The organism is Ruegeria sp. CG4 (assembly GCF_056537185.1).
On record NZ_JBQFRB010000002.1, the window covers coordinates 510,297 to 619,554 of the forward strand.

The window sequence follows — 109,258 nt, forward strand, 5'->3', positions numbered from 1 at the left end:
ACGGCATGGGCGATAATCTGAGCCTGTTCTTCCAAGGGCATGCCACCGCAATACTGCACATGGGCCTCGTCGATCACATAGGTCACGGCATTCACCACTGTACCGCAGTCCAGATGCACATCCAGCATCTTCTCGACATAGGCCGAGGAAATCAGCTCGCGCTCGCGCAGTTCGTGCAGGGTGCGTTCCTCGTGCCCCGTTTCGACCGCCAGTGCCAGACCCTTGCAATGGGCGTCGGTCTGCTCGTCCAGCGCCAGCACCAGACCCGGGTTGTCCTCGGTGCCGCGGTGGTGGATGGAACTCATGCAGAAAGAGCGTGCATATCCCTGCAAGGTTGCGCGTTCGCTGCGCGCCACCGGAAACCCAGGATTCCACAGCAGCGATCCATATCCGAAAACCCACATCGTCATTACTCTGGTCCTTGCCCGTTTGCGCCTATAAACATCAAATCCGACGCAGGAAAAAGGGCCATTTGTCATGCGCCGTCTGATACGAGTACTCATATTTGTTGCCGTTGCCTGGAGTGCCTATTGGTTCATCGCCGGTTACGGGCTGCGCAGCGCGATAACCGCCTGGTTCGACAAGCAACAGGAACTGGGCTGGCAGGCCGAATTTTCCGAGGTCGCGACAGCTGGTTATCCGACGCATCACGTGACCCGGCTGAACAACCCGGGGCTGGCCGATCCGGTTAACGGCACCGCCTGGAGCGCCGACTGGATCGAGTTCGAAAGCCCTGCGATCTGGCCCGGTCGGCAGGTGCTGCGTTTTGCGGATACGCCCCAGCGGCTGTCCTATTTCGACCAGACGGCGACCGTTCAGGCAACGGATTTGCAGGCAGAGTTGCAATTGCAGCCGGGTGTCGCACTTGTTCTGGAAAAGATGGCCCTGACTGCAGACAAGTGGATTGTCGCAGGCGAAGCTGCTGCGGTGGCCGGTGGTGAAACCCTTGATCTGGTTATGGAACAGTCCGGCCAGCCCGAAGCATACAAGGTCAGCGCCCGGATCGACGGCTTTCGGCCAGGCATGGACCTGCGCGACCTCATGCGGTCGGCCACATCGCTGCCGCAGGCATTTGAAACGCTGGCGATGGACATGACCGTCACTTTTGACAAGCCCTGGGATCGTTCTGCGCTTGAGGAAAGCAGACCCCAGCCGGTAGCCATCGATCTGAGGCTCGCAGAAATCAGATGGGGTGAGTTGCGCCTGTTTGCTGCTGGCGAGCTGGATGTTGACGCGCAGGGCATTCCAACCGGCGAAATCGCCATCAAAGCGGAAAACTGGCGCGACATGATCGCCATGGCCAACGCCGCCGGTGCCTTGCCGGATCAGGCGGTTGACCCGGTCACGCGGGCGCTGAACTTTATGGCCGGTTTGGGCGGAAATCCGAATGCGCTGGACCTACAGCTCAATTTCCGCGACGGTTTCGTGGCACTGGGCCCCTTGCCCCTGGGACCTGCACCCCGGTTGATATTGCGGTGATGCCCGGCGATACCTTGGGCAGACACGAAACAGAATTCAGCGCTTAAGGGAACGGTCAATGGGACTAAGAACACTCATTTCCAATCGGATTTCGAACTGGGCGCTGGGACACAAGAAGATCAGGCGCGAACTGCTGCGGCAGTTGTGGACAGATGACGTTCTGTTCTTTCGCAATTTCGACGATCACAGCCTGGTCTATTACCCTCATGATGTCATTGGAGAACACCTGACGAAATTCGGTGAGTTCAGTCGCGAACCGGTGCGTGAACTGGCCGAATATCTGACCCGTTCGGGCCAGCCCCCGGAAGGCGGTTCCGTGCTGGAGGTCGGTGCAAATATCGGTACACACACAGTTTATTTCTTCAGGGATCTGCACTGCAACTCGGTCGTTGCAATCGAACCCGACCCCGAAAACCACGAATTGCTGTGCCGGAACGTTCAGATCAACGACCTGAACGATAAAGTGACCATTCTGCGCGTTGGCGCATCTGACAAAAGCGGGCAGTTGCCCTTCGTCACAAGTGAACTGAACCGGGGCGGTTCGAAAATCGGAGAGGCGCAGGATAATGCGATCATGGTGGATGTGACCACCGTTGATTCACTTCTCGAGACCCAAGCCCAATCGCTTCAGGATCTTCGTTTAATCTGGATCGACGTCGAAGGGCATGAATTGCAGGTCCTGCAAGGCGCACTGCGAACCCTGGGCGAAGTCAAACCCCCGGTCTATTTGGAATACACCCCCAAAAAGGATGCCTCCGAAAACGAAAAGCTGCGGGATATTCTGTTTGAGGCCTATGATCACGTCGTTGATTTTGCGAACGGTCAAAAGGTTCTGACCCGTGAGAGTTTCAATCACATCCACGCACAGACCGATCTGCTGGCAATGAACCTGAAATCGCAAGCGCGCCGGAACTAGCGGCAGAACGTACCGCTGCGGTACCGCGCCGTGTCCAGGTGGAAATGATCGCGGTGATACCTGTCCGAGTTTGGTCCCAGCACGGTTCCGAACGGGCCACAGGCACCGCGCCAAACCTTGATCAGCTGCTTTTGCGAGGGGTTTTTGCGCCAACCGTTCAAAACCGTCACAACCTCACCATCGGCCATTGTGAAACCCGAGATGTCGATGGCACGCCCCTTGCCGTGTTCCGAAATCCGGGCACCTTTTTGGCTGTTGCGCGTGCGGCAGGCGTAATGGGCCGCCACCTGCAACTCGACTACCGGACCACGTCTTTTGAAGGTGGGAATGACGGCTTTGTCGACCCATTTGTTGAGCGCGATCGCCGTGCCGCAATCCATCGTCGACGGGCGGCTGAGCGCGACACCCGAAACTGATGTGATCTGGACCGCATCCTTGATCCCGCAGGCCTTGATCTTGCCCGACACCCTGCCCACCGCTTTGCCCTGAATGGCGATGTCACCGCAAACAGACCCCTTGCGCAGTTTGCGTTTCTTCAGAAAAGCCTGTTGCTCCAACTCTTTGGGCCGCAGGTACGGCATCAGTGACGTGTCCGGTCCCAGCAGCGGCAGATCCGAAGGTCGCGCAGCAGCGGCCAAAACCTGAGGCGATTCCGGACGTGTTTGGGGCCGCATCTCTGACAGCGCCGCAACGGTTGCTGCCGCTTTGGAAATCACTGCGCCCCCTGAAAAAGCCGCCGGGCGTGTCAATGGAAACAGCGATTGTTCCGGTGGCGCAGCCGTGGTTGCGGTGGCGATCAACACCGCAGTTCCGACCAGTATGCGCCCCCAGATCTTTGTCATGAATGGGCCTTGCCACGTCCAAAGTCGGGCGCGTCCGTATCCTGACCCGCGTCGATGATGCCGCGTCGGATCGCGCGGGTGCGGGTGAAGTAATCGAACAGATGCTCGCCATCCCCGGTGCGGATCGCACGTTGCAGGGCAAAAAGTTCTTCGGTAAAGCGCCCGAGAATTTCCAGCGTCGCGTCTTTGTTGGTCAGAAACACATCGCGCCACATAGTCGGATCAGACGCTGCAATCCGGGTGAAATCCCGGAAACCGGCTGCCGAGTACTTGATCACCTCGCTATCTGTGACCCGCCGCAGATCGTCCGCGACGCCCACCATCGTATAGGCAATCAGGTGCGGCGCATGAGAGGTCACGGCCAGAACCAGATCGTGATGGTCGGCATCCATTTCATCAACGTTCGAGCCCATCCCCTCCCACAGGGCACGCAGCCGGGTAACGGCTTCAGGGTCAGCGTCTTCCACCGGCACCAATAGGCACCAGCGATTGTCGAACAGTTCCGCAAACCCGGCTTCGGGGCCGGAATGCTCGGTTCCGGCCAATGGGTGGGCGGGAATGAAATGCACGCCATCGGGAACGTGCGGTGACACGGCCTGAATAACGTGGCGCTTGACCGAACCGACATCCGTCACGGTGGCGCCGGGTTTCAGGACCGGTGCGATGTCCTGCGCAACAGCTTCCATCGCACCAACGGGAACGCACAGCACCACCAGATCGGCCCCTTCAACGGCCTCGCGCGCCGTGTCGCACACGCGGTCGCACAACCCGATGCGCCGCGCCGTATCACGGGTGGCTTCGGACCGTGCATAGCCCGTGACTTCGCCGGCCAGACCGGCGCGTTTGATGGCCCAGAACATCGAGGAAGCGATCAGACCCAGCCCGATCAGCGCCACACGGTCATATATCTGGCTCATGCTGCGCCCCCTTTGAACGCGGTGATTGCTGCCACGACACGGCGGCAGGCCTCTTCATCGCCAACGGTGATCCGCAGCGCGTTCGGCAGGTTGTAGCCTGCAACCCGCCGAACAATCAAACCCTGGGTTTTCAGGTAGTCGTCGCAGGCCTCGGCCTCGGCTTGATCAGCAAAGCGCGCCAGGATGAAATTGGTGCAAGACCGGTCTGACGGAACGCCGATCTTCGCCAGCTCATCCGACAACCAAACGCGCAGGCGGGCGTTCTCGGTCTGGCAAAACGTCATGTAATCGGTGTCCCGCACCGCCGCTTCTGCTGCGGCCAGCGCAGTCTGCGACAGGTTGAAGGGCTGGCGGACCCGGTTGAGCACATCGATGATCGGCTGCTGCGCGTACCCCCAGCCGACACGCAGCCCGCCCAGACCGTAGATCTTGGAAAAAGTCCGCGTCATGATCACATTTTCAAAACGGTCCACCAATGCCGCGCCGCCATCAAACCCATCGACAAACTCGGCGTAGGCGCCATCAACCACCATCAGGCAGCTTTCGGGCAGGTTTTCCGCCAATCTCGTCAGTTCGGCCTCGGAAATCATGGTCGAAGTCGGATTGCCGGGATTGGTGACAAAAACGATCCGTGTGCGTTCGGTGACGGCAGCCAGAATGGCATCCACATCGACCGTGCGATCTGTTTCGGCCACCATGATGGGGTCCGCGCCGACCATACGGGCGATGATCGGGTACATGGAAAATCCATGCTCGGTATGGATCACCTCATCGCCCGGTCCCGCATAGGCCTGCGCCACGAACTGAAGAACTTCGTCGCTGCCGACGCCACAGATGATCCGCGCCGCATCCAGCCCGTTCTGCTCGCCAATTGCACTGCGCAGGCTGGCATGATCCGTGCTGGGATAGCGATGCAGCATGGCAGCAGTTTCCCGAACGGCCTCAATCGCCTTTGGGCCCGGACCAAAGGGGTTTTCGTTGGAACTCAGCTTGATGACATCCGCCACGCCTTTGATATGCGACTGGCCGCCCTGATACAGCGCGATGTCCATGATGCCGGGTTGCGGGGTAATCTTGGTCATGAGGGGCTCCGTTATCCGAGCCCCTCATACCTGTCTCAACGGATTGAGAAAAGCGGCAATTCCCTTAGGCCGCCCGGAAGCGGGCCGTTGCCGGATCAGCGTCGTAGAATGGCGCGAATTCTTCGGTCCGGTGCGACAGGTCATTAACACTGTCGATGATGAACTGAACCGTCTCTTCGGTCATCAGGTACGAGAAGTTCAGCCGCACCCAGCCGGGTTTCTTCATCTCTTTCCCTGCGGACAATTCGGCATGCAACACCTCGGATGTCGCGCGGTCTATGCCCAGCAATCGGTGCGCATAAGGCCCGGCGCAGGCACATCCGCCGCGAGCCTGAATGCCATAGACATCACTCAGCATGCGAGTGAACAACTGCTGGTGCACCGGCTGGCCAGAATTGTCGCGGACGAGAAACGAAAAGATGGGCAGGCGGTGCGAGTTGTCCACGCCCAGCAATGTCAGGTTTGGATTGCCACGCCAGCCGTCCAGCGCCATTTGATTGTAAAGCGCCTCGCGCTTTGCGATCTCCTCGGCGCCAACGACATCCTTGACGATGAAGGCCAGCGCGGCGCGGATATCTCCGATGACGTTTGGCGTTCCGGCCTCTTCCCGGGTGGCAAGATCTTCGCTGTAATCATGGTGCCAGGGCGACACGAAACTGACCGTTCCGCCACCGGGCCAGCTGGGGCAGCTGCGCTGAACCGCATGACTGTTCACGATCAGAACGCCCGACCCCCCCGGCCCGCCCGGAAATTTGTGTGGTGACACGACTATCGCATCCTTGCGCGCGTCCGCCGGCCCCATATCCATCGGCAGATAAGGTCCGCCACCGGCATAGTCCCAGACCGACACAGCGCCATGCTTCTTCAGCAAACGTGTGACCGGATCGGGATTGGTGATGATGCCCGTCACGTTTGATGCCGCCGAAAACGAACCAATCAGCAGATCCGCATCCTGGTTTGCAACCAGCGCCTCTTTCAGTGCATCCAGATCAAGGCCACCCTCTGGGGCTTCGGGAATTTCGATCACACGCGCCTTGCTTTCCCGCCACGGCAGAATATTCGAATGATGTTCATACGGCCCGATCAGGACAACCGGCTGGTCAGCTTGCTCTATCCCCAGCAAACTGACCAGCCGGTTGAGACCCGCAGTGGCACCCGACCCGGTAAAAATCACCGCGTCTTCTCCCCTTGCGCCAACAATGCGGGCGATCTCTGCGCGTGCTTCGCGGCGCAAACGCGTCATATAGGATCCGCAAAAAGAGGCCTCAGTATGGCTGTTGGCATAGAACGGCAACACATGCCCGGCCACAAAGTTTTCGACCTGCCGCAACGCACGGCCGGAGGCCACGTAATCCGCATAAACAAGCGGTACGTCCCGATGCAGACCAGGGATCAGCACGTTCTCTCCGATCAGCCCTTCACGCAGCGATGAATCTTGAGCGGCGGTCTGAAGGTTTGCTCGAAATTCGGACAAGGTCATTGCATCTGCTCCATTCCTTTGGAAGCAATGTGATTGAACCTTGTTCTAAAAACTTCACCTATTTTTGCTTCATTTTCTCCTTTTTTGTGTCATATGATCAGGAATGGCCTCAAAATTAGATCAAATAGACACACGCATTCTGAAAGAGCTGCAACGGGATGCTTCGTTGTCGCAACGCGAGTTGGCCGACCGGGTCGGCCTGTCGCAGAATGCGTGCTGGCGCCGCCTCAAGGCGTTGACCGACGATGGCGTGCTGCGAGGTTCCAGTGCCCGGATCGCGCGTGAAAAGCTGGGGCTCAGCCTAGTTGTCTTTGTCATGCTGCGCACCCGGCACCATTCGACGGAATGGCTGCAGGCTTTTCGCAGCCACGTCCTGACCATCCCTGAAGTGGTGGATTTCCACCGGATCGGCGGCGACTATGACTATCAGCTCAAGGTGGTGACCCAGGACATGGCATCTTACGACAAGGTCTATCAGCGCCTGATCGAAAAGGTGGAACTGGACAGCGTGACTTCGTATTTCGCCATGGAAGCGATTGCCGAGGGGCGTCCGCTACCGCTCTGATCCGCACTTCATCTGGCCAAAAATATCCCGGGGGAAGCGCGGCCTGCCGCGATGGGGGCAGAGCCCCCAACAAAAAAAGGCCGCGCAGAACAGCGCGGCCTTTGAAACTTGGGATCGGCGAAGATCAGTTTTTCGCGTAGAATTCGACGACCAGGTTCGGCTCCATGACGACCGGGTAAGGCACATCGCTCAGGCCCGGCGCGCGCACGAAGGTCGCGGTCATTTTCGAATGGTCGGCGTCGATGTAGTCAGGCACATCACGCTCGGCCAGAGCAGCGGCTTCCAGAACAACGGCCAGTTGCTTGGACTTGTCACGCACTTCGATCACGTCGCCTTCCTTGACACGGTAGGACGGGATGTTGACGCGCTGGCCGTTCACCTTGACGTGGCCGTGGTTCACGAACTGACGTGCAGCAAACACGGTCGCCACGAACTTGGCGCGATAGACAACAGCGTCCAGGCGACGCTCCAGCAGGCCGATCAGGTTTTCACCGGTATCGCCTTTGACACGCTCGGCTTCGGCGTAGATGCGGCGGAACTGCTTCTCGGTCAGGTCGCCATAGTAGCCTTTCAGCTTCTGCTTGGCGCGCAGCTGCAGACCGAAGTCCGACAGTTTGCCCTTGCGGCGCTGGCCGTGCTGGCCGGGGCCGTATTCACGACGGTTGACCGGGGATTTCGGACGACCCCAGATGTTTTCGCCCATCCGGCGGTCGATTTTGTACTTGGCAGACGTGCGTTTGGTCACGGCTGATCTCCTTCGTTCAGGTCGAGGCCCATTCAGGCCACTATGAAGGGCGTTGTCCTCTTGAGGTTTCCCCCATGACAGGCATCCCCTTGCGGGGGCCACCAACACCAATGAAGCCGCGCTTATATCCGTGAATTTCGGAGAGTCAACAGGTCTCGGGGCTTTGATTTTTCAACCCGCAGGGAAACGGCCGGCCCGTTGCACCAATTGTGGGGAATATTACCGTATACCGTTCCGTGCCGGAAATGCGATCACTGTGCTGTTGCTGTGATCGATGGTGTCCAGTGGCAGGCCGATTTCCCGGATTTCGCTGACCCAGTAATCCTGATCCCGCTCGGGGAAATCCTGTTCAAAAACCAGCGTCGGCGCGTCTTCACCTTCGTGGACAATCAACTCCGCAAGGAATTGCCGTGCGCCGTTGGTCAGAACAACGGAGCCGAAGGCATCACCGGTTATGTCCGAAGTGGAATACACATTTTCAGCAACAACTCTGCTGCCGACGCTTTCTGCCTTGCCCAGCATCATCTCGGCAGCCACGTCCAGTCGACGTGCCACGCCGCGCCAGGACCATGCCGCACCTACCGTCAACGATTCCAGAGGCGCAGCCTCAAGCCCGTCGATTTCAGTTTGTGTCCACAAGATAGCTTTGCGACCGTTTTGTCCGGTTCTCATTTGCCCGCCCGACCTTTCAACAAACTACACGTTACCGATGCGTATTTATCTATTAAGAATTGGTCGGAAAAAAGACCGAATTGCAGCATTCACAGGAATGTTGTGCTTTTGCCATTTCAAATCGATACTCCCGGGCTTTTCACAGGGTTTCAGCACACGGTCCATTGACATCTAAGAACGCGATCACCCCCCCCCCCATTTTGGCCGTCTCATCCGGGCGATTGTGACCAGAAAGTCGCAGAAAGCAGCAATGAAGCAATTCACTTTGAGGTTGCTCGAAAATGCAGGTACTCAGCTTGGAGAATACTGGTCGGAATCGACCTCCCAAGAGTGAATAAGTTTGTAAAATGAAAAAGTTATTGTTTGGTGCATTGCTTGTTCTGAGTGCTTGTGCCGCCAATCCCGGACCGTCCATCCCCGTAAAGCCCGGCCACGATCTTGCCTTTGCCCGCAGGGCAGTTCAGAGTTGCTCGGCCAATGCCGAGGCCGGCGGCACCAGCGCCGTTGTCGGTGGCTATGCAACCGGTGTCATTCTGGTTGGCGTGGTTCTGGGCCCGGCGATTGTCGGGATGAATCAGGACACCATTTATGAAAACGGCAAGATCGACGGCGTCGACCGCTGCCTGGCCAAGCACGGCTTTGAACGCCGTGACCTGACGGATGGTGAAGTCTTCTGGCTGGGCGACAGTTACGGCACGGAACGCGAGAACCGGTTAAGCCACCTTATCGGCGGCGGCACCGTTGAAAGCTACAAACCGACTTTGAATTGATGGGTGCACTTGCCTGACGGCATCCATGGCGGGGAACGTCTCCGCCTCGGCATGCGCGTGGCAAGTCATTGCAAGTACGGATATCCTGCCCGATCGGTACACGATATCTGACCGGATTACAAAAGTTGTCATTGCGAAATCATTGCCCGCCAGACGGTTGGTCTCTTAGCGTTTGAACAGGGTCGCAGACCCAACAATTTCAAGCAGGAGATTACAATGAAAACTGGAATGATACTTGGAATTATCGGCGGTGTTATAGCCTTATTGGTCGGTGCGGTGGGCTACAGCGCCTCATCCGCCCTCGGTTCGTTGTCCAGCGGCATCGGGTATGAACAAGGCGCGTCATCCGCGCAGTTCTACAGCATCATGTCGCTGGTGTTGCCGGTCGCCGGCCTTCTGGGCGGAGGCATCGCCGGCAGGAACGCGCAGGTTGGAGCTGGCCTGATGGGCCTGTCCGCTGTCGGAATTTTATGGGCCTTCGGCCTGAGCTTTTTGTCAATTGTTCCCGCCGTCCTACTTGGGCTCGGCGCTTTTCTGGTGCTTTCAGAAGGCGAAAGCAGTTCGCCCGAAAATAGCTAAGACAGCTACCAAAACAGGCCTGCCCAAATGGGCAAGCCTGACCGGATCATCCGTGCTTTTGCTGTTACCCGGAATTCGGAAAAGCAAACGTCCGGATCTCACCCCCCAAGAAAACTCAGTTGCCTCCAGCCTTCCAGCGGGCCCAGATTTCCGGCTCTCCGTTGAATGTGTTGATATCAACCTTGCCCTGGACCCCCGGGACCAGCCCGGTGCCAGTGTATTGCCAGAAACGCCAGATCGTATTCGGATAAACGTCGCGAGGGTGCCCGGCAACCGAACGCAACCAGAACTCGGTTTTGGGCAGGCGACTGATATTGGTGTCCTGATAAAAATCCACGGTGGTGTAGACGATCGGTCTGCGCCCGTAGTGACGCTCGAGAATATTCAGGAATTTCTCGGCCTCGGCCCGCACTGTTTTGCCATCGGGCCGCAAAGTGCAGGTCTTGGAATGTGGCGTCCATTCCATGTCGAGAACATGGGGCAGATCGGCACCCTTGGGCACGTTGCGGATAAACCAGCGGGCCTGTTCGGCAGCAGGACGGCAAAAGTAATAATAGTGGTACGCGCCCCACGGCACACCCGCTGCCTGCGCGCCCTGCCTGTGTTCGTTGAAGCGCGGGTCTGCGAAATCGCCCCCTTCAGTGGCCTTGATGAACACAAAGCTGACCCCGGCAGAGCGGGCAGTGCGCCAATCGATCGAGTCCTGCCAGCGCGACACGTCCAGCCCATGGACCGGGTAGCTTCCGGGTTGCCGCCCCTCCCATTCATGAGGGTCCGCATCGCCAAAGCGAGGGTGAATAACCAATGGCGGTTTCGGGTCCGTTACCTCGAAGTGCTCGACCACCTGTGGTGGCGGAGGACGCCGCCCGCATGATACAAGTGTCAGCCCGATGAGTGCCAGTAAGACCACTAAGCGCATTATTCTAACCTGCCTGAAATATCTGCTCGTATTGTTGGGTTCAGAATGACAAATCTGCGTGATAAGACAACGCTACAATTGCGTGACGGCGGAAACTTACCGCTTGCACACCGGGCACCTTCAGAAATTGACAATTCATGCTTGATCCCGGGCACCAAAACGCCTAAAGCAGCGCAATCTGGTGCCGCGTCATGCGACTCCGGTGTTTTGGTTTGTTTCAAAGCGTGACGTCCCGCTTTCTTCGGCCCGGACGCGATGCGGCAAGCCAGACCAAAGGAACATTCGATCTGACCTCTGGCGGGCTGTGCGCAGGACCCGGTGAAGACCAAGAGCTCTCAGGCCGTGCCCAAACTTCGTGGACCAACCACGAGCAGATAGGAGTACCTGCGATGGACCTGATCGCACAGCTTGAGGCGGAACAGATTGCCGCCCTGGGGAAAGACATCCCCGATTTCAAAGCCGGAGACACCATCCGTGTCGGCTTTAAAGTGACCGAAGGGTCGCGTACCCGTGTGCAGAACTACGAAGGCGTCTGCATCGCGCGCAAAGGTGGCAGCGGCATCGCCGGTTCGTTCACCGTTCGCAAAATCTCGTTTGGCGAAGGCGTGGAGCGTGTTTTCCCGCTGCATTCGACCAACATCGACAGCATCACCGTTGTCCGCCGTGGCCGCGTCCGTCGCGCCAAACTGTACTATCTGCGCTCGCGCCGTGGTAAGTCCGCGCGTATCGCAGAAGTCACCAACTACAAGCCCAAGGCTGGCGCCGAGGCGTAAGGAGCGGAAAGATGAAAAAAGACATCCATCCCGATTATCACGTCATCAACGTCAAAATGACCGATGGCACCGTGGTTCAGATGAAATCCACCTGGGGCGCCGAAGGCGACCAGCTGGCGCTGGAAATCGACCCCTCCTCGCACCCCGCGTGGACCGGTGGCTCGTCGCGTCTGATGGACGCCGGCGGCCGCGTGTCGAAGTTCAAGAAAAAATACGAAGGTCTGGGCTTCTAAGCCTGACCGGTTCCGAATGCAGAAGGCCGCCCATTGGGCGGCCTTTTTTTGGAGCGTGTTGGGATTATCCGAACACGTAAAAGCACAGCTTGTTGCCGTCCAGGTCCCGCACATATGCGCCGTAGAAACGGTCAGGCACACGCTGGCCCGGCTCGCCCTCGTCCGTCGCGCCAAGGCTGATGGCCCTGTCATACATGGTGGTGACCGCATCTTTGGATTCGGCGACAAAGGCCAGCATGTTGCCATTTCCTGACGCGCAGGTTTCGCCGTCATAGGGTTCGCAAACCGCCAGCATGGGTGCAGTCGGATCGTTGCCGATGAACGCAATCCGACCGGCATCGATCAGAACCTGCGCGCCTTTGTCCGCGAAAAGCGCAGTATAGAACTCCTTGGCCTTGTCCATGTTGGAAACACCAATGGTAACATATCCGATCATTCAGGATGTCCTTTGCTGATTGCTTAGCTGTTTGCGACGCACTGTCCGTCAGGTGCCACAGGTATACAAGTCACGAAACCGGCATCGACTGACCTTGAAAGCCCAATGGGAAAATGCAGGTCACGGCCTTCGCAAACACGCGCTGTTTTTTGCCTGTCTGGCCCATCGTTTCTTTGGCAAACCTGAGAAACGGCGCAAGCCGCCCGTCATGTTGCACGGTGTAACCCGCCCGCTCCGCGCTGTTTTCCGGTTTCCTCGCCAATAATAGGCCAATACACCGCTTGAGGTTCTTTCCTTCCCACCAAACACAACATATAGTGGCCACAAACAACGTGTGGGCAAACACGGCGGGACTTGGGAATACAAGCATGGCACATATCATTGTGGTCGGGAACGAAAAGGGCGGCGCAGGCAAATCGACCGTTTCGATGCATGTGGCGACGGCGTTGGCGCGGCTGGGGCACAAGGTCAGCACACTGGATCTGGACCTGCGGCAGCGCAGCCTTGGGCGTTACTTCGAAAACCGCCTGAACTTTCTCAGAAGTTCGGACCTGAGCCTGCCCAGCCCGCGTCATCACGACCTGCCCGAAATCGATGCGGCCACGCTGAAGCCGGGCGAGAATATCTATGACCACCGCCTGTCCGCCGCCGTTGCTGAACTGGAAAGCGACAGCGATTTCATCCTGATCGACTGCCCCGGCTCGCACACGCGCCTCAGCCAGGTGGCGCATTCGTTGGCCGACACGTTGATCACACCGCTGAACGACAGCTTCATCGACTTCGACTTGTTGGCACGGATCGACTCGAAGGGTGAAAAGATCCTCGGGCCGTCGGTCTATTCGGAAATGGTGTGGAATGCGCGTCAGCTGCGGGCGCAGGCAGGGCTGAAACCCATCGACTGGGTTGTGGTCCGCAACCGGGTCGGCACACAGCGCATGGTAAACAAAGAAAAGATGCAGCGCGCGATCGAGATGCTTTCTCAGAGGATCGGTTTCAGGGTTGCATCCGGCTTTTCCGAACGGGTGATTTTCCGCGAGCTGTTTCCGCGCGGCCTGACCCTGCTGGACCTCAAGGATATCGGGGTCAAACAGCTGAACATCTCGAACATAGCCGCGCGACAAGAGCTGCGCGACATGATGAAAGAACTGAACCTGCCGGGGGTCGAGATCGACTTCTGACGGGGCACATCTTCACCGCTGCCTTGAACATCCTGATCATTTTGCCAGGGCGATCGCCTTGTTGACTTCGATGCCACGATTGATGGCAAGGTAGGTCGGAAAGGGCGATCGGCCTGAGACATCGATGTCGCGCCTAAGCCAGTCATGCGTTTCCAAAAGATAGAGCGACTTCGACAGCGCGCGGTCGGTGATCGTGGACAGATCTGATTTTATGACAGAAAAGCGCTGGGGTTTTTGCGTCACGGCCAGAATCGGCACGGTCCAGCTTCGCCTCAGAAGGGCAAAGTCGTCTTCGTCGGGCACGGCCTTAACAATTCTGCTTGCAACCTCGGCCATTTCTTTACCGCTCTGCGTTAGCCGGAATTCGGGGCGCAGTGGATGACCGTGGCCGGGGTTTTTCTCAAGAAGCCTTAACTCGATCAGGTGCCCAAGGCTCTGGGTAAACGAACTGCGACTTGCCCCCGTCGCCGCAATCAACGGTGCCTGCCGCCCCGGAACGCCCGCGTGCAGCTTTGCCAGAATGCTCAGCGACCATGCCCGCGACGTAAGCTTGACAAGTGACTTTGTGTCCATAAAGTATAGTTACTTTATTATTAGATAGTAGGAAAGACCGATGCTGCCAGTTTCTTTGGAAAACACGATCACGCTTGCGATCTCAGTCCGCGACCGTCACGCCAGCGCCAAATGGTACAGCGACATGCTTGGGTTTGAGCTGATCCATCACATTGACGAGGCCGGCTGGAGCGAAATGCAGACAAAGACCGACGGCGTAACCTTGGGGCTGGGCGAGCAGACCGAACCCGCGCCCGGTAACACCGTCCCTGTATTTGGAGTAAGCGACATCAAAACGGCAAGGGGCGCGCTGGAAACGGCCGGGGTCAAATTCGACGGCGACACAGAAACCATCGAGGGGATGGTCAGCACCGCCACATTCTACGACTTGGACGGCAACGCCATGATGTTGGCGCAGGACCTGACCGGACAAGGATGACATCTTACGACCGGCGCAATCCCACGGGCCGCCGTTATTCGGCGGCCCTGTAGACAGTAAACAGCTCTTTCGGCTCGGTCACACCGCGCAGCATGTAGCGGCCCAACGATACAAGCTCGTGACTGCAAGGCTCGGCGGCCCGGGCGACGTCGTCTGATATCAGGATTCGCTGCCCCAGAGACCGGTGCATGCCGGAGATGCGGGCGGCCTGATTGACCGCAGGTCCGATCACGGTGAAATCCAGCCGGTTTTCCGCTCCGATATTGCCATAGAGGATCTCACCTGCGTGCAGCGCCAGGGTGTAACCAACAACGCGCAGACCCTCTGCCTGCCGCTGCGCGTTCCTTGCGGCCATTCGATCCTGCAACAGCGCTACGGCAGCCAGCGCGGCGCGCGCGTCTTCGTCGATTTCCCCGACATCGAACATGGCCATCAGCCCGTCGCCCATGAATTTCAGGATATTGCCACCGCATTCGTGCACGACCGCCACCACAACCGCCAGATAGTCATTCAGCATTTCGATGATTTCCGGGCCGGGCAATTGCTCGGACAGGCTGGTGAAATCTTCAAGATCGAAGTTCCAGATCACCGCGTCGATCTGCTGTAGCGAGCCGCGGCGAATTTCCCCTGACAGCACCCGGCGCCCCGCGTCCCGGCCCAGATAGACGCGCATCAGATCCCTGGCCATCCGGCTGTTGGACGCCGATTTGAGCGCAAGTCCCAGATGGGGCAAGACGGAATTAATCAGGTTCAGATCATGATCGCGGAACCCCTCGGGCGCGTCGCTGGTCCAGGACATCAGCACTCCGTCAACCGAAGTGTCCGGCTCTTTCAGGGCCTCGCGCATGGGACGCTCGAAGGATACACCTGTTGCGTAGTAATCCGTGGCGCCCTGCTCGCGCAGTTCATTGAGCAACGGAAAACGGCTGGGCGTGTTCTGATCAACCAGCCGTTCACGCAGGTTCTGCATGTCCTCTGTCATCAGTGCATAAAGCGGGCTTTGCTGCCATTGCGGGCTGGGTTCTTCGGAATACTCGAACTTCTGATAGTCTCCGCCATGCCCGTGATACCAGCTGTATCCTGTGCCGCCATACACCGGGTGCAGGGCAGATTGCGCCGCGTGAAACCGCATGAGGGGCACGCCCAGATCAACCAGTCGCGCGCAGTACCCGTCCAGCAACTCTTCTTTTCCGGCCCCTTCCAGCCCCCGGTCGACCAGCCATTCGATCAGAGAGTCCGCTTTTGCCGTTTCGGTGTCGGGGGCCGTCATATTCAAGTCCTGTATCAAGTCTGTTGATCATCTGGGGTAAGGGACGGCAAATTACCAGTGCTCAGACCATTCCCGCCAGCTTCCGAAGCATTTGCCGCAGCAGGATAACCTCGTCATCGGAAAACGCATTGGCAAGCTTTGCGTCATATTGCTCGGCGATGTCGCGCAGTTCGCGATATACGCGTGTGCCGGCGTCCGTCAGCCTGAGATGCTCGACCCGGCGGTCCGTATCGCTTTGGGTACGCGCCAGGTAACGGCGCTGTTCCAGCCGCTGAACCGCCCGGCTGATCTTGGTCTTGTGCACCTTGGCCCTTTGGCCGATCTCCTTAGCGGTCATTTCCCCGAAATTGCCAAGATGGAACAGCACGCGCCATTCGGTGCGCAGCATGCCGTGCCGCCCTTTGTAAATGCGCTGGAACTCAAGCGAAACCTCTTCCGCTGCCATGTTCAGAAGAAACGGCAGGAATTCCTGCAGATCAAAGTCATCTTTTTTGTGTGAATCGGGCTTTGCCATACTTGTTAGTTACAAAATCAACTATTACCCGACAAGCAGCAAATGGAGGAACACAGGATGAACCGTCCGACTGATCCACACAAACTGACCCAGGCCAGCACTCCGGTCGGGACCCACGCGGGCTACATGCCCGGCTTTGGCAACGACTTCGAAACCGAGGCTTTGCCGGGTGCGCTGCCGCAGGGCATGAACAGCCCACAGAAATGCAACTATGGCCTTTATGGCGAGCAGTTAAGCGGCACTGCCTTTACCGCCAACCCGCCCGAGCGGACCTGGTGTTATCGCATCCGCCCTTCGGTCAAGCATTCACACCGTTACGAAAAGATCGACCTGCCGCACTGGAAATCTGCGCCCTGTGTTGATCCGGATGTGATCAGCCTGGGCCAGTATCGCTGGGACGCGGTCCCGCATTCTCAGGAAAAGCTGACCTGGCTGACCGGAATGCGCACCATGACGACAGCAGGCGACGTAAACACGCAAGTCGGAATGGCGAGCCATATCTATCTGGTCACCGAGTCCATGGTGGATGACTATTTCTATTCCGCCGATTCCGAATTGCTGGTCGTGCCGCAGGAAGGCCGCCTGCGCTTTGCGACCGAGTTGGGCATCATCGACCTGGAGCCGAAAGAGATCGCCATCCTGCCGCGCGGTCTGGTTTATCGGGTCGAAGTGCTGGAAGGCCCGGCGCGCGGCTTTGTCTGCGAAAATTACGGGCAGAAGTTCGAACTTCCCGGCCGCGGCCCCATCGGCGCGAACTGCATGGCCAATCCCCGCGATTTCAAGGCACCCGTTGCGGCTTTTGAAGATCGCGAGACGGCATCGACGGTGACCATCAAATGGTGCGGACAGTTCCACACGACAAAGATCGGGCACAGCCCGCTGGACGTCGTGGCCTGGCATGGAAACTACGCGCCCTACAAATACGATCTGCGCAATTACTGCCCTGTCGGCGCAATCCTGTTCGACCATCCCGATCCGTCGATCTTTACCGTCCTGACCGCCCCGTCCGGGCAACCCGGCACGGCCAATATCGACTTTGTTCTGTTCCGCGAACGCTGGATGGTGATGGAGGATACGTTCCGCCCGCCCTGGTATCACAAGAACATCATGTCCGAACTGATGGGCAATATCTACGGTCAGTACGACGCCAAACCGCAGGGCTTTGTTCCGGGCGGCATGAGCTTGCACAACATGATGCTGCCACATGGACCCGACAAGGATGCCTTTGAAAAAGCATCGAATTCCAACCTGGGTCCGGACAAGCTGGACAACACCATGTCCTTCATGTTCGAAACGCGGTTCCCGCAGCATCTGACACCCTTCGCAGCCAACAAGGCGCCCTTGCAGGATGACTACATCGATTGCTGGACTTCGCTTGAGAAAAAGTTCGATGGAACGCCTGGAAAGAAGTAGTCAGCCATGAGCCTGGACATCTGGATCACCTATGTCGGAACCGTCCTGCTGTTGATGAGCACTCCGGGGCCGAGCCAGTTGCTGATGCTGTCAAACTCGGCGGCCAACGGCTTTTCCCGGGGTCTGTTCACGGCAGCGGGGGATCTGACGGCAAATCTGCTGCAAATGCTGGCGGCGGGTCTTGGGCTGGCGACGCTGATTGCCACATCGGGCATTGCACTGACCGTGATCAAATGGCTCGGCGTGGCGTATCTGGTTTTTCTTGGCGCACGATCCATCCTGCGGGCTGAACGCAAGACGCTTCAGAAAGCCGTCAGAACAAGCCGAAAATCACTTTGGGCGCAAGGGTTTATCACGTCTGCGGCAAACCCGAAGGCCGTGGTGTTCTTTGCCGCCCTTTTCCCGTTGTTCATCGACGGCGCCTACCCGTTCTGGCCGCAGTTTGCCGTTTTGTCGGCGACCTATCTGGTCATGGACGGCCTGTTCCTTTCGGCCTATGGCGGCAGCGCAAGCTGGCTGGCCAGACGGCTCAGTGGACAGGCGCGGCTTTGGCTTGACCGGGCGGGCGGCATTTTCATGATACTGGCGGCAATCCTGCTTGGGTTGAAATCCCTCCGCCCGACAGCATAACGGCGGCATCACGCCACAAGACACAAAAAGGACAGACCATGCCTTTGAAAAAATCCTGGGTGGCTTCGGCCAATGACGCGACGCACCCGTTTCCGCTGAACAACCTGCCCTATGGGGTCTTTTCGACCGAGGGTGAAGAACCCCGTTGCGGCGTCGCCATCGGAGACATGATCCTGGACGTCACCTCTGCCGAGGCCGAAGGTCTGATCAACTTGGGTGACGAGCCGCTTTTCGATTTGCCCTTTTGGAACCCGGTGATGGAGGAAGGCCCGGCCGTCTGGGGCGCATTGCGCGATCGGCTGACCGCCCTGCTGGCCGACGGGTCGGACGAACAGGCAAAGGTCCAGCCACTGTTGGTGCGACAGGATGAGGCCGAGTTGCACATGCCCTTTGCGGTCAGCGAATACACCGATTTCTACGCGGGCCGGAATCACGCCTTCAACGTCGGGACAATGTTCCGTGGCCCCGAAAATGCGTTGCCGCCGAACTGGCTGCATATCCCGATCGGTTATAACGGGCGCGCCTCATCCGTGGTGGTTTCGGGCACCGATATTCGCCGCCCTTGGGGGCAGCTCAAATCGCCCGATCAGGATCTGCCGACATTTTTGCCCAGCCGCCGGTTCGATATCGAGCTTGAAATGGGGGCAATTGTCGGCACTCCGTCCGATGGTCCGATCTCGGTTCAGACGGCAGATGACCATATTTTCGGCTATGTCCTGCTGAATGACTGGTCCGCGCGCGATATTCAGGCATGGGAATACCAGCCGCTGGGCCCGTTTCAGGCCAAGGCCACCGCGACTTCGATCAGCCCGTGGATCGTCACCAAGGCAGCGCTTGAACCCTTCCGGTGTGACACACCGGAGCGTGAGTTCGAATTGTTGGATCACCTCAAGGATTGCGGCCCGATGCTCTATGACATCGAGCTGGAGGTCACGATGGCGCCCGAAGGCAAGGCAGCCACCACCATCGCGCGAACGAACTACAACGAGATGTACTATTCCGCTGCGCAACAGTTGGCCCATCACTCCACATCGGGTTGTCCGATGAATGCAGGTGATCTGCTTGGGTCAGGGACGATTTCGGGCGAGACAAAAGCCGAACGTGGATCCTTGCTGGAACTCAGCTGGGGTGGGAAGGAACCACTTACGCTGGACGGCGGAGAGACACGCAGTTTCATCGAGGACGGTGACACACTGACTCTGAAAGGTGCGGCCAAAGGGGATGGGTATGTCATCGGGTTCGGTGATTGCGTCGGAACCGTTCTGCCGGCACTGTCTGACCCCTATAAGTCCTGAGTTTTATTGGAGACTTCCGCCGGTCCTGCAGGCAGGCATCGGCGGGGGTCTCCATTGCAAGACTGTGGTGCGTTTGTAGTCACCATGTCTTCCGCGTCATCATTGCCCGCCTCCCAGATCAAGGCCCTGAATGAAGGCACTGATCTCATCAGTCATGTCCTGAAACCGTGACCGTTCGCTGACATAAAGATAGACCTGCCTTTTGTCTGCAAGGTCCGAAATGGGCCGGAAGGCCGTCGCCTCGGGGATGAACCGGGCAACGGTTTGCGGAAGAACCGTCACCCATCTGCCTGTGCGCACCATCGTTACAAGCGAGTGTGTGTTGTGGATGGTGACATCCGCACTTTCGATGGCCTGCACAAATCGCGGCGAGCGGATCAGGCCGCACAATGCGTTCCGGATAAACGGAGCCGATGCGACGTCATCAATTGTCGGTGCGGCTTCAGCTTTGATCAACGGATGATCCGACGCGCAAACCAATCCGAACAGGTCTTCAAACAGGGCAATCGCCCGGAACCCGTTCAGTGCGTGGTGGCCCGAGGCAATTCCGATATCAGCCTTGCCCTCGACCAGCGCATCAAGCACCTGCTGAGTATCCGTATCGCGCAGTTCGATCTTTAAGCCGGGAAACCGCTGCGTCATATGCGCCAGCGCCGCCGGGAAAACCAGCGCCGCAACCGACGGGACCGAAACGATCCGCAACAGGCCGTGTTCGGCATCCGCTGCCGCTTCGATGTTCTGCACGGTTTGATCGAATTGACGAACCTGTTTCAGTGCAAGCTCGAATACCTGCTGCCCCAAAGGTGAAAGACGGTTCTTGCGCTCGCCCTCGAACAGTTTTTTGCCGAGGTGTTCCTCAAATTGCTTCAATGTCATCGACACGGCGGATTGCGTCCGCCCAAGCCTGTCGGCGGCTTCATTCAGCTGACCGGTTTGGGCAACGGTGCAAAAACACCGCAAAGTTTCGATCTTGACTGCCATGGTTCAAGATTCCTGAAGTTTTCTTAACTTATTTGAGTTTGACTGATGTTGCTGCAAAAAGCCATCCTGTCAGAAATCCTGTTTTTCGACTCTGGGGCGCATTGTGACCAAACTGAACCTGATCGCCGGCGAATGGCTGGCGGGCGAAAGCGAAATTGAAAACCGCAACCCTTCGGACCTGAGCGATCTGGTCGGCATGTTCGCGCAGGCCAGCCCGGACCAGCTGGACGCGACACTGGATCAGGCGCGCGTTGCGCAGGCCGAATGGAAGGCCTATCTGCCCGAGCGCAAGCAAGCCGTTCTGATGAATATCGGGAATGAGCTGATGTCGCGCGCCGAAGAGTTGGGCACGCTGCTATCACGAGAGGAAGGCAAACCGCTTGCCGAGGGCAAGGGCGAGGTCTATCGCGCAGGCCAGTTCTTTACCTATTACGCCGCAGAATGCCTGCGTCAGATCGGTGAAAATGCAGACAGTGTCCGGCCGGGTGTCGAGATTGACGTACGCCGCGAAGCGGTTGGCGTCGTGGCGATCATCAGCCCGTGGAATTTTCCCACCGCGACCGCTTCGTGGAAGATCGCCCCGGCGCTGTGTTATGGCAACGCGGTTGTCTGGAAGCCCGCGAACATCACACCGGCCTCGGCTGTGGCCCTGACCGAAATCATCGAACGGCAGGACATCCCCAAGGGTCTGTTCAGCCTTGTCATGGGTTCAGGCCGATCCATTGGCCAACGACTGGTGGAAAGCCCAAAGGTCAACGCTATCTCGTTCACCGGTTCGGTTCCGGTCGGCAAGGGCATCGCTGCTGCCGCCATCCAGAACCTGACCAAGGTACAGATGGAGATGGGGTCCAAGAACGCTCTGGCGGTGATGGATGACGCTGATCTGGATCTGGCCGTCACACTGGCGCTTGGCGGCGCTTTTGGGGGCACCGGTCAGAAATGCACTGCGTCTTCGCGTCTGGTCGTTCATGCCGGTGTGCATGATGCGTTTGTCGAAAAGCTCGTGGCCGGTGCGAAGGCCATGAAGGTCGGCCATGCCCTGCAGGATGGGGTGCAGATGGGGCCGGTTGTCAGTCAGCAGCAGCTCAAGGAAAACCTGAGCTATGTGGAGCTTGGCAAATCCGAAGGCGCCGAGCTTGCCTGTGGCGGCCAGTTGCTCGATATGCCGCATGACGGGTTCTACATGTCCCCCGGCGTGTTCCTGAACACGACCAACGACTTACGCATCAACCGAGAGGAAATGTTCGCGCCCCTGACCAGCGTCATCAAAGTTGGCAGCTATGACGAAGCGCTTAGCGTGGTGAACGACACCAATTTTGGCCTGACCTCGGGCATTGTCACCAAGTCGCTGGCCCGCGCCACGCACTTCCGCCGCAATGCACGTACCGGTGTTGTCACGGTCAACCTGCCCACCGCCGGAACCGACTATCACGTGCCTTTTGGCGGGCGCGGCGACAGCTCGTATGGCCCGCGTGAACAGGGCAAGGCGGCGGCCGAATTCTACACCACCGTCAAAACAGCCTATATCAGCGCGGGTCCCGTCTGATGCGGATTGACGGGCTGCAATACGCCAACTGGTCGGAAAAGATTTTTCGCCAACTGCGCGAAGGTGGTGTGGACGCGATCCACGTCACCATTTCGTATCACGAGAACTTTCGCGAAACGGTTCTGAACTTTGAAAAGTGGAACCGCTGGTTCGAGCAGTATCCGGACCTGATCATGAAAGGCCGTTGGGCCAGCGACATCGACACAGCCCGCGATACCGGCCGGACGGCAGTGTTCTTCGGATTTCAGAACCCCAGCCCCATCGAGGACGATATCGGGCTGGTGGAAATCCTGCATGACCTTGGGGCGCGGTTCATGCAACTGACGTACAACAACCAGTCCCTTCTGGCGACCGGCTGTTACGAGGCCGAAGACACCGGCATTACCCGCATGGGCAAACAGGTCATCAAAGAGATGAACCGCGTTGGCCTTGTGGTCGACATGAGCCATTCGGCAGACCGGTCGACCATCGAGGCCGCCGAACTGTCCGAGCGTCCCATTGCCATCACTCACGCCAATCCGCACGAATGGTCTCCGGCCCTGCGCAACAAGCGCGCGGAGGTTATTCGTGCGGTGACGGAAAATGGTGGGATGCTCGGCTTTTCGGTCTACCCTCATCACCTGAAAGACAAATCCGCATGCACGATTGAAAGTTTCTGTGAGATGATCGCGCGTACCGCCGACACATACGGCGTTCAGCATCTGGGGATCGGCACCGATCTGTGCCAGGACCAGCCCGACAGTGTGGTCGAATGGATGCGTGTAGGGCGCTGGACGAAAGAGATCGATTACGGCGAAGGCTCGGCCAGCAATCCCGGCTTTCCGCCGATGCCGGACTGGTTCCGCGACAATCGCGATTTCGGCAGCATCGAGACCGGATTGCGTACCGTCGGCATGAGCGAAGACGAAATTGCCGGTATCATGGGCGGCAACTGGTATCGGTTCTTTGATGAAAACTTCGGACCCCAACGCGCATGACACCCCCGGCCCCTCATATCGCGCGACGTGATCCTGCGAAGGTGATGCGCCTTTCCCGCCTGGGCTCGCTGCATCAATGTCGCCTCAGCTTCATGCGGCAACTGACGCGGCGCATGGCGGAGGAGGCCTGGGTTTTCTCTCGCCCGGTCTTTGAGATTGATGACAACGGTGTCGGCCATGCGGTTTATACCGCTTGCGGTCCCGAGCGCGCGTATTCTCTGGTCGCGTTTGCCCATGACCTGCCGCCCGAACAACGCTCGGACCGGGTAATTGCCGAGGCGTGGGATGCCACTTTCACACTGTTTGACGGGGTTCCGACGTCCGAGGATATCGCGCGACTGTCAAGGAATGTCCCGCTGCAAGAGGCGGGGCGCGTCAGCGAAAGCGAATTGTCCTTGTCCCGGGCCAACCGGTCCGTTCGCTTGTGGGCCCATGTTGTCGACAGTCTTGCCGCCGGACAACAGCCCGAGCTGGAGCAGATTTACAAGGTCGGCTATCTGATGCGGACCACGGCGGTTTACGGTTCCGGTAAGTTCGGCGCGGCGGATCGCGAGATAACGGCAGATCGTTCCGAAGTCAGCGGTCCGTTCCAGATCGAGATGCTGTCAGTCTACCTGACCCGGGTTTTTGTGCGCGATCTGGTACAGCATATGGCGAATGTCAAAGGTAATGGACAGGCTGCGGTGCTTGACCCGCAAATCGCACGCTGGCTGGGTATCGGCAATTCCACAGGGTTGGGAATGGCGCCGTTTATCGTCAACCATCCGATCCTGTTCAACAATTGGATCATGGCACGGGAAGAGGCCATCGCCCGCGTGCGCGGCATCGAAACTGCATCCAGCGACGAAGTTCGAAAATTCCTGAACATCTTTGACCGCAGCAAGCTGTCGACTTCATGGTGGCGGTCGGATCACCCGATACAGATTGAAAAACTGGCGACTCTGAACGCTGATCTGAAGGCCATCTCGGACTATCTGGAACAGGATGACCTGACGCAGAACCATCCTTGGGACCGGCTTGTGCGCTGGTCCGAGAACACGCTCAGCGAAGAAGGTCAGGAACTGGTCGTCTCGCTGATCATGGAACCCTACCCCGAGCTTGTGGATGGATTGGCAAGCTGCATGGCCGACGGCAATACGCAGGCGCATCTGATCGACGGCGCGATGACGGTCAAACAGGTCCGTTCGCTGATCCGTAAAAGCTTTGACTGGGCACTGGATGTTGATTGGGACAACCCGCAGAATTGCGCCCGGGCCTGGTATGTTTCGGAAGAAAAGCTGGAACCCAGATTGGGTGAGCGGTTCGAGGAGCCGATCTCGGACTATGAACAACCGCTGGCACCAGCACGTGATGCGGCACTTGCCTGCCAGCAGCTTGCCAGTTGGCAGGACAACGCACCCATCGCTGAGTTTCTGCTGCAACACCCGGAACACCGGCATACGGTTCGACGGGCTCAGATGTCATGCGTCGCGCCCTACGGCGAAATCCGTGACAATACGATCAGTGCAGATGTTCTGCCCATCGACATGTTGCGTGCCAAACTCTCGTTTTTCGGAGCAACCCATTTCGATCCGCGGTCAGACCGATGGGTTCGCATCTGCATGTATTCAGGCGCGCCCTACCCCGAGGAATTGACCCCTCAAACGGCGGATCTGTGGGTTTACCCGGAGGCTGTGGAATGAGCTATTCCCTGAACGAGGTTGAGGCCACGGCCAAACGGGCCGCACGCGGCGCGGGCTACAGTTGGGGACTGGCCGAGGAAGCCGGCAAGGCAACACGCTGGCTTTGCACGCAGGGGTTGGACGGTATCGGAGCGCTGGTGCGGCTGCTGGAACAAGAAACGATCCGGTCAAGTGAACGCGGTCCGTGTCCCCTTTCAAACGGCGCATACCTGTCCGACAGCGCGCATATTCTGAAGTCGGACCCTATAGTATTGCGGCAAGTCGAGTGCCCACTGCTTCTGGTGCCGTTTGCGGCCTATGCCGCACGTCGACTGGATTCTTGTATTGCAATCACCTGCGATGGCGCTGAGATTGTTACTGACGGAGCCGTTGTTTCAACCTCCGATGCGCTGCCCAATCGTGCCGATCGCGTTGAAATCCGTCCAAGCGGTGATTTGACCAGCATCGCGCCACAGCAATCCCGCGCCACCCCCAACCCAGGGGATTGGGAGACCCTGAACAGGTTTGCCCACCGCACCTACGCCCCCGCCACCGAAGCCTCCCGCCTATTGGGTGCTGGTGCCGGGCTTTCCGACAATGACTGAAGAGAAACCCATGATCGAGACCCGCACCCTGACCCTCGCAGAAATCGAAGATCTGGCCTTTCGCGCGCTTGTCGCTGCAGGCACCACTGAGGCCAACGCCCGCCCGCTGGCAGTGGCCACCGCTGCAACCGAAGCGGATGGCGTTGCCAGCCACGGCCTCGCCTATATCCCGATTTATTGTGAGCATGTGCAGTGCGGCAAGGTGGATGGTCGGGCCGAGCCCGTACTGACCCGCCCGCGCCCCGGTGTCATCAACGTCGACGCGGCGACGGGTTTTGCACATTCCGCCATCGATCTCGGGTTCGAGGCGCTGACAAAGGCTGCGCGCGAGCAGGGCGTGGCAGTGCTTGCAATCCGCAACAGCTATAACTGCGGTGTTCTGGGATATCATACATATCGGCTGGCGCAGGCCGGTCTGGTGGGTCTGGGCTTTACCAACGCCCCCGCTTCGATCGCACCATCCGGAGGATCGAAACCTGTGGTTGGCACCAACCCGTTCTCGGTTGCGGTTCCCGGCCCGGACGGGCAGCCATCGCTGCTGATTGATCAAAGCGCCAGCACCATCGCCAAAAGCGAAGTGATGAAACACGCGCGCGAAGGCAAGGCCATTCCTGTCGGCTGGGCGCTGGATCCCGATGGCAACCCGACAACCGACCCCAATGTCGGCCTCAAAGGCTCGATGGCGCCGTCCGGCGGCTACAAGGGCGTGGGCGTTGCATTGCTGACCGAGGTCATGGCCGCCGCGCTGACCGGAGCCACACTGGGCATCCATGCATCGCCGTTTTCGGGTACCGCCGGTGGCCCACCCAAGACCGGCCAGTTCTTTATTGCAATCGATCCCGCCGCCACATCCGGCGACAGTTTCGCCACTGGGATAGGCGCGCTGGTAGATTCAATCAGGGCGCAGTCGGGCGCCCATCTTCCGGGGGACGGTCGCGGCGCGAAGCGCGCTGCGTCACAGACCGATGGGGTGGCTGTCAATGTTGCCACCCTGGACAAAATCGAAACCTTCTTGAACTGAATCTGGCGGAACATGATCCACAGGTAATCGCACGGAATTGTTTGAGCTTTGCGAAAGGGTCAAATAAAGAACGTTCGTTTTGTATATGACGGACCGCAAATATGCTGACCCTGATCAGGAATGCCAATCTTTTTACCCCCGAGCCCTTTGGGATCGGTCATCTTTTGGTCGCTGCCGGACAGATCGTTTATCTGGGCCGGGACCTGCCTGATCTGGGCGGGCCATTGCAGTTTGACGTCTTGGATGCCGAAGGCGCGCCGGTTGTGCCCGGTCTGATCGACGGCCATGCCCACATCACGGGTGGGGGCGGCGAAACCGGACCTGCCAGCCGGGTGCCGCCGATGGTATTGTCCTCGTTCACGCGGGCGGGCGTCACCTCGGTCGTTGGGGTTTTGGGGACCGACGATCTGACCCGCAATACGCAGACACTGGTGCAGCAGGCCTACGGTCTTCGCGCAGAAGGACTTTCGGCCTGGTGCCACACGGGCGGTTATCACGTCCCGCTGACCACGCTGACCGGGTCCGCCCGTGGCGACATCGTGTTCCTTGACCCTGTCATCGGTGTCGGTGAACTGGCGATCAGCGATCATCGCTCCAGCCAGCCGACACTGGACGAGTTCCTGCGCATTGCCAGCGAGGCGCATGTTGCAGGGTTGATGACAGGCAAGGCCGGGATCGTTCATTGCCATATGGGGGATGGCGGGCGCGGACTTTCGATGCTGGAACAGGCGATCGAGACCAGCGAAATTCCGGCCCGGGTCTTCAATCCGACCCACGTCAACCGCAACAAGCCGCTGTTCGAACAGGCCGTCGCCCTTGCCCGTCATGGCTGTTTCATTGATGCCACGGCCTTTCCCTGCGCGCATGTCGATCCGGGCATTTCCGCTGCCGAAGCCTATGTTCAGTTTCGTGATGCCGGCGGGCGGACAGACCGCTTCACCATCAGCTCCGATGGTGGCGGCTGCCTGCCCGCATTCGACCACGATGGCAATCTGACCCGTTTTGGCGTTGGCCTGTCTGACACATTGCCCGAAACGCTGGCCGAGATGGTGGGCATGGGCGTACCTCTGGATGAGGCTCTGCGCCCGTTGACATCAAATGTCGCCGACCTGCTGAAATTGCATGGAAAAGGCCGGTTGAGCGCCGGAAAAGACGCCGATCTGGTGGTTCTTGACGAAAACCTTGGCATACGGCATGTGATGGCGCGGGGGGAATGGCATGTCCGCAGCGCCCAAATAGCCCGGCGCGGCATGTATGAACAGACATAAGCGCCTGTGCGGCCCCGGCGGCTGCACCGCATCAGGACGAAGAAGGTAATCTTGACATGTGCCCTGCACCCGTTGATGCAGACACCCCTCGCGGGTTCATCATTCCGATTGGTGGCGGCGAAGACCGCGTGAAGGAAATGCAGATCCACCGCAAGTTCGTGGAGCTGTCAGGCGGCGCGGATGCCGACATCGTTGTGATCCCGACCGCCTCGATGCTGGAAGAAACGGGGCCGGACTATAACCGCATCTTTTCCGAGCTTGGCGCGGGGCAGGTCGAATTCCTGCCCATCTCGCGCCGCGCCGACTGTGACAACCCCGATTACGCCGGAATGCTGGACCGGGCGACCGGCATTTTCATGACTGGTGGCAACCAGTTGCGCCTGTCGGCGATTCTCGGCGGAACGCTGGTAGCGCAGAAAATCCGCCGCCGGAATGCGGCGGGCGTGCCGGTTGCCGGAACCTCTGCCGGGGCGTCGATCATGTCCGAACATATGGTCGCCGGAGGCAGCAGCAACTCGGCCCCCGCCGAAGGCAACATCACGCTTGCACCGGGCATGGGCCTGACCAACGCGGTGATCATCGACCAGCATTTTACCCAGCGCAACCGGCTGGGGCGCCTTCTAACCGCCTCATCTTTCAACCCTTTTCTGATCGGCCTTGGAATTGACGAGGACACCGCCGCCTTTATCGGCCCCGACAACGTCCTTGAGGTTGTTGGCAGCGGCACGGTCACGGTCGTGGATGCCAGCCATCTGACGCACTCCTCAATGTGGGATGCACGCCGGGGCGAAGCACTGAGCCTTTTGGGTCTTCGGCTTGACGTTCTGGGCGAAGGGTGCCGTTATGACCTGATGGCTCGCCAGGCTTTTCCGCCAGATGAGCATATGGCGTTCTGCACCTTGCCCGATTTGTCCGGCGATGAGGACGCTTCCGGGGGGGAAATGAACAATTAACAAACGAGGAGCCTTATGAAAATAATCTCTACCAATGTCTTCGTCGGTCCCAACGTCTGGGCAAGTTTTCCGGTTATTCGACACGTCATTGATCTGGGATTGTTGGAAGATTGGCCCTCGGCCCGAATAGGCCCCGAATTCATCGACGCATTGGTCGCGGCCCTCCCTGGCCTTGCCGAGCATGGCTGTTCCTACCGCGAGCCCGGCGGCTTTATCCGCCGTCTGCGCGAGGATGAAGGCACCTGGCTGGGTCACGTGCTGGAACATTGCGCCATCGAGGTTCAGAACGTGGCCGGCACGGATGTGACATTTGGCCGGACGCGGGGCACGGGCGAACCCGGCCAGTACAATATGGTCTACGAATACCGCCAGCGCGACGTGGGACTTGATGCCGGGAAACTGGCGATGCGCCTGCTGATGCACCTGCTGCCGCAAAACCTCAAGGAAGCCCTGGACTATGATTTCGATCCCGATTTCGATTGGGACGACGAGATGCGCAGCTTTGTTCTGCGTGCCCAACGCAAGGAATTCGGTCCCTCGACCGGGTCGTTGGTCAAGGCCGCCGAAGAACGTGACATTCCATGGATCCGCCTGAACGAAGGATCGCTGGTTCAGTTCGGGCATGGCAAGTATCAGCGCCGTATTCAGGCGACCATCACGTCCGAGACCAAACATATCTCGGTCGAGATTTCCTGCGACAAGGAAGATACCCACAATCTGCTGAACGATCTGGGCCTGCCGGTGCCACAACAGCGCATGGTCTATTCGGCCCGCGAAGCCGCAAAAGCAGCTGGCCGGATCGGATTTCCGGTGGTGGTCAAACCGCTGAATGCCAATCACGGCCGCGGAGTATCGATCAATCTGAACTCGGAATCCGAGGTCGAGGCCGGTTTTGCCGAGGCCAAGGAACACTCGCGAAGCCGCGCCATTCTGGTTGAAAGCTTCATTACAGGATTTGATCACCGGATGCTGGTGGTCAACAACAAGCTGGTCGCCGTCGCCAAACGGGTCCCAGGTCATGTGATGGGGGATGGCAAGCATACGATTGCTGAACTGGTCGCCATCGTGAACCAGGATCCGCGCCGGGGCATCGGGCACGAAAAAGTGCTGACAATGCTGGAGATCGACAATCAAGCCAAGCGCCTGATGGAAAACGCCGGTGTGACCGAAGAAACCGTTTTGCCGGAGGGCGAGGTTTTCTATTTGCGCTCTACCGCGAACCTGTCCACAGGCGGCACGGCCATCGACCTGACCGATGTGGTTCATCCCGACAACCGCGACATGGCTGAACGCGCCATCATGGCGGTTGGGCTGGATGTGGGCGGTGTCGATTTTCTGATCGACGACATCACCAAGTCCTACAAGGATATCGGCGGCGCGATTGTCGAGGTGAACGCAGCCCCCGGATTCCGGATGCACGTAGCTCCGTCCGAAGGCCAACCGCGCGATGTTGCCGGTCGGGTGATCGACATGCTGTTCCCGGTCGGGGACAAGACACGCATCCCCATTGCGGCAATCACGGGAACCAACGGGAAAACCACAACATCGCGGATGTTGAACCATATCATGAAAACCAGCGGCAAGACCGTTGGCATGACCTCGACCGACGGGGTCTATGTGGATGGCAAGCTGAGCGTCAAGGGCGACATGACCGGGCCCAAGTCGGCCCAGATCGTGCTGCGCGATCCGATGGTCGATTTCGCCGTGATGGAGACCGCGCGTGGCGGGCTGGTGCGTTCGGGCCTGGGCTATCAACGCTCGAACGTTGCCGCCTGTCTGAACGTATCGGCCGACCATCTGGGGCTGGGTGGCATCAACACGGTCGAAGAGCTTGCCGTGGTCAAACGCGTCGTGGTGGAAAGCGCCACGGATACGGCCGTTCTGAATGCCGACGACATCAACTGCCTGAAGATGGCGGATTATGCCGGGGCAAGTCAGATCTTCTATGTCACGACCAATCCCGGCCACAGTCTTGTGAAAGAACATATCAAGGAAGGCGGCAAGGCCATCGTGCTGGAAAAAGGCATGAACGGTGACATGCTGACCATCTACGACAACGGTCTGCATATCCCCGTGCTCTGGTCGCACCTGATCCCGGCGACACTGGAAGGCAAGGCGATATTCAACGTGCAGAACGCCATGTTTGCAGCCGCCATGGCCTATAGTTTTGGCGTTGATCTGGACAATATCCGCCACGGGCTGCGGACCTTTGACACCAGCTATTTCCAGGCACCGGGGCGGATGAACGTTTATGACGAACATCCGTTCAAGGTAATCCTGGATTATGGCCACAACCCCGCCGCCCTGAAGGCAATGGCGGCGCTGGCCGATCAGCTGGAGATCAAGGGCCGCAGGCTGTGCGTCGTATCGATGCCCGGTGACCGTCGTGACGAGGACGTCGAGGATGCGGGCGCGGCGCTGGCCGGTCATTTTGACCACTTCATCTGCAAGGCTGACGACCGCCGTCGCGGACGCGGGCATGACGAGATCCCTCAGATGCTGCGGCAGGCGTTGATTGCAGGCGGCACGCCGGATGAGGCGATCACAATCATCCCTGATGAGGTCGAAGCGGTGACGGCGGGTCTTGAAATGGCGGCTCCCGGCGATCTGCTGGTGATATTCGGCGACGACACCACCCGCTGCTGGAAACAGATCATCTACTTCAATTCGGATGGCGACGCACCTGAAGCTGAAGCAATCGGCAAGCCTGCCCCTGTTGAGACCTCTTTCGAGGACATGTTCGACAGCGATCAGGCCCTGATCCGAGACGAGCGCGGCGTGCGTCTGGCCCGCGAAATCAGCGAAGACGCGGATTGAGCCGAGGGCACCGGAATGGACAGAATTGAAGAGCTTGAGACCGCGCTGACCATCCCCAGCGCGACCAGTGGCGCGTTTCGGGTAGACGATGCGCGCCGGCTGACCGGGCCCGGGTTGCTCTGGGATCACCCGGGCGCAATCATGGACGTCTTTTTTGACCAAGAGCAGTCTTCGCGTGTCATTGAGCTGTGGCAGCATCATGCACGTCGCGTGCTGGATGCGCTCGGCTGGCACCAAGAAAAGCTGACATATCGGGTATTCACCGGCGGCGTGAACCTTGCGATTTCAGCGCCGATGGATCAGCTATATTCAGCGATCTTTGCGGTCCAGACCGCATGGCATTTCTGTGCCGCGGCGCTGGTCGGGGAAACACCCGGCGATTTCGACAAGATGATCGCCAACGTCCGCGACGTCATGGCCAAAGAGGCAAATCCGGCCCTGATCGCCCTGATCCAGGCGGCCTCGGCGCGGGGCGTCGATATCCTGTGTGACGACGACGAGATTTCGATCGGCCACGGGGTCGGAAGCCAGACCTGGGCCTGGAACGCTCTGCCTGCGCCTGATGAAGTCGAGTGGGACGCCTTGCACAACATCCCCGTCGCCTTCATCACCGGAACCAATGGCAAGACCACAACGACCCGGCTGCTTGAGGCGATCGCCCGGGCGGCGGGCAAGGTTGCCGGGCTGACCTCGACAGAGTTTGTCCGCGTCGGCGACGACATCCTCGACCGTGGTGATTATTCCGGCCCCGGCGGAGCGCGCATGCTGCTGCGCGACCGGCGGCTTGAAGTCGCCTGTCTGGAGGTTGCCCGTGGTGGAATCCTGCGCCGGGGTCTTCCAACCCATGCCGCCTCGGCTGCGGCTGTCACAAATGTCGCCAATGATCATCTGGGTCAGTACGGCGTCAACACGGTTCCGGAGTTGGCGCAGGCCAAGTTCGCCGTGCATCGCACCCTTAAGAAAGATGGCGTTCTGGCCCTGAACGCGGATGACCCCTTTGTCCGGGATGAGGCGCTGAACACGTCCTGCAGGATCTGGTGGTTCTCGCTGGACCAGAAAAACGCACTGATCCAACAATCCCGCGAGCAAGGACATTGTTGTGCCTTCCTGCGGGACGAGATGATCGTGTTCTTCGATGGCTTCTCGGAACAACCGGTGATTTCGGTTCACGATGTACCGCTCGCTATGGGCGGGGCCGCCAGGTACAATATTCTCAATGCAATGACTGCGCTGTGTCTGGCCCGCGCACTGGATATCCCGATGCAGGCCATTCGCGCTGGATTGTCCGGTTTCAAGCCAGACGCCAAGGACAATCCGGGCCGGTGCAACGAGTTTTCACATAACGGCGCCCGCGTCTTTGTCGATTTTGCGCATAACCCACATTCGGTCGCAGCAGTGTGCGAGGCTTTGTCCGGACTTCCGGCAAAGCGCCGCTTCATACTGCTAAGCCATGCCGGGGACCGGTCAAATCAGGACATCATCGATGTCACGCAAACGGCCTTGCGGTTCCAGCCGGATGTGGTCGTCGCTGCCGAGCTTGAGGGCTATCTGCGGGGACGCAACCTTGGTGAGATTCCAAAGCTGATTAAGCAGGCGGCAATGGACAAGGGTCTTAGGGATGAGCAGATCCTGAGCGCGCCTTCCCCGACCGAGGCGAGCAGGACAATACTGGATCAGATCGAACCGGGCGATCTTGCCCTGTTGCTGGTCCTGTCCGAGCGCGAGCAAGTCTTAAAATTGCTGGAAAACTGAACCCCTACGCTGAATCCGAGGACCTCGGGCGGTGAAACTCGAGCACCGCCCTGCCCAGCCCATCCGATTGTCCTGCCAATAATTCTGTATTGACGCATGCCCGGGTCTGAGGCACTTAGCTAGAAGATGGTTCCCGAAGGAAGACCCGAGGGATGAAAAGGGAATACGGTGCGGCCCTGAAGGCCAAGTCCGTAACTGCCCCCGCAACTGTAAGCGGTGAGCGACGCCAAACACCCACTGGCCGAATGGGCCGGGAAGGAAGGCCAAGCAAGGACCCGCGAGTCAGGAGACCTGCCATCAGTGTTCAACCAACCCGGGGCGGGGCGCCCTGGAAGGAGGCTTAGATGGCACGTCAGTCACGTGTTTACATGATCAGCACCTTCTGTCCGCGCTTGGCAACAAGTGGAGCGGACCATGTCAGACGCCACTGATCATATTCTCCTGATCTGTTCGGCATGCAACGGTGATTTGTCTGCGGACAAAATACGCTCTTCGTTGTCAGATGCGCTGCCGTCCGGGTTTGCCATTCGCACGGTCGATTGCATGGCCGGGTGTGCGCAGCCGACAACTGTTGGGTTTCAGGCCACCGGCAAAGCCCAATACCTGTTCGGCGACATCCGGACCCCGCATGACATCGCGGCCTTGGCCGAATTCGCATTGCAATATCAGAACAGTGCCGATGGATGGACCTGCGCGTCCGACAGGCCGAGCGCGCTTTTTGACAAAACCCTTTCCCGTTTGCCCCGAATGATTTTGGAGGAGCCTTCATGACGACCTCTGCATTTCTTGCCGTGCGTGACGTCGAATACTATGCGCTGAATGGTGATGTTCTGCTGCAAGCGGCGTCTTTTGAACTGGAAGAAGGCGCAATCCTTGCAATTGCCGGGCCGAACGGGGCCGGGAAGACGACGCTTCTGAACCTGTTGTGCGGCACAGCCGAACTGGCGCTGGGCGACGTTTTGATCAATGGGCGCACCCTGAAACACATGCCCGCCAACCAGCGCGCCCGAATGATCGCTGTTGTCAGCCAGCACGAGCTGCCGGATAGCAGATTGTCTTTGCGGGAATATGTGGCCTTGGGGCAAATCCCGATCCGGGCTGACCGGTCGAAAGAGGGCCACGCCGCCGAACTGGACAGGGTTTTGAACCTGACAGGTCTGAGTGATCTGGCGGAAAAACGAATGGGCGTACTTTCCGGGGGCGAACGTCAACGCGCGCATATCGCGCGCGCTCTGGCACAGAACCCTTCGCTTTTGTTTCTGGACGAACCGACAAACCATCTGGATCCCGACGCCAAGGGGCGGATGCTGTCGCTGGTTGCCGAGTTGGGCATCACGGTGGTCATGATCGTCCACGACCTCGTCATGATCCCTGAGTTTGCCACCCATGTGGCCATGATGAAATCCGCGCGGCTCACGGGCTTTGGTCCCGTGGCCGATGTGCTGACCTCGGACCAGGTCCGGGAAACCTTTGGCGTCGACTACCTGTACTTTCACCATGAGGGCCGCGTGATTCCGGCGCTGGATATCCGAAAAACCTCGGTCTCAAACTAACCCTAGGAGCATCTTTGAATGAAACAGATCTGGTCGGTGGTCCTGGCCACAGCCCTGGCAGGCGGTGCGTCGGCACAAGAAATTGCCGTCGACAATTGCGGCAAGCCGCTGGTTTTTGAAACTGCACCCGAGCGGATTGTCGTGCACGATATGAACATGACCGATATGGCCTTTGCGCTGGGTCTGCAGGACAAGATCGTCGGGCTGACCGGCATCACCGGATGGTACAAGACCAGCCCGGAATTCGATACGCTGCGCGGCGACATTCCCGAGCTTGCGCCCAAATACCCAACGGTCGAGAACCTTGTGGCCGTCGAACCCGATATGTTCTTCGCGGGCTGGTATTACGGGATGAAGCCGGGCGGAGACGTGACTCCTGACACGCTGGAACCCTTTGGCATCAAGACCTTGATCCTGTCCGAAAGCTGCGTGCATCTGGACAAGGACCGCCCCGAAGCCAGCATGAACCTGCTGTTTGATGACGTTCTGCGCCTGGGCCAGGTCATGCAGGTCGAAGACAAGGCGAAGGAACTGGTTGATGGTTGGAAAGAAGAACTGACCGAGATCGAAACCCGGACCGCCGATCTGCCCAAACCGCGCGTTTTCCTTCTAGATGGTCCCGCTGATGCGCCCTTCACCGCGGGCAAGTTTGCCATTCCCGATGCGATGATTTCCGCAGCGGGCGGTGAAAACGTGACCCATGACATGGATACAAGCTGGGGCCGCACCTCGTGGGAAACGGTGGCGGCCGCCAACCCCGAATTTCTGGTGCTGCTGGATTACCAGACCGGCAACGGCGCCGAGGATACCTTCAAATTTCTGCAGGAGCATCCGGTGATGTCCCAGACCGATGCCGTCAAGAACGAGGCCTGGATTGGCCTGCGGTACGAGGAACTGACCCCCGGACCGGCAAATATCGAGGCGATCCTGAAAATGGCGCAGGCCATGCATCCGGATCTCAACTGATATGGGCCGACTTGGCCTGACACTTCTGCTGGGGGCGGTCGTTCTGGCCGCCCTTTTGCTGATCTCAACCATCTACGGCACCACATCCATTCCGGTTTCCGACACGTTCACCGCTGTCTTGCTGGGAACCGGTCTGAGTGACGGGGACATGTCGCCTTTGCACCGGATCGTGTTTGATTTGCGCCTGCCGCGCGCCCTGTTCGCGGCCGTAATCGGCGCCGGGTTGGGCATCGTCGGCGTGGTCCTGCAAACCACAACGCGCAACGATCTTGCTGATCCGTTCCTGTTCGGCCTGTCCTCGGGTGCGGCGGCCGGCGCCGTGTTTGTGATCACCGTGACCGGCGACGTGCTGGGCTTTTGGACCCTGCCGTTGGCCGCGTTCTGCGGCGGGCTTGTGGCGTCGGGCATCGTGCTGGCGCTGGTTCACGGTTTACGCACAAGCGCGCCCGAAAAACTGATCCTGGCCGGGCTTGCGGTTTCGTTCCTGTTCTCGGCCATCACCAATTACCTGATTTTTGCAGGCGACAGCCGCGCCGCGCATTCCGTGATTTTCTGGATGCTGGGCGGTCTGGGCCTGGCCCGCTGGGAGACGTTTCCGCTGGTCTGCGCAGGCCTGCTTTTGATCCTGAGCTTTTCTCTCTACCGCAGCCGCTGGCTCGACGCGCTGCTGACCGGCGATCTTACTGCCTCAACCCTCGGCGTACCCGTGCGCGGACTGCGGTTCAGCATGTTCTTTGTTGCGGCGCTGGCAACGGCGGTGTTCGTCTCGGTCGCTGGTGTCATCGGTTTCGTCGGTCTGATGGTCCCTCACATCGCCCGCGGAATCGCGGGGCCGCTGCATGGCCATCTGCTGCCGACCGCAGCTCTCGTCGGCGCGGCTTTGCTGACGGGCTCGGATATTATCAGCCGTTTGTTGCTGGCCCCGCAGGAATTGCCTGTCGGGATCGTGACAACCTCAATCGGATCGGCGTTCGTGTTCCTGCTCCTGTTCAGGACCAGAGCCCGCTGACCGGACCCTTTCCACCTTCCACCCAGGACGCAAGCAGCGGCTGGTGCGAACCATTTATGTGCCGCGCTTCCTCTGTGCATCTCTGACAAGTGCGGCGAGGCGATAGAACCCATGTGCCATCTTGGTATAGGGCATCAGCAGGAAGAAGGTCAGAACCGATCCCAGATGGATGGCCAGAAGTGCGGGCATCACTGTGGTCGAGCCGAGCACGTAGAGGACAAGGCCGCTGAGGCCAACAAACCCCAGCAGCAGGATAAAGCCCATTTCTCCGTCCCACGCGGAGGTGTCGCCAAGGTCACGATCCGATTTCTGCTTCAACATGACCATGCCGCCACAGCCGATGGTCAACAGGATACCGCCTGAGACGCCAAGCAGCTTGGGTAATGACCAGAATCCGTAGGGTGCATGCAGGCCAAAGCCGTAATGCATCGCTGTCGCAACCGAGGTTGAGGCAAAGCAAAGCAGGAACCCATACATGATCGCCTGATGCACGTGTCGGCGGGCGTGGCTGAACCGGTCTTCATCTTCGAAATTGCAGCCTTCGCCGTGGCCGGCGGCAAGATCCTGCATCGTCCCGGCGCGTTTGAACGCCGCTTTCAGATCGGCCCATTGGACTGACTTTCCGTCAACCGCACGCCAATAGCGGCGCAAGCTGATGGCGACGCTGAACAGCGGCAGCAGAAAGGCGGGCATAAAGATCGCCACCATCGCATTGTGGGAAAGAACCGCATAGAAACCTTCGCCGCCAGAAGACCCGATTGCCCGGATCGCCCAAAACAGCGCGGCAAAACCGAGGACCAGCGCAAGCGCAATTGCCCCTCCTTGGGTGTGGAAGCGACGCGCCAAAGGCTGGGGCCAAGCGAAGCTTTCCCAACTGTCCCGGCGCACTTCGGCCAAAGCAGCAGGCAGGTTCAGATCAAACTCGTGCGGGGCGGTGTACTGGCAGGCATAATAGCAACCCCTGCAATTGTGACAGAGGTTGGCAAGTTGTGTGATGTCGCCATCCGAGAACGCGTGCTCGGCGTGCAATGACGGGAAAACCGAGCAGTAACCCTCGCAATACCGGCAGGCATTGCAAATCTCGGCCTGACGGCGGGCTTCCTGTATCAGTTCAGTTTGCATAAGCGGCGGCCTCACGTCCTGCGATACGTCCGAAAACCGTTCCAATGGTCATGCCGAACCCGGCCAGATACCCCTGCCCCAGGATCGAGCCGGCCATGGTTTCCCCGGCCGCCCAAAGGTTCCTGATCTTGCCGTTAGGGGTCGAACACTGTGCCGTCTCGTCGACCTTGAGCCCCAGATAGGTGAAGGTCACACCGGTGCGCAGCGAGTAGCCATAGAACGGCGGTTCCGAGATTGGGCGGGCCCAGTTTGTCTTTGGTGGTGTCAGGCCGGATGTGGAAACTCCGTCCAGCTCGGTTGGATGGAAGCCGCTAACGTCGCCACAGGCGGCATTGAATTCGGCGACCGTTGCCTTCAGCTTTCCGGCAGGCAAGTCCATTATGTCGGCCAGTTCATCCAGAGTATCAGCCTGAAGCGGCGGGAAAACAGACGGCATGAACAGGTTCAGCGATTTGGCGTCGATGATCACGTAGCCCACCTGTTCCGGCTGAGCTGCCACCAGACGACCCCAGATCGCGTAACGCTTGGGCCAGACATCCTCGCCCTCGTCATAGAACCGCTCGGCGTTCTTGTTCACGACGATGGAGAACGGCACGCAGTCAAGACGGGTGACAATGCCACCGTCAAACTTGGGCGCGCGTCCGTCGATCGCAACGGCGTGGCATTGGGTCGGGTCGCCGACATTCTCGACACCCTGATCCAACAGATCGGCCAGCACCACACCGCGATTATAGGGCGTTCCACGGATCAGGAAGTTTTGCGCCGCCGGTCCCCAGGCACGGGTCAGCCAATCGGTGTCGGCCTGAAACCCGCCCGAGGCGACAATGACGGCCTTCGGTGCGATGCGGTGGGACTGCCCCTCGTGGGTATAGTCGACCCATTCGACCCTGTCGCTATTCAGTTCCAGATGGGTGACGGCAGCCTCGTACAGCACTTCAACACCCAGCCCTGCCGCTGTCCTGTAATACGCATTGACCAGAGACTTGCCACCACCCATGAAAAACGCATTTGTTCGCGCCAGCGACAGGGTCCCCGAAAGCGACGGCTGGAACCGGACCCCGTGTTCTTCCATCCATGGCAGGCATTCCTCGGAAGTGCGGATCGCCAGCCGCGCGAGACGCTCGTCAGTTTGTCCGTCGGTCACCTTCAAAAGATCGGACAGGTATTCGTCCTCGCCATACGCTTCGACAAGCGGACCCAGAGGGCCCGAATGCATACAGCGAAAGTTGCGGGTGTGGCGCGAGTTTCCACCGCGATAGGGTTTCGGCGCAGCCTCCAGGATCAGAACACGGGCGCCCGCCTCGGCTGCCGTCATCGCGGCGCAGAGGGCGGCATTTCCCCCGCCGATCACTGCAATATCATAAGCTTCGGTTTGAGGTGCCATTTCCGGTTGTCCTATTGGCCTTGATCGCTGGTGCGATCTCGTTCCTGCAATGCGCGAATGCGCATGCGTTGCGCAGCCTGGATATGCGCTCGCATTTCCGTCTCGGCCGCCGCCCCGTCACGTATTTTGAGGGCGGCCATGATACGGCGATGTTCGGCCACAGCAGCCTCAGCCCGATCGCTGTCCAGCAGTTGCGATGGGCCAAGGATCAACAAAGCCTTTTGCAAGGACAGCATGGATTTTGCCAGAAACCGGTTCTTGGCCGCATCCAGTAGCGTTGCGTGAAAAATCCGGTTGATCCGCGCCGCATCCGGACCTGTTCCCGCCTCGGCCAGACGCTCATTCAAAACCTCAAGCTCGTCCAGTTCCACGTCCGACGCGGCCCGCGCAGCAAGGCGCGCTGCAGTGCCTTCAAGCACGGCGCGCATCTCGTACAGTTCCATGACCTCGGCGTAATCCAGGCTGCGGACCGTCGCGCCCAATCGTGGGACATGCGTGACCAACCCGTCGGCCTCAAGTTGACGGATGGCTTCGCGGACCGGCGTTCGGCTGACGCCCAGCCGATCGGACAGCTCAATCTCCCGCAGTCGTTCACCAGGCAACAACGACCCTTCGCGGATCTCGTCCAGCAATCTCTGATAGGCAGAGCTGCCTTGCGGGCCGGGCTGTAATGGGTCGTCCTGAATAGTCATAACACTCACACTTGCATATTGCGTCCATTTGTATACATTTGGATACATAGTGAGTCAACAGCGTCGGAAACCAACCTTTGTCCACCCCAGGAAACCAGACTTCGCTCTTCGTGAAGCGGTCGATGACCCTTGGCCTCGCGGTGTTCGGCACTGCGATCTTCTGGGCGCTGGACCTGCCGCTGCCGTTTTTGTTCGGTCCAATGACCGCTTGCCTGATTGCGGCACTGGCTCACGCACCAATGGAAGGCTTTGGTCAGGTTTCTGTCGCAGCCCGGACCATTCTGGGTGTCGCTGTTGGCGCCTCGATCACGCCTGCCCTGTTCGCCGAACTGCCCAAGATGGCGGCATCGATCATGCTAATCCCCTTCTTCATTATTCTGATCGCGCTGGTCGGCGTTCCGTTCTTCCGCAAGGTGTGGGGGTTCGATGAGAAAACCGCATTCTACGCAGCAATGCCGGGCGGATTGCAGGACATGATCATCTTCGGGACCGAAGCCGGCGCCGATCCACGCACCCTGTCGCTGATTCACGGCACGCGCGTTCTAATTATTGTCACTTTGGCACCGCTGTTTCTGATAGTGTTCTACGATGCTGAGCTGACCAACCCCATCGGGCAGCCCGCAAGCAATCTGCCGGTGCACGAAATTCTGCTCATGGTTTTGGCCGCCTTGGTCGGCTGGAAAGGCGGAGAGAGAATTGGGCTGTTCGGCGCATCCATCCTCGGGCCGATGATCCTGACCGCTGCTCTGTCCTTGGGGGATTTCATCCACTCCCGTCCTCCGCGTGAAGCTATTCTGGCTGCGCAGTTCTTCATAGGGTGCGGGATCGGAGTGAAATTCGTTGGCGTCACATGGGGCGAATTGCGCCGTGTCGTTGCCGCCGGTGTTGCCTATGTCGTTGTTCTTGCCATCTTGGCTGCGGGTTTTACGGCTGTTGTCACCACACTCGGGCTGGGTCGCCCTGTCGAGGCGTTCCTTGCTTTTGCACCCGGAGGTCAGGCCGAGATGACTGTGCTGGCCATTGTTTCAGGCGCGGATTTGGGATTCGTGATCACTCATCACCTGACGCGGATTGTGCTGGTGATCATTGGGGCGCCCATCGCGGCCAATCTTATTTTGCGCTGGTCCAGACCTCGGGATTGATCATATGGATCGGAGCGCCTTCGGCAAAGGCGTTCACCTGATCAAAGATATCCGCAAATTGCAGGTCAAACTCATCTTCGGTCACAAAACCGATATGCGGCGTTGCGATCAGGTTGGGATGCGACAGCAACGGGTCGTCAGGATCGGTCAGCGGTTCGGTGTCAAACACGTCAATTGCCGCATTTCCGGGGCGGCCGTTATTGAGCGCCTTCAACAGCGCGCCGGGTTCGATCAGACCGGCCCGCGACGTGTTCACAAACAGCGAACCGGGCTGCATCGCCCGCAAGTCGGCTGCCGTGATGATACCGCGGGTGTCCGGTTTCAGGCGCACATGGATCGAAACGACATCGCTGCCGGAAAAAAACGCCTGTCGGCTGGATGCGACCGTCGCGCCATCGGCCGCTGCACGGGCACGGCCATCTTCAGACGACCACCAAACAACGCTCATGCCAAACGCCTCGGCATAGCCCGCCACGGCCCGGGCGATACGCCCATAGCCATAAAGGCCCAGTTGTCGCCCGCGCAGTGTCTTGCCGACCCCGGCTTGCCAGCGCCCCGCCTTGACCGATTCCATTTGCGCCGGCAGGTTCCGCATTCCGGCCATGGTCAGCGCCCAGGTCAGTTCAGCAGCAGCGTAAGACGGCGTGCCCGCGTGCATGTTCGAACAGAACAGCACTATGTTGTCAGTACATGCCTGAACGTCCACATGCGGATAGACGCTGCGCTGGCTGATCAGGCGCAAGTTGGGAAGTTTCTCAAGCAACTCACGGGTTACCCTGGTGCGCTCCCGGAACAGGACCAGCGCTTCGGCGTCCTGCAGGCGCGCGGCCAGGGTATCCGTATCTTCGACGTGATCTGTCCAGACCGTGACCTCATGGTCGGCCAGCTTTGAAAAGCAGGGCAAGCCGCGCAATGTGTCGAACCAATCATCGAGAACATGGACTTTCATCGGTTTTCAATACCCTGCGCGGCTTCGAGCTTTCTTGGAGTTGGGACAAAATGCGCTGCCTCAAGCGCTGCCAATGCGTTGCGAACGCGCTCGCTCTGATCAAGCAGGTGATTGAACTGTTCATCGCAGCCCGCAATCGGTGTCGGATACTCGGTCATGTCCCGTCGCAGCGCGGCTTGCGCCAGTTTGAGTTCCTGTCGAGCAATGTCGAGGCATTCGGAATAGTGGTCCATCGTGACACCTCCTAATTGTATACCAAAGTATACCAATTTAGATTTGCCCGATCAACTCCCATCCCACACACTGCTAGGAACATAGACATGACCATCCGCCAGTTTGCGTGCGGTGCGCACCAATCCAGCTGAGTTCAGGGCAAATCCGCCCTCGTTGGAGAAATCCACAAGGACGTCGATCTTGCCCGAAGCGTGCTCCAATACCACCTCGGCCGGACTGGTTTCCATTTGTTCGACTAACCCGGCTGCAACCGTTTCCGGCGTCAATGCACAGGAGGCCATGCATTGCGCGCCCGTAACGGCCATTGTTGGATGAGTCTTCCAGGGCATGAAGTACCTGACCGCGATCGTACCCCCATCTTTCGCAGGGGCCAAAATACCAAACTTGGGCGTCACGGATTTCGACACATCGCCCATTCCCATCCTCTGACCCGCTTCGATCCGAATGGCCTCCATCCGTTCAAAGAACGCGCGGTTTGCGTCCAGTTCTTCTGCGTTTTCATATCCGGTCAAACCAAAATCGGCAGCCCGGGCGATGGCCATCGGCATCGCGACATCCATGCAGGTCAGTTCGATCCCCTGGACCGTATCACGCAGGTTACCGGTGGGCAGGAACGCGCCGGTGGATGATCCGACGACCCCCATGAAACCAAGCTGTATCGGCGCTGCGGATCCCGGGACACCGGCTATTTCAACTGCGCCATCATAGGTCAGATGGCCCGCCGGCGTTTGCACCTTTGCCACCACCCGCGCCCCGGTATTGACGGCGCGGATGCGGATTTCGGTTTCACCACCTTTCGGCGTGATCAATCCCATCTCAATCGCCGCCGGGCCGACCCCGGACAGAATATTCCCGCAGGTAGGTTTGAAATCGATCAGCCTTTCTTCAACCGACACCTGGGCAAAGAAATAGTCGACATCCGCCCAGTCATCGTCGCTGGCCGACAGCATAGCGACCTTGGTCGTAACTGCCGCGCCGCCGCCTATGCCGTCGATATTCAGCGGGTGCCCGGCACCGAGGGCGGCAATCAGAACCTCGGCCAGCAAATCCAGATTCTCGGGCAGGTCAGAACGCCGGAAATACGGGCCGCGCGAGGTGCCGCCGCGCATGAAGACAAATGGGATCGCTGTCTGGGGCATCGCGCGGCTCATTTCAGCGGCCATGGCAGATCAAGCATGTCCTGCAGCAGACCAGGCGGAAAGTCGCGGTTCAGAGCGCCCGCCATAAAGCACATGAAGCCGACACCGCTGGCGGTCAGGATCAAAGTCATCGGCCAGCTTGACCCGGCGCGCACACGTAGGAACGCGATCAGAAAGCCGATCAGGGCAAGGATAAAGCCCACAACCCATGTTGCCGCGATCAGGCTGGCAAACCAGGCCAGTGTGGACCACAGACCGTGTGGGGCGCTGGCGTCCTCACCCGCTACTTCTTTGTCCGCGAAAATCGCATCCCCCTCGGGCCGACGCATCATCTGGAGCAAAAGGATCACGCAGCAGAACAGTGAAACGCTGCCGATCACCAGCGGGATGATCTTGTCGGTCATGTTGTAGTCGGGGATCATGTTGGCATTGACCAGTGCAAAGATCAGATAGGCCATGATCACCAGCAGGAAGACCAGCGGCGCGCGCTTGGTGCCCGCCTGAACATCGCCCTCGGCCATGATCATCTTGGCCTGTCGGATGCCCAGAATGACCGAAACGACTGTGACCACGATCAGGACGATCACGATGGGGCTGAAAACATACTCCATGCCCTCACCTAAGCTCTTGCGGAAGCGGAACGAGGCGATCTGGAAAGCCTGATTGGTGAATTTCTCAACCGGGTTCGAAAGCACGAAACCGATCAGGAAGGCCGGGCGCGACCAGTCGAAGCGGCGCAGGAAAATGCCGATCAGACCTATCACGAACAGGGCCAGCAGGTCTTCGAAATTCTGACCGGACTGAAAGGCCGCAAAGCTGATCAGCATGAACAGGAACGGTGCAAGATAGGTAAAGCGGATCGTGGTCAGCTTTGCGATCCCGCCCGAGGCCGCGATGCAGAGGATCGTCCCCACAACATTGGCCAACGCCAGCAGCCAGACGATCGAATAGGTGATGTCGAGATTGTCTTTGAGCATGCTCGGACCGACTTCGATATCGCCGGACCCCAGCAGAGCGACCGCGCCGATGAAGATCGCCATGGAGCCGGAACCCGGAATACCGAACAATAAGGTCGGAACCAGACCGCCGCCCTCTTTTGCATTGTTCGAGCTTTCCGGGCCTATGACCCCGCGCACTTCGCCCTTGCCGAAGTTGCTTTTGTCCGGCGTCGATTGCACCGAATGACCATAGGCGATCCAGTCAACGACCGACCCTCCCAGACCGGGGATGATGCCGACAACCACACCGATGATCGAACAGCGGATCGACAGCCAGATATTGGCGAACCAATCCTTGACACCGTCCAGCCATCCGGCACCCAGCGAAGCCCCTTCGGCAATCGACCGGTCCTGCCGCAAGAGCGAGACAATCTCGGGTACCGCAAAGATACCCAAGCCGACGATGACCAGTTTCAGACCGTCGGTCAGATACGGGATGTCATAAGTCGCCATGCGCAGAGACCCGCCCGCGTCGGCCTCACCAATAGTTCCGACCATCAGGCCAAGTCCGGCCGCAGCAACGCCCTTTAGCGGTATGCGACCGGCCAGAATGGCAACCATAGACAGGCCGAGGATGGTAATCATCAACATTTCGGGCAGGCCAAAAGCCAGAACGATCGGTCGTGCAACCAGAATGAACATGGTCAGGAAGGTCGCCCCGACCAGACCACCAAACAGGGACGAGGCAAAGGCGGCGGAAAGCGCCCGCGCCGCTTCGCCCTTCTTGGCCATCGGAAAACCATCGAGCACCGTCGCCTGAGATGCGGAACTGCCGGGTATTCCCATCAGAACCGACGCAAAAGTGTCAGATGTCGGGACAACGGCGACCATCCCTATCATCAGCGCCAAACCCAGGATCGGGTCCATTCCGAACATGAAAGGCAACAGCAGCGACAGCCCGGCGATTCCGCCAAGTCCCGGGAACACCCCAACGGCCAATCCCATGACGACACCAAGCACCAGGTAGCCCAGAACGATGGGTTGCAGGATCAGACCCCACGCGTCACCAAGCGCAGGAAGAGCGGTGGCGAAAACCTCCATAGCGGCCGCCTTTCATATGATTTTGATGGAACTCAGAAAGCGCGCGCCTCGTAGTGAGGGCGCGCGCTGAATTGGGCCGGCTTAGTTGAGCTCGACGCCATAGGCTTCCTTGAGCCAGTTCAGGACATATTGCTTGGCGTTGTCGTCAACGCTTGTCGCGGTTTGCAGGGCCGCTTTTGAGCCGTCACCAACAAACACCGGGTATTTGCCAACGCGTTTCGAGGAGATTTCCGCGAAGTCGCCGCGCTCGGTCACAGCCTTAAAGGCCGCAGTATATGCGTCGACAACGTCCTGAGGTGTATCACCGGGCAAAAACGCAAGCTTCTGAACCGGAAAACCGGCTACAAAGAAGGCTTTCCAGGCATCCCATGCCTCGCCGCTGGTTTCGCATCCTTCGGTTGCTTCGCAGACCTCCTTGAAGGTCGGCATGTCCGGGAAAGTCGGGTCACGCACGATGTTGCCATCCGCATCCAGGGCACCCCATGTCATCATCGGCACGGCCTGATCGGATTCGACCAACGGGGCCGAGCCACCCAGATAGCCGGACGATGTCTGGTAGTCGATATTGGCCTCGCCACGTTCAAACATCAGGCGACCGTCACCGCGACCCTTGATGCCAAAGACAGGCTCAACATTCATGCCCAGCATCTGCCATGCCAGCAGCGGCACCAGGTCCAGCCGGGTGGCGCCCTGCGATCCGTAGATGAAGTTGATATCTTTCAGCGCATTGGCGGAACCGTCAAACTTGGCGCCATCTTCAGCGTTCAGATAGGCAACACCACCGGTTCCCGACGCCATGACCGGAATCCAATCATTGTATTCATAGCGCACGCGCGGATCGCTCAGCAGATAAGGAAACTGCGTCGATCCCGACGTACCGAACAGCAGCGTGCCGTCATCATGCTTTTGCTCCTGAAACCAATTCGCGCCCTTGGTCGACCCTGCGCCCGGCATGAATTTCACAACCACAGTCGGCTGACCCGGCAGTGCCTCGGACAGAAGCGGAGCGAAAAAGTTGGCCCATTTAGCCGAACCGCCCGTTTCCGAAAACGGTATAACCCATTCAATGGTCTTGCCCGAGAAATCGACCTCGGCAGTGGCGGGTGCCGCGATACCGGCAGCGGCGATCAGCCCCACGACGGCGCGACGGGTAAAGCTGGAAATGGTCATTGGTTCCTCCCTGTTGACCAGACAACCACGCCAACGGCTCTCGCGCCACCGTGATTGCAAATAGAACTGCGGGGTTGATTCCCCCTCCCATCTGGCAATCATGAGGGGCCAACCTTGCGCGAAACTTGCAGGAGACCCGATGCGGATCGTCATTGTCGAGGACAACGAAACGCTGGCCAACGCCATTGCCTACCGGCTGCGCGATCGTGGTCACGCGGCAGATATTCTGACCGACGGCGACGCAGCCGACCTTTTCCTTGAGCAGGAGGGCGCAGATTTGGTGGTACTGGACATCAATCTGCCGGGGCAGTCCGGGCTGGAAATCCTGCGAACCCTTCGCAACCGAGGCGATGGCGTGCCGGTCATACTGCTGACGGCGCGTTCCGAAACCAGCGACCGCGTGTCTGGCCTGGACATGGGGGCTGACGATTATCTGGTGAAGCCGTTTGAAATGGACGAACTGGAGGCCCGAATCCGGGCATTGTCACGCCGCAAGCAGCTTGACTATGGCGCGAAAGAGACCATCGGAGGCCTGGAATTCGATCGTGCCGCAAGACAAGCCAGTGCGCGGGGAGAGGTATTGGACATTCCGCGCAGGGAATTGGCGGTTCTGGAATGCCTGCTGGAACGACGCGGCAGAATTGTCCCCAAAAGCCAGCTGAACGACTACGTTTATGGTGTCGGTGCAGATGTCGAGGATTCGGCGGTTGAACCCCACGTGTCGCGCCTGCGCAAGCGGCTTCAGCCATTGGGGATAAGGATCAAGACTGCCCGTGGCCTTGGGTATCTGCTTGAGGTGCAACAGTGATTGGGCACGGATCGCTCAGGCTGCGATTGTTTCTTCTGATCCTGACACCTCTGGTCTTGCTTGCCGTTCTGCTTGGGTTTTGGCGCTTTACGGTCGCCCAGAAAACGGCCCAGGAATTGTTTGATGACAGCCTGCTGTCTGCCGGTCTCGCAATCTCGCGCGATGTCGCCATTTCAGGGGGGGACGCTTTGCTCCCCTCAACGCGCAGCATGATCCGCGACTCGTCGGGCGGAGAGGTTTTCTATCACGTGACAGGGCCCGGCGGCATATACGTTACGGGTTATGCCTATCCGCCGACCTCAACCGACGCAGGTGATCAGGATCCTTATGAACCATTTTTCTTCGAAGCTGTTTATCGCGATGAACCGGTCCGCGTCCTGCGGATGACGGAACGCGTCACTTTGGAGAACCTCGCTGGTGACGCAACTGTTACGGTCTGGCAGCTCATGGCCGACCGCAACGCCTTTGCCAATCAGCTGTCGATCCGGGCCGGGATCCTCATGGGTATCCTGCTCGCCACTCTTGCAATCGTCGTCTGGTTCGGTGTGGCGCGCGGTCTGCGGCCCTTGCTGGATTTGCAGGACGCAATCGACCTGCGATCGCCGGATGACCTAAGTGAAATCAAACGCCCCGTTCCGGTCGAAGTGCTGGGTGTCGTCAAAACCCTGAACCGGCTTTTTGGTCAGGTTGAACGCAGCATCAACGCCCATCAGACATTCATTTCCGAAGCCGCGCATCAGCTAAGGAACCCAGCAGCTGCGGTCCAGTCCATGGCCGAGGCCCTGCGGGATGCAAAAACGGAGGATGACAAGGAACAGCGCATTCAGGAACTCATGACCGCTGCCAAAAACTCGGCCACTGTGGCCGAACAGTTGCTGTCCCTCGAAAGGCTCCGATATCCGGCACATCTGGAACAGGTAGCAGAATTCGACTTTCGTTCGGTTGTCGAGGAGGCCTGCGCAGAAATGGGTGTCCACATCCTGGCGAATGGGATCGAATTCGAAGTTGCCATGCCGGATACAGCCGTAATGGTTTCGGGCGATCAGGTTTTTCTGAACGAGGCTGTCAAAAACCTTCTGGACAACGCGCTGAAGCACGGCGGCGGTCTTCTCAGCCGGATTTCGGTTACACTGCACCGCGATGACAAGGTCGTGAAGCTGACTGTGGCCGATGACGGAAAAGGCCTAGACCCCGACCACAGCGAGGCAGCTTTTGGGCGATTTTCACAACTGGAGCACTCCGAAGGCAGCGGGCTGGGCCTGTCCATCGTTGCCGCCGTCGCACAGCGTCACGGTGGGCAGGTTTCAATCAACAAAGCCGCGCGTGGCGCAAGCCTTACGCTCGAGCTTCCTTGTGTTCCGTAAACTCTGACCGGGTTTCAACGTTGCCCACCCTGCCCATCTAACTGGTCCATTGCATCACCGGACATGGTTCTATCGAGATGATAGTTTCACACACAGGCGCGCGTTAGCCCCGCGTAACCGAGGTGGTTCTTTGTATGGCCGTTCTGCCGAATAGATGGCCGCAGTACTTCTTTTCGGCATGATGTCAACGTGCCAGAGCTTTGGGTAACCGTCCAGCCAACGCCCGCTGAACAACGGCAAACCTCGGGGTGTGCGCGATTTCCTCAAGTGTCGCGACCCAGAGCGGAACCTCAAAATCCGGAACTGCATCGTCCGACCTGCGAAGCCGGGCGTCCGCGTCGCCAATGAATGTGGGCAGAAAGGTCTTACCCACGCCCGAAGCCGCCATCTGCTGAAGGACCAGAAAACTGTCTGCTCCGTTGGTCATTTCGTCAGCATTCACGTGTTCCGCCATCCATTTAGCCGGGAGAGAGCGGCTTAATGCGCCATCAAGCCTCATCCATTTTAGATCTGGGGAACCATCATAATAAACTCCGAACGACAATGTACCCGAGCGTTCCCCAACCAGACCCTCGCCAAGCTGAACCGATGGGCGCACGGCAATGTCTGCAGTCAACCGGGGCAGATCATGGTGGCTGTTTCCACTCAACAAAGTCAGTTCCAAGCCGGGGTAAAGATTTAAAATATCAGTCAGTATTTTTGGCAGCACAAGCTGGCAGAGGCTGTCAGTGGATGCAATGCGCACGCGACCGACAGGGGACCGGTTTGCACCCACAATTGCCCGCTCCACCGAAAGGACCGCGTCTTCAACGCCTTCCATGGCACAAAGAACTGCTCGGGCCTCGGGGAGCGCGCAATATCCCGACGGGCTTTTCTGAAAGATAGTGCAGCCATTTCGCTGTTCGAACGCGGCCACTCTGCGCAGGACCGTTGCATGTGTGACACCCAAGGCAGACGCCGCTGCATTCAACGATCCGTATTTGGAGACGGCAAGCGCGTATCGGATATCATCCCAATTGTCGTTGTTCATAAATTAACAGGGGACGACGAATAACAAACAATTACAAGAAAATTCGTTCAAGCTAACATTCGGTGTATTGAACAGGGAGAAATACCATGAAGAAGAAAATTTCGATTTTCGCGGCAGGTCTTTTGTCGGTAGCCGCAATAGGAACAGCCATCGCCCAGGAAAGTCAGAACCCAGCTGTAAAAGCTCGGACCTCAATCATGAAGCTTTATGCCTTTAATCTGGAAACACTCGGCGGAATGATAAAGGGAGAGGTGGAATACGATGCCGAGGCGGCAACTCGGGCTGCCAACAATATTGTCGTTCTGACGCAGATCGATCAATCCGCAATGTGGCCGGCTGGTTCCGACAATGCGTCCGACCCCGCCACCCGTGCCCTGCCCGCCATCTGGGAAAACTTTCCCGACGTCGGAGCCAAAGGGCAAGCGATGGCTGAAGCCGCCGTTGCGATGCAGGCTGCGGCAGGACAAGATGTGGAAGCCGTGAAAGCGGCGATGGGACAATTGGGCGGAGCCTGTACGGCATGTCACAAGGCATACAGAGCGCCAGAAAACTGATGAGGCACTGAAGGTGCGGCGTTTCTTGCGATTGGCCGCTGGTGTCTTAGTTTTGGTCGGGTTGGCCGGTGTACTGCTGACCCGACCGCAAAGAGTGGATCCGGCGCAACTGAATGATGTCACCGCCGATCTCGTCAGAGGTGAGGCTGTTTTCTATGCAGGCGGATGTGCATCCTGTCACGCGGCGCCGGATGCCACCGGAGAGGAGAAGCTTAAACTCGCCGGAGGGCGTCGGTTTGAAACGGGTTTTGGCACATTCATAGCCCCCAACATTTCCAGTGATCGGGAAGCCGGAATTGGGTCCTGGTCTGCGCTGGATCTGGCCAACGCCCTGCTTCATGGCACGGGTCCCGAGGGGCAACATTATTACCCGGCTTTTCCTTATACGTCTTATGCCAACATGACCTTGGAGGATGTTGCGTCTCTCCATGCCTTCCTCGGCACCCTGCCAGCTGTCGCCGTGGAAAGTAACGCGCATGAGGTCGGCTTTCCATTCAGCATTCGACGCGGGCTGGGCGGATGGAAGCTTTTGTACCTGCAGCCAGGCTGGGTGGTTGAAGGCGATCTGACGGACCAACAAGCCCGAGGCCGATATCTGGTCGAGGCGTTGGGACACTGCGCTGAATGCCACACGCCGCGAAATGCCTTCGGTGGTCTGCAACGTGATCTGTGGCTGGCAGGCGCACCCAACCCAAGCGGCAAGGGTCGCATCCCCGGCCTGACCGCCGACCAGCTTGATTGGTCTGAAGCTGACATAGCGGAATACCTGAGATCCGGTTTCACACCGGACTATGACAGCGCGGGTGGTGAAATGGCGGAAGTCATCGAGAACACATCACAGCTTACAGATGACGACCGTTTGGCGATTGCCGCCTATCTCAAAGCCGTTTCCCTGCCGTCCGTTGCGCCTGTGCCAGAGTAACTGCCGTTCGAGGAAATGGGTCTTTGGTATCGGGAAACCGCCCCTGTGATGCGCCCCGAAACTGACGGTGGTTCAAAAGGCCACAGGATCTTAGCTAAGACGTTCGGCTTGAAAATCGTCAGACCTAAGCCCGATGTGGGAAGGCCCGACCAAGGGTAGCCTGTCTTCAGTATCAAAAATCGCGTCAAACGGCATTGGAGGCGGAAATGAAAGCCCGGAAAAGGTTAGGTCAACTTCTAAGCACAGTGGCATTGGCTTCGTTGATTGCTGCGACGCCCTACGTGCCAAAGTTTGACACCGACGGTCGCCTTCAGTTTGAACCGGTCTACGCGTTCGCCAAAAGCGGCAAGGGCAAAGACGGGGATGATCGCGACGATGACCGGGATGGCAACTCGGGATCGGGTAATAGCGGCCGTGGGGGTGACCGCGACGATGGTCGCGACGACGACCGGGATGATGATCGCGACAATGACAGGGATGACGATCGAGACGACGACCGGGATGATGATCGTGACGACAATTCAGGATCAGGCAAAGGCGGTCGTGATGATGACGACGACGATGATGACTCAAAGCGCTCCAACAGGGGCAGCGGTAAAAAGGATCGGTCTCAGACCGGTGGCAGACCAATAGCTTCGGCCGGGATAACGAAGGTTGAGACAAATGCGAGCGGCATCGAAGTTCGTTACGCCGACGGAACCAAGGAAGAGATCGAAAACGGTCGCTATGAAAGAAAGAATGCGCAGAACCGAACCGTCGAGGAGCGTCCCGCGACTGGTGCCGACGTCTCACGACTGCGGTCTTTGGCGAACGGCATCTCAATCAACAACGTACGCTCAAGTGGCCAAGGCGGCGCATCTGGCAGCCGCCCCACGAAAATTGAACGCCAAGGCGACAACATCGAAGTGAACTACGCCAATGGGTGGAAAGAAGAGATCGAGTTTGGGCGCTATGAACTGAAAGATCCGTTCAACCGGACTGTTGTTGAAAGAAACGCAACCGCCTCGGATCGACGCAGATTGCAGGCAATCGCAAATTAACCAAAAGCTCGGGAAGTAGTTCCCCAGGCGGTCTCTCATCCGCAGAGACCGCCTTAGTCATCGAAGACACGGCGACTAGTCTCCTTTGTTCCAAGCATCGTGCGCTATCAAAGCGGCCTCCACCCGATTTCGCGCGTGAAGCTTGGACAGGATCGCCGTCATGTAGTGCTTCACGGTTTTCTCCTGAAGACCCAGCGCTACGGCGATTTCCCTGTTGCTCAACCCCTTGGCCACATGGCGCAGGATTTCCTCCTCGCGATGCGTGAGATCATTCAGGATGTCTCTGTTTTTGCGGGCACCGTTTTCGCTGTTGATCTTAAGCAGCACGCGTGAAGCCAGACCCGGCGAGACAAACCCTTCGCCCGCAGCAATGCTGCGCAGAGAAGTTGTCAACTCGCTCGCTGTCACGCCCTTGACAATGTACCCTATGGCTCCGGCTTCCAGTGCATCCGCAACGTCACTGCTGTTTTCCGAGACCGTCAGGATCGCAATGAAGGGTGGGTTTGTCATTGCCGCAATCTTGCGTGTCGCGCTTATCCCGCCTCCCGGCATCGAGAGGTCAAGAATGGCGATGTCTGGCTGATGCGTTCCGACGAGCGCTATCGCCTCTTCCGCACTTGAACCGGCGGCGAGAACCTCGAACCCGTCGGCCTCATCCAAGGTACGCTGCAGGCCGTCCCTGAAAATCGGATGATCATCCGCTATAACGACAGATGTGGTCATAATGCACTCATCTTTCTGGGAAATAATGTCATTGCTATTGTGGTGCCATTGCCGGGGCGCGACGAAACACTGAACCTGCCACCAATGCTCTCGACCCGATCTCGCAAGCCCAATAATCCCTGCCCACCATCGTCGCGCAAAACGGTTTCGTCCGAAGTGTCAAACCCGGGTCCGTCGTCGCTGACCTGAATGACGATGCGGTCACTTTGCACTTCACTGGTGACCGTGCATCGGGAATCCGGGGCATATCTTGCTGCATTGGAGAGTGTTTCCTGCAAAAACCGAAAAACACACAACTTGTCGGACAGTGACAATTCCGGCGACTCGCGACCCTGAAACGAAATCTCTGGCCGCAACGGGCTGTGTTCCGAGTGATCTTCAACGGCCCTCTTCACGACATCAATGAGCGTAAGGTTGTCGATGTCCGGAGCCGACAACCCCCGCGACAATGCACGAATTTCTGCAAGGGACTTTTGCAAAGACTGATGAATTTCTTCTGCCTCTTTGGGCTTGGCAGACCCTTCGGGAAACGCTGCCTCCAATCGAAGGGCGGCCAGGGACAGGTACTGAGCGGGACCATCATGCAGTTCGGCACCAAGCTTCTTGAGAAACCGATCCGTCTGCGTGGCATATCTTTCCGACGCTTCGACGACACGCGACCGCAACTGTACGTTCTGCTCGGCCATCTGTTCGCTTTCTGCAAGGCGCTTTTCCAGAAGACGCCCCTGTCGCTGAATTGTGTTGTCGCCAATTGCAACAATCGAAAACAACACGATCGTGCTGGCCACAAATGCCGAGCCGACAACCAACCAGCTTGTTCTTCTTGCCTTGGCAAGGTCCAGTTCCAGTTGATCAGCCCTTTCGTAGAACTCGGCAACCGCAATGATTTCACCGGACCAAAGCTCGCGAATGGGGCTGTACACTTCAAGCAAAGGTATCCCAAGGGCCGCTTCGGCGGCGCTTTCGGCATGATCAAGCTCTTCAAAAGAGCCGGAGATTTTTCCGCCCCAAGCTTGCTTCAGATCGTCGGTTGGACTGAATCGGCTGCCAATTATCGCAGTGTCCGATGCGTGGGCGATGACACCTCCTTGTTTCCAGAATTTGTAGGAAATAACGCGGTCGCGCATTGGCTGGGTCATGAATATCTCGTCCAGCGCCCGGCTTGCCTGCTCTGAAATTCGGTCGCCGTGCGCCAATTCCTGACTGAGGGGGGAAACGATGCTTTCCATATAAAGCGCGGCAGAGTTGGCGGAGTTCTGGACGACAGCATTCTGAATTCGATTTGACACCCAGACCCCGACTATCGCGGTAGCAGTGCCCATCACGGCAATACTGGCCGCAAGAAAAACTCGCGACAGCGACCAATTGCCAATTGTCAGGTCAGCTATTTTTCCTCTCATTGTGAAATCGACTATGAACTACAATCTCTTAACGCACCACAGACCTTGGTCTGACGTGAACTGTCGGCTACTCGAAACCCAGGTTCTGACCCAGAAGCCAAGTCAGGTGTCTTCCATCTTTCTCAGTCTTTGCAGCATCGGGCAGTGAACGTTGCCACTATCACAATTGGCTGTAAGCTCGCTCAAGGCGCGCTCCAGGCGATTGAGTTCATCAATCTTGCTACGAACACTGACAATGTGAGCCTCGGCTAATTCTTTGACTGATTGGCAGTCATCGGTACTTCCCTCTGACAGTTCCAAAAGCGCCTTGGCGTCTGAAAGCGGAAACCCCAGGTCACGGCACTTCTTCAGAAAGTGAAGTCTTCCGACATCGTTCGGTGAATAGAGGCGACGATTGTTCAGAGCTCGCGCGGGTCTTGGTACGATACCTTCGCGTTCGTAATAGCGGATGGTTTCTATTCCGACACCGCTTTGCCGGGAAGCCTCTCCTATCGCAATCATGTGAATTGACCCCTCTTGATCCTGTAGTCGCTACAGGAGTTATACAATCTGACAGTTGGTGCCTCAACTCGATCAAATTGAATACCCACGGAGTGAAAGATGAAGAAATACGTGATCCTAAGCTACCTTGGATCGGTTTCCGCTCTGGGCGTCGCAACATGCTGTGTTCTTCCAATGGCCGTGATGTTGCTGGGCTTGGGAGGCAGCTGGTTGGCGGTATTCGGAAAAATTGCTGCGGGAAGTTATTACGTTCTCGCCATCTCAACAGCGCTGGTCGCGATTGCGTGGTTTCTATCTCATCGAAACAGGGCTTTGGGGCAGTTGAAATGGTGGCTAGCAGGAAGTTCGTTGATCACCGCACTGGCATGGGTCATCGTGTTCAAAGAGGCTCAGATCAACGACTATCTAATCATGAAGATGTGAGACAATGACGAAACAAACCGTGGTGCTCGACAGTACTCTGACTTGCCCTGAATGTGGGCACGTCGAAACCGAGAAAATGCCAACAGACTCCTGCCAGTGGTTCTATGAATGCAAGTCATGCAAGGCCGTTTTGAAGCCGCTGGAGGGCGATTGCTGTGTATTCTGCTCTTACGCGACGGTCCCATGTCCGCCAATCCAGTTGGGGGATGACTGCTGCAGTTAGTATCGCATATGGGACGGCAACTTTGGGTCCGTCGATGTTGAAACGTTACATGCGCGCCCAAAATGAAGATCACTTCGCTTGGCGATGATCCGCCAGTTCCGGATGTTTGTAGGCCTCGGGGTATGGCATTGGTTTCGAGGGGCCAAGGGGTACAACACCATTCCAGCTTCGACCAAAATACCCTTGGCGACAGTGTTCAATTGAACCGCTGTTTTCCACGCCCGGCACGGAATGCGCGCGGCAAAGCCAGCGCCATAGGTTCCGGTAGTCAAGGATCTGGGCACCGTTGAGCTTCATACGCAGGTAATAGACCGGGTCGTGTCGATACAGCGTCGGAAACAGGCGAAGGTCTGCTTCGGTGAAATGATTGCCGGTCAGAAACATGCGACCGTCGCTGGCAAGGCGGGTGTCAAGCTGTGACAGAGTGTCAAAATAGGCGGTGAAAGCCGCCGCATATACGCTTTGATCAGACGAAAATCCGGCTTTGTAGGCACCGTTGTTGATATTGACGTAAATCAGCTCGTTCAGCTCGTCGATTTCTGTCCGAATGGCCGGATCATCCGGGTAAAGAACTGGCCGTTCATCATTGCCACGCGAACTGCCCAGTTCGACCGCATTGCGATCCAGCATGCGAATGATCTCGGCGCTTTCGTTGTTGACGATGCGCTTTGACTTTTTGTCGTACAGGATTGGAACCGATTTTTCTTCAGAACTTTCTGCCCGATATATGTCGCGCACCAGTCTGAAACCCTGGCCAGTGCCGGTTTCGGCGGTGCATTCCGGAAGTGTTGTTCCAGTCAGCGAAGCCACGAGGTCAGGTGCGAATTGCCAGTGGTTCGGGCCTTCAGGGTCTTCTTCGTCTGTTCGGTTGGGAAACACCACATCCATCGAAATACTGCCCTGCAGGCCCACCACGTTGCGGGCCAGTGTAACCCGATGGCACCACGGGCAGTTGAGCGCGACAAACAGGTGATACCTGCCCGGTTCTGCGGGAAAATCAGTATCGCCGATGGCATGCCGGAAACCGCTGACGCCGCGCACGAATTCCCCTCGGGCGCGGCGCAGTTCGGCATTTGACTGGTCTTCCTGTTTAGAATGGTCCGTCATTGTTCAAGCTTCACCCTCTCAGACGGTGGTGCAGAATGATAGGCACCGCAAGCTCTTCTTCATCACTTAGATGGCGTTTCAGAAAGGCCTCGATCACTTCCGACGTATCGCGCAGCGCTCCGACCTCTGAACGTGCCTGGGCCTCATCCAGATGGATCAGCTTGATCGCCCGATTGGCTGTTCGGGTGTATTGATCAAGGACCAGATCAAGATCAGCATGATCCTTTTCCAATACCTCCAGGCCCGCATCAAAACGTGGGTCCGCCGCAGAGAGTTCGGGAAAATAACTGCGATCTTCCCAGCCGTGATGGCCGTGCAGATTGCCGACAAGCGCGTTGCCATAATAGGACAAACGGGCGGCGTACGCGTCGGGTGACACCGTTCGGTCCAGAAAATGCTCGGCATCGGTCCGAACCAATTCGGCAAGACGGCGAAACATCTGATGGGCGCCCAGCCAGTGGCGCGTTCTCTCTTTGAAGCCGGGATGGGAGTCCCAACTGTCGCGCGGATATGTCTCGAGCAAGATCTGCATCTCGCCCGGCATGTTTTCGGTGCGGATATAGTGGTTATGAAGCATGAGCTTACTCCTTTCCGCAAGGATGTGTGGCCCAAATGTTCCGACCGTTAGACCCACGGCTGCACAACCGCTGTCTATGTCCGCACACCGGCAAAGCGAATTCCGCTCAAATCCGAGACACTGCGTTTCCATGTCGTGATATCGCGCAGACTGAAATCGCTCAGCGATGGGTGACCGCAGGCTCTTGCCAATACTTGCATCAGTTCGACACTCGCACCGAAGTAGCGCGCAAGCCTCTCCGCGCTGACTTGTACATCCAACCTTTTCCGCAGCTCGGGTTTCTGCGTCGCTACGCCAACCGGGCAATTGTTGGAATTACACATGCGAGCCGCAATACAGCCAACGGCCTGCATGGCCGAATTGCTGACCGCAATTGCATCAGCGCCCAAAGCCATTGCCTTGGTGAAATCCTCGGCCACGCGCAGCCCGCCGGTGACAACCAGTGTAACTTCGTGGCCTGTTTTTTGATCCAGATGCGCCCGGGCACGTGCAAGCGCCGGGATCGTGGGTACCGAAATATGATCACGGAAAATCAGCGGAGCGGCGCCAGTGCCACCGCCCCGACCATCCAGAATGATGTAATCGGCGCTGGCCGCCAGCGCAAAGTCGATGTCGTCCTCGATGTGATTTGCGGACAATTTGAAGCCAATCGGAATACCGCCAGAGCGTTCCCGCACCTCGTCCGCCAGTTTGCGGAAGTCTTCCGGGCTTTCCAGATCTGTGAAGGTCGCAGGCGAAATCGCGTTTTGGCCCGGCTCCAGCCCGCGCACCTCGGCAATTTTTCCCTGCACCTTTTCGCCAGGCAGGTGGCCACCGGTCCCGGTTTTCGCGCCCTGTCCCCCTTTGAAATGGAAGGCTTGTACGCGTTCCACCAACTCCGGCCGCCAGCCAAACCTGGCCGAGGCGAGTTCGTAGAAGTAGCGAGAGTTTTCCGCCTGCTCTTCCGGCAACATGCCACCCTCTCCGGAACAGATGCCGGTCCCGGCCAGTTCGGCGCCACGTGCCAATGCGGTCTTTGCCTCCTCAGACAGGGCCCCAAAGCTCATGTCGGAGACAAATAGCGGGATATCCAGTTTCAGCGGCTTGGTGGCCCGTGGGCCGATTGTGACCGAGGTCGATACCAAGGCGCCATCCAGCAGTGGCTTTCGCGCCATCTGCGCGGGCAGAATCTGGATGTCGTCCCAATGCGGCAAATCTTTGCGCGGCACGCCCATGGCGCCCATTTCCCCGTGGTGACCCAACTTGGAAAGGCCGTCCCTTGCCAGTTCATGAATGCGGGCAACCGTTGGCTCTTCGGGGGTCGGCGTCGCCTTGGGCACATTGCTCACCGGTTCGGGTGCCGGGTCGCCCTCGGACAGGCCACCCAGTCTGGTGTGGCTGCCGTCGCAGAACGGAGCATTGGCGCTGGCTTTACAGCGGCACAAAACAGCCGGGCCGTCCTTTTCTGCCATGAACTTCAGCGGGGCAATCCCGGTTCCGGTGTGGCTGCCGTCGCAGAAGGGCTGTTTTTGTGAGCGCCCGCACCGGCACCAGAAATAGGTTTTACCTTTCTCAAGCTCGACACGTTCCGGGGTCTTAGCGGCGATGATGGGTGGTGTGGTTGTCATGTCTTAATCCAATTTGTCGCGATCATGGGGTAAGGAGTAGTCGATACAGGGACCTATCGGGATGACCCGCGACGGGTTCACCGTTTCATGACTGGCATAATAGTGGTCCTTGATATGCGCTATGTTGACGGTCGCTGCGACGCCGGGCTGTTGGTACAGATCCCGTACATATTCCGACAGACTAGGATAATCCGCGATCCGGCGGATGTTGCATTTGAAATGACCCACATAAACCGGGTCAAAACGCACAAGCGTCGTGAACAGGCGCCAGTCTGCCTCGGTAGTTTTGTTTCCGGTCAGGTAACGCTGTTTGCCCAAACGCTCGTCCAGCCAGTCCAGGGTTTCGAACAAAGGGACGACCGCCTCTTCATAGGCATCTTGCGTGGTGGCAAATCCCGCCTTGTAGACCCCGTTGTTCACGGTGTCGTAAATCCGGTCATTCAGGGCATCAATCTCGGGGCGCAGCTCCTTTGGATAGTAGTCCCCCGGCTTTGCTCCGATCCTGTCGAACGCCGTGTTGAACATCCGGATTATTTCGGGGGACTCGTTCGAAACAATGGTCTTGGTCTTTTTGTCCCAGAGAACCGGTACTGTCACCCGCCCGGAATAGTCCGGTTTTGCAGCGGTATAGACCTGGTGCAGAAAATCTGCGCCGTTGATTGTATCCGGCACGGCACCTGGACCGGGTCGAAATGTCCAACCGTTCTCTGCCATGTACCAATGCACGACCGAGATCGAGATCATTTTCTCCAGTCCCTTGAGTGTGCGAAAGATCAGCGTTCTGTGCGCCCAAGGACACGCCAGAGAAACATAAAGATGGTAACGCCCGGCTTCGGCCTTGAACCCGCCTTCGCCGCTTGGTCCGGGCGCGCCGTCTGCTGTGACCCAATTCCTGAACTGTGGTGCCCGCCGCACGAACCGACCTGCGGTATCCGAGGTGTTGTACCATTGATTTACCCAACGTCCTTCTTGCAGAAGTCCCATGAGCTGTCCTTTCCAAGCCGCAAACCGTGCCACGTGTTAAGACGTGCCGCATCGTTTCGCTTCAGACTAACTGGTTCATTTTCTTCAACCCAGAGACTAATATTAGCCCACTTTGTTCTAATTTGGAGAACGATGCCGTGGGCCAGATGGAAGACATGCGACTGTTCGTTGCAGTCATAGAAGCGGGCAGCATAACGCGGGCTGCCCAGAGCCTTGGAATTGCAAAATCCGCTGTCAGCCGAAGGGTTTCTCTGCTGGAGGGTCGCTATGAAACTGTTCTGATCGACCGGCAGCGTGGAAACTGGGAAATAACCGAGACCGGTCGCGAACTGTTTCAGAGAGCAATCCGACTGGTACAGGATATGGATGAAATCACGGATGATTTCACAAGCACTTCCGCCGTGGTCGAAGGACCGTTAAGTGTAAGTGTTCCGCTGGAGTTTGGTGTTTCATTCCTTCAGCCCGCACTTTTTGACTTTAAGCGGAAATACCCGCAAATCCGGCTCACCGTAAACTTCGACGAACGCCAGGTGGATCTGTCCCGAGAGAATTTCGATCTGGCAATCCGGATAACGAACGAACCCGAGGCCAAGCTACTCGCAACGCGTGTCGGCTCTGTTTGGCATGGACTGTTTTGCAGTCGAGGGTATCTGGAGACTCATCCTGCCCCAAAAGAACTGCGAAATCTCCATGACCATCAGTTGTTGTTCTTTGGATCAGCCCACCGCGCAACATGGGAGTTTCTTTCAACACCCGGAAAGACGGAAATCTTTGAGTTCCAACCATACCTCAACTCCAACAGCGGGACGTTCTTGCTGAACGCCATGAAGCAAGGATTAGGAATAGCCCGCCTTCCCAATTTCATCCTTGGAGATCTGCAACACTCAGACGACATTGTTCAGGTGCTACCTGAAGTGAAAATCGAAAACTGGGGCATTTTTCTGGTGCATGCTGAAAACAGACGTATGAACCGCCGCATGAGGTTATTTACCGAAGCCATCAAAACCTTCTGCGCCCGGTCACAAAAAAGCATCCAGGTGTCTGACACCGCTTTTTAGGGTGGCCGCAATCTATTCGGCTTGCCCTTGCGAATTCCCGCTTCAATAGCGTGATCGTGGCTTGGAATGAGAATCCCAAATGCGCTGGACACGACAAATTCTTTCATGCCGCGCACATGAAGCTGCGACAGCCCACTCCCGGATGCTGTCTCAATCACAATGCAGGAATACGGACCTGTTCCCAATACTCTTGGTCTTATTCGGATATACGCGGCGGGCGCGGAACTCTCCAAAAGGGCCCAAACGACCAGCTTCGGCGAGCATTTGGTTTCTTTTGGCACTTCCCGCTAAACACCCGCCTCTGTTGACACGACTTCTGACTTCGATCGGAGCCACTTGAGAAACAGCATTACCTCAGGTCGATGATGATCCGGCAGAGTGTGGATGTAGTAGACGCCAAATAATGGCTCAGAAAACAACTCCACCATTCTGCCTGCCTGAAGATCATCCTGAAAAAAAGCACGCGCTGTGTAGGCGATGCCGTCGCCCCTACGAACGGCAGCCATGATCAGGTTACCCGGCATGTGATTGACTGAGAGAGGCTGCTCTGGAACGACACCGTGGAAGGTAAACCAGTCGCTCGCTTCGTTTGTTCCCAATTCTTGCAACCACAGAAACTGCGTTAATGATTCCGGACTGTTCAGGTCCTTACCTTCAACCAATTCCGGCGTAGCGACGACAATCATGTCAGAAATCAGAACCGGGTCTTCATCCGGCCTTGGCCTACGTTTGTCATGATATCGAATTGCTATGTCGATCCCACCCGGACGAGGTTCAACCAACTGTGACGTTGGATTAAGCATAAGTGTAATTTCCGGGTGTGCGCGTTGAAATTCAGCCATACGCGGAAGTAACCACTCCACGGCGAAGGCTGGTGACATCGTGACCTGTACTGGCCGGTTTGTTGCTGCCTCTGTTACGCGCTCCACGCCTCGGCCAACAATTTCAAAGCCGATACTGAGCTCACGAGCCAAACGTTCCCCCTGAGAGGTCAACGAAATACCTCGGCCACGTTTTTCAACCAAAGGTATGCCCAGGTGCTTTTCCAGGGACTTTACCTGCTGACTGACTGCAGCTTGCGTTACGTTCAAGCATTCTGCGGCCAAGGTGTAGCTGCCCACTTCTGCCACGGCAGAAAAGGCGCGGAGGGCGTTCAAAGACGGCAGGTTCAACCAATTCATATGATAGTTTTTCTAATATATGGGTAGAACAATTGACTCGCATAACGGCGACGAATTGGCAATGCTTGGGTGAAGACAGTCGAACTCTATCACGCCGACTTAGCGAAAAAACTATCGTCCGTGTCGCGCCAACTCTCGAACAAAGGAGCTATCCAAATGCAAGGTTTTGAAGGTGGTTGCTACTGCGGTGCAGTTCGTTACCGGATTAACACGGCCCCAGTCTGGTCTGGCCATTGCCATTGCAGATCATGTCAAATGGCACTTGGCGGGGCTTTTGTCACTTGGGCAAAAGTGGCGTCCGAGGATTTTGCTGTAACAAAGGGCGAAATCCGAACAGTTCAAAAAACACCAGGTGTCACGCGCGGCTTTTGCCCGCAGTGCGGCACCACTCTGACCTATGCAGCCGAGGGGGAGATCGAAGGTCAGGACTGGAGTAAGGACGCTTGGTTTGCCGCTTCCACCTTGGACGATCCATCCGCTGCAGAGCCCAAGGCCCATATTTTCGTTTCTCACAAACAACCGTGGATCAAGCTCAATGACGGCCTTCCTACGTTTGAGGAGTTTTAGACGAACCGCGGAGTTACACTGGAGGAAAACACAATGAGTACTGCGTTTTCGTACGCCTGCAAAGACTGCGACGGCATGGAAACCTGCCCCGGCAAGGTCGTGGCTTCTACAGAAGATGAAGTATGGAAATTGATGGAACTTCACGCGGTGATCGCGCACGGAGAAGATCCGAGCACTTGGGATGCTGAGACACGCGATTATCTAGGCAAGCTGATAAAAACTCACGACTTCGGCAAATAGTTCGCATTCAGCGAAGTGTTGGGATCAGTACGGGTCCACCCCAGCCCGAATACTTGCCAAAGAACCTTCGTTCCAATTCCGAGTTCACTGGAATGTTAATGGTAGCGGTTCACTTGCTGCTGCATCTGGGTACAAAGACGCAGGATACGAACTAATGGGCGAACGAAACCTGCTGTGTGTGCGGTCTGTGCAAACGTGGCGTTTGAGGTCTGACGAAGCATATCGATCTCCTGTGTCTGACCTTACGTTAACCGCCATCACAGGAGAGGTCTGTGAACTAGGACACAGACGTTTGCCAATCGCTTTGGAGGCCACCGACGCAGCGTGATTGGTATGCAAGGCGAGGCTCAACGAAGTCGAACAGCCAGATCCCTTGCCGAGGCTTTTTCAAAGCTTGCCTATAAGCTGGAAGCAACAAGTTTTGCCATTGGCCTTCAATCCGCTTGCTGTCGCTTTGGCATTCAGCATTCTTTCTGATTTTCCTCCGGTCCCCACTGGGAACAATCGATTTAAGTCTTTCAAAATGATATACTGCTAAAGCTTGTTAGCCGGGAGATCAGAATGGAACGGCGTCTTGCCACAGTGCTTGCGACGGACGTTGTCGGATACTCCGCGTTGATGCAACGCTCTGAAGCGGACACAGTTAAGCGCCTTAAGCGATTGCGGGATATCGTCAGCGATTTGGCGGAGCGTCATGGTGCTCGGGTCATAAGCTGGGCTGGTGATGGAGCGTTGGCGGAGTTCACCAGTCCGGTTTCAGCGGTCCGAGGGGCCTTTGAATTGCAGCGTGAACTATCGGCCCCTCATAACGCACAGGAAATCGGCCTCCAGTTGCGGATCGGCATACATCTTGCCGATGTGATTGTTGATGGGAAAGATCTTCTGGGAGACGGTGTGAATATCGCCGCGCGCATTCAGGCGGAGGCTGAGCCGGGCGGAGTTCTGGTTTCAAGCGCAGTATTCGAACAAGCCAAACGTGGGGCGCAGGTGCGGTTCATGCCAATGGGTCACCGGCGTTTCAAAAATATTGAAGATGCAATCGAACTTTATGCGATCGAGGGAGATCTCGGACTGCACAGTTGCATGCTTACGAAAGGTTTGCCTCAATCACAGGCTGCCAAGCCTCAGCAACGTGATAACGGTGTTATTGTTCTTCCCTTCCAGAACCGCAATATCGATCCAGAGCAGCAGTACTTTGCGGAAGGTTTTACAGAAGACGTTATCACAGAGCTTTCCCGCTTCACCGAGTTGTTCGTGATTTCACGAAATGCCAGCTTCTCGTTGGAAGGACGCGATTGCGCGCCAGAAACGATATGTAACGAAACGGGTGTTCGGTATGCGGTTGAGGGGGGCGTAAGGGTTTTGGGAAACCGCGTGAGGATTTCCGCGCATCTTTTTGATGCGGCTCGTGGTGCGCAGGTTTGGTCCGAAAACTACGACTGCGACGTGCACGAATTGTTCGATGTTCAGGACGATATGGTTGCCAAAATCTCGGCCGCCGTCGCGGGTCGCGTCGAGCGGCAAGCGGAAAAATCTGCCCGGGAAAAACCTACGGAAGACATGGCGGCTTATGATTGCTTGAAGCGAGGGCTTCACCATCACCGCATTGGCGGGGTCACACGCGAGAATGCCGAATCCGCCATTAAGTGGCTTAATAGAGCCTTGGAAAAAGACCCGGCGTTCGGTCGCGCTCAGGCATGGCTGGCCTGTGCTGTAGCAACGCGGGACGAATGGCTTGGGATAAAGGACGAAGACCGCTACTGGGAAATGGGGCGGCGCGCTTTGGAACTGGACTGTAATGATGCTGAAGTGCATCGGATCATGGGGTCACTGTCCCTGTACAAAGAGGACTTTGACAATGCGCTTTATCATTATACGCGCGCGCTCGAGATTACGCCAAACCACGCGTACATAGTGGCGCACGCGGGCAATGTTCACAATTATCTGGGCGACGGAGAAAAGGGGTTGGTCTTCCAAAGGCGCGCCGAAGCTCTTGACCCGTTCCTTCCAGAGTATTGCCGGGAAGTGGGCGTCATTGCGCATTATGTTTTGGGGGACTGGGAAGCCTGTTTTCAGGCAGCAACAGCATTCCCACGAAGGACCCGGCGCGCAGCCGCATATCGAGCCGCAGCCGCCCTGCATTTAGGCGACCCAGAGCGGTTGAATCGCGCCATTCGACGATTGGCCACGATTGATCCGGAATTCGATATAGAAGGGTTTCTTTCTGTCGAACGCTTCCAAGACAAGCGGCGCAATGAGCAGCTTCGGGAAGAGATGTACCAGGTGCTGGCCATCATGAACAACGGTCTCTTGCGTGCGGTCGTGTGACAAACTTTCGAAACACGGCAAATGCTTCCTTGCAAACCCGCCACACAGGCAAACACACGAGATGTGTCGAACCCTCTTTTTCATCAGAACGCCATTTGTTCAGAAACAACCGACGGCGCGCAAAACCAGTTCGTGACACCTGCTGAGGCGGCTCCAAGCTCCGCCGTATTGCCTGTTGCAACCTCAGCGAGAATTATTATTGCCCATGTTGCGTGAAACTGCCCCGGACAACCGCTGCTGCCTCCGAAATTGGGTTTTGGGTTCGTCTGCACGTTAAAAAGTTCGTTCCGCGCAACTCAAACATTGACGGCCGGCGCAGTAAATTTCGCTTTCTGACGCCTGTTGCCTTCAATTATCGTCTGGCTTCGGCGCGCACTAGCAAACTCGAACCAACAAAACCAAGGCGCCGGCGATTAATGACCCGGCGTCTTATTTCCCTTTTTGGCCTCAGATTTACGAATAATAGGCGCTACTGACCTTGTTAATGGGTGCCAAAACCGCCGAAATGGGTTCGTATTGCCTGGCGGTTCACAAGCCAGCTCAAGCATCATCCGTCACATTTGGAATGCCCGCAGCTCCGGCATGTCATGCAACCTTCGATCATCACCATGTCGAATTGGCCACATGAAGGGCAGGCCTTTCCGCGCGGGGCATCCATGTTCACCACCTGTGCCTGCGGGTCGGACTTCAAGCCCATGCCTTCGCCTTCCAGAAAGCCAATGTTGATCAAGTGCTGCTCGATGACTCCGCCGATCGCCGCCAGAATCGAGGGGATGTATTTGCCCTTGACCCAGGCGCCGCCGCGCGGATCGAACACCGCTTTCAGTTCCTCGACCACGAAGGACACGTCGCCACCGCGCCGGAACACGGCCGAGATCATGCGGGTCAGGGCCAGCGTCCAGGCGTAATGCTCCATGTTCTTAGAGTTGATGAATACCTCGAACGGTCGACGACGGCCCGCGATCACGATGTCATTGATCGTCAGATAGATCGCGTGTTCGCTGTCCGGCCATTTCAGCTTGTAGGTTGAACCTTCCAGCGATTGGGGGCGGTCCAGCGGTTCGGACATGTAGATGACATCGCCACCGTCGGCTTCATGTGGGGCATCGGCGCTTTCGCCGGGTGCCTTGTCCGAGCTTTCCGAGACGGTCAGAACCGATCCGGTCACATCGTTCGGGCGATAGGTGGTGCAGCCCTTGCAGCCCTGATCCCAGGCCTGCATGTACACATCCTTGAAGGCATCAAAGCTGATGTCTTCGGGGCAGTTGATGGTCTTGGAGATCGAGCTGTCGATCCACTTCTGCGCGGCAGCCTGCATCTTCACATGATCCAGCGGTGTCAGAGTTTGTGCGTTCACGAAATAGTCCGGCAACGCCTCGTCACCGAACTTGTCGCGCCACATCTGCACGGCGTAATCAACGACCTCTTCCTCGGTTCGCGATCCGTCTTTCTGCAACACCTTGCGCGTGTAGGCATAGGCAAAGACCGGCTCGATCCCGGACGACACGTTCCCGGCGTACAGGGAAATCGTTCCGGTCGGTGCAATCGACGTCAGCAAAGCGTTGCGGATACCGTGTTCGCGGATTGCGTCGCGCACATCGTCATCCATCTTCTGCATTGTGCCGCTGGCCAGGTATTTCTCGGCATCGAACAGGGGGAATGCGCCTTTTTCCTTCGCCAAACCCACCGACGCCAGATACGCGGCGCGTGCGATTGCGTGCAACCAGCGCTCGGTCTGACGCGCCGCCTCGTCCGAGCCATAACGCAGGCCCAGCATCAGCAAAGCATCCGCCAGCCCGGTCACACCCAGGCCGATACGGCGCTTGGCCTGTGCTTCGGCGGCTTGTTCAGGCAACGGGAATTTTGACGCATCGACCACATTGTCCATCATCCGAACCGCCGTGGCGACCAGTTCCTGCATCGCCGCCTCGTCCAGATGGGCGGCTTGTTCGAACGGTTCTGCCACCAGTCGCGCCAGGTTGATCGACCCCAGCAGGCAAGCGCCGTAGGGCGGCAGAGGCTGTTCGCCACACGGGTTCGTGGCCGCGATGGTTTCCACGTAGCTAAGGTTGTTGGCCTGGTTGATCCGGTCGATGAAGATCACACCCGGTTCGGCATAGTCATAGGTCGCCTGAATGATCTTGTTCCACAGATCGCGCGCCTGAACGGTGTGATAGATCTTGTCGCCGAACACCAGCTCCCACGGCCCGTCCGCCTTGACCGCCTCCATGAAGGCATCCGTCACCAGCACCGACATGTTGAACATGCGCAGACGGGCCGGGTCGGATTTGGCGGTGATGAACTGCTCGATATCCGGATGGTCACACCGCATGGTTGCCATCATCGCCCCTCGGCGCGATCCGGCGGACATGATGGTTCGGCACATCGCGTCCCACACATCCATGAATGACAGCGGACCGGATGCGTCCGCCGCGACCCCGTGCACATCCGCGCCCCGCGGTCGGATGGTCGAGAAATCATAGCCGATCCCCCCACCCTGCTGCATCGTCAGCGCGGCCTCTTTCAGCATATCGAAAATGCCGCCCATGCTGTCAGGAACCGTTCCCATGACAAAGCAATTGAACAGGGTCACACGCCGCGCTGTCCCTGCGCCTGCGGTGATACGGCCCGCTGGCAGGTATTTGAAGTCTTCCAGCGCCTCGTAAAACTTCTGCTCCCAATGCGCCGGGTCGTTCTCGACCTGCGCCAGATCGCGGGCAATGCGCCGCCAGGAATCCTCGACGGTCTTGTCGATGGGTGTACCATCCGCCTTTTTAAAGCGGTATTTCATATCCCAGATCTGCTCGGCGATGGGGGCGGCAAAGCGGCTCATTGGTGATTCCCTGTACTGAAAGAGGTATCCAGACTACCCCAAACCCTGCCCCTGCCACAACACCTTGATGACTGCGCCTTACGGGCTACAATATAAAGATGCACTTCGGGACGACTCTGTGGGAAAGCTGTGGATAAGTACGTAAATCTCATAAAACTTTCCGTCGGCTCGGAAAGCGTCGACACGCTGATGGCGTGGCAGGACGGCCGCATAGCGCTTTATGAGGACGGCTGCCCGCGCCACGTCACCCGTATGTGGCCCAAGCGTGAGGCCGAAATTCTGAACGGCGGATCAATCTATTGGGTGATCAAGGGCGTCATCCAGTGCCGCCAACGCATCCTGCGGCTGGACGAGGTACGCGGCGAAGACGGCATCCGCCGCTGTGCCATCGTGCTGGACCCCGAGATACACCGTACGCAGACCGCGCTGAAACGCCCGTTTCAGGGCTGGCGCTATCTGAAACCCGAGGATACTCCGGCCGATCTGCCACAGGGACGCGAGCAGGACGATGCCCTGCCCGATGATCTGAACCGCGCGCTGGCCGAGATTGGTGTGCTGTAATTAGCCCAGCCGGTCCAGCAGATCGGACAGAACGGCCTTGTCGTCAGCGTCATAGCTCGCGACGCGGCTGCACCAAAGTGTCGCCTGCGACTGCAGTATCAGGCCATCCGACAGGATTTTCAGATGGTTGGCTCTCAGGGTTTCCCCGGTTGACGTTATGTCCGCGATTGCCTCGGCGGTTTCATTCACCACCGTGCCTTCGGTCGCGCCCTGGCTGTCGACCAGAGTATAGTCGGCCACGCCCGCCTCGGTCAGGAATTCACGCACCAGCCGATGATATTTGGTGGCAATGCGCAGCCGGTGGCCGTGCACCTTGCGGAACGCCGCCGCTGCAGCATCCAGATCGTCCAACGTGTCCACATCGACCCAACAGGCAGGTGTCGCAATGATCAGATCGGCATTTCCGAACCCCAATGGCGCGATCTCTTCGACCTGTTGTTCCCAGCGGGGCAGTTTTTCGTGGACAAGGTCCGTTCCCGTCACGCCCAGATGGATCCGCCCTGCTGCAAGTTCCCGCGGAATCTCCCCCGCCGACAGCAGGATCAGCGATACGTTGTCGATCCCCTCGACCTTACCCGAATACTCGCGGTCTGATCCACTGCGCGACAGGGTGATGCCACGCTTTTCAAACCAGGCGAAGGTCTTTTCCATCAGCCGGCCCTTCGAGGGAACGCCCAGTTTCAGGCTCATCTTGCACCCTCCTCGATCTCGAGCATCAGGTCGGGGCGCAGGACACCACCCACTGCGGGAATTTCCGCGCCGTTGCCCAGTTGCCGGGTCAGCGCGTCGTAGCGTCCGCCGGTTGCGATGGGCGGCAGATCGGGACGGCCTTCGGCGTAGAAGCCAAATACGAACCCGTCGTAATACTCCATGGATGTCCGGCCATAGGCGGCTTCGAAATCCAGCCGTTCCACGTCGACCCCACGCGCCTGAAGCGAGGCAATCCGCGCCTCGAGCCGATCCAGCGCAGGGGTGATCTGCGGCAGATCAACGGCCACATCGCGCAAGCGCTCAAGCGCGAAAGGCATCGTTTCGCGGACATTCAGCAGCGTCTCCAGACCGGCCAGTTCGCTGTCCGAAATCGGAGGCGTCTCGCGGTCTTCGCGCAGTGCCGCGATGCGGGCTTCGATTTCCGATGAGCGCCGCTTGCCGATCATGGGGGATTCAAATGTCATCGGATCGGACGCGTCCAACAAAGCGTCCCGGCCCGCCGGAGCGGGTTTGCGTCCGGCAAACCGGTCCAGAAGAACACGGAACCGGCGGGGTCGCCACAGGTGCCGCATCAACGCGGCCTTACGCCGTTCCGTCGTGCTCAAGCCCTGAACGGCTGCGGTCAGGATACCGATATCGCCAGTGGCTGCGCGCAGGGGCAGACCACGAAGCTGCAGCGCAAAAAGCGAGAACACCTCGGCGTCCGCTCCGGCGGGATCGTCGCGATCAAAAACCTCGTACCCGACTTGAATGTATTCGTTTGCGCGATCCAGATCGTGTTCCTGACGCCGGAAAACCTCGCCCGAATAGGTGTAGCGCGCGGGTTCGGCACCTTCGCTCATGTGCATCTGCACCACGGGCAGGGTGAAATCCGGGCGCAGCATCTGTTCGCCGCGCAGCGCGTCCGAGGTCACATAGGCCCGGGCCCGGATGTCCTCGCCGTAGAGATCCAGCAGCAAGTCTGCCGATTGCAGCAAAGGCGGATCGACCACCTGCGCCCCGGCGGCCTCGAACCGGACGCGCATCATCGCGGCGCGGGCCTGAATCTGAGAGCGGTTGGGCATGCGTCAGTCCTGACTGTTCAGAATTTCACGCACCTTGGCGACCAGATCGCCGCGCGGCACTTCGAACTGGCTGGGGCGTTCTTTCCATTCCTCGAGCGTGGCGCTTTCGGCAATCTTCGCGCCCAGGATAAGGTCCTTGATCTGCACGATGCCACCCGCCTTTTCGTCACCGCCTTCGATCACTGCAATCGGAGAGTTCCGCTTGTCCGCATATTTCAGCTGATTGCCAAAGTTTTTGGGGTTGCCCAAATAGACCTCAGCCCGGATGCCTGCGTTGCGCAGCTCGGCCACCATCGCCTGGTAGTCGGCCATCCGGTCACGATCCATGACGGTGACAACCACAGGGCCGGTGGCCCGCGCGGCGATCCGGCCCTTTTCGCGCAGGGCGGCCAACAGGCGGTCAACCCCGATGGAGATGCCAGTCGCGGGCACTTCCTGCCCAGTGAAGCGTTTGACCAGATCGTCATAACGTCCACCACCTGAGACTGACCCGAACTGCCGCTTGCGGCCTTTCTCGTCGAAAATCTCGAAGGTCAGTTCGGCCTCGTAAACCGGACCGGTATAGTAGCCCAAACCGCGCACGACCGAAGGATCGATCTCGATCCGATCCGATCCGTACCCACCTGCATCGAGCAGAGCGCCAATCTGCTCCAGTTCGGCAATTCCGTCCGCGCCGATCTTGCTGTTACCTACAGCGGTACGCAGGTTGGCCAGCGTGCCGACGGTATCCGCCGCTTTCGAGGTCAGGAACGCAATCACGGGCTCGGCCTGATCATCGCTCAGCCCCACACCGTCGATGAACGCTCCCGAGGCGTCCAGGCGACCTTTGGTCAGCAACTCACGCACGCCCTGCTCGCCCACCTTGTCAAATTTGTCGATGGTGCGCAGAACGTTGTCGCGGGCAGCTACGTCTTCACCCAGACCCATCGCCTCAAGCACGCCGTTCAAGACCTTGCGGTTGTTGACGCGCACTAGATAGTCGCCGCGGGGAATGCCGACGGTTTCCAGAGTGTCCGACAGCATGGCGCAAATCTCAGCATCGGCCGCCATCGAGGCCGTACCCACCGTATCCGCATCGCACTGATAAAACTGGCGATACCGCCCCGGCCCCGGCTTCTCGTTCCGCCAGACAGGCCCCATCGCGTAACGGCGATAAGGCGTTGGCAAGTCGTTGCGGTGCTGGGCATAAACGCGGGCCAGGGGCGCGGTTAGGTCATACCGCAGGGCCATCCAGTCGCCCTTGTCGTTCTCGTCCACTTCCTGCCACGCAAACACGCCTTCGTTCGGGCGGTCCACGTCGGGCAGGAATTTGCCCAGCGCCTCGACAGTTTCCACTGCGCTGCTTTCGAGGGCGTCAAACCCGTACCGATGATAGACGTCCGCAATAGCCCGCAGCATCTCGGTGCGCTGCGTGACTTCCTGGCCGAAATAGTCGCGGAACCCTTTCGGCGTCTCGGCCTTGGGGCGGGGCTGTTTCTTGGGCTTGGCCATGTGGGGCGTCCTTGGGAGTTTTCTTGTTCCGCGCGCGGTCTATCCCATGGTCTGTTTCGGGGCAAGGCGCGCTTTCTCTGGCCACGGCGTCACAGGGTCGCTATGACCTGCCCCAGAGACAGGAGTCACCCATGCAGCATCTGGAAGAACAGATCGCCCACCTGACCCGTACAGTCGAAGACCTGAACGCGGTTGTCACGCGGCAACAAACCGAGATTGAACGCCTGACCCGCAGAGTTGAGATGCTGTTGCAACGTGAGGCTGAGCGCGCGCAGGAAGGATCCGGCGGTGTCGTATTCGGCGACGAGCGCCCGCCGCATTACTAAGGGGTTACAGTCCCAGCGTCGATTTCACCGCACTGTCCACAACACCGCCCAGCAGCGCATCCTCGTCCCCGGTGCATCCTTCGGTCAGCGCGGCCAGGAAGTTTTCGCGCATCTTGGCTTTGTCCTCCTCGGACGCGGCGTATTGTTCGATGTCGATCTGGCGATTGTACAGAGACAGGGCCGTCATCTTTCCGACCACGTCCAGGACGTACTCGTCATTCCCGTCTGCCTCTTCGATGACTGATGCGCAGGTATGGTACATCAGCGGCAGCGCCTCCTGCATCATCTGGTCCGCTTCGTCATCGGCCAGCGCAATTCCCGGCGCGGCGATAAAAGCGACCATCGAAATCAGTTTGAACCCGTGAAAACGCATGGCAAGTCCTCTCAAATTGGGCATCGATCCTATTTTGGGATCGGTGGTCACTTTTTATTGGCGCCGATGATGGCCCCGACAACAGCCCCGGCAGCGGCCCCCTTGCCATCGCCGACCAAAGCACCAACGCCCGCGCCGATCAAAGCGCCTTTGAGCGCGTCTTCCTGCTTGTCCTTATCCGCCAAAGCTTGAGTTGCGAGCAACAATGCCAGTGACGCCACAGCAGCAGCGACCAGTATTCCCAGACGTCTTCCTGAAATCCCCATTTGGCGTCCTCCCATGACTTAACCCAAATGAATATAGGTAGAATTCCAGCCTAGCTTGGTGGCAATCTTCTGGCAACAAGCCGTTGGACGTCAGATTTCCTCGACCGACATCACGCCATCCAGCGATTTGATCGCGCCTTTGATCTGCGGGTTGATCGGAAAATCCTGCCCCAGATCCATTTCCACATCCCCAGGCAAGCCCGGGTCAAGCAGACACAGATGGATCGGCCCCTTCGCCGCGCCCTTGGCTGCACCGGCAGCGTCTTCCAAAACCCTGGCGACGGTGGGCAGAACCTGCGGCTGATCCACGAAGATGCGCAGTCCGGTTGCGCCCGCCTCGGCCACCACCGAGTCCACTGGTCCAACGGATCGCCCGAGCAGTTTCAACTGATCCGACTCCATCGTCGCCTCGGCGGTGAGAACCACCTGCGCGCCGGTTTCAAGAAATTCCCGGCATTTCTCCAACGTATCCGAGAACAGCGTGACCTCATAAGCTCCAGTCGGATCAGAAAGCTGTGCAAAGGCAAAGCGGTTGCCGCGCGCTGACTTGCGCTCCTGTCGTCCTGCGACGACACCGGCCATCTTGGCAATCAAAGGGCCGGAACGCGCCTTTTCGGTCACTTCGTCCAGTGTCAAAATCTGCTTGCGCTTCAGCGCAGGCATGTAATCGTCCAGTGGGTGGCCTGAAAGATAGAAGCCGATTGCCTTGAACTCTTCGCTCAAGCGTTCTGCCGGCAACCAGTCGGGCGTCGCGGAAAGGCGCGGTTCGGGCAGATCATCCCCGGCCTCACCAAACAGCGACACCTGGTTCGAGTTCTTCTGGTCGTGGATCGCCGCCGAGTACTGCACCAGTTGCTCAAGGCTTTCGAAGACGCGGCGGCGGTTCTTGTCGAGCTGATCAAAGGCCCCCGCCCGCGCCATCATTTCCAGTGGACGTTTACCGACCTTCTTCAAATCGACCCGGCGGGCAAAGTCAAAGAGGTTCACAAACGGCTTGTCCCCACGCCCTTCGACAACAAGGTTCATCGCCTCGACGCCTACGTTCTTGAGCGCGCCCAGCGCGTAAACCAGCTCTCCGTTCACAACGTCGAACGTCGCCAGCGAGCGGTTTACACAGGGCGGGACATAAGGAAGCTCAAGCCCTTTGCGGACTTCTTCGAAATAGACGGCCAGCTTGTCGGTAAGGTGAATATCGCAGTTCATGACGCCCGCCATGAACTCGACCGGGTGGTTCGCCTTCAGCCAGCCAGTCTGGTAGCTGACTACCGCATAGGCGGCGGCGTGGGATTTGTTGAAGCCGTAATTCGCAAATTTCTCAAGCAGGTCGAAGACTTCGGAGGCTTTCTTGGCATCCACGCCATTCTCGCCCGCGCCCTTTTCGAATTTGGGGCGCTCGGCATCCATCGCCTCTTTGATCTTCTTACCCATCGCGCGGCGCAGCAGGTCCGCGCCACCAAGGCTGTACCCGGCCATGACTTGCGCGATCTGCATCACCTGTTCCTGATAGACGATGATGCCCTGCGTTTCCTCGAGGATATGATCGATCAGAGGATGAACAGACGTGATCTCGCGCAGCCCGTTCTTGACCTCGCAATAGGTTGGGATGTTTTCCATCGGGCCCGGGCGGTACAGCGCTACAAGGGCCACGATATCCTCGATGCAGGTCGGTTTCATGCGCTTGAGCGCATCCATCATGCCCGAGGATTCCACCTGAAACACCGCCACCGTCTTGGCCGCCGAATAGAGTTTATACGTGGCCTCGTCATCCAGCGGAATGGCGTTGATCTGGTTTTCCGCCCCCTCGGCGGGTTCATAGAGCTCCGTACCATCCGCCGCTACATGCAGGGGCCGCCCGGATTTGAAGATCAGATCCATCGCGTTCTGGATCACGGTCAGCGTCTTCAGACCCAGAAAGTCGAACTTCACCAGCCCGGCCTGTTCCACCCATTTCATGTTGAACTGGGTTGCCGGCATATCGGACCGCGGATCCTGATAAAGCGGCACCAGCGCGTCTAGCGGGCGGTCCCCGATCACGACACCCGCCGCGTGGGTCGAGGCGTTCCGCAGCAGCCCTTCGACCTGCTGGCCGTAAGTCAGAAGACGGTCCACGACCTCTTCGTTGCGCGCTTCTTCGCGCAGGCGCGGCTCGTCCTTCAGCGCCTTTTCGATGGAAACGGGTTTAACGCCTTCAACCGGGATCATCTTGGACAGGCGGTCCACCTGGCCGTAGGGCATCTGCAACACCCGCCCGATATCGCGCACGGCGGCCTTGGACAGCAACGCGCCGAAGGTGATGATCTGCCCCACCTTGTCGCGCCCGTATTTCTGCTGCACGTAGCGGATCACCTCTTCACGGCGGTCCATGCAGAAGTCGATATCGAAGTCAGGCATCGAGACCCGCTCGGGGTTCAGAAAGCGTTCGAACAGAAGTGAATAGCGCAGCGGGTCAAGGTCGGTAATCGTCAGCGCATAGGCCACCAGCGATCCCGCGCCCGACCCCCGCCCCGGCCCAACCGGAATGTCGTGGTCCTTTGCCCATTGAATAAAGTCCGCAACGATCAGGAAGTAACCTGGGAAACCCATCCCTTCGATGATGCCCAGTTCGAAATCCAGCCGTTCCTGATACTCCTCAGGCGTCACGGCATGCGGAATTACGGCCAGACGTTTCTGCAGACCCTCATTTGCGATGCGACGCAGTTCGGCAACCTCGTCATCTGCGAATTTCGGCAGGATCGGATCCCGGCGATAGGCCATGAAGGCACAGCGTTGCGCGATCTCGACCGTGTTCTCGATCGCCTCGGGCAGATCGGCAAACAGCGTCACCATTTCCTGCTGCGACTTGAAATAATGCTGCGCGGTCAGACGGCGGCGGCCTTCCTGCTGGTCGACATAAGCCCCTTCCGAGATACAGATCAGCGCATCATGCGCCTCATACATATCCGAGGTCGGGAAATAGACGTCATTGGTGGCGACCAGCGGCAGGTTTTTAGAATAGGCCATCTCGACATGGCCACGCTCGGTCAGACGTTCCGCTTCGGGCTGGCCATGCTCGCCCGGGTGGCGTTGCAATTCAATATAAAGCCGGTCCGGAAACATCGCGGCCAATCGGTCAACCAAAGCCTCTGCCGCCGGGCGCTGCCCCTGTTGCAGCAACCGCCCGACCGGCCCGTCGGGACCGCCGGACAGGCAGATCAGACCGTCTGACCTGTCGGCCAGTTCATCCAAGGTCACCTGCGGAAGCTGCCCGCCCTTGTCCACATAAAGGCAGGAGCTGAGCTTCATCAGGTTCTCATATCCAACCTCGGACTGCGCCAGCAGCACCAGCGGCGCGGGCGACTTGGGTTTTTCGCCGGGTTGCGCCTGCACATAGGTCAGGTCCACCTGGCAACCCATTATCGGCTGCACACCGGCACCGCTGGCCGTTACCGAAAACTCGAGCGCGGAGAACATGGAATTGGTGTCCGTCACGGCAACGGCAGGCATCTCCATCTTCTCGCACAGGGCGGGCAGCTTTTTCAGCCGCACGGCGCCCTCGAGAAGAGAGTATTCTGTGTGAACGCGGAGGTGAATGAATCGAGGGGAACTGCTCATGCCGTCTACGCTATCCCACCCGGCGGAGTTGCAAAAGCAGGAACCGCAGCTTTGAAATGCCGAAAAAATCGGCGGCGATTATTCGGCTTTTTCAGAAGGTGCTTCGGGGATGGCAGGCCCCTTCTACCAAAAAGCGCTTTAATAACAAGCGACTGACCGTTATGAAAAAGCGACACTCACAAGTCGCGGGTGCCTAATGGTGTATCATACAGGCAGTTTTTCTTGCCAGACAAGGCGCGCTGTTTCTAACATCTGACGGCAAGCTATCCGCCCGCCACTCTTTCTACGTCGCATCGAAGGAGGGCCTAACGGGCGCAACTGGGTAACGCGACGGGTTTCTCGTATGAATATCACGTTTCTTCTGAACGGAGAGACAGTGGAGCTGGCGGATGTCAATCCGACAGCGACCCTGCTGGACTGGCTGCGCGAAGATCGTGGCCTGACCGGCACCAAGGAGGGCTGCAACGAAGGCGATTGCGGGGCCTGCACCGTCATGGTGACGGATGAGGGTGGCCACAAGGCGCTGAACTCCTGCATTCTGTTCCTGCCTCAACTACACGGCAAAGCGGTGCGCACCGTCGAAGGTGCCAGCGGCCCGAATGGCGAGTCCCATCCTGTTCAGCAGGCGATGGTTGATCTGCACGGGTCGCAGTGCGGCTTTTGCACCCCCGGCTTTGTCATGTCGATGGTGGCAAGTCACGCCAATGGTGCCACGGATCACGACACACAGCTTGCCGGAAACCTGTGCCGGTGCACGGGATACGCACCAATCATACGCGCGGCTGCAGCGGCCGAGGCGCAACCGGTTCCGGTTTGGGTCAAGGACAAGCCGGTGGCGACGCGGGTGACATCGCCCATGCTGCCGGGGTCAACGGATGAACTGGCGGCAGTTTATGCTCAGCATCCTGACGCCACCCTGGTTGCCGGCGCGACCGATGTTGGGCTTTGGGTCACGAAACAACTGCGGGATCTCGACCCGGTGATATTCCTGAACCGTTGCGACGACCTGAAAGAAATCACCATCACGGATGATGAAATCCGTTTTGGTGCGATGGTCGACATGAACCGCATGGGTGAGGCGTTGGCCGACCTGCATCCCTCCTACGCCGAGATGATCCGCCGTTACGCCAGTGTTCAGGTGCGCCACGCGGCCACCGTCGGTGGCAACATCGCCAACGGCTCGCCCATCGGGGACAACCCGCCTGCCCTGATTGCCTTGGGTGCAACACTGCATCTGCGCAAGGGTAATACACGCCGGTCGATCCCGCTGGAAGAGTTCTTCATCGACTACGGCATGCAGGACCGCACGCCGGGCGAATTCGTCGAGGCGGTCAGTTTCCCGCGCCAGGATGATCGCTTGAAAGCCTACAAGCTCAGCAAACGGTTCGATCAGGATATCTCGGCCGTGTGCGGGTGTTTCAACATCATTGTGGCAGACGGTGTCGTCGCTGATGCGCGTATCGCGTTCGGCGGCATGGCTGGCATTCCAAAGCGCGCCTCCAATGTCGAAGCGGCACTGACGGGTAAACCCTGGACAAACGAAACCGTTCAAGCCGCGATCCCGGCCTTTGCCAACGACTTCACGCCGATGACGGATATGCGCGCCTCGGCCACCTACCGATTGGAGACCGCAAAAGCGATGCTTGAGAGGTATTTCCTCGAAGATCAGGGCGAGGTGACCAACGTATTGGAGGTGTCCGCATGAGCGTGACCAAACCCCTCCCCCATGACGCGGCGCCGCTGCATGTCTCTGGAACCGCGCGCTATGTGGATGACATTCCCACACCAAAAGGTTCTCTGCATCTGGCCTTTGGATTGAGCCCGATTGCCAAGGGTACGATCACGTCGATGGATCTGTCAGCGGTGAAAGCTGCCGATGGGGTCGTCATGGTCATGACCGCCGACGACCTGCCGTTTGTAAACGATGTCTCTCCGTCGATCCATGACGAGCCCTTGCTGTCGGATGGCACGATCCACTACATTGGCCAGCCCGTTTTCCTTGTTATCGCCACCAGCCATCTGGCCGCGCGCAAGGCAGCCCGGCTGGGCAAAATCGACTACGCCGAAGAAACCCCGATCCTGACGGTCGAAGAGGCTTTGGCCGCGGACAGCCGGTTCGAAGATGGTCCCCGTATTTATGCCAAAGGTGACGCTGATGCCGCCATCGCCGGGGCCGCGCATGTCATCGAAGGCACGTTCGAGATCGGCGGGCAGGAGCATTTCTATCTGGAAGGCCAGGCCGCGCTGGCCGTGCCGAATGAAGGCGCGGATATGCTGGTGCACAGCTCGACCCAACACCCGACCGAGATTCAGCACAAAGTGGCGGATGCCTTGGGTGTTCCTATGCATGCCGTTCGTGTTGAGACCCGCCGTATGGGCGGAGGTTTTGGCGGAAAGGAAAGTCAGGGCAACGCTCTGGCCGTATCCTGTGCCGTGGCCGCCCGCGCCACCGGCAAGGCCTGCAAGATGCGCTATGACCGCGACGATGACATGATCATCACCGGCAAACGCCACGCCTTCCGTATCGCATACAAGGCCGGTTTCGATGAAAACGGGCACATTCAGGGTGTTTCCTTCCTGCAATATGCCATTTGCGGCTGGGCGCAGGACCTGTCCCTGCCTGTCGCCGACCGTGCGATGCTGCATTCCGACAACGCCTATCTGTTGCCCAATGCGCGGATCGAAAGCCACCGGCTGAAAACCAACACCCAATCCGCCACCGCTTATCGCGGCTTTGGCGGGCCGCAGGGTATGGTTGGTATCGAACGCGTCATGGATCACGCAGCTTATGAATTGGGCTTGGACCCGGTCGAACTGCGCCGCCGGAATTATTACGAACCGGCTCATGCTGTCGCGGACGCTGAGCCTGCGGAAAAACCTCTGGGCCATCCCGATCCGCACGAAGACCTGACCAGCCGCGGCGCTGTTGAGATGGGGGACGCCCCCGTGCGCCCCTTGCCCGCAGGCGGCAACACCACGCCCTACGGGATGGAAGTCAGCGATTTCGAACTGCACGGAATGACCGAAAAGCTGCTGAAAACCAGCGATTACGCGTCACGCAAGGCGGCCATCGAGAAGTGGAACGCCGAGAACAGAGTGATCAAGAAGGGCATCGCTTTTGCCCCGGTCAAGTTCGGTATTTCCTTCACGCTGACCCACCTGAACCAGGCGGGTGCGCTGGTGCATGTGTATCAGGACGGCTCTGTCCACCTGAACCATGGTGGTACCGAAATGGGCCAGGGCCTGTTTCAGAAGGTCGCGCAAGTTGCGGCCTCGCGCTTTGGCATTCCGCTCGAGATGGTGAAGATCACCGCAACCGATACCGCCAAGGTGCCTAACACTTCGGCGACAGCGGCATCCTCGGGCAGTGATCTGAACGGTATGGCGGTAAAAGCGGCCTGCGACACGATCCGAGACCGGATGGCCGATTATCTGGCCGAACGGCATCAGGCCGATCCGTCGGCGGTGACGTTCTCGGACGGACATGTCCTGGTCGGTGAGGAACGCTATACCTTCGCTGAAGCCGCCGCGCTGGCCTATCAGGGCCGCATCAGCCTGTCGGCGACCGGGTTCTACAAAACACCCAAGATCGAGTGGGACCGGATCAAGGGCCGTGGCCGTCCGTTCTTTTACTTTGCCTACGGTGCCTCGATCACCGAGGTCGCTGTCGACACGCTGACCGGTGAAAACCGCATCCTGCGCACGGATATCCTGCATGACGCAGGTGCGTCGCTGAACCCGGCGCTGGACATCGGGCAGGTCGAAGGCGGGTATGTTCAGGGCGCAGGCTGGCTGACAACCGAGGAACTGGTTTGGGACGGCAAGGGCAATCTGCGCACCCATGCGCCGTCGACGTACAAGATTCCGGCCTGTTCCGACCGGCCCGACATATTCAATGTCGCGCTCTGGGATGGCGAAAACCGCGAGGACACGATCTATCGGTCGAAAGCGGTCGGAGAGCCGCCCTTCATGCTGGGAATCTCTGCCTGGCTGGCACTGTCAAATGCGGTGGCAGCTTGCGGGGACAGCTATCCGGCATTGGATGCGCCCGCCACGGCTGAAGAGGTCTGGCGCGGCGTCCAAAGGATGAAGGGAGGCATCTGATGGGATTTGATCGGGAGGCTTTGAGGGAGGCGGTCAATACCCACGGCAAGGTGGTCCGGGTGGTTATCGCCGGGATCAAGGGGTCGTCCCCGCGCGAGGTCGGGGCCGCAATGCTTGTCTGGAAAGACGGGCAGTCCGGCACGATCGGAGGCGGCACTTTGGAATTTCAGGCGGCGGAAGCCGCAAGAACACAAGCCGTTTCGTCCCGCCTGACGCAACATGCGCTTGGCCCCGATCTGGGCCAGTGCTGCGGTGGTGCTGTGATGCTGCTCAGCGAGATCTATGATCTTGTTGCGGTGGAAGGGCTGGATGACAATATCATCGCTCGCCCGGTTTCGACAGGCGCGATGCCGCTGTCGGTCAAACGGATGCTGGCGCAAGCCCGGGGTCAGGGTGTCGAACCCGAAGCTCAGTTGTTAGACGGCTGGATGGTCGAGCCAGTTCACACACCGGCCCGCAATCTGTGGATCTGGGGCGCCGGCCATGTGGGCCGTGCCCTGGTCGATGTCCTGTCCCCTCTGCCCGATCTGGCAATCACCTGGGTCGATACCGGGCCTGAGCGGTTCCCAGAAACGGTGCCGCCGGGTGTAACCGCTGTTCCGGCCGCCAAGCCAGCGGAACTGGTTCGCCATGCACCGCGAGACGCAGAGCATTTGGTCCTGACCTACTCGCACAATCTGGACCTGGAGCTTTGCAACAGGCTGCTTTTGCACGATTTCCGCTTTGCCGGGCTGATCGGCTCGGCTACGAAATGGGCGCGATTCCGATCGCGGCTGGCAGCCCTTGGGCATTCGCCCGAACGGATCAGCCGGATCACCTGTCCAATCGGTGACACCGGCCTGGGCAAACACCCGCAGATGATTGCCGTTGGCGTCGCGGCGCAGCTTTTGCGCCCTGCCCGGCAGAACGAGTTGAAAAAGGACCTGAGCGCGTGACCACTCCATTGTTAAGCTTGCAGGGGCTGACCAAAGCCTATCCCGGCGTCGTGGCCAATGATCAGGTGTCCTTTGACATCGGCGAAGGCGAAGTTCACGCCCTGCTGGGTGAAAACGGCGCCGGCAAATCCACGCTGGTAAAGATGATCTACGGGCTGGTGAAGCCCGACAGCGGCACGATGCTGTTGCGCGGCCAATCCTTTGCGCCGCCGGAGCCCCGTGCCGCACGGGCCGACGGGATCGCGATGGTGTTCCAGCATTTCTCGCTGTTCGACGCACTGAATGTGGCCGAGAACATCGCATTGGGGATGGAGAACCCGCCACCCATGGGCGATCTGGCCTCGCGTATCCGGCAAGTGTCCGAAACCTACGGTCTGCCGCTGGACCCGTATCGCACGGTTGGTGATCTGTCTGCGGGCGAACGTCAGAGGGTCGAGATCATCCGCTGTCTGTTGCAGGAGCCCAAGCTCTTGATCATGGATGAGCCGACCTCGGTTCTGACGCCGCAGGAGGTTGATATCCTGTTCGAGACGCTGAACAAATTGCGGTCCGAAGGCACCTCGATCCTGTATATCTCGCACAAATTGGAAGAAATCCGCACGCTGTGTGATCACGCCACGATCCTGCGTCTGGGCAAGAATGTGGGCGAATGCGTTCCGTCCGAGACCTCGGCGCGGGACATGGCCGAGATGATGGTCGGTTCGACCCTGCAAACGCCGGAACGATCGGGGCGAGAGTTCGGGGACGTTGCGCTGGATGTCAGCGGATTGTCAGTGCCCTCGCCTTCTGAGTTCGGAACCGCGCTGAAGAATGTCCATATGACCGTCCGCAAGGGCGAGGTTCTGGGCATCGGGGGTGTTGCGGGCAATGGGCAGGATGAATTGCTTGGCGTGTTGTCCGGAGAAATTCAGACAACAGCCGACGCGATCAAGTTCAATGGACAGCCGATTGGCAAATTGGGGCCGACCGCACGGCGAAAGCTGGGCGTTCTGACCGCCCCCGAGGAGCGGTTGGGTCATGCGGCCGCTCCGGATATGAGCCTTACCGAAAATGCCCTGCTGACCGGTTCGGTCCGCGAAGGGCTGGAGAACAACGGGTTTCTGAAATGGGCCGAGACGAAGAGTTTCGCCGAAAAGATCATCAAGGCCTTTGATGTCCGCACGCCCGGGCCGGAAAATGCGGCCCGGTCTCTGTCCGGCGGCAACCTGCAGAAATTCGTTATCGGACGCGAAGTGTTGCAAAACCCCGACGTTCTGGTGGTGAACCAGCCCACTTGGGGTGTGGATGCGGCCGCAGCGGCCTCAATCCGACAGGCCATTCTGGATCTTGCAGCCAAGGGTACTGCCGTCATTTGCATCAGCCAGGATCTGGATGAGCTGATGGAGATCTCGGACAGTTTTGCCGCGTTGAATGAAGGACGCCTGAGCGCGCCACGCACGACCACAGGTCTGACCGTGGATGAGATCGGCCTGATGATGGGCGGCGCGCATGGCATGGAGGTGGCGCATGTGTAGACAGATTGACCGCCTCCGGCGGGAGTATTTTCAAAAAGATGAAGAACTTGGAGGGATGAGCAGGTGATTGTGTTGGAGAAACGGCCGCAACCGTCCAAGGCGTGGTCTTATGCGACCCCTCTTGTGGCCGTGCTGGCAACGATGGTGTTTGGCGGGCTTTTGTTCGCTATTTTGGGCAAGAACCCGCTGCAGGCAATCGGCACCATCTTTTGGGAGCCATTGTTCGGTGAGTTTTCCTTCTACTACCGGCCGCAACTGCTGGTGAAAGGCGCGCCGCTGGTGCTGATCGCGATTGGCCTTTCGCTGGGTTTCCGGGCCGGCATCTGGAATATCGGTGCCGAGGGCCAGTATATCATGGGCGCCATATTCGGCGCTGCTGCGGGACTTGCGTTCTACCCATTGGAGGGCTGGTACATCTTCCCGATAATGGTGATCGCCGGTGCGTTTGGCGGCTGGCTGTGGGCGATGATCCCGGCCTTTTTGAAAGTGCGCTTTGGCACCAACGAAATCCTTGTTTCGCTGATGCTGGTCTATGTGGCCGAGCAGATGCTGGCCTCGGTTTCTCTTGGCCTGCTGAAGAATCCCGAAGGGTTCGGCTTTCCCGGCTCGCGCAACCTGCAATCCTATGAAAGCGCGCATAATGCCGAACTGATCGCGGGATCGGGGATGCACTGGGGTGTCGTGACCGCCTTGATCGCGGTGATCTTTGCCTATGTGCTGCTGAACCGTCACATGCTGGGTTTTCACATCCGCCTGACAGGTGAGGCTCCACGCGCCGCGAAATTCGCCGGTGTAAACCCTGCTCGTCTGATCCTGTTCTGCCTGGGCCTGTCGGGCATGCTGGCCGGGCTGGCAGGCATGTTCGAGGTCTCGGGACCGGCCGGTGTCGTCAGCATCGATTTCAACGTGGGCTACGGCTTTACTGCGATCATCGTGGCCTTTTTGGGCCGCCTGCACCCGGTGGGTATCCTGCTGGCCGGTGGCCTGATGGCGCTGACCTATATTGGCGGCGAAATCGCCCAGTCTCAGATGGGCCTGCCGGCCGCAGCCATTCAGGTGTTCCAGGGGATGCTTCTGTTCTTCCTGCTGGCTTTCGATCTTCTGACAAACTACCGCATCCGTGCGGCCCGTAGCGAGGTGGCGTGACCCATGGACCTTGGTGAAATCAATCCCGTACTTCTGGTCGCCTCGCTGATGGTGGCCGCAACCCCCCTGCTTCTGGCCGCGATCGGAGAGCTTGTCGTCGAAAAGGCTGGCGTTCTGAACCTTGGCGTCGAAGGCATGATGATTGTGGGCGCGATCAGCGGTTTTGCAATCTCGGTCGAAACCGGCTCGCCTTGGCTGGGATTCATCGCGGCTGCTATCGGTGGCGCCGTTCTGTCCCTTCTGTTCGTCCTGCTGACGCAGGTGGCGCTGGCCAATCAGGTCGCCAGTGGCCTCGCGCTGACGCTGTTCGGTCTTGGGTTCAGTGCATTGATGGGACAGAGCTATGTAGGGATCAAACCGCCCAGCATGGGCGACATCCATATCCCTGTTCTGAGCGATATCCCGGTCATTGGCCCGATCCTGTTCCAGCACGATCCGATCCTATATGTCGGCATCGCTCTGACGGCCGCCGTCTGGGCCACGCTGAAATACACCCGTGTTGGTCTGATCCTGCGCGCGGTGGGTGAAAACCACGATGCGGCGCACGCCCTGGGCTACAAGGTCATCAAGATCCGCATCATGGCGATCCTGTTCGGCGGAGCCTGTGCCGGACTTGGCGGCGCGTACATCAGCCTGATCCGTGTTCCGCAGTGGACCGAGGGCATGACCGCCGGTGTTGGCTGGATTGCTCTGGCTCTGGTCGTGTTCGCAAGCTGGAAGCCGTGGCGTGCATTGTTGGGTGCTTATTTGTTTGGCGGAATCACAGTGTTGCAGCTTAATCTGCAGGCAGCGGGCGTTGCCATTCCAGTCGAGTATCTGGCAATGTCGCCATACATCATCACGATCCTTGTGCTTGTGATCCTTTCGGCCGACAAGAGCAGCGCACCTGCCTCACTGGGCCGGACCTTCCATGCCTCGCACTAGACGGGGCCAACTGAACCAACTTGGGGAGTAACTAAATGAAATTCACAACACTTCTGACAAGCGCCGCCATGGCGCTGGGTCTGGCGACAAGCGCTATGGCCGAAGACAAAACCAAGGTCGGGTTTGTTTATGTCGGCCCCGTGGGCGACGGCGGCTGGACCTATGAACACAACAAGGGCCGTCTGGCCGTTGAGGAGCATTTCGGCGACAAGGTCGAAACCGTGTTTGTTGAATCGGTGCCCGAAGGCCCGGACGCCGAACGTGTGATGACTCAGATGGCGCTGGAAGGTGCTGACCTGATCTTTACCACCTCGTTCGGCTACATGGACCCGACCATCAACGTGGCCAAGAAATTCCCGAACGTGAAGTTCGAGCACGCAACCGGCTACAAGACTGCCGACAACGTCTCGGTCTATTCGGCACGCTTTTATGAAGGCCGCGCCGTTCAGGGCCACATCGCCGGGAAAATGACCCAGTCGAACATCGTCGGTTACATCGGCTCGTACCCAATCCCCGAAGTGATCCGCGGCATCAACTCAGCCTACATCCACGCCAAGAAGGTGAACCCGGATGTCGATTTCAAAATCGTCTGGGCCTACACTTGGTTCGACCCGGCGAAAGAGGCCGACGCGGCCACTGTTCTGATCGAACAGGGTGCGGACGTGATCCTGCAGCATACCGACTCGACCGCGCCGCAGGCGGCCGCGCAAGAGGCAGGCAATGTCATCACGTTCGGTCAGGCCTCGGACATGAGCGAATACGCCCCGAAGCCACGCGTATCCTCGATCATCGACAACTGGGCGCCTTACTACATCGCGCGCACCCAGGCCGTTATGGATGGATCGTGGCAAACCGTGAACACCTGGGACGGCATCAAGGAAGGCATGGTTGAGATTGGCGAAATCTCGGACGCAGTGCCTGCTGACGTGAAAGAGGAAGCGCTGGCCATGAAGGCAGCCATTGCTGACGGCAGCTACCACCCGTTCACCGGCCCGCTGAAAAAGCAGGACGGCAGCGACTGGCTGGCCGAAGGTGAAGTGGCCGATGACGGTACACTGGCCGGTATGAACTTCTATGTCGAAGGTCTGGAAGGCGAGATTCCGCAGTAAACACTGTAAGATTGAAACATTAGGGTTGGCCCTCGGGCCAACCCTTTTTTGTTTCCTTGGCAGCTACGGCACGGCAGATCGCCAGAATACAGCAGGACCTGATTTCAGTTGGCGACTGTTCCCCATCGCCCCAAGCAAAGCCCTATCCATACTGGCTGTCGTTCGCCAGCGTGCTTGCGAACCGCTGCCGCAAGACCGGCCGTTGCGTGTTAACCGGCAAGCAGATTGCTCAATGCCCGCTCAGAACCAGCGTGTTGACCGGCATCAGGATCAGGCGCAGGCGCAGGCCAGCCGCGTGGACGACACCGATCGTGTCGACGACATGCAGAAACGCAGCCTCCCAGAAACCCAGGTCTTCATGCTCCAGCCGCTCGTGGTTGTCCGTGTACACATTTGCCAGACAATTGCTGCCCGCCGGAATGTCGTCCGCCATGCCTTTGTACAGCGGTTCGAGATAGACAAGGATCGACCCGGGCACCGTATTGGTCTGCACATCGCGCAATTCGTCCGAGGGGCGGATCTGACCCGAGGGGATCACGTCCTGCACCTCGACCACAACCATCGGGATCACCGTAAACGGTTTGGTCATGCAGCCAAGCTCTCCGATCATGCCGGGCTTGATGACCTGTGCGGACAGCTGATTGAAGGCCGCCTGGAACCGGTCATGACCGGACGAGGACGGAACCAGAATACCAGCCGGGCGCAGCAGCGGGCTGACATAGTCGCCGACCTGCAATCCGAACTGTTCGACACGGCCCGTGACCCCCGCATTGATGACGGTTTTGTCCAGGTCGGTCAGGGCAGCGTCCAGTTGTGCATTGGCACTGGCCAGTTGCGCGGGAATCAACTCTTCGATCTGCTGAACGACGGCAGCGCGCCGGGATTGGGCTGCTGTCACTTGGGCTTCACGCTCGACCACCAGGTTTTCAAGGCGGTCGATTTCGGCCAGACGCACAGCGCTTGACCCTTCGTCGCGCAGGGTTGTATTGCGCTCAAGATCCTCCAGCGCCTGATCAAGCGCGGCCTTTGCGCCGGCAATCCCGGCTTCCGCCTCGGCCAGATCGGTTTGCGCGACTTTCAGCGAGGCCTGAACCTGCGCGATTTCAGCATGCGCCGCCTCGACCTGCGCGGTCTGGGCCAGATCCTCGATCCGGAAGATCGGTTGCCCGGCCGTGACCTGTTCGTTGTTACGAACGTAAACCTCGGACACGCGCCCGCCCAGTTGCGGCAGGATGGTGACAGTGCGGAAATAGGACGCCGCCGTGCTGCTGGCGGGATGAAAATAAAACAGCGTGGTGATCACGGTCAGCGCCAGAATGGCACAGGTGGTCAGACCCCAGCGCAGTTCGTACCACATGGTGAACAGTGTGATCTCATGTCCGATCCGCTTGCCCTGAACATAGCGTCGAAACAGATAATCCGGCAGCACCGTGACCAGCGCACACATCAATGTCTCAAGCATGACTTAGTGCTCCTGCTGCGGTTCTTGTGCCGGTTGTGGCGCGGGTGGTTCCGGCGCGCGCTGCGGCGCCAGGGACCGGATGGCATCGGCAATTCCACGCAGGGGTGCAGCAAAATCCGGGAACTGAAACCCGGCCACAAGGATCGCCGCGACCCAGAACAGACCGTTATGAGTGAACAACGCCAGCAGCGCCAGAATACCCACCAGCTGAAATTGCGGATGGTTGGACTGGTGTGCAATTTTCTCGGGAATCGAATGCAGGGTGAAATATGCAACCCCAAGCAAAACAATCACGACAACAGTAAAAACCAGCATGAAAGTGAAAAGAAAATCGCTTCCGTCTGCCTGTGTCACGTAGGACGGAATATGTCCCGTGGCCATCGGGTGTAAATCTGCGGCGTTCACCCTGCCCTCCCTTTATCTGATTGCCCACTGTTTGAATGGGTTGAAGCGCAAATTCAAGCCTGCTTGAATGACCTGACCCCGCTTCACGGGTTGTGTTCCATAAACATCGATTCAGACGGATAAAACGAGTTGATTGATTTTCTGATCATTGGCGGCGGCATCGCCGGTCTGAGCGCAGGCGCACGCCTGTCGCAATTTGGCTCTGTCACCGTGCTGGAAGCAGAAGACGCGCTGGGGTATCACGCTTCGGGTCGGTCGGCTGCCCTGTTCGAAGAAAGCTATGGGCCACCGTCGGTGGTCGCGTTGAACAGGGCCGGTGCGCAGTTTCTGCAATCCGATAACGGCGGATATCTGACACCTCGGGGGATCATGCTGGTTGCGGCACCCCATCAGGCCGAAGAATTCAGGAAAGATGCCGAAAACCTGAGCGTGGCGCCGATTTCCACGGAAGACGCCTTGGCCCGTGTCCCGATCCTGGACCCGGACACGCTGGCCTTCGCGGCAGTTGGTCATGCCGCGTTTGACATCGACACGGACCGGTTGTTGCAGGATTTTGCCCGAACCATACGAAAGAACGGCGGCCAAATTCTGACCAGGCGCAAGGTCAATGCAATCAGCAAGCCCCGGCACTGGGAAATAAAGGCAGATCAGGTTTATCAAGCCCGGATGCTGGTCAATGCCGCTGGCGCATGGGCTAATGAAATCGCGGAACTGGCCGGGATCGCACCGCTCGGCATCACGCCGTATCGCAGATCGATGGCCCGCATTCCTGCGCCGGGCGGATATGACGTGCGCGGCTGGCCCATGATGCTGGGTGCCGGCGACAGCTGGTATGCAAAGCCGGACGCGGGAAATCTGATCGTGTCCCCTAGCGAGACTGATCCCGTCGCCCCCCACGATGCCTATGCCGATGACATGGTTCTGGCTGAAGGGTTGGCCCGGTATGAAGCGATGGTCACGGAACCTGTCAACCGGGTTTTGGCGAACTGGGCGGGATTGCGCAGTTTTGCCCCGGACGGAACTCTGGTTCTGGGGCCTGATCCCGGCGACCCCTCGTTCGTCTGGTCCGTCGGTCAGGGCGGTTACGGGTTTCAGACCGCACCCGCTGCATCACAGCTTGTCGCGGATCTGACAACAGGCGCCGCCCCCGAACTGGATCAGGAAACAGTCGCCGCTTTGAGCCCGGCGAGGTTTAACGCATGACCCGCCGCAAGTTGCCCTCGAACGCGAGCGTTGCGACGCCGGAGGCCGGCGGAAAATTGGTTGCTCCGGCCGCAGGCCGGAACAGCGGTGTTCTTTGCGACCTGTTGCTGCAATGGGCACTGCGTTCAGGTTCCGCGCTTGAGATTGCCAGTGGCACAGGCCAGCATGTCAGTGCCTTTGCGACCGTCCTGCCCGAAGTCAATTGGCAACCGACCGAAATTGATCCTGTTCGCCGCGCCAGCATCGACGCCTATACAACGGCCCTGGCCAACGTATCGAAGGCCGCGCATCTGGATGCCACAACCGAGGGCTGGCACAAGCAGTTTGCAGAGCTCGACCTTGTGGTCCTGATCAACCTGCTTCACCTTATCAGTTGGGACGAAACAAAGACGCTTCTGACGGAAGTCGCCCGGGCGCTGTGCGTAAATGGGCGTTTTGTCCTTTATGGCCCGTTCAAGCGTTCCGGTACCCTGACCAGCGACGGTGACCGACGCTTTCATGACGCCCTATTCCAGCAAGACCCTGAAATCGGGTACAAAAACGATGATGACATCGCTGAATTCATGGAAGGGCAAGGATTGAGTGTTGTCGAAAGAGTGGAGTTACCTGCAAATAATCTAGCCTTCATTGCGAATAAACGCGGCAACTGATCAAGATCAAAGTCTAGTGGTGACCTTCGATATATTCCGTTTTTTGTATATAACGGAGAACGTCAATGACCTGGACGACAAAACTGTCTGAAACCCGAAGCGGTTTGCACAACCTGAATGGGGCGATTCCCGACACGGCGCGCGCCTTCGGCGCGTTGGGAAAGTCCGTCAAAGAAGGCGGTGCGTTAGACTACAAGATCAAGGAATTCATCGCGCTTGGGATGTCGATCGCCGTGCGCTGTGAACCCTGCATTTCGTTGCACACAGAAGCCCTTGTGAAAGCCGGGGCTTCACGCGACGAAGTCTCGGACGTGCTTTCAATGGCCATCCAGATGGGCGGTGGACCATCCATGATGTACGCGGCCAAGGCATTGGAATGTTTCGACGAACTTTCCAATAAGTAGCAATAAGTTACCCTATAAGCCCAGCGCAAAAGGCGGCGCACTTCAGGTGCACCGCCCGTGGTTCTTACTTAACCGTCCTTGCGGATGGTTTCGTTTTTCGGATCGTAGGGGCTGTCGCAGGTCACGACCGCATCCCACAGCTTGTCCTGAATTTTAACCTGCAGCTTGGTGCCTTCGACCGCCAGCTCGGGCTTCACATAGCCCATGCCGATGGATTTCTCAAAGGCCACCGAATATCCACCCGAGGTCAGACGACCCACGCGCTCACCTTCCGGCGTGTACAGCGCCTCGCGGCCCCACGGGTCGGCATCGTCCGGGCCGTCGATCAGCAGGGTGCAGCATTTCACGCGCACGCCGGTCTCTTCCAGCTTGGCCTTGCCGTAGAAGTCCTTGGACAGGTCGACAAAACGCGGCAGATCGGCTTCCAGCGGGGTTGCATCGCGCCCCAGTTCGGTGCCGAAGGCGCGATAGGATTTCTCCTGACGCAGCCAGTTCTGAGCGCGGGCTCCGACCAGCTTCATACCGTGCTTCTCACCAGCTTTTTCCAGCAGGTCGAACAGGTAGTTCTGCATCTCGATCGGGTGGTGCAGTTCCCAGCCCAGCTCACCGGTATAGGCCACACGGATCGCGTTGACCGGGCACATACCCAATTCGATCTGACGGGCCGACAACCACGGGAAGCGCTTGTTGGACAGTGCGGTTTCCGGGTCGGCATCCTTGATGACCTCTTTCAGAACGTCACGCGACTTGGGTCCGGCGATGGCGAAGACGCCCCACTGGGTGGTCACGTCCTGGATCTCGATGTAACCGAACTCCTCCATCTTGTCCTCGGCCGCCTTGCGCAGGTAGTCGGCGTCGTACTCGGTCCAGGCACCGGCAGAGACGATGTAGTAGTTGTTCTCGCCATTGCGGACGATGGTGTATTCGGTGCGGGTGGTGCCGTGCGAGGTCAGCGCGTAGGTCAGGTTGATACGACCGACCTTGGGTAGCTTGTTACAGGTGAACCAATCCAAGAATTGGGTTGCACCGGGGCCTTTGACGACATGTTTGGTGAAGGCCGACGCGTCGATCAGGCCAACGCCTTCGCGGATCGCCTTGGCTTCTTCGACGGCATGTTGCCACCAGCCACCACGGCGGAACGAGCGGCTTTCCTTGTCGAAGTTGTCAGGTGCATCGACGGGGCCGAAATAGTTCGGGCGTTCCCACCCGTTGACCCATCCGAACTGTGCGCCACGTGCTTTCTGCCGATCATAGGCCGGAACGGTACGCAGCGGACGGCAGGCTTCACGCTCTTCATCCGGGTGGTGCAGGATGTAGACGTGCTCATAACACTCTTCGTTCTTGCGCGCTGCGAACTCGGTGGTCATCCAGTTGGACGAATACCGCTTGGGGTCCAGCGAGGCCATGTCGATCTCAGCTTCGCCATCGACCATCATCTGAGCCAGATAATAGCCGGTGCCGCCCGCGGCGGTGATCCCGAACGAGAAACCTTCGGCCAGCCACATGTTGCGCAGGCCTGGTGCCGGACCAACCAGCGGGTTGCCGTCGGGGGTATAGCAGATCGGGCCGTTGAAGTCGTCCTTCAGGCCGGACTCGGCACAGGAAGGCACACGTTCGGCCATTGCCATGTACTGATCCGCGATCCGGTCCAGATCCAGCGGGAACAGGTCGGCACGGAAGCTGTCTGGTACACCGTGCTCAAAGCGCGCGGGTGCGCCGTGTTCATAGATCCCCAGAATCCAGCCGCCACGCTCTTCACGCGCGTAGGACTCGTTGTCGGCGTCACGCACAACGGGGTGTTCCGGGTTGCCTGCTTCGCGCCATTTGACCAGTTCGGGGTCTTTGTCCATGACGATGAATGTGTGCTCAACCGGGATGGCAGGCATCTTGATGCCCAGCATCTTGGCAGTGCGCTGTGCGTGGTTGCCCGATGCGGTCACGACATGCTCGGCTGTGATCACGAGCTTCTCGTCGCTTTCGACAAGGTTGCCACCCTTTTCCACCATCTTGGTGCAGGTGACTTCCCAGTGGGTGCCGTTCCAGTGGAACGCATCGGCCTGCATCTTGCGCACGATATCAACGCCACGCTGACGGGCGCCCTTGGCCATCGCCTGTGTCACGTCGGCGGGGTTAATGTAACCGTCCTCGGTGTGATAGATCGCGCCCTTCAGGTCCGAGGTCTCGATCAGCGGCCAGCGTTCCTTGATCTGCTCGGGTGTCAGCCACTCGTAGGCGACGTCGCAGGTTTCGGCTGTGGACGCATAGAGCATGTATTCGTCCATACGCTCTTGCGTTTGCGCCATGCGCAGGTTGCCGACCACGGCGAAACCTGCGTTCAAGCCGGTTTCCTCCTCGAGCGTCTTGTAGAAATCGACCGAGTATTTGTGGATGTGAGTTGTCGCATAAGACATGTTGAACAGCGGCAGCAGACCGGCGGCATGCCATGTCGATCCGGACGTCAATTCGTCCCGCTCGATCAGCATCACATCGTCCCAGCCCGCCTTGGCCAGATGATACGCAATCGAGGTGCCGACGGCGCCGCCGCCAACGACCAGTGCTTTGACTTGGGTTTTCATATGCCCGCTCTCCGGAATGAATCTGTTTGGCATGGTTTATGACGAATGGCGCATCTGTCCGCAAAGTCCATCCGACGCAAAAACGGACAAAACCGACCTTAGTGCACGAACAACAGAAGTTCGGTCAGCTGAAGATCGTTTAATTTGAGTATTTGGGAAAAGATGAAGCGGCAGGGCCGCTCACAATATCTTGCCCGGGTTCATGATATTGTCCGGATCCAAAGCAGATTTGATTGCGGCCATGTAATCCAACGCGGCCCCAAGCTCTCGATGAAGGTAGGGTCGCTTGCCTTGCCCGATGCCATGTTCACCCGTGCAAGTTCCGTCCAAAGAGATGGCCAGATCATTCAGCCAGCCGACGAATTGTTCAGCATTGGACACCTCGGCTGTATTGTCCATGTCGATCAACAACAGAGTGTGGAAGTTGCCGTCCCCGACATGCCCTACCATCGGCGCGACCAGGCCCAGCTCGGCCGCTTTGGCCTGCGTGGCAGTCACACATTCGGAGAGACGCGAGATCGGGACGCAGACATCGGTCGAAATACCACTTGTGCCGGGTCGCAATTGCAGACACGCCCAGTACATGTCGTGGCGGGCCTGCCAAAGCCTGTTACGTTCTTCCGTGGTCGAGGTTGCGGCGAAATCGGTCCCGCCAAACTCATCCGCGATGTGTCCGAATGTTTCGGCCTGTTCGATGGCACCGGATTCGGACCCGTGAAACTCGAGCAGCAAGAGCGGTGTTTCAGGGAGAGCCAGGCCGGAATAGGCATTGGCCGCCTTGACCGACAACTCGTCCAGCAATTCGATCCGGGCCACGGGGATGCCGTATTGGATGGTCATCATGACGGCCTGACAGGCCGCATCGACGGAGGGAAAGGAACACCGGGCTGAACTGATCGCCTCAGGGATGCCCTGAAGGCGCAGCGTCAGTTCGGTGATGATGCCCAAGGTGCCCTCGGCCCCGATCAGCAGCCGGGTCAGGTCATATCCGGCCGAGGATTTTTTGGCCCTGTGACCAGTGCGAATGATCCGCCCATCCGGCATCACGGCCTCGAGGCTGAGTATATTGTCCTTCATCGTGCCGTAGCGGACGGCATTTGTGCCTGACGCGCGGGTCGCAGCCATCCCGCCCAGCGAGGCATTCGCCCCCGGGTCGATGGGAAAAAACAGGCCCTGATCCCGCAGATACGTATTCAGATCCTCACGCGTGACACCGGGTTGCACAAGACAGTCCAGATCACCGGCATTGACCGCCAGTATCTTGTTCATCTGGCTCAGATCAACGCAAACCCCACCTGCGGGCGCGTTCACGTGCCCTTCCAGCGAAGTGCCGGTTCCAAATGCAATCACCGGCACTTTGTGAAGGGCACAGGTGCTGACGATATCCGAGACTTCTGTGGTTGAGTGTGGAAAGACCACCGCGTCCGGCGGCTGGTTTTCTATCCAGGTCGTCGTATGCCCATGCTGCTCGCGGATGGCATCACCCGTTTGCAGCCGGTCCCCGAATGTCTGTTTCAGGATACCGATTGCGGTTGCAATCCCGTCCTCATTCCGGGGCAAAGCGTTTGCCTGCACCATGGTCTTTCCTTTCTGCCGCCCGGCTATTCACCCAGCGCGATACCTTCTCGACGCGGGTCTGCGCCACCGCTCAGAACCTCTCCGATTTCGATGGCATGCAGGCCCGAGGTCAGATCCCGGGCATTCACTTCGAAACCCAGCTCGGTCAGGGCATCCAGGAAACCTTCTGCACCGGTGCCCAACTCGACATCATAGGTCCCAAAACGGTTGACCAGATGCGGCAAGGACACGGCCTGCTGCACATCCATGCCCCAATCGGCCCAGGCGATGATCGATTTGGCGACATACCCGATGATGCGGCTGCCGCCAGGCGAGCCTATGGCCAGCACCGGAGCACCGTCCTGCATGACGATGGTCGGGCTCATCGACGAGCGGGGGCGTTTGCCGGGTTCAAGGCGGTTGGCAATCGGGACGCCGTCCTTGTGCGTTCGGAACGAGAAATCCGTCAGTTCATTGTTCAGCAGGAAGCCGTTTGTCATCAGCCGCGAGCCAAAGCCGTTTTCGATTGTCGTCGTCATTGACAGCACATTCCCATACCGGTCAACGATCGAGATATGCGACGTCGACGGCAGCTCCAGAGAAACATCATCCGCCAGGTTTTGGGCGTGGTCGAACTCGGGCTTGCCGGGTGTTGCCTCGGTCAGGGTACCTTCCTGGTTCAGCAGCGAACCGCGCTGGGAAAGATAGTCCGGGTCCACCAGACCGGCGGTCGGCACCGGGACGAAATCGCTGTCAGCCATGTAGCGACCGCGATCGGCAAATGCCAGTCTTGAGGCGTCACCGATCAATCGCCACGCTTCGGGATTTTCCGGTCCCAGACCAGCCAGATCGTAACCGTCCAGCATTCCCAGAATTTGCCCGACCGTCAGAGCACCTGATGATGGCGGGCCCATGCCGCAGACCTCATAGGCCCGGTAGGCCGCGCAAACCGGCGCGCGCTCGACCACCTGATAGAGCGCGAGGTCGATCCCGGACAACACACCCGGATTGCCCGGCGCCGAGCGAACTGTGTTCACGATGCCCGCAGCAATATCGCCACCGTAGAATCCGGCTGAGCCTTCACTTGCCAAGGTGCGAAGCGTTTCGGCATATGCCGGATTTGTCAGCCGCTGTCCCTGTTCCAAAGGCGCCCCACCGGGCAGGAAATATTCGGCCGTTGCTGGGAAGCGCGCCAGACGCTCGGCGTCGTTCGCGACCAAAGCCGCCAACCGGGGCGACACCAGAAATCCGTCATCGGCCAGCGCGATACCGTCCTTGAACAACGAGGGCCATGAGCTGCGCCCCCAGCGCCGATGCGCTTCTTCGAGCAAGGCAGGCGTGCCGGGCGTTCCCACAGAAAGGCCGCCGACAACGGCATCGAAGAACTTCAGCGGCTCTCCGTTTTCGTCCTGAAACAGCGTGGGTCTTGCCGCGAGCGGTGCAGTTTCACGCCCGTCCAGAGTGGTCAGCTGACCGCTGGCCGCATCGTACCAGACCAGAAAGGCGCCACCGCCCAGACCTGACGATTGCGGCTCGACCAATCCCAGGACGACCTGAACGGCAACCATCGCGTCCGCCGCCGTTCCCCCGTCGCGCAGCACCCGTGCGCCCGCCTCGACCGCAAGCGGGTTGGCCGCGGTCACCATCCAGTCTTGCGCTTCAACCGGGGCCCCGGCCATCTTCGCTTCAAGCGCTGCGATCACCTCAGCGGTCAGCGCCTGCGCCTCACCTTCGGTCGCCGCCTCGGGCGACACCGCGTCCGCAGTTTCCTGAGCGAATACCGAAGTGGTCGAGACAGCCACAGACAGAAGCAGTCCTGAAATCATTCCACGTTTCATAGCGTCCTCTCAATCTAATGATGATGAAATACACGATCGCCCCGGCCTTTCCGACCAGGGCGTTATTTTGTCAAAGCATTGATGGCACCACCTGATCCGGCGGGCGATGCCCGTCCTCGAAGGTTTTAATATTGATGATGACCTTCTCGCCCATCTCAATCCGCCCCTCCAGCGTGGCGGACCCCATGTGCGGCAACAGGACAACATTGGGCAGCTGCCTCAGGCGCGGATTGACGTCGGTTCCATGTTCGTAGACATCCAACCCTGCCCCAGCGATTTCGCCCGAACGGATCATGCGGGTCAGCGCATTTTCATCGACCACTTCACCGCGCGACGTGTTCACAAGAACGGCCGACGGTTTCATCAGTTTCAGACGACGTGCGTTCATCAGATGAAAGCTTGACGGGGTCGACGGGCAGTTGACCGAGATGACATCCATCCGCGACACCATCTGGTCCAAGCTCTCCCAATAGGTCGCCTCAAGTTCCTCTTCGATTTCGGGGCGCAGCCTTCGGCGGTTGTGGTAATGAACCTGCATTCCGAACGCGGCGGCACGGCGCGCGACAGCCTGACCGATTCGGCCCATGCCGAGGATGCCAAGCCGGCGACCGCCGATCCGCCCCCCAAGGAATGCCGTGGGCGCCCATCCCGTCCAATCGCCCTTTTGCATGATCGCCAGCCCCTCGGGGATACGGCGTGTGACGGCCAATATCAGCGCCATTGTCATATCCGCGGTATCATCAGTCAGAACACCGGGGGTGTTCGAGACCAGTATCCCACGCTGCCGCGCCGTCGCGACATCGATATTGTCGACGCCGGCGCCATAATTTGCGATCAGCCGCAGGTTTTCACCCGCCTGCCCCAGCAGTCCGCCGTCAATGGTATCCGTGACCGTCGGGACAAGGACATCCGCCTCCTTCACGGCCGCGACAAGTTCGTCGCGGGTCATGGGTGTATCATCGTCCCGCAGGCGCACATCGAACAGCTCGCTCAATCTGGTTTCCACTGCCTCTGGCAACCGTCGCGTAACGACAACACTCAGACGTTCTCTTGGCACTTTCGCCCTCCCACTGCTTTGCAAACGTGCGCGCGCCATGTCATCGTGGCGCAGGATAAGGCGGGGCACAAGAACCCCACGGCCATTGAGTCGACCTTTTTTCGAAACCCGTTGAACAGGTATAAGAGCAGGCATTCGGTGAGTGGTTTTCTATCGGTAAAACGCCCGGTTCTGGCGATCCTGTCTGTATTTCTGATCGTGTTCGGCACATTGGCGGCCAGCGCGCAGGACAAACGCGGCCCCGTCACCAACCTACCGTTGCCACGTTATGTGTCGATGAAAGCCGCTGAAGGGAATGTGCGCCGCGGGCCATCGCTGACCCATCGAATCGATTGGGTGTTCAAACGGCGCGGGATGCCGTTGCAGATCACTGCCGAATACGGAAACTGGCGCAAGGTTCAGGATCGCGACGGCGCCGGAGGTTGGGTCCACTATGCCCTGTTGTCAGGCGTACGGACCGTTCTGATCGAAAGCGACATGCTGCCGGTCTATTCCAGTCCCGACCCTGCCTCACAGGTCAGCGCTCATTTCGAAGCGGGCGTCGTGGCCCGTCTTGGAACCTGCACGGTTGACTGGTGCCGCGTCTCAGCCGGTGGCTATCGCGGCTGGACGCTGAAAGGCAACCTGTGGGGCGTCGATCCAGCAGAAATCCGGGAATAACCCTTTCGCCGACGTCTATTCCGCGTCGCCAACGCCGCGAGCGCCAAGCTCCTGATCCAGCATCAAAAGGTGCCAGCGATCACCGTTGGCTGCCTTTGCCTTGTCCAGCACCTGACCTATCAGGTCCTCTTCCTCGATCTGCTCGTCCAGAAACCAATTCAACATGTTCTGGGTGCTGAACTCCCTGACTTCCTGCGCCAGTTCGAACAACGCATTAATCTGACCTGTTACAGTTTTTTCCTGCGCCAGCGCCGCTTCCAGCACATCAACCGGCGAGCCGAAATCCACCTGGGGTTTGGCAATCCCGTCAACCTCAATGCGCCCCCCGCGCTTGGCCAGAAACTCGAAGATACGCATAGCGTGCGCGTTTTCCTCTGCCGACTGGCTTTTGAACCACTGTGCAAAGCCTGGCAGATCTTGGGATTCGAAATAAGCGGCCATCGCAAGATAAGAATACGAGGCGTGAAGCTCATTGTTGATCTGACGGTTCAGGGCGTCTGAAACTTTGGAATTCAGTTGCATTTCTGAGCCTCCTTGGCACGTGTCTTGCGGATGTCCGACAGCTAATCCCTAAAATCCCCATTTTCAATGCGATTTCCATTTTTTATTAGTTATTTCATTATCTTAATCAACACTTTGTGCAACTGAAATTCAATTGCAACTGGCCTGCGGCAAAACAAGGAATCCACCGTAGCTGTCGCTCCCAATCCTTTACTGGGGCTGGCAAATCACGCCGTCCCGGCTACTGTTGCTGCGAAACAAGAAGGGATGACCATGAAAGCCGTCACTTATAGCGCCTTTGGTTCCGCAGGCGACGTTCTGAAAGTACAGGATGTGCCCTCAACCGCTCCGGGGATCGGAGAAGTCACAGTCGATCTGGCGTTTTCAGGCGTCAATCCTTCGGATGTCAAAGCCCGCGCCGGAAGCAGACCCGGCGTGACCAAGCCGCCGTTCCCGGTGATCATCCCGCACAGCGACGGGTCCGGTGTTGTTGCGGCGGTTGGTGAAGGAGTCCCAACCTCAAGGATCGGTCAACGCGTCTGGCTCTGGAACGGCCAGTGGCAGCGGCCGTTCGGCACAGCCGCCACTGAGATCACGCTGCCGGCCGAGCAAGCCGTGCCGCTGCCCGATTCCGTGTCTTTCGAAACCGGAGCCGTACTGGGCATTCCGGGCCTGACAGCATGCCACGCCGTATTCTCTGGCGGTGACATCGCAGGGCAAAGCCTGCTGATTCACGGCGGCGCTGGCACGGTCGGCTATCTGGCCGTTCAACTGGCAAAGTGGGGCGGCGCCCATGTCATCGCCACGTCCGGTCCGGGCAGTTTCGAAAGGGTTTTGCAGGCCGGAGCAGATGCGGTTCTGGACTACAATGCCCCGGACCTCGCGGATCAAATTCTGCAAGCCAACAACGGGCGCCCGATCGCCCGAATCGTCGATGTCGAGTTTGGCCGGAACGTCGAGACGAACACGGCAGTCATCGCTGAAAACGGACGGATCAACACTTTTGGGTCCGCCAAGGAAATGCTTCCCGTTCTGCCCTTCTACCCCCTGATGTTCAAAGCGGTTACGCTGGAGACCATCCTGGTTTATCTATTACCCATGGCCTCCCGTTCTGCTGCAGTCGAAAAACTCCATACCGCACTTGAGGCAGGTGCCTTGAATTGCCCAATCCAACAGGTATTTTCTATGGACGAGTGCCCGGCGGCGCACGAATTGGTCGCGACCGGACATCGCACCGGGGCGGTCTTGATTGAAACAAAATGACGGCTTGAAAAAATTTCTGGGGCAACCGAGATTTTTGCAGGAAAGCCCTTGAACACCGCCACCAACAATCGTAGACAGCCGCTCACCGTTGGGGTGTAGCCAAGTGGTAAGGCAGCGGTTTTTGGTACCGTGTATCGTAGGTTCGAATCCTACCACCCCAGCCAGTTGATCGGAACATCGTTACTTCGATACCCGTGGCACCCGTTTGCTACGGAAAATGCCCCCGTTTATGCCCCAGTGGTTTCGGGTGTTCTGACTCCCCCTGCCTCCTCCTCTTTCCTAACCTCTAGCGGGGTTCTATGGGGGTGGGGAATAGGTATTAGCAATGAATAGAAACCGGAGGATAGAGAGACCCGAGTATCCTCGTTCCTGATCCATAGTACACAGAGGGAGGAGGAGGTTATGGGGGAGATAGAGAACCCATGGCACTCGCGACCGATCGACGTTCACCGCTGGTCGGATCATCCAGAGGTGGCAGAGTTGATCGACCGCATCTGGGACGACTACCTGCCGAGCGATAAGACCTCCGGACCGAAGCCGAAGACTGCATTCAGACATCAACTCCGGGTGCTGGTTCTGGACCTGTATGTTGCCTGGCTGGAAGACCCGGAACTGTCTATCGGCGTCTCCATGTCCTCGAACTACTGGGACACGTCTTCTCGCTATAACGCGATCCATATATCCAAGAAGATCATCAAGATCATTCACACCCTGATTGAGGCAGGACTATTGGATGTTGCCAAGGGCAGCTACTCGGGTCCTCTGGCCCGGGGGAACAGAACAACAAGGATACGAGCCTCCGAGGTCCTGCAGGGATGGTTCGCCGAAGTGGCATTCCGACGAGATGACGTTGGGCGGGTCGAAGGTGAAGAAATCATCATTCTTAGAGGCGACAAAGCAGAGGCACTGGTCGAGTACGAGGATACCGACGAGATCATTAGAATGCGGGCTGAGCTTGAGCGCTATAACCAAGTTATTGGTGACGCTTTCATTGATATCCCTGTTTTGGATGAGCCAAGAGTCGATGATGTCACCACCGACCATCATCATAAGCTCACCCGCAGGATATTCAGCCGTTCGAACGTCAACCTGAATGGGCGCTTTCATGGTGGTTGGTGGCAGCAGATCAATAGTGACTGGAGGTCGAAGATCTTCATCAATGATACGCCAGTCGTCGAAGTGGACTTCCGCAGTCTCCATGTCTCGTTGCTCAGCCTTCGAGCAGGAAAAGATCTTGATGGCGATCCCTATGAATTGCCCGACATACTGGGTGCATGGCTGCCTTCTGTGCTGCAGCGTCAATTTATCAAGCGGCTTGTACTGACAGCGATCAACGCCGGTTCCAGGGATGCCGCCTTCCGGGCGTTTCGAGACGGATACCCAACCGGCCACGCAGGCAAGACACTGACGAACGAGCAACTGGATGCACTACTGGCTGGCTTCCTGGAAAAGACCCCTCACATCAAAGACTACCTGTTCGCGGATCAAGGTATCCGGTTGATGCACCTCGACAGTCTGATAGCGGAACGTGTCTATCGGCACTTCTGCGATCGGGCCGTTCCAGTTCTTTCGGTGCATGACAGTTTTATCGTCGATTACACCCGAGTGGGCGAACTGAAGCGGGTGATGGCCGAGGCGTCTACTGGAGTGGCTGGTGCACCGTTACCCACATCGAACAAGTTCTACGGGCTGGACGAACAACCCGACCCGAACGCTGACCACGTCAAAGACTACATCATCTGGCGGCAGACGGCCCGGTCAGAGGGGTATCTTCAACGGCTGGCGGAACATGAAGAACGGACTGGGCGGGAGGTGGTGCCGTTCGAAGCTCAAAATTGACGCTGCAGAAATAAATGTGTGGGATTAACCGATAGGCGAACAACCGAAATGCGGACAGAGCGGGCACTTACTTGTTTTGATCGGGGCAGTGAATTTGTGTTAGTATCAATCCAATCATCCTTTGCTGGAAGCGAAGCAATTGAACATCGTCGAAGCGCGTACACAGAAGGAAGTTGATGATGCCGCAGCCCTAATGCGGGGCCTGTATGAAGCAAACAAATCTCTTTATTCTGACGATCTTCAAACCATCGAGGCCTACTATCGTGGGTCGTGGTTCTTTAAGGCCTCACCGAAAATTCCGACCGAGTACTGCCCCCCGCAAGGAGACGTGCTCATTGCATACTTGGATGGGAAAGCCGCTGGAACTGTGGCGATTTATCGAATGGACGACAAGCATTGCGAACTAAAGTCCATGTTTGTTGAGCCGCAATTCAGGAGTAGTGGGATTGCATCAGCTCTTTGCAGGAGAGTGATCGACCTAGCTGAGTTGCACGGCTACAGCAGCGTAAGGCTGACAACTGGGGAGCGCCAACTTCCGGCTAGGAGCTTGTATGACCGGCTAGGGTTCAAGATTGTCACGCCATGGGACGACAATCCTCCCGACGGCTATGACTATTACGAACTTGGAGTAGTCCACTAGGTTTTTTCGTTCGCTCGTACGCATTGGGCTCGAACCTGACATGACTAGATGCCTCTCCAACCCCATTCAGCGCCAGCCGTCCCAGATGCGGTCGACCAACTCTGCCACCTCTGGATGATCCGACCAGCGGTGAACGTCGATTGGCCGCGAGTGCCATGGGCCCTCTATCTTCCCCATAACCTCCTCCTCTGTGTATTATGGATCAGGAACGGGGATACTCGGGTCTCTCACTCCTCCGGTTTCTATTCATTATTTGTACCTATTCCCCACCCCATAGAGCCCCTACTAGAGGTTAGGAAAGAGGAGGAGACAGGGGGTGTCAGAACACCCGAAACCACTGGGGCATAAACGGGGGCATTTCTCGGAGGGTTTAGCCCCCAGAGCCTGCTGTTGTTCCATGTCTGAATGACCTGGCTGGGGTGGTAGGAAACCTTGCCCACCGATGAAACCTAAGAGCTTTTCCAACCGGTGACCGGAACTGGGGCGGTTTCGGGGGCATTTTGCTGAGCGAAGCGACGGGCGGAATGGAGCGTCAGCGGATCAGCATGGGGCATTTCGAGGGTGAGCACGGGGCAGTTTGGCCGATAGAGAGGCCGCTGGCGGGACAGTTTACAAGACCGCTGACTGGCTCTGACGGCGTCCGTAAGACTGGACCGCTGACGACTAGCCCGGGTGCTGACGAGTGGTCGCCGGTGCTGGCGGCTTACACTATGAAAAAACCGACTTTTCCTCTCTCACCTGCAGGCCAAGCAATCCTTTTTCGTCAGAAACTGGGCAGACCACAGTTTTTTCCCATAAGCAGCTACCCAGTTCACCTCATAAAAAGCACCCTAACTTGTATCTTGCAACGGACGAAAAGCAATCACCGTCAAATCATCCATGCGCTCTTCATTCTTCCTGTAATCTTGGAAAGCATCTTCGATGGCCGCCAAAAGCTCTGCCGAGTTCGACCAACTGTCTTGCTTAACTATCGACATTAACCTTTGAACTCCAAAGGCTAAGCGCTTTTCGCCACCCAATTGGTCGATCAGGCCATCGGTAGAGATAATCAGATCAACAATTTGATCTAAGTGGATTACGTGCTCGATAAATTTTGGCCCTCTTGGGGTGTCCGCATACCCGATACTATGTTTATCACCTCGGATGCGATCAACGTTGGCCACCGACTTAACCAACAAAGACATGTGTGCCCCTGCGAACTTGGCTATCCCTTTGCTTGAGTCGATCTGGCAAATTGCTGCGTCCATACCGTCGTTTGAAGTCGAGTTTTCAGTGTCCTGGTTTAGGAGGGTGCGAGTTAAATCGCTCAGTTTCGATAAGGCCGAAGCGGGACTGAGCCTGTCGTTTTCATAGTAAAGCCGCTCGAGAGTAGCGATCGCCAGCATGGTCATGAAGCCTCCTGGTACGCCGTGACCGGTACAGTCAATTACGGCAAGCGTCGAAATCTGTCCTTCCGACCTGATCCAGTAGATGTCCCCGCCGACCAAGTCGCGAGGTTCCCATTTGACCGCAAAATCGGCGAAGGCGCTCTGACACTGACTTGCAGTAGGCAACAACCCCTGCTGAATTCGCGTGGCATAGTTTACACTGTCGACGATCTGATGGTGCGCTTCACGGATCGCGTTGACGCGTTCGACCTCCCGCTCCAGCATTGAGTTGTAGCTTTGAACAACTTTACCAATCTCATCTTCTGACTGGTACGGGACCCTCTGCGGATCATCGTATAGTTCGAACTTTTCAATAGCTTTCAACATTTGACCGAGAGGTCTGTTGATAAGCCATAAAAATGCACCAGCACCTGCTAATATCAGCGCAAGGCCTCCGAAAATTCCCAAAAGAACCACAACTCCAACTTCAGTCTGCAACTCTTTGTTCAGAATCTCCTGATCAATTCGTGCCAACATCATTGTCGACCCTGCTGCTGTCGGGACGGAAACGACGATATCCAAACCGGTTTTTTTTATCCTGTCACAACCTATGGCAGGCCAGGAGGCCAAGGTTTTGGAGCTTTTCTCCAGCTTCTGTTCGGCGCAAATCACATAAGGAAAACCAGAATAGACGGCCAGCAGGCTCGTCGCTTGTGTAAAGTTTCGTGCTTCAACCAACTCAGCCAGCGGCCTCGCAATACGGTTTGCAATCGTTGCCATTTCCGCTGCGACCTGGTCCGTTTGAGCTTGTCTTTTGAAGTCATAATAAAAAAGAAGCACTACGGCATTAAATACACCCCCAATCAAGAGGGTCGCGAGAATGTGCTTTAGGAAGATGCGGCGACTTAAGAAGGCCCTGAGATTACGCACTGAACGCCTCTACAGTGTTTGGCATCTAGTTCCCGATGTTCTTCATCGCGGCCTGAAGAGCTCCACGATTATTGACGATCATCTGAACAACCTTGTAGTCCCCGGAAATTTCCCGCACCAGAAAGTCTGCGGTCACGGTGTCGCCACCTTCGGTTATCATTTCAGAGCAGACGAAGTAATCGCTTCCTGCCGGAATAACCATGGGGTGAACATTTGCAGGGTATACAGTTTCAATCGCATTGGTTGTTGTGTCCAGATAAGTGTAAGCACCATCGACCATCACGCCATCGACATGCGCAATCATGGCGGATTGGAGCTTTGCTTTCACCTCGGTCGGAATGTCGGCCGCTACAGCCGGTCCTGACGAAAGTATAAGGGCGACCACACATATTAGCCTAATCATGCTAACCTCCCCGCTGATAAGCCTGCACAATTGATACCCTAAAAATGCATAAATGTGTATCTTATGATATCAAGACCTGGGCTGAACTTGGTGCCGTCCAAGCATGATCAAGGAGAACAGATGCTTGCCAGCGAAGTCTACGAACTACGTGCTAACCTGCGAAAACAGGGCGTTGTTTTCGCCTACAGCGGTTATGTAACCGAGAGCATTCTTAGCGGCGTCGGCGATGCGTTAAAGCAGAAGTTGGTATCTGAAGATGCGGACACCAAAACGCTTCGCAGTGTATTCGCAGTTTTTGTAGAGCAGATGCAGAATATCATCAGATATTCCGTTGAAAAGTTGCCTGCTGACGGTGAAACAGCGGTACTGGACATAAGTTACGGTATACTGACCATCGGAAACGAAGCTGGCAGCTATGTCGTTCACGCGGGAAACCTGATCCTGTTGAACGATGTCGACACCATGCGGAACCGGCTATCAGAGCTCCGCGATATGAACCGAGAAGAGCTAAAGGTCGCGTACAAGGACCAACTACGAGCCGAAGCCGATAGTGTCAGCAACAGTGCGGGTATCGGGTTAATTGAAATTGCGCGTCGAGCGTCAAAGCCTATCGAGTTCGATTTTATGCGAGTTGATGACCAGCACGCATTCTTCGCGCTCAAAGCCACGGTTTAAGAGGGTAGAATGCAGAACATTAAAATCCCGGCGACAAACCGCACTCCGGCCGTGGCATTTGATTTTGATGCTGGTCACCTCAGGCTTATTGGAGAATCCTATCCAGAGGATGTTACGACCTTTTTCAATCCATTGTTTGATTCCCTAAAAAACTGGCTTTCCGAAGGTTCAAATACCGCCTGTCGTTTTGACTTTGAACTTATCTATTTCAACTCCTCCAGCGCTAAAGCCATCATGATGATAATGGAGCTTTTGGATTCCGCTGCAGAAATGGGAAAGAAAGTCGAAGTTTACTGGTTTCATGATCCTGAAGACGAAACCATGGAAGAGCTTGGCGAGGAGTTCGGAGAAGATCTTAAACACGCCAAGTTTTCGCTAAAAAAGTTGTCTGATCAATGACTATCGACGACCTTTTTGCCAAGGAGAGAGAAGCGTTGGAAGTCGCGGAAGCAACTTTGAGCAGCGGACAATTCCCAAATGAAGAGACGCGAAACTCAATAAAGAACCTCGTTGAAGAATACAGGAAACTGCTTCGGACGACACGACGAATGATGCGATTGAGTGATCGTAATGAGCGGGAACTGAATGCATTGGCTGAAAAGCAGCGCATTGCGGCCGAAGAGGTAAACCGAAAAAACCAAGAGCTTGAAGCGTTGTCAGGGAAGCTTGCTAAGTACTTATCACCGCAAGTTTACAAATCGATCTTTTCCGGGCGCCAGGAAGTCAAACTCGCCAGTAAACGAAAAAAGCTGAGTGTGTTCTTCTCGGATGTGGCTGGATTCACGGAACTTACGGATCAGATGGAGTCTGAAGACTTAACGGAACTTCTGAACAGTTACCTGACCGAAATGGCAGCAGTCGCTTTGAGCTACGGCGCGACGATAGACAAGTTTATCGGTGACGCGATCCTTGTCTTCTTTGGTGACCCGGAGAGTAAAGGAGTGCGCGAAGATGCTTTGGCTTGCGTGAGAATGGCAATTGCGATGCGAGACAAGTTGGCAGAGTTGCAGGCTGAATGGAGGAGGCAAGGAATAAGACAACAACTACAATGCCGTATTGGCATCAATACAGGCTTCTGCACGGTTGGAAATTTTGGAAGTGACGACCGTATGGATTACACCATCATTGGTGGTGCCGTGAACGTAGCCTCAAGGTTAGAGCATCAGGCAGAGGAAGGAGAGATTTACATCTCTTACGAAACCAGGGCGCACGTAAACCACGAAATAGAAACCGAAGAGGTCGGTGCAATCCAAGTCAAGGGCGTGGCTCAACCCGTAATGACCTACCGCGTCCTGGGTCAAATAAGATCGAGACCCCACCTAGAAAAAGTCTCTCATGAAAAGCCAAACTTTCGATTGGTTTTCGACCCGAACTTAATGACGTCAGAAGAACGGGCTGAGAACTCAGAAATCCTAAAGTCAGCGCTTGAATCTCTCCGTAAAAAAACTTGAGATTTGAAGGGCCGATGACTAGTAAACTGGTTAACTGACCGCAATTGATCAGGGACTTGGCTATTTATTAGACACTGTTACTTGGGTCCGCATTACGTTCATTCCGCCACCTACGACCAACATCGACTTCGGCAAAAAAGAAAACAAAGCGGACACCCCCGGCAACCCGTTGTGGGTCGCCGAGGGTTAGTTGTCAGGGGGGTCTTCGGTTAACGACATAGTCAGCCAACCACTGCCAATAGGCTTCCGCATCGCGGAACCCCTGAGCCCGAGCCGCCAGATCTTCCGCCGCTTTACGGGTGCAACCACCATCGTATTCAGCGATGGCAGTCCGTTCCTCAAACGCATCAACGTCCGGGAATGTCATGCACTAACAATCAAATTGGACCACACAAGCGGGGCTGATCAGTCATTCATGTGCTCCATCAATTGATAAGTTTCGCTTCCCTGCACTGTTTCCCGTTCGACAAGTGGAGGGCGGTGCTTTTGGCAAACCACAAATGCCAAGAAGTGGACGAATTGCAGACTTCCTTCGGAAATCCCCGGCGAGCAAAAAGCCGCAATCATCCTTTCTGCAAGACGAGATCGGGCTCTGCGCACGTTGAACGCCCGAAATACCCCGCGCGCCAAAACTGCCAGAGTGTTACCAAGCTATCCATCGCTATTCCGCCGCCAAAGAGAAAAGCTATTTTGGTGAGATCAGGGACGAACTCACCTGCCAGGTACGCGACAAAGGCCCCGCCATAGTAGATCACGCTGACGAACAGGGATTGATAGAGCATCAGGTCCGTTCTGCCCATCCCATACAAGTAGCTGTCAAGAACATGGTTCAAAGCGAAGACGACATAGAAACCCAGGAAAACCAGCGCGAGATACACTACCTTTCCAGCCTCATCCGACCCCATCGCATTAGCAATGAACCAGCGCCATGCTGGGATCGTAACAAGCCACAGGCCAACTATGATCACGGTAAGCCAGAAATATCCCGCCAAACGCCCATCGATCTTGCCTTGGTGATTTCCAACGTCTTGCCGGATCAATGTCCCGAGGGTGAGGACCGGCAACAGAAGCCAGCCCCAAATGAAGTTGTTGGTCACCCAGAACAGACCCGCTTCGTTGACCTCGTTTACCAGTTTCAGGATCATGAGTGAGAAGGCAAGGTTTCGGACGCCCGCCTCCAGACCAGAACGGATCGCGACGCAAAACCAGTCCCTTTTCCAACCCTCGACGCGTCCAAGATGAGGAATGCCGAGAACTCCGGCTCGTGCGAGAATTGCGATGGACGGCATAAACAACAAAGCACCAACCGCGATATTCGTTAGAGCGACGCCCTGAACCCCGAGGTCGAGCGAAAAATCAAATTGTCCCACGAAGACACTGTCAAAGAGGATGGTCAGCATTGCTCGTGCCGCCACCAGAGCAATGAGGACACGCGACCACGACAATGCGACAACGACGATGATGCAGATGTCATTCAGGACGCCGACCATTATGCCCAATGCCTCGAGGCGCACATATTCTGCCGTTTTTACCTGAAGCTCAGGTTGTTGCGACATCGCGCGTGTTAACCAATCCGAGCCAAGCAGGATCGCGATTGTCAAAAGCCCGTAGGAAAGGAGAGCGACAAGAAAGGCATCGCCGACCCTTTCACGCAAGGCCGCACGATCCGCAATGACCTTCCCAAAGACGTAGTAGAGCGGCAGCAAGAGTGCTTCCTGAACCACTTCATATGCAAGATTCAGCCATGCGGCTTGAGCCGCAATGCTTACGCTCCACGTATCCGGCAGGCTGTTCAGGAAATAAATTCGCACAGTTGAATAAAGGGTCGGCAACAGCGCTGTAAGAATTATGGCAAACCAAAGTCGGTAATCGATGCCTTTCAGAGAGGACATGTAATATTCCGTTAATCCAAATTGATACTGGTGCGCGACTTCACGCTAAACAGTTCCCGCGTCAACTGACCATTTTGTGGTCAAGTGATGGTCTTTGCGCTTTTCCCTGCTGAAGGGTGAATTGAACGGTGATCAGCCCCGCTTGTGTGGTCCAATTTGATTGTTTGTGCATGATTGGCCTTTGGTCCATCTGAACGATGGTTTCCGGGGCCGGTGGTTTA

The 109,258-nt window shown here is 57.9% G+C and carries 105 protein-coding genes, 1 tRNA gene and 1 riboswitch (1 of these 107 running past the window's edge); of the genes, 57 read left to right on the forward strand and 49 right to left on the reverse strand.

The genetic code is table 11. The features are described from left to right. Nucleotides 1-410: the 5' portion of a gamma-glutamylcyclotransferase gene (locus ACR0J2_RS08940; protein WP_480714020.1), read on the reverse strand. Its footprint begins 121 nt before the window's first position; only the first 410 of its 531 coding nucleotides appear in the window; the start codon lies at nt 408-410; its stop codon lies off the left edge, out of view. Nucleotides 411-477: 67 nt separating this feature from the next. Between ACR0J2_RS08940 and ACR0J2_RS08945 the strand changes: the two genes are divergently transcribed. Both ACR0J2_RS08945 and ACR0J2_RS08950 read left to right on the forward strand, forming a co-directional pair. After that, nucleotides 478-1,479, forward strand: coding sequence for a DUF2125 domain-containing protein (locus tag ACR0J2_RS08945; RefSeq protein ID WP_480812322.1), 1,002 nt, complete (start codon nt 478-480; stop codon nt 1,477-1,479). Nucleotides 1,480-1,537: 58 nt separating this feature from the next. Beyond that, nucleotides 1,538-2,395, forward strand: coding sequence for an FkbM family methyltransferase (locus tag ACR0J2_RS08950; protein WP_480812323.1), 858 nt, complete (start codon nt 1,538-1,540; stop codon nt 2,393-2,395). Here ACR0J2_RS08950 and ACR0J2_RS08955 read toward each other — a convergent pair. From ACR0J2_RS08955 to ACR0J2_RS08970, 4 genes are all read right to left on the reverse strand, one after another. Beyond that, nucleotides 2,392-3,237, reverse strand: a complete 846-nt coding sequence (locus ACR0J2_RS08955) for an extensin-like domain-containing protein (RefSeq protein ID WP_170680952.1) — start codon at nt 3,235-3,237, stop codon at nt 2,392-2,394. The genes ACR0J2_RS08950 and ACR0J2_RS08955 overlap by 4 nt on opposite strands. Next, complete coding sequence (locus ACR0J2_RS08960) at nt 3,234-4,154, reverse strand: prephenate/arogenate dehydrogenase family protein (protein WP_170680954.1); 921 nt, start codon at nt 4,152-4,154, stop codon at nt 3,234-3,236. The genes ACR0J2_RS08955 and ACR0J2_RS08960 overlap by 4 nt, the downstream gene beginning before the upstream one ends. Beyond that, nucleotides 4,151-5,236 (reverse strand): histidinol-phosphate transaminase, encoded by a 1,086-nt coding sequence (hisC, locus tag ACR0J2_RS08965; protein WP_480812324.1) that lies wholly within the window; start codon nt 5,234-5,236, stop codon nt 4,151-4,153. Before hisC ends, ACR0J2_RS08960 begins: the two co-directional genes overlap by 4 nt. 64 nt (nt 5,237-5,300) lie before the next feature. Then, on the reverse strand, nt 5,301-6,716 hold the full coding sequence (locus ACR0J2_RS08970; RefSeq protein WP_480812325.1) for an aminotransferase class V-fold PLP-dependent enzyme: 1,416 nt from the start codon (nt 6,714-6,716) through the stop codon (nt 5,301-5,303). A gap of 103 nt (nt 6,717-6,819) precedes the next feature. Between ACR0J2_RS08970 and ACR0J2_RS08975 the strand changes: the two genes are divergently transcribed. Next, on the forward strand, nt 6,820-7,281 hold the full coding sequence (locus ACR0J2_RS08975) for an Lrp/AsnC family transcriptional regulator (RefSeq protein ID WP_170807887.1): 462 nt from the start codon (nt 6,820-6,822) through the stop codon (nt 7,279-7,281). Between the two features lie 124 nt (nt 7,282-7,405). Here the strand turns inward: ACR0J2_RS08975 and rpsD are convergent, their stop codons facing one another. Both rpsD and ACR0J2_RS08985 read right to left on the reverse strand, forming a co-directional pair. Continuing rightward, nucleotides 7,406-8,026 (reverse strand): 30S ribosomal protein S4, encoded by a 621-nt coding sequence (gene rpsD / locus ACR0J2_RS08980; protein WP_170614785.1) that lies wholly within the window; start codon nt 8,024-8,026, stop codon nt 7,406-7,408. A gap of 219 nt (nt 8,027-8,245) precedes the next feature. After that, the gene (locus tag ACR0J2_RS08985; protein WP_480812326.1) at nt 8,246-8,698 is read right to left on the reverse strand and encodes a hypothetical protein; all 453 of its coding nucleotides are present in this window, start codon (nt 8,696-8,698) and stop codon (nt 8,246-8,248) included. A gap of 347 nt (nt 8,699-9,045) precedes the next feature. Between ACR0J2_RS08985 and ACR0J2_RS08990 the strand changes: the two genes are divergently transcribed. Further along, complete coding sequence (locus ACR0J2_RS08990; RefSeq protein ID WP_480812327.1) at nt 9,046-9,468, forward strand: hypothetical protein; 423 nt, start codon at nt 9,046-9,048, stop codon at nt 9,466-9,468. Between the two features lie 216 nt (nt 9,469-9,684). Continuing rightward, nucleotides 9,685-10,047, forward strand: coding sequence for a hypothetical protein (locus ACR0J2_RS08995; RefSeq protein ID WP_170614788.1), 363 nt, complete (start codon nt 9,685-9,687; stop codon nt 10,045-10,047). A gap of 115 nt (nt 10,048-10,162) precedes the next feature. On the opposite strand, the gene ACR0J2_RS09000 is transcribed toward ACR0J2_RS08995, so the two are convergent. Continuing rightward, nucleotides 10,163-10,966 (reverse strand): glycoside hydrolase family 25 protein, encoded by an 804-nt coding sequence (locus tag ACR0J2_RS09000; protein WP_480812328.1) that lies wholly within the window; start codon nt 10,964-10,966, stop codon nt 10,163-10,165. A gap of 389 nt (nt 10,967-11,355) precedes the next feature. Between ACR0J2_RS09000 and rplS the strand changes: the two genes are divergently transcribed. Both rplS and rpmE read left to right on the forward strand, forming a co-directional pair. Then, the gene (gene rplS, locus ACR0J2_RS09005; RefSeq protein WP_170328369.1) at nt 11,356-11,739 is read left to right on the forward strand and encodes a 50S ribosomal protein L19; all 384 of its coding nucleotides are present in this window, start codon (nt 11,356-11,358) and stop codon (nt 11,737-11,739) included. A gap of 11 nt (nt 11,740-11,750) precedes the next feature. Continuing rightward, entirely contained in the window at nt 11,751-11,972 is a 222-nt protein-coding gene (rpmE, locus tag ACR0J2_RS09010) for a 50S ribosomal protein L31 (protein WP_170428949.1), read from the forward strand. A gap of 64 nt (nt 11,973-12,036) precedes the next feature. On the opposite strand, the gene ACR0J2_RS09015 is transcribed toward rpmE, so the two are convergent. Beyond that, entirely contained in the window at nt 12,037-12,408 is a 372-nt protein-coding gene (locus ACR0J2_RS09015) for a VOC family protein (RefSeq protein ID WP_480812329.1), read from the reverse strand. A gap of 70 nt (nt 12,409-12,478) precedes the next feature. Beyond that, nucleotides 12,479-12,754 (reverse strand): hypothetical protein, encoded by a 276-nt coding sequence (locus ACR0J2_RS09020; RefSeq protein ID WP_480812330.1) that lies wholly within the window; start codon nt 12,752-12,754, stop codon nt 12,479-12,481. A 22-nt stretch (nt 12,755-12,776) separates the two neighbouring features. On the opposite strand from ACR0J2_RS09020, the gene ACR0J2_RS09025 reads away from it, so the two are divergent. Beyond that, the gene (locus tag ACR0J2_RS09025; protein ID WP_170614791.1) at nt 12,777-13,586 is read left to right on the forward strand and encodes a division plane positioning ATPase MipZ; all 810 of its coding nucleotides are present in this window, start codon (nt 12,777-12,779) and stop codon (nt 13,584-13,586) included. A 36-nt stretch (nt 13,587-13,622) separates the two neighbouring features. On the opposite strand, the gene ACR0J2_RS09030 is transcribed toward ACR0J2_RS09025, so the two are convergent. After that, nucleotides 13,623-14,159 carry a winged helix-turn-helix transcriptional regulator gene (locus ACR0J2_RS09030; RefSeq protein WP_170614792.1) on the reverse strand — a complete coding sequence of 179 codons (537 nt, stop codon included), beginning with the start codon at nt 14,157-14,159 and terminating at the stop codon, nt 13,623-13,625. A 40-nt stretch (nt 14,160-14,199) separates the two neighbouring features. On the opposite strand from ACR0J2_RS09030, the gene ACR0J2_RS09035 reads away from it, so the two are divergent. Next, nucleotides 14,200-14,577 carry a VOC family protein gene (locus tag ACR0J2_RS09035; RefSeq protein ID WP_170614793.1) on the forward strand — a complete coding sequence of 126 codons (378 nt, stop codon included), beginning with the start codon at nt 14,200-14,202 and terminating at the stop codon, nt 14,575-14,577. A gap of 34 nt (nt 14,578-14,611) precedes the next feature. Here ACR0J2_RS09035 and ACR0J2_RS09040 read toward each other — a convergent pair whose 3' ends face one another. After that, entirely contained in the window at nt 14,612-15,847 is a 1,236-nt protein-coding gene (locus tag ACR0J2_RS09040; RefSeq protein WP_170807880.1) for an adenylate/guanylate cyclase domain-containing protein, read from the reverse strand. 61 nt (nt 15,848-15,908) lie between these two features. Further along, on the reverse strand, nt 15,909-16,361 hold the full coding sequence (locus ACR0J2_RS09045) for a MarR family transcriptional regulator (protein WP_170614795.1): 453 nt from the start codon (nt 16,359-16,361) through the stop codon (nt 15,909-15,911). Nucleotides 16,362-16,418: 57 nt separating this feature from the next. Between ACR0J2_RS09045 and hmgA the strand changes: the two genes are divergently transcribed. From hmgA to fahA, 3 genes are read left to right on the forward strand one after another with little or no spacing between them, the layout of a single operon-like run. Beyond that, a complete protein-coding gene (gene hmgA / locus ACR0J2_RS09050; RefSeq protein WP_170807879.1) occupies nt 16,419-17,774 on the forward strand; it encodes a homogentisate 1,2-dioxygenase in 1,356 nt (451 codons plus the stop codon). A 6-nt stretch (nt 17,775-17,780) separates the two neighbouring features. Then, entirely contained in the window at nt 17,781-18,404 is a 624-nt protein-coding gene (locus tag ACR0J2_RS09055) for a LysE family translocator (protein WP_170614797.1), read from the forward strand. 38 nt (nt 18,405-18,442) lie between these two features. After that, entirely contained in the window at nt 18,443-19,699 is a 1,257-nt protein-coding gene (gene fahA, locus ACR0J2_RS09060) for a fumarylacetoacetase (protein ID WP_170807878.1), read from the forward strand. A 99-nt stretch (nt 19,700-19,798) separates the two neighbouring features. Here the strand turns inward: fahA and ACR0J2_RS09065 are convergent, their stop codons facing one another. After that, complete coding sequence (locus ACR0J2_RS09065; RefSeq protein WP_480812331.1) at nt 19,799-20,680, reverse strand: LysR family transcriptional regulator; 882 nt, start codon at nt 20,678-20,680, stop codon at nt 19,799-19,801. 103 nt (nt 20,681-20,783) lie between these two features. Here ACR0J2_RS09065 and ACR0J2_RS09070 point away from each other — a divergent pair, with 103 nt between their 5' ends. The 13 genes from ACR0J2_RS09070 (at nt 20,784) to ACR0J2_RS09130 (ending at nt 36,808) form a co-directional block, all read left to right on the forward strand. Continuing rightward, on the forward strand, nt 20,784-22,226 hold the full coding sequence (locus ACR0J2_RS09070) for an aldehyde dehydrogenase family protein (protein WP_480812332.1): 1,443 nt from the start codon (nt 20,784-20,786) through the stop codon (nt 22,224-22,226). Next, nucleotides 22,226-23,203, forward strand: a complete 978-nt coding sequence (locus ACR0J2_RS09075) for a membrane dipeptidase (RefSeq protein ID WP_480812333.1) — start codon at nt 22,226-22,228, stop codon at nt 23,201-23,203. The genes ACR0J2_RS09070 and ACR0J2_RS09075 overlap by 1 nt, the downstream gene beginning before the upstream one ends. Continuing rightward, nucleotides 23,200-24,885 (forward strand): hypothetical protein, encoded by a 1,686-nt coding sequence (locus tag ACR0J2_RS09080; protein WP_480812334.1) that lies wholly within the window; start codon nt 23,200-23,202, stop codon nt 24,883-24,885. Before ACR0J2_RS09075 ends, ACR0J2_RS09080 begins: the two co-directional genes overlap by 4 nt. Further along, the gene (locus ACR0J2_RS09085) at nt 24,882-25,469 is read left to right on the forward strand and encodes a DUF3726 domain-containing protein (protein WP_480812335.1); all 588 of its coding nucleotides are present in this window, start codon (nt 24,882-24,884) and stop codon (nt 25,467-25,469) included. Before ACR0J2_RS09080 ends, ACR0J2_RS09085 begins: the two co-directional genes overlap by 4 nt. A 10-nt stretch (nt 25,470-25,479) precedes the next feature. Beyond that, nucleotides 25,480-26,490, forward strand: coding sequence for an Ldh family oxidoreductase (locus tag ACR0J2_RS09090; RefSeq protein WP_480812336.1), 1,011 nt, complete (start codon nt 25,480-25,482; stop codon nt 26,488-26,490). 101 nt (nt 26,491-26,591) lie between these two features. Beyond that, nucleotides 26,592-27,758 (forward strand): beta-aspartyl-peptidase, encoded by a 1,167-nt coding sequence (gene iadA, locus ACR0J2_RS09095; protein ID WP_480812337.1) that lies wholly within the window; start codon nt 26,592-26,594, stop codon nt 27,756-27,758. A 56-nt stretch (nt 27,759-27,814) separates the two neighbouring features. Beyond that, a complete protein-coding gene (locus ACR0J2_RS09100; RefSeq protein ID WP_480812338.1) occupies nt 27,815-28,711 on the forward strand; it encodes a cyanophycinase in 897 nt (298 codons plus the stop codon). Nucleotides 28,712-28,726: 15 nt separating this feature from the next. Next, nucleotides 28,727-31,528: a cyanophycin synthetase gene (gene cphA / locus ACR0J2_RS09105; protein ID WP_480812339.1), complete on the forward strand. Its 2,802-nt coding sequence runs from the start codon at nt 28,727-28,729 to the stop codon at nt 31,526-31,528. Nucleotides 31,529-31,543: 15 nt separating this feature from the next. After that, entirely contained in the window at nt 31,544-33,280 is a 1,737-nt protein-coding gene (locus ACR0J2_RS09110; RefSeq protein WP_480812340.1) for a Mur ligase family protein, read from the forward strand. Nucleotides 33,281-33,390: 110 nt separating this feature from the next. Then, nucleotides 33,391-33,593, forward strand: a riboswitch (cobalamin riboswitch). Nucleotides 33,594-33,694: 101 nt separating this feature from the next. Beyond that, entirely contained in the window at nt 33,695-34,051 is a 357-nt protein-coding gene (locus ACR0J2_RS09115; protein WP_480812341.1) for a DUF1636 family protein, read from the forward strand. After that, nucleotides 34,048-34,833: an ABC transporter ATP-binding protein gene (locus tag ACR0J2_RS09120; RefSeq protein WP_480812342.1), complete on the forward strand. Its 786-nt coding sequence runs from the start codon at nt 34,048-34,050 to the stop codon at nt 34,831-34,833. The genes ACR0J2_RS09115 and ACR0J2_RS09120 overlap by 4 nt, the downstream gene beginning before the upstream one ends. A gap of 18 nt (nt 34,834-34,851) precedes the next feature. Further along, nucleotides 34,852-35,799, forward strand: coding sequence for an ABC transporter substrate-binding protein (locus ACR0J2_RS09125; protein WP_170807870.1), 948 nt, complete (start codon nt 34,852-34,854; stop codon nt 35,797-35,799). Nucleotide 35,800: 1 nt separating this feature from the next. Continuing rightward, nucleotides 35,801-36,808: an iron ABC transporter permease gene (locus ACR0J2_RS09130; RefSeq protein ID WP_170681002.1), complete on the forward strand. Its 1,008-nt coding sequence runs from the start codon at nt 35,801-35,803 to the stop codon at nt 36,806-36,808. A 54-nt stretch (nt 36,809-36,862) separates the two neighbouring features. Here ACR0J2_RS09130 and tcuB read toward each other — a convergent pair whose 3' ends face one another. From tcuB to ACR0J2_RS09145, 3 genes are read right to left on the reverse strand one after another with little or no spacing between them, the layout of a single operon-like run. Further along, nucleotides 36,863-37,930 carry a tricarballylate utilization 4Fe-4S protein TcuB gene (tcuB, locus tag ACR0J2_RS09135; protein WP_480812343.1) on the reverse strand — a complete coding sequence of 356 codons (1,068 nt, stop codon included), beginning with the start codon at nt 37,928-37,930 and terminating at the stop codon, nt 36,863-36,865. Beyond that, entirely contained in the window at nt 37,920-39,314 is a 1,395-nt protein-coding gene (gene tcuA / locus ACR0J2_RS09140) for an FAD-dependent tricarballylate dehydrogenase TcuA (protein WP_170807868.1), read from the reverse strand. The genes tcuB and tcuA overlap by 11 nt, the downstream gene beginning before the upstream one ends. 11 nt (nt 39,315-39,325) lie before the next feature. After that, nucleotides 39,326-40,006 (reverse strand): GntR family transcriptional regulator, encoded by a 681-nt coding sequence (locus ACR0J2_RS09145; protein WP_480812344.1) that lies wholly within the window; start codon nt 40,004-40,006, stop codon nt 39,326-39,328. A 122-nt stretch (nt 40,007-40,128) separates the two neighbouring features. Here ACR0J2_RS09145 and ACR0J2_RS09150 point away from each other — a divergent pair, with 122 nt between their 5' ends. Next, complete coding sequence (locus ACR0J2_RS09150; protein ID WP_480812345.1) at nt 40,129-41,148, forward strand: AbrB family transcriptional regulator; 1,020 nt, start codon at nt 40,129-40,131, stop codon at nt 41,146-41,148. Here ACR0J2_RS09150 and ACR0J2_RS09155 read toward each other — a convergent pair. From ACR0J2_RS09155 to ACR0J2_RS09175, 5 genes are all read right to left on the reverse strand, one after another. Continuing rightward, nucleotides 41,117-42,097 carry a D-2-hydroxyacid dehydrogenase family protein gene (locus tag ACR0J2_RS09155; RefSeq protein ID WP_480812346.1) on the reverse strand — a complete coding sequence of 327 codons (981 nt, stop codon included), beginning with the start codon at nt 42,095-42,097 and terminating at the stop codon, nt 41,117-41,119. The two genes, ACR0J2_RS09150 and ACR0J2_RS09155, sit on opposite strands and share 32 nt — an antisense overlap. Then, nucleotides 42,094-42,330 carry a hypothetical protein gene (locus ACR0J2_RS09160; RefSeq protein ID WP_480812347.1) on the reverse strand — a complete coding sequence of 79 codons (237 nt, stop codon included), beginning with the start codon at nt 42,328-42,330 and terminating at the stop codon, nt 42,094-42,096. Before ACR0J2_RS09160 ends, ACR0J2_RS09155 begins: the two co-directional genes overlap by 4 nt. A 51-nt stretch (nt 42,331-42,381) precedes the next feature. Then, entirely contained in the window at nt 42,382-43,470 is a 1,089-nt protein-coding gene (locus ACR0J2_RS09165; RefSeq protein ID WP_170614819.1) for a 4-oxalomesaconate tautomerase, read from the reverse strand. 8 nt (nt 43,471-43,478) lie between these two features. Continuing rightward, nucleotides 43,479-45,509 (reverse strand): tripartite tricarboxylate transporter permease, encoded by a 2,031-nt coding sequence (locus ACR0J2_RS09170; RefSeq protein ID WP_480812348.1) that lies wholly within the window; start codon nt 45,507-45,509, stop codon nt 43,479-43,481. A gap of 81 nt (nt 45,510-45,590) precedes the next feature. Continuing rightward, the gene (locus tag ACR0J2_RS09175) at nt 45,591-46,679 is read right to left on the reverse strand and encodes a tricarboxylate transporter (RefSeq protein ID WP_480812349.1); all 1,089 of its coding nucleotides are present in this window, start codon (nt 46,677-46,679) and stop codon (nt 45,591-45,593) included. A gap of 139 nt (nt 46,680-46,818) precedes the next feature. Between ACR0J2_RS09175 and ACR0J2_RS09180 the strand changes: the two genes are divergently transcribed. Continuing rightward, on the forward strand, nt 46,819-47,487 hold the full coding sequence (locus tag ACR0J2_RS09180; RefSeq protein WP_170614822.1) for a response regulator transcription factor: 669 nt from the start codon (nt 46,819-46,821) through the stop codon (nt 47,485-47,487). Beyond that, on the forward strand, nt 47,484-48,851 hold the full coding sequence (locus ACR0J2_RS09185; RefSeq protein WP_480491574.1) for a sensor histidine kinase: 1,368 nt from the start codon (nt 47,484-47,486) through the stop codon (nt 48,849-48,851). Before ACR0J2_RS09180 ends, ACR0J2_RS09185 begins: the two co-directional genes overlap by 4 nt. Nucleotides 48,852-49,035: 184 nt before the next feature. Here ACR0J2_RS09185 and ACR0J2_RS09190 read toward each other — a convergent pair whose 3' ends face one another. Further along, entirely contained in the window at nt 49,036-49,881 is an 846-nt protein-coding gene (locus ACR0J2_RS09190) for a LysR family transcriptional regulator (RefSeq protein WP_480812350.1), read from the reverse strand. Nucleotides 49,882-49,967: 86 nt separating this feature from the next. On the opposite strand from ACR0J2_RS09190, the gene ACR0J2_RS09195 reads away from it, so the two are divergent. The 3 genes from ACR0J2_RS09195 to ACR0J2_RS09205 all read left to right on the forward strand — a co-directional run bounded on the left by ACR0J2_RS09195 (nt 49,968) and on the right by ACR0J2_RS09205 (nt 52,397). Then, nucleotides 49,968-50,435, forward strand: a complete 468-nt coding sequence (locus tag ACR0J2_RS09195) for a c-type cytochrome (protein ID WP_480812351.1) — start codon at nt 49,968-49,970, stop codon at nt 50,433-50,435. A 13-nt stretch (nt 50,436-50,448) separates the two neighbouring features. Next, nucleotides 50,449-51,357 carry a c-type cytochrome gene (locus ACR0J2_RS09200; protein ID WP_480812352.1) on the forward strand — a complete coding sequence of 303 codons (909 nt, stop codon included), beginning with the start codon at nt 50,449-50,451 and terminating at the stop codon, nt 51,355-51,357. A 206-nt stretch (nt 51,358-51,563) separates the two neighbouring features. Continuing rightward, nucleotides 51,564-52,397 (forward strand): hypothetical protein, encoded by an 834-nt coding sequence (locus ACR0J2_RS09205; RefSeq protein ID WP_480812353.1) that lies wholly within the window; start codon nt 51,564-51,566, stop codon nt 52,395-52,397. 75 nt (nt 52,398-52,472) lie between these two features. Here ACR0J2_RS09205 and ACR0J2_RS09210 read toward each other — a convergent pair whose 3' ends face one another. The 3 genes from ACR0J2_RS09210 to ACR0J2_RS09220 all read right to left on the reverse strand — a co-directional run bounded on the left by ACR0J2_RS09210 (nt 52,473) and on the right by ACR0J2_RS09220 (nt 55,021). Beyond that, nucleotides 52,473-53,120, reverse strand: a complete 648-nt coding sequence (locus ACR0J2_RS09210; protein WP_480812354.1) for a response regulator — start codon at nt 53,118-53,120, stop codon at nt 52,473-52,475. Further along, nucleotides 53,117-54,442, reverse strand: coding sequence for a sensor histidine kinase (locus ACR0J2_RS09215; RefSeq protein WP_480812355.1), 1,326 nt, complete (start codon nt 54,440-54,442; stop codon nt 53,117-53,119). The genes ACR0J2_RS09210 and ACR0J2_RS09215 overlap by 4 nt, the downstream gene beginning before the upstream one ends. A gap of 180 nt (nt 54,443-54,622) precedes the next feature. Then, nucleotides 54,623-55,021, reverse strand: coding sequence for a MerR family transcriptional regulator (locus ACR0J2_RS09220; protein WP_170614828.1), 399 nt, complete (start codon nt 55,019-55,021; stop codon nt 54,623-54,625). A 99-nt stretch (nt 55,022-55,120) separates the two neighbouring features. Here ACR0J2_RS09220 and ACR0J2_RS09225 point away from each other — a divergent pair, with 99 nt between their 5' ends. After that, nucleotides 55,121-55,444 carry a hypothetical protein gene (locus ACR0J2_RS09225; protein WP_480812356.1) on the forward strand — a complete coding sequence of 108 codons (324 nt, stop codon included), beginning with the start codon at nt 55,121-55,123 and terminating at the stop codon, nt 55,442-55,444. Nucleotides 55,445-55,448: 4 nt separating this feature from the next. Beyond that, nucleotides 55,449-55,667 carry a GDCCVxC domain-containing (seleno)protein gene (locus ACR0J2_RS09230; protein WP_480442187.1) on the forward strand — a complete coding sequence of 73 codons (219 nt, stop codon included), beginning with the start codon at nt 55,449-55,451 and terminating at the stop codon, nt 55,665-55,667. Nucleotides 55,668-55,736: 69 nt separating this feature from the next. Here the strand turns inward: ACR0J2_RS09230 and ACR0J2_RS09235 are convergent, their stop codons facing one another. The 4 genes from ACR0J2_RS09235 to ACR0J2_RS09250 all read right to left on the reverse strand — a co-directional run bounded on the left by ACR0J2_RS09235 (nt 55,737) and on the right by ACR0J2_RS09250 (nt 59,942). Further along, nucleotides 55,737-56,774 carry a glutathione S-transferase C-terminal domain-containing protein gene (locus ACR0J2_RS09235; protein WP_480812357.1) on the reverse strand — a complete coding sequence of 346 codons (1,038 nt, stop codon included), beginning with the start codon at nt 56,772-56,774 and terminating at the stop codon, nt 55,737-55,739. A gap of 10 nt (nt 56,775-56,784) precedes the next feature. After that, complete coding sequence (locus ACR0J2_RS09240) at nt 56,785-57,351, reverse strand: hemerythrin domain-containing protein (protein WP_480812358.1); 567 nt, start codon at nt 57,349-57,351, stop codon at nt 56,785-56,787. Between the two features lie 74 nt (nt 57,352-57,425). Next, nucleotides 57,426-58,958, reverse strand: coding sequence for a glutamate synthase-related protein (locus tag ACR0J2_RS09245; protein ID WP_480812359.1), 1,533 nt, complete (start codon nt 58,956-58,958; stop codon nt 57,426-57,428). A gap of 3 nt (nt 58,959-58,961) precedes the next feature. Next, nucleotides 58,962-59,942, reverse strand: coding sequence for a glutathione S-transferase family protein (locus ACR0J2_RS09250; protein WP_480812360.1), 981 nt, complete (start codon nt 59,940-59,942; stop codon nt 58,962-58,964). A gap of 26 nt (nt 59,943-59,968) precedes the next feature. Between ACR0J2_RS09250 and ACR0J2_RS09255 the strand changes: the two genes are divergently transcribed. Further along, complete coding sequence (locus ACR0J2_RS09255; protein ID WP_480812361.1) at nt 59,969-61,000, forward strand: LysR family transcriptional regulator; 1,032 nt, start codon at nt 59,969-59,971, stop codon at nt 60,998-61,000. A gap of 287 nt (nt 61,001-61,287) precedes the next feature. Here the strand turns inward: ACR0J2_RS09255 and ACR0J2_RS09260 are convergent, their stop codons facing one another. Continuing rightward, the gene (locus ACR0J2_RS09260) at nt 61,288-62,181 is read right to left on the reverse strand and encodes a LysR family transcriptional regulator (protein WP_170614835.1); all 894 of its coding nucleotides are present in this window, start codon (nt 62,179-62,181) and stop codon (nt 61,288-61,290) included. Between the two features lie 156 nt (nt 62,182-62,337). Between ACR0J2_RS09260 and ACR0J2_RS09265 the strand changes: the two genes are divergently transcribed. The 3 genes from ACR0J2_RS09265 to ACR0J2_RS09275 all read left to right on the forward strand — a co-directional run bounded on the left by ACR0J2_RS09265 (nt 62,338) and on the right by ACR0J2_RS09275 (nt 65,316). Continuing rightward, nucleotides 62,338-62,748 carry a GFA family protein gene (locus ACR0J2_RS09265; RefSeq protein ID WP_321254612.1) on the forward strand — a complete coding sequence of 137 codons (411 nt, stop codon included), beginning with the start codon at nt 62,338-62,340 and terminating at the stop codon, nt 62,746-62,748. 33 nt (nt 62,749-62,781) lie between these two features. Continuing rightward, nucleotides 62,782-62,988, forward strand: coding sequence for a DUF1059 domain-containing protein (locus ACR0J2_RS09270; protein WP_170614837.1), 207 nt, complete (start codon nt 62,782-62,784; stop codon nt 62,986-62,988). A gap of 561 nt (nt 62,989-63,549) precedes the next feature. Continuing rightward, nucleotides 63,550-65,316, forward strand: coding sequence for an adenylate/guanylate cyclase domain-containing protein (locus ACR0J2_RS09275; RefSeq protein ID WP_170807848.1), 1,767 nt, complete (start codon nt 63,550-63,552; stop codon nt 65,314-65,316). A 547-nt stretch (nt 65,317-65,863) separates the two neighbouring features. Here ACR0J2_RS09275 and ACR0J2_RS09280 read toward each other — a convergent pair. Continuing rightward, complete coding sequence (locus tag ACR0J2_RS09280; protein WP_480812362.1) at nt 65,864-68,149, reverse strand: adenosylcobalamin-dependent ribonucleoside-diphosphate reductase; 2,286 nt, start codon at nt 68,147-68,149, stop codon at nt 65,864-65,866. 129 nt (nt 68,150-68,278) lie between these two features. Here ACR0J2_RS09280 and ACR0J2_RS09285 point away from each other — a divergent pair, with 129 nt between their 5' ends. Beyond that, nucleotides 68,279-68,710 (forward strand): DUF1489 domain-containing protein, encoded by a 432-nt coding sequence (locus ACR0J2_RS09285; RefSeq protein WP_170614840.1) that lies wholly within the window; start codon nt 68,279-68,281, stop codon nt 68,708-68,710. On the opposite strand, the gene hisG is transcribed toward ACR0J2_RS09285, so the two are convergent. From hisG to hisS, 3 genes are read right to left on the reverse strand one after another with little or no spacing between them, the layout of a single operon-like run. Next, a complete protein-coding gene (gene hisG / locus ACR0J2_RS09290) occupies nt 68,711-69,400 on the reverse strand; it encodes an ATP phosphoribosyltransferase (RefSeq protein WP_170681047.1) in 690 nt (229 codons plus the stop codon). Beyond that, complete coding sequence (locus tag ACR0J2_RS09295) at nt 69,397-70,485, reverse strand: ATP phosphoribosyltransferase regulatory subunit (RefSeq protein ID WP_170614842.1); 1,089 nt, start codon at nt 70,483-70,485, stop codon at nt 69,397-69,399. The genes hisG and ACR0J2_RS09295 overlap by 4 nt, the downstream gene beginning before the upstream one ends. Nucleotides 70,486-70,488: 3 nt before the next feature. After that, complete coding sequence (gene hisS, locus ACR0J2_RS09300; protein ID WP_480812363.1) at nt 70,489-71,976, reverse strand: histidine--tRNA ligase; 1,488 nt, start codon at nt 71,974-71,976, stop codon at nt 70,489-70,491. Nucleotides 71,977-72,107: 131 nt separating this feature from the next. Here hisS and ACR0J2_RS09305 point away from each other — a divergent pair, with 131 nt between their 5' ends. Next, the gene (locus ACR0J2_RS09305; protein ID WP_170614844.1) at nt 72,108-72,302 is read left to right on the forward strand and encodes a SlyX family protein; all 195 of its coding nucleotides are present in this window, start codon (nt 72,108-72,110) and stop codon (nt 72,300-72,302) included. Nucleotides 72,303-72,306: 4 nt separating this feature from the next. Here ACR0J2_RS09305 and ACR0J2_RS09310 read toward each other — a convergent pair whose 3' ends face one another. The 3 genes from ACR0J2_RS09310 to dnaE form a co-directional block, all read right to left on the reverse strand. Further along, entirely contained in the window at nt 72,307-72,645 is a 339-nt protein-coding gene (locus tag ACR0J2_RS09310; protein WP_480812364.1) for a hypothetical protein, read from the reverse strand. Nucleotides 72,646-72,722: 77 nt separating this feature from the next. After that, complete coding sequence (locus tag ACR0J2_RS09315; protein WP_170807842.1) at nt 72,723-72,941, reverse strand: YMGG-like glycine zipper-containing protein; 219 nt, start codon at nt 72,939-72,941, stop codon at nt 72,723-72,725. A gap of 90 nt (nt 72,942-73,031) precedes the next feature. After that, a complete protein-coding gene (dnaE, locus tag ACR0J2_RS09320) occupies nt 73,032-76,532 on the reverse strand; it encodes a DNA polymerase III subunit alpha (RefSeq protein WP_480812365.1) in 3,501 nt (1,166 codons plus the stop codon). 343 nt (nt 76,533-76,875) lie between these two features. Here dnaE and xdhA point away from each other — a divergent pair, with 343 nt between their 5' ends. From xdhA to ACR0J2_RS09355, 7 genes are all read left to right on the forward strand, one after another. Next, complete coding sequence (xdhA, locus tag ACR0J2_RS09325) at nt 76,876-78,237, forward strand: xanthine dehydrogenase small subunit (protein WP_480812366.1); 1,362 nt, start codon at nt 76,876-76,878, stop codon at nt 78,235-78,237. Further along, nucleotides 78,234-80,636, forward strand: a complete 2,403-nt coding sequence (xdhB, locus tag ACR0J2_RS09330; RefSeq protein WP_480812367.1) for a xanthine dehydrogenase molybdopterin binding subunit — start codon at nt 78,234-78,236, stop codon at nt 80,634-80,636. The genes xdhA and xdhB overlap by 4 nt, the downstream gene beginning before the upstream one ends. Then, a complete protein-coding gene (gene xdhC, locus ACR0J2_RS09335) occupies nt 80,636-81,571 on the forward strand; it encodes a xanthine dehydrogenase accessory protein XdhC (protein ID WP_480812368.1) in 936 nt (311 codons plus the stop codon). The genes xdhB and xdhC overlap by 1 nt, the downstream gene beginning before the upstream one ends. Continuing rightward, entirely contained in the window at nt 81,568-83,085 is a 1,518-nt protein-coding gene (locus ACR0J2_RS09340; protein ID WP_170614851.1) for an ABC transporter ATP-binding protein, read from the forward strand. Before xdhC ends, ACR0J2_RS09340 begins: the two co-directional genes overlap by 4 nt. Nucleotides 83,086-83,148: 63 nt before the next feature. Next, nucleotides 83,149-84,231, forward strand: a complete 1,083-nt coding sequence (locus ACR0J2_RS09345; protein WP_170614852.1) for an ABC transporter permease — start codon at nt 83,149-83,151, stop codon at nt 84,229-84,231. Between the two features lie 3 nt (nt 84,232-84,234). Further along, the gene (locus ACR0J2_RS09350; RefSeq protein ID WP_170614853.1) at nt 84,235-85,155 is read left to right on the forward strand and encodes an ABC transporter permease; all 921 of its coding nucleotides are present in this window, start codon (nt 84,235-84,237) and stop codon (nt 85,153-85,155) included. Nucleotides 85,156-85,190: 35 nt separating this feature from the next. Further along, on the forward strand, nt 85,191-86,264 hold the full coding sequence (locus ACR0J2_RS09355; RefSeq protein WP_480812369.1) for a BMP family ABC transporter substrate-binding protein: 1,074 nt from the start codon (nt 85,191-85,193) through the stop codon (nt 86,262-86,264). 229 nt (nt 86,265-86,493) lie between these two features. Here the strand turns inward: ACR0J2_RS09355 and ACR0J2_RS09360 are convergent, their stop codons facing one another. Further along, nucleotides 86,494-87,726 carry an HlyD family secretion protein gene (locus tag ACR0J2_RS09360; RefSeq protein ID WP_480812370.1) on the reverse strand — a complete coding sequence of 411 codons (1,233 nt, stop codon included), beginning with the start codon at nt 87,724-87,726 and terminating at the stop codon, nt 86,494-86,496. A gap of 3 nt (nt 87,727-87,729) precedes the next feature. Then, entirely contained in the window at nt 87,730-88,131 is a 402-nt protein-coding gene (locus ACR0J2_RS09365) for a hypothetical protein (RefSeq protein WP_480442174.1), read from the reverse strand. Between the two features lie 129 nt (nt 88,132-88,260). Between ACR0J2_RS09365 and ACR0J2_RS09370 the strand changes: the two genes are divergently transcribed. From ACR0J2_RS09370 to ACR0J2_RS09380, 3 genes are all read left to right on the forward strand, one after another. Beyond that, entirely contained in the window at nt 88,261-89,334 is a 1,074-nt protein-coding gene (locus tag ACR0J2_RS09370) for an NAD(P)/FAD-dependent oxidoreductase (RefSeq protein ID WP_480812371.1), read from the forward strand. Next, nucleotides 89,331-89,984 (forward strand): DUF938 domain-containing protein, encoded by a 654-nt coding sequence (locus ACR0J2_RS09375; protein ID WP_480812372.1) that lies wholly within the window; start codon nt 89,331-89,333, stop codon nt 89,982-89,984. Before ACR0J2_RS09370 ends, ACR0J2_RS09375 begins: the two co-directional genes overlap by 4 nt. A gap of 65 nt (nt 89,985-90,049) precedes the next feature. Next, nucleotides 90,050-90,388: a carboxymuconolactone decarboxylase family protein gene (locus ACR0J2_RS09380; protein WP_480812373.1), complete on the forward strand. Its 339-nt coding sequence runs from the start codon at nt 90,050-90,052 to the stop codon at nt 90,386-90,388. Between the two features lie 68 nt (nt 90,389-90,456). On the opposite strand, the gene ACR0J2_RS09385 is transcribed toward ACR0J2_RS09380, so the two are convergent. The 4 genes from ACR0J2_RS09385 to ACR0J2_RS09400 form a co-directional block, all read right to left on the reverse strand. Continuing rightward, nucleotides 90,457-92,964 carry a GcvT family protein gene (locus ACR0J2_RS09385; protein ID WP_480812374.1) on the reverse strand — a complete coding sequence of 836 codons (2,508 nt, stop codon included), beginning with the start codon at nt 92,962-92,964 and terminating at the stop codon, nt 90,457-90,459. 180 nt (nt 92,965-93,144) lie between these two features. After that, nucleotides 93,145-94,542: an FAD-binding oxidoreductase gene (locus tag ACR0J2_RS09390; protein ID WP_480812375.1), complete on the reverse strand. Its 1,398-nt coding sequence runs from the start codon at nt 94,540-94,542 to the stop codon at nt 93,145-93,147. Between the two features lie 23 nt (nt 94,543-94,565). Beyond that, the gene (gene ggt / locus ACR0J2_RS09395; RefSeq protein WP_480812376.1) at nt 94,566-96,359 is read right to left on the reverse strand and encodes a gamma-glutamyltransferase; all 1,794 of its coding nucleotides are present in this window, start codon (nt 96,357-96,359) and stop codon (nt 94,566-94,568) included. Between the two features lie 70 nt (nt 96,360-96,429). Next, the gene (locus tag ACR0J2_RS09400) at nt 96,430-97,416 is read right to left on the reverse strand and encodes a 2-hydroxyacid dehydrogenase (RefSeq protein WP_170614862.1); all 987 of its coding nucleotides are present in this window, start codon (nt 97,414-97,416) and stop codon (nt 96,430-96,432) included. A gap of 138 nt (nt 97,417-97,554) precedes the next feature. Here ACR0J2_RS09400 and ACR0J2_RS09405 point away from each other — a divergent pair, with 138 nt between their 5' ends. Then, nucleotides 97,555-98,076 carry an SH3 domain-containing protein gene (locus ACR0J2_RS09405; protein WP_170614863.1) on the forward strand — a complete coding sequence of 174 codons (522 nt, stop codon included), beginning with the start codon at nt 97,555-97,557 and terminating at the stop codon, nt 98,074-98,076. Between the two features lie 15 nt (nt 98,077-98,091). On the opposite strand, the gene ACR0J2_RS09410 is transcribed toward ACR0J2_RS09405, so the two are convergent. Next, a complete protein-coding gene (locus ACR0J2_RS09410) occupies nt 98,092-98,598 on the reverse strand; it encodes a ferritin (RefSeq protein ID WP_480812377.1) in 507 nt (168 codons plus the stop codon). Nucleotides 98,599-98,850: 252 nt separating this feature from the next. On the opposite strand from ACR0J2_RS09410, the gene ACR0J2_RS09415 reads away from it, so the two are divergent. The 4 genes from ACR0J2_RS09415 to ACR0J2_RS09430 all read left to right on the forward strand — a co-directional run bounded on the left by ACR0J2_RS09415 (nt 98,851) and on the right by ACR0J2_RS09430 (nt 102,319). Further along, nucleotides 98,851-99,840, forward strand: coding sequence for an NADPH:quinone reductase (locus ACR0J2_RS09415; protein WP_480812378.1), 990 nt, complete (start codon nt 98,851-98,853; stop codon nt 99,838-99,840). An 89-nt stretch (nt 99,841-99,929) separates the two neighbouring features. Continuing rightward, nucleotides 99,930-100,004 (forward strand) — tRNA-Gln (locus ACR0J2_RS09420). Nucleotides 100,005-100,242: 238 nt separating this feature from the next. Next, nucleotides 100,243-101,679 carry a hypothetical protein gene (locus tag ACR0J2_RS09425; protein WP_480812379.1) on the forward strand — a complete coding sequence of 479 codons (1,437 nt, stop codon included), beginning with the start codon at nt 100,243-100,245 and terminating at the stop codon, nt 101,677-101,679. A gap of 139 nt (nt 101,680-101,818) precedes the next feature. Beyond that, nucleotides 101,819-102,319: a GNAT family N-acetyltransferase gene (locus ACR0J2_RS09430; protein ID WP_480812380.1), complete on the forward strand. Its 501-nt coding sequence runs from the start codon at nt 101,819-101,821 to the stop codon at nt 102,317-102,319. Between the two features lie 830 nt (nt 102,320-103,149). Here ACR0J2_RS09430 and ACR0J2_RS09435 read toward each other — a convergent pair. Together ACR0J2_RS09435 and ACR0J2_RS09440 are read right to left on the reverse strand one after the other, a co-directional pair. Further along, on the reverse strand, nt 103,150-104,616 hold the full coding sequence (locus ACR0J2_RS09435) for a SpoIIE family protein phosphatase (RefSeq protein WP_480812381.1): 1,467 nt from the start codon (nt 104,614-104,616) through the stop codon (nt 103,150-103,152). A 25-nt stretch (nt 104,617-104,641) separates the two neighbouring features. Further along, nucleotides 104,642-105,019, reverse strand: a complete 378-nt coding sequence (locus ACR0J2_RS09440; protein WP_170614900.1) for a hypothetical protein — start codon at nt 105,017-105,019, stop codon at nt 104,642-104,644. A gap of 120 nt (nt 105,020-105,139) precedes the next feature. Here ACR0J2_RS09440 and ACR0J2_RS09445 point away from each other — a divergent pair, with 120 nt between their 5' ends. Genes ACR0J2_RS09445 through ACR0J2_RS09455 form a run of 3 tightly spaced genes read left to right on the forward strand, consistent with a single transcriptional unit; the run spans nt 105,140 to nt 107,145 of the window. Beyond that, nucleotides 105,140-105,694, forward strand: a complete 555-nt coding sequence (locus ACR0J2_RS09445; RefSeq protein WP_170614901.1) for a SiaB family protein kinase — start codon at nt 105,140-105,142, stop codon at nt 105,692-105,694. 9 nt (nt 105,695-105,703) lie between these two features. Continuing rightward, entirely contained in the window at nt 105,704-106,093 is a 390-nt protein-coding gene (locus tag ACR0J2_RS09450) for a DUF1987 domain-containing protein (protein ID WP_170614902.1), read from the forward strand. After that, nucleotides 106,090-107,145: an adenylate/guanylate cyclase domain-containing protein gene (locus tag ACR0J2_RS09455; RefSeq protein WP_480527780.1), complete on the forward strand. Its 1,056-nt coding sequence runs from the start codon at nt 106,090-106,092 to the stop codon at nt 107,143-107,145. The genes ACR0J2_RS09450 and ACR0J2_RS09455 overlap by 4 nt, the downstream gene beginning before the upstream one ends. Nucleotides 107,146-107,338: 193 nt before the next feature. On the opposite strand, the gene ACR0J2_RS09460 is transcribed toward ACR0J2_RS09455, so the two are convergent. Together ACR0J2_RS09460 and ACR0J2_RS09465 are read right to left on the reverse strand one after the other, a co-directional pair. Next, entirely contained in the window at nt 107,339-107,512 is a 174-nt protein-coding gene (locus ACR0J2_RS09460) for a hypothetical protein (protein ID WP_480812382.1), read from the reverse strand. A gap of 196 nt (nt 107,513-107,708) precedes the next feature. Continuing rightward, a complete protein-coding gene (locus tag ACR0J2_RS09465; RefSeq protein WP_480812383.1) occupies nt 107,709-109,037 on the reverse strand; it encodes an MATE family Na+-driven efflux transporter in 1,329 nt (442 codons plus the stop codon). Between the last annotated feature and the right edge of the window lie 221 nt (nt 109,038-109,258).

Excerpts from the sequence above, each read along its gene's own strand:
- dnaE (WP_480812365.1), bottom strand. The coding sequence starts at position 76,532 with ATGAGCAGTTCCCCTCGATTCATTCACCTCCGCGTTCACACAGAATAC.
- ACR0J2_RS09080 (WP_480812334.1), top strand. The coding sequence starts at position 23,200 with ATGACACCCCCGGCCCCTCATATCGCGCGACGTGATCCTGCGAAGGTG.
- ggt (WP_480812376.1), bottom strand. The coding sequence starts at position 96,359 with ATGAAACGTGGAATGATTTCAGGACTGCTTCTGTCTGTGGCTGTCTCG.
- ACR0J2_RS09015 (WP_480812329.1), bottom strand. The coding sequence starts at position 12,408 with ATGATCGGATATGTTACCATTGGTGTTTCCAACATGGACAAGGCCAAG.
- ACR0J2_RS09465 (WP_480812383.1), bottom strand. The coding sequence starts at position 109,037 with ATGTCCTCTCTGAAAGGCATCGATTACCGACTTTGGTTTGCCATAATT.
- ACR0J2_RS09100 (WP_480812338.1), top strand. The coding sequence starts at position 27,815 with ATGTGCCCTGCACCCGTTGATGCAGACACCCCTCGCGGGTTCATCATT.
- hisS (WP_480812363.1), bottom strand. The coding sequence starts at position 71,976 with ATGGCCAAGCCCAAGAAACAGCCCCGCCCCAAGGCCGAGACGCCGAAA.
- ACR0J2_RS09280 (WP_480812362.1), bottom strand. The coding sequence starts at position 68,149 with ATGAGCCGCTTTGCCGCCCCCATCGCCGAGCAGATCTGGGATATGAAA.
- iadA (WP_480812337.1), top strand. The coding sequence starts at position 26,592 with ATGCTGACCCTGATCAGGAATGCCAATCTTTTTACCCCCGAGCCCTTT.
- ACR0J2_RS09160 (WP_480812347.1), bottom strand. The coding sequence starts at position 42,330 with ATGGACCACTATTCCGAATGCCTCGACATTGCTCGACAGGAACTCAAA.
- ACR0J2_RS09385 (WP_480812374.1), bottom strand. The coding sequence starts at position 92,964 with ATGAAAACCCAAGTCAAAGCACTGGTCGTTGGCGGCGGCGCCGTCGGC.
- ACR0J2_RS09180 (WP_170614822.1), top strand. The coding sequence starts at position 46,819 with ATGCGGATCGTCATTGTCGAGGACAACGAAACGCTGGCCAACGCCATT.
- ACR0J2_RS09030 (WP_170614792.1), bottom strand. The coding sequence starts at position 14,159 with ATGGACACAAAGTCACTTGTCAAGCTTACGTCGCGGGCATGGTCGCTG.
- ACR0J2_RS09045 (WP_170614795.1), bottom strand. The coding sequence starts at position 16,361 with ATGGCAAAGCCCGATTCACACAAAAAAGATGACTTTGATCTGCAGGAA.
- ACR0J2_RS09310 (WP_480812364.1), bottom strand. The coding sequence starts at position 72,645 with ATGGTCGCTTTTATCGCCGCGCCGGGAATTGCGCTGGCCGATGACGAA.
- ACR0J2_RS09305 (WP_170614844.1), top strand. The coding sequence starts at position 72,108 with ATGCAGCATCTGGAAGAACAGATCGCCCACCTGACCCGTACAGTCGAA.
- ACR0J2_RS09055 (WP_170614797.1), top strand. The coding sequence starts at position 17,781 with ATGAGCCTGGACATCTGGATCACCTATGTCGGAACCGTCCTGCTGTTG.
- fahA (WP_170807878.1), top strand. The coding sequence starts at position 18,443 with ATGCCTTTGAAAAAATCCTGGGTGGCTTCGGCCAATGACGCGACGCAC.
- ACR0J2_RS09040 (WP_170807880.1), bottom strand. The coding sequence starts at position 15,847 with ATGACGGCCCCCGACACCGAAACGGCAAAAGCGGACTCTCTGATCGAA.
- ACR0J2_RS09375 (WP_480812372.1), top strand. The coding sequence starts at position 89,331 with ATGACCCGCCGCAAGTTGCCCTCGAACGCGAGCGTTGCGACGCCGGAG.
- ACR0J2_RS09190 (WP_480812350.1), bottom strand. The coding sequence starts at position 49,881 with ATGAACAACGACAATTGGGATGATATCCGATACGCGCTTGCCGTCTCC.
- ACR0J2_RS09195 (WP_480812351.1), top strand. The coding sequence starts at position 49,968 with ATGAAGAAGAAAATTTCGATTTTCGCGGCAGGTCTTTTGTCGGTAGCC.
- ACR0J2_RS09145 (WP_480812344.1), bottom strand. The coding sequence starts at position 40,006 with ATGACTATTCAGGACGACCCATTACAGCCCGGCCCGCAAGGCAGCTCT.
- ACR0J2_RS09240 (WP_480812358.1), bottom strand. The coding sequence starts at position 57,351 with ATGCTTCATAACCACTATATCCGCACCGAAAACATGCCGGGCGAGATG.
- ACR0J2_RS09440 (WP_170614900.1), bottom strand. The coding sequence starts at position 105,019 with ATGATTAGGCTAATATGTGTGGTCGCCCTTATACTTTCGTCAGGACCG.
- ACR0J2_RS09360 (WP_480812370.1), bottom strand. The coding sequence starts at position 87,726 with ATGCTTGAGACATTGATGTGTGCGCTGGTCACGGTGCTGCCGGATTAT.
- ACR0J2_RS09230 (WP_480442187.1), top strand. The coding sequence starts at position 55,449 with ATGACGAAACAAACCGTGGTGCTCGACAGTACTCTGACTTGCCCTGAA.
- ACR0J2_RS08985 (WP_480812326.1), bottom strand. The coding sequence starts at position 8,698 with ATGAGAACCGGACAAAACGGTCGCAAAGCTATCTTGTGGACACAAACT.
- ACR0J2_RS08945 (WP_480812322.1), top strand. The coding sequence starts at position 478 with ATGCGCCGTCTGATACGAGTACTCATATTTGTTGCCGTTGCCTGGAGT.
- ACR0J2_RS09175 (WP_480812349.1), bottom strand. The coding sequence starts at position 46,679 with ATGACCATTTCCAGCTTTACCCGTCGCGCCGTCGTGGGGCTGATCGCC.
- ACR0J2_RS09115 (WP_480812341.1), top strand. The coding sequence starts at position 33,695 with ATGTCAGACGCCACTGATCATATTCTCCTGATCTGTTCGGCATGCAAC.
- ACR0J2_RS09035 (WP_170614793.1), top strand. The coding sequence starts at position 14,200 with ATGCTGCCAGTTTCTTTGGAAAACACGATCACGCTTGCGATCTCAGTC.
- ACR0J2_RS08950 (WP_480812323.1), top strand. The coding sequence starts at position 1,538 with ATGGGACTAAGAACACTCATTTCCAATCGGATTTCGAACTGGGCGCTG.
- ACR0J2_RS09170 (WP_480812348.1), bottom strand. The coding sequence starts at position 45,509 with ATGGAGGTTTTCGCCACCGCTCTTCCTGCGCTTGGTGACGCGTGGGGT.
- xdhC (WP_480812368.1), top strand. The coding sequence starts at position 80,636 with ATGGGATTTGATCGGGAGGCTTTGAGGGAGGCGGTCAATACCCACGGC.
- ACR0J2_RS08990 (WP_480812327.1), top strand. The coding sequence starts at position 9,046 with ATGAAAAAGTTATTGTTTGGTGCATTGCTTGTTCTGAGTGCTTGTGCC.
- ACR0J2_RS09000 (WP_480812328.1), bottom strand. The coding sequence starts at position 10,966 with ATGCGCTTAGTGGTCTTACTGGCACTCATCGGGCTGACACTTGTATCA.
- ACR0J2_RS08975 (WP_170807887.1), top strand. The coding sequence starts at position 6,820 with ATGGCCTCAAAATTAGATCAAATAGACACACGCATTCTGAAAGAGCTG.
- ACR0J2_RS08955 (WP_170680952.1), bottom strand. The coding sequence starts at position 3,237 with ATGACAAAGATCTGGGGGCGCATACTGGTCGGAACTGCGGTGTTGATC.
- ACR0J2_RS09460 (WP_480812382.1), bottom strand. The coding sequence starts at position 107,512 with ATGACATTCCCGGACGTTGATGCGTTTGAGGAACGGACTGCCATCGCT.
- ACR0J2_RS09445 (WP_170614901.1), top strand. The coding sequence starts at position 105,140 with ATGCTTGCCAGCGAAGTCTACGAACTACGTGCTAACCTGCGAAAACAG.
- ACR0J2_RS09270 (WP_170614837.1), top strand. The coding sequence starts at position 62,782 with ATGAGTACTGCGTTTTCGTACGCCTGCAAAGACTGCGACGGCATGGAA.
- ACR0J2_RS09085 (WP_480812335.1), top strand. The coding sequence starts at position 24,882 with ATGAGCTATTCCCTGAACGAGGTTGAGGCCACGGCCAAACGGGCCGCA.
- xdhB (WP_480812367.1), top strand. The coding sequence starts at position 78,234 with ATGAGCGTGACCAAACCCCTCCCCCATGACGCGGCGCCGCTGCATGTC.
- ACR0J2_RS09125 (WP_170807870.1), top strand. The coding sequence starts at position 34,852 with ATGAAACAGATCTGGTCGGTGGTCCTGGCCACAGCCCTGGCAGGCGGT.
- tcuB (WP_480812343.1), bottom strand. The coding sequence starts at position 37,930 with ATGCAAACTGAACTGATACAGGAAGCCCGCCGTCAGGCCGAGATTTGC.
- hisC (WP_480812324.1), bottom strand. The coding sequence starts at position 5,236 with ATGACCAAGATTACCCCGCAACCCGGCATCATGGACATCGCGCTGTAT.
- ACR0J2_RS09275 (WP_170807848.1), top strand. The coding sequence starts at position 63,550 with ATGGAACGGCGTCTTGCCACAGTGCTTGCGACGGACGTTGTCGGATAC.
- ACR0J2_RS09355 (WP_480812369.1), top strand. The coding sequence starts at position 85,191 with ATGAAATTCACAACACTTCTGACAAGCGCCGCCATGGCGCTGGGTCTG.
- ACR0J2_RS09150 (WP_480812345.1), top strand. The coding sequence starts at position 40,129 with ATGACCCTTGGCCTCGCGGTGTTCGGCACTGCGATCTTCTGGGCGCTG.
- ACR0J2_RS09220 (WP_170614828.1), bottom strand. The coding sequence starts at position 55,021 with ATGATTGCGATAGGAGAGGCTTCCCGGCAAAGCGGTGTCGGAATAGAA.
- ACR0J2_RS09315 (WP_170807842.1), bottom strand. The coding sequence starts at position 72,941 with ATGGGGATTTCAGGAAGACGTCTGGGAATACTGGTCGCTGCTGCTGTG.
- ACR0J2_RS09455 (WP_480527780.1), top strand. The coding sequence starts at position 106,090 with ATGACTATCGACGACCTTTTTGCCAAGGAGAGAGAAGCGTTGGAAGTC.
- ACR0J2_RS09425 (WP_480812379.1), top strand. The coding sequence starts at position 100,243 with ATGGGGGAGATAGAGAACCCATGGCACTCGCGACCGATCGACGTTCAC.
- ACR0J2_RS09390 (WP_480812375.1), bottom strand. The coding sequence starts at position 94,542 with ATGGTGCAGGCAAACGCTTTGCCCCGGAATGAGGACGGGATTGCAACC.
- ACR0J2_RS09225 (WP_480812356.1), top strand. The coding sequence starts at position 55,121 with ATGAAGAAATACGTGATCCTAAGCTACCTTGGATCGGTTTCCGCTCTG.
- tcuA (WP_170807868.1), bottom strand. The coding sequence starts at position 39,314 with ATGGCACCTCAAACCGAAGCTTATGATATTGCAGTGATCGGCGGGGGA.
- ACR0J2_RS09450 (WP_170614902.1), top strand. The coding sequence starts at position 105,704 with ATGCAGAACATTAAAATCCCGGCGACAAACCGCACTCCGGCCGTGGCA.
- ACR0J2_RS09120 (WP_480812342.1), top strand. The coding sequence starts at position 34,048 with ATGACGACCTCTGCATTTCTTGCCGTGCGTGACGTCGAATACTATGCG.
- ACR0J2_RS09090 (WP_480812336.1), top strand. The coding sequence starts at position 25,480 with ATGATCGAGACCCGCACCCTGACCCTCGCAGAAATCGAAGATCTGGCC.
- ACR0J2_RS09410 (WP_480812377.1), bottom strand. The coding sequence starts at position 98,598 with ATGCAACTGAATTCCAAAGTTTCAGACGCCCTGAACCGTCAGATCAAC.
- ACR0J2_RS09130 (WP_170681002.1), top strand. The coding sequence starts at position 35,801 with ATGGGCCGACTTGGCCTGACACTTCTGCTGGGGGCGGTCGTTCTGGCC.
- hisG (WP_170681047.1), bottom strand. The coding sequence starts at position 69,400 with ATGAGCCTGAAACTGGGCGTTCCCTCGAAGGGCCGGCTGATGGAAAAG.
- cphA (WP_480812339.1), top strand. The coding sequence starts at position 28,727 with ATGAAAATAATCTCTACCAATGTCTTCGTCGGTCCCAACGTCTGGGCA.
- ACR0J2_RS09205 (WP_480812353.1), top strand. The coding sequence starts at position 51,564 with ATGAAAGCCCGGAAAAGGTTAGGTCAACTTCTAAGCACAGTGGCATTG.
- ACR0J2_RS09155 (WP_480812346.1), bottom strand. The coding sequence starts at position 42,097 with ATGAAAGTCCATGTTCTCGATGATTGGTTCGACACATTGCGCGGCTTG.
- ACR0J2_RS09350 (WP_170614853.1), top strand. The coding sequence starts at position 84,235 with ATGGACCTTGGTGAAATCAATCCCGTACTTCTGGTCGCCTCGCTGATG.
- ACR0J2_RS09380 (WP_480812373.1), top strand. The coding sequence starts at position 90,050 with ATGACCTGGACGACAAAACTGTCTGAAACCCGAAGCGGTTTGCACAAC.
- hmgA (WP_170807879.1), top strand. The coding sequence starts at position 16,419 with ATGAACCGTCCGACTGATCCACACAAACTGACCCAGGCCAGCACTCCG.
- rpmE (WP_170428949.1), top strand. The coding sequence starts at position 11,751 with ATGAAAAAAGACATCCATCCCGATTATCACGTCATCAACGTCAAAATG.
- ACR0J2_RS08995 (WP_170614788.1), top strand. The coding sequence starts at position 9,685 with ATGAAAACTGGAATGATACTTGGAATTATCGGCGGTGTTATAGCCTTA.
- ACR0J2_RS09065 (WP_480812331.1), bottom strand. The coding sequence starts at position 20,680 with ATGGCAGTCAAGATCGAAACTTTGCGGTGTTTTTGCACCGTTGCCCAA.
- ACR0J2_RS09025 (WP_170614791.1), top strand. The coding sequence starts at position 12,777 with ATGGCACATATCATTGTGGTCGGGAACGAAAAGGGCGGCGCAGGCAAA.
- ACR0J2_RS09210 (WP_480812354.1), bottom strand. The coding sequence starts at position 53,120 with ATGACCACATCTGTCGTTATAGCGGATGATCATCCGATTTTCAGGGAC.
- ACR0J2_RS09215 (WP_480812355.1), bottom strand. The coding sequence starts at position 54,442 with ATGGGCACTGCTACCGCGATAGTCGGGGTCTGGGTGTCAAATCGAATT.
- ACR0J2_RS08960 (WP_170680954.1), bottom strand. The coding sequence starts at position 4,154 with ATGAGCCAGATATATGACCGTGTGGCGCTGATCGGGCTGGGTCTGATC.
- xdhA (WP_480812366.1), top strand. The coding sequence starts at position 76,876 with ATGAATATCACGTTTCTTCTGAACGGAGAGACAGTGGAGCTGGCGGAT.
- ACR0J2_RS09075 (WP_480812333.1), top strand. The coding sequence starts at position 22,226 with ATGCGGATTGACGGGCTGCAATACGCCAACTGGTCGGAAAAGATTTTT.
- ACR0J2_RS09260 (WP_170614835.1), bottom strand. The coding sequence starts at position 62,181 with ATGAATTGGTTGAACCTGCCGTCTTTGAACGCCCTCCGCGCCTTTTCT.
- ACR0J2_RS09250 (WP_480812360.1), bottom strand. The coding sequence starts at position 59,942 with ATGGGACTTCTGCAAGAAGGACGTTGGGTAAATCAATGGTACAACACC.
- rplS (WP_170328369.1), top strand. The coding sequence starts at position 11,356 with ATGGACCTGATCGCACAGCTTGAGGCGGAACAGATTGCCGCCCTGGGG.
- ACR0J2_RS09245 (WP_480812359.1), bottom strand. The coding sequence starts at position 58,958 with ATGACAACCACACCACCCATCATCGCCGCTAAGACCCCGGAACGTGTC.
- ACR0J2_RS09265 (WP_321254612.1), top strand. The coding sequence starts at position 62,338 with ATGCAAGGTTTTGAAGGTGGTTGCTACTGCGGTGCAGTTCGTTACCGG.
- ACR0J2_RS09110 (WP_480812340.1), top strand. The coding sequence starts at position 31,544 with ATGGACAGAATTGAAGAGCTTGAGACCGCGCTGACCATCCCCAGCGCG.
- ACR0J2_RS09235 (WP_480812357.1), bottom strand. The coding sequence starts at position 56,774 with ATGACGGACCATTCTAAACAGGAAGACCAGTCAAATGCCGAACTGCGC.
- ACR0J2_RS08970 (WP_480812325.1), bottom strand. The coding sequence starts at position 6,716 with ATGACCTTGTCCGAATTTCGAGCAAACCTTCAGACCGCCGCTCAAGAT.
- ACR0J2_RS09415 (WP_480812378.1), top strand. The coding sequence starts at position 98,851 with ATGAAAGCCGTCACTTATAGCGCCTTTGGTTCCGCAGGCGACGTTCTG.
- ACR0J2_RS09295 (WP_170614842.1), bottom strand. The coding sequence starts at position 70,485 with ATGCCCAACCGCTCTCAGATTCAGGCCCGCGCCGCGATGATGCGCGTC.
- ACR0J2_RS09165 (WP_170614819.1), bottom strand. The coding sequence starts at position 43,470 with ATGCCCCAGACAGCGATCCCATTTGTCTTCATGCGCGGCGGCACCTCG.